This is a genomic window from Streptomyces sp. NPDC002853 (assembly GCF_053591915.1).
In genome coordinates this window covers 167414-282314 of the sequence record NZ_JBSFUS010000011.1, presented here as the reverse complement: position 1 = coordinate 282314, position 114901 = coordinate 167414, and the positions used below count along the sequence as shown (strand labels likewise).

Sequence of the window (114901 nt, the reverse complement as noted above, 5' to 3'; positions counted from 1 at the left end):
GCAGCAGCGCCACCTCCTCAAGGCGAAGGTCCCCTTCGTGAGCGACGCGGACTGCGAGGCCGCGTACGGCGCCGACCTCACGCCCGGTGAGGAGCTCTGCGCCGGGAAGCTGGCGGAGGGCGGCGTGGACACCTGCCAGGGCGACTCCGGTGGCCCCATGTTCCGCAAGGACGAGGCCGGCGAGTACATCCAGGTGGGCATCGTCAGCTGGGGCAACGGGTGCGCGCAGCCCAAGTTCCCCGGGGTCTACACCGAGGTGTCGACGTTCGCCGGTGACATAGAGAAGGCGGCGTCGGAACTCTGAGTTCCCGCTGGACGCGGGGCCGGACCAGCCACTGGTGCGGCCCCGCGTTCGTGCGTGCGCTCCCGGTCGACGAGCCCCGCGGGACCCCGTTAGTCCAAGACCTGCCTCCCCTTTGTCCATGGGCGCACCAGTCCCTTCCGGCGCAGGGTGACCGCACCGAATTCCGTCCCACGGAGGGGTGCCATGCAGCCGTCAGACACGTCCGGACCGAGCCGCAGAGCCGTAGTCGCCACGGGCGCGCTGGCCGGGGTCGGTGCCGCCGTCGGCCTCGGGGGAGGGACCGCTTCGGCGCAGCCGGCGGCGGCGCGCGAAGCCGTCCTACGCTCCGCCGACCTGGAGGTACGCGTCGCCACCGACTTCCCCCGCGTCGTCTCGTACACGGACCGCGCCTCCAAGGCGGTCCTGCACGCGCAGCCGGAAGCCGTCACCACGCTCCTGGTGGACGAGGTGCCGCACACCCCGAAGGTGACCTTCGACGCCGACGGGGGCGACCGGGCCGAGTACGTCCTCGCCCTCGACGGCGGGACCACCCTGACCGTCGAGATCGCCGTCAAGGGGCGGCACGTGCGGTGGCGCGTGACGGAGATCGACGACACCGCCGCGCTGCGCGTGGGCACGCTCCGTATCCCCGGGCTCACCCTTCTCGCCGTACGCAGCGATCAGCCGGGCGCCACGCTCCTGGCCGCCAAGATCCAGCTCGACAAGGCCAAGAGCGGGGACACCGAGGTCAGGCTGTCCTCGGACACCGCCGCCGAAGCGGCCACCGGATGCGCGTACGCCGTCGTCGCGCACGACACGCTGGGCGGCGCCGTCGAGACCAACACCGTCTACGACAAGCCCACCACCGAGGCCGGGACGACCTGGGACAACGGCCGCCTCTGGCGGGAGACCGTCAGGAAGAGCGGATACGTGGAGGCCCGGCTGACCCCCGGCCAGTGGACGCACCGCGCGGCCACCGCCGCCGTCGGCGACACCGAGCCCCTTCCGTATGCCACCGTCGTCATCACCGGCGACCGCAACGGCGACGGCAAGGTCGACTGGCAGGACGCCGCCATCGCGTTCCGCGACATCATGGTCAAGCCGCTCGGCGCGGACGAGCAGCATCTGCGCGTCGTCCCGCACATTCCGTTCAACTTCGCCTCGCAGGCGACGAATCCGTTCCTGACGACGCTCGACAACGTCAAGCGGATCCATCTGGCGACGGACGGGCTGCGCCAATACACGCTGCTCAAGGGATACCAGTCCGAGGGTCACGACTCCGCGCACCCCGATTACGCGGGCAACTACAACACGCGTGCGGGCGGTCTCGACGACCTCAACACCCTCGTCAGGGAGGGCAAGAAGTGGAACAGCGACTTCAGTGTGCATGTGAACGCCACGGAGTCCTATCCCGTCGCGAACGCCTTCTCCGAGAAGCTCGTCGACAAGGCGAATGAGCAGTGGGACTGGCTGGATCAGAGCTACCGCATCGACCAGCGCAGGGACCTGGTCTCCGGCGACATCGTCAAGCGGTTCGCCGATCTGCGCGACGAGGCCGACGGCGGGCTCAACGCCCTCTACATCGACGTGTTCCGTGAATCCGGGTGGACGTCCGACCGGCTGCAGCGCGCCCTGCGCGAGCAGGGCTGGATCGTCACCAGCGAATGGGGGCACGGCTTCGAGCGCAGTTCCGTCTGGTCGCACTGGGCGACGGAACCGGATTACGGCCCCGATACGTCCCGGGGCATCAACTCGCGGCTCATCCGCTTTATCCGTAACCACCAGAAGGACGTGTTCGCCGACAAATGGCCGACCCTTCTGGGCATTGCCCGGATGGGCAATTTCGAGGGGTGGGTCGGCAAGACCGACTGGTCGTACTTCTACGATCTGATCTGGACGGACTCGCTGCCCGCCAAGTATCTCCAGGCTTACCCCATCAAATCGTGGGGCGAGCACGAGATCAGTTTCTTCGGGGAGAGCGGGACGACGGTTTCCGACGCGGACGGCACCCGTCGGATCGTGACCGACGGCCGTGTCGTCTATGAGGGGGGCAGCTATCTGCTGCCCTGGGAACCCCGCAAGGCCACCGACCCCGGCAAGCTCTATCACTACAACCCCAAGGGCGGTGAGGGGAGTTGGCGGCTGCCCCGCGGCTGGGCCGGGCTGTCGAAGGTCGCGCTGTACCGGCTCACCGACCAGGGGCGGGTCTTCGTCGCCGACGTTCCGGTGCGCGGCGGCAAGGTCACCCTCGACGCCAAGCCCAAGCAGCCCTACGTCCTCTACCGCCGGCGCGCCGCCGCACTGCCCGACCCCGGCTGGGGGCAGGCCACCCCGCTGCACGACCCCGGCTTCAACTCCGGGTCCCTGCGGGGGTGGAAGGTCTCCGGGCCCGCCTCCGTCGCGCTCAGCGAGCTCGGTGACCACGAACTCGTCATCGGCCCGGGCGGCAAGGCGGCCGTCGGGCAGCGGCTGCGCCGCCTGAAGGCGGGCGCGTACGTCGCTTCGGTGCAGGTCGAGGTCGGGGAGAAGGCGGGCGACGAGCGCACGGCCGCCCTGGAGGTGCGCACCGCCGACGGTGTCACCGCCGCCAACTGGACGCGGACCTCCACGGCGGGCAACTACGTGGCGGCCGACCGCAAGCACGGCACCCGCTTCCACCGGATGTCCGTGCCCTTCACCGTCCCCCAGGGCGGCGGCCCCGCCGAGCTGACGCTGCGGGCCGACGCGGGCCACGCGCGCGTGCGCTTCGACAACGTACGGATCGTCCCCACCACGCGGGGTGGGGCACCCGGAGAGGGCACGCTCGTCTCCGAGGACTTCGAGCACGTGCCCCAGGGCTGGGGCCCGTTCGTGAAGGGCGACGCGGGGAAGGTCACCGACCCGCGCACGCACATCGCGCAACGGCACGCCCCCTACACGCAGCGCGGCTGGAACGGCAAGGTCATCGATGACGTCATCGACGGCTCGCAGTCCCTCAAGTCACGCGGCGAGAACACCGGGCTCGTCTACCGCACCGTCCCGCACACCGTCCGCTTCGAGGCGGGCAAGCGCTACCGCGTCTCGTTCCGGTACGAGAACGAGAAGGCGGGGCAGTACGCGTGGATCACCGCCGTCGACGAACCCGCGGCCCGTGAGCTCGACCGCAAGGAGCTGCCCGTCGCGACCGGACCCACCGCCCTGAGCTACGAGTTCACGGCCCCCGCCAAGGGCGAGACGTGGGTAGGGCTGCGCAAGAGCGGGGACGACGGGACCGCTGAGTTCGCGCTGGACGCCTTCGAGGTGCGGGAGGTCTGACGCCCCGCCGGACGGGCTGACCCCTCGGCCCGTCCGGCATCCTCGGCTGGGCGGGGCCGGGGGAGGCAGCTTGGATGGGCCGAGGGGGCAGCCGGGCGGGGTCGGGGGATCAGCCGGGCGGGACCGGGGAAAGGGAAACCGCTCCCGCGCCGGCCGCCCCTTCCAGGTCGAGCACCCACACCTCGTTCTCCCCCTCCCGGAGCACCGCCCCGGGAACGTACAGGGAGGGCTGCGGCCCCACGGCCCAGTACCGCCCCAGATTGAACCCGTTCACCCACACGAACCCCCGCGCCCAGCCCGGCAGTTCGAGCACCGCGTCACCGGCCCCACGGACGACCACCGAGCCCCGGTACAGCCCCCGGCGCCCACCCTCGGCCCCGGTGGCAGGCACCCCCCTGACGGCCTCCGCCGAGGAGAACGCGTCGAGCCGCAACCCCCTGGCCCTCACCCCATGCAGATACTGCCGCTCATGCAGCACCCCGCCGGTGATGCCCTTCGCCTCACCGGTCCGCGGCCCGTAGTTGACCCTCCCCAGGGACTCCACCCAGAGCTCCACGCGCGCGTGCCCCGCGACAGGCTCGGGCAGAGCCGGTTCCTCCTCGGTCAGGACACCGGCCCGCACCCCGTCCACGTACACCACGGCCAGGTCCCGCAGCCCCCGCACACGCAGCGGATAGGGCCGCCGTGGACCCGGCACGGCCAGCGTGTACTGGACAAGGCCGCGGTCGACATCGAGCTCTTCGAAGGTGGGCGGTACGGCGTATTCCGCGGACGGGCCGCCGAGCGCGTCCATGACGGCCGACAGCGGCGCCCATTCCGGCAGGCCGACCGAGGCACGCTCCCCGAGCGCGGGCAGCGGCGCGGGCGGCTCCGGCAGCGGCCCTTCCGCGTACGGGGCGAGCACCTCGCGGAAGAGCCAGAACTTCTCCGTGGGACGCCCGAACTCGTCGATGGGCGCGTCATAGTCGTACGAGGTGACATCCGGCTCCAGGACGCCGTCGTGCAGGGCGCCGCCACCCCGGTTCGCCCCCGCCCACCCGGCGAAGTTCGTGCCGCCGTGCGCCATGTAGAGGTTGACCGAGGCCCCGCACTCCAGGATCTCCCGCAGCGCGTCCGCGGCGTCGGCCGCGTCCCGCACGACATGCCCGGCGCCCCAGTGGTCGAACCAGCCGCACCAGAACTCCATGCACATCAACGGCCCCTTCGGACGGTGCCCGCGCAGCGTCTCGAAGCCCGCGCGGGCCTGCGAGCCGAAGTTGGCCGTCGCCAGGACACCGGGGACCGAGCCACCGGTCAGCATGTGGTCCTCGGGGCCGTCCGAGGTGAACAGGGGCATGGTCACGCCCTGGGCCCGCAGCAGGTCGGCGAGATGGCGGAGGTAGACCTGGTCCGAGCCGTAACTGCCGTACTCGTTCTCCACCTGCACCATGATCACGGGGCCGCCCCGGTCGTGCTGACGCGGGACGACCTCCGTCATGAGACGGCCGAACCAGCGGTCCACATGTCCCAGATACTCCGCGTCGCGGGTCCGCGCGCGTGGACCCACCGCGCCCGTCAGCCAGTGCGGGAGCCCGCCGTTCTCCCACTCGGCGCAGATGTACGGGCCGGGCCGGACGATCGCCCACAGGCCCGCGCCCCGGGCGGCGTCCAGGAAACGGCCGAGCGCCTCGACGTCGCTGAACTCCCCGGGACGCGGCTCGTGCAGGTTCCACGGGACGTACGTCTCCACGCAGTTGAGCCCCATGGCACGCAGCATCGCGAGGCGGTGGCCCCACTGCGCCTCGTGCACCCGGAAATAGTGCAGCGCCCCGGAGAGCAGCCGTACGGGCCGCCCGTCCAGTTCGAAGTCGTCCTCGCCCACCCTGAAGCCGTTCATCTTTTCCCTGTGTCCCTCTCGCTCACGTGCCGCTCCGCCACGATCACCCCTGGCGGGCGGCAGGGTCCATGGACAAAGATCTAGGCGGGTTGGACGCAGCGAGCGGACCACGGCCCGGACGAAACCGGATGAAGGGGGCACCAGCGGATGTACCACACGTGGATGCGGTATTTCACGCCGAGCCCGGCCCACCACCGCCTCGGCCTCGCCTGCCTCGGCGTCGGCCTGCAGCACGGCCTCCTGCCGACCGTGGGCCCGCGCACCCTCGACCACCACGTGGCCGTCGTCATCAGCGCGGGCGGCGGCTGGTTCCTGGGCCCCGACGGCAGACGCACGACAGTGACAGCACCCGCACTGATCTGGCTCACCCCCGGGGTACGCCACCACTACGGGCCCGACCCGGAGACCGGCTGGGACGAATGCTTCGTCGACTTCACCGGGCCCGCCACGACGACGTACACCGAACTCGGCTACATAGAACCCGACCGGCCCGTCGTGCCGCTCTCCGACGCCACCGGGGCGCGGGCCGCCGTCGGGCGCATCGCACGCGCGGCACGGCGCGGCAACCCCCTCCTGGAGGTCGAGACGGGCGCCGCCGTCCATGAACTGCTCGTCGCGCTGCGCAGGGCCCGCGCCGACATCGCCCCCGACGGCGACCCCGTCCTCCAGGCACTCGCCCGCGACGCCTTCCAGCCACTGTCCGTCGCGGGACACGCGGCACGGCACGGCATGACACCCGCCGAACTGCGCACGGCGGTACGCAGGGGCGCGGGCTGCAGCCCCAAGGACTACCTCCTCGGCATCCGCCTGGGACGCGCCAAGGAACTCCTCGCGGCCACGGAACTCCCCGTCGCGGCCGTCGCCCGCCGCGTCGGCTACGACGACCCCGCCTACTTCTCACGGCTCTTCACGCGCCGCGTGGGCACCGCACCCGTGCGCTTCCGCGAACAGCAGGGACGCGCCGTCCCCGGCGGCTGGTCGCAGCAGATCCCCGACCCGGACCACCCGCCGATCCTGCGCTCTTCCCCCGTCGGCGGCGAAGGACCGGCAACGTAGGCTCGTGGACCATGACCACCAGCCACACAAGTGACACGAACGGCGCCGGAGCCGCGGACGAGGCCGTGCGCGCCGAGCTGTCCCGCCTGCGCGACAGCATCGACAACATCGACGCCGCAGTCGTCCACATGCTCGCCGAGCGCTTCAAATGCACCCAGCAGGTCGGCCACCTGAAGGCCAACCACCACCTCCCGCCCGCCGACCCGGACCGCGAGGCCCGGCAGATCGCCCGGCTCCGCGAGCTCGCGGAGAGCGCGAAGCTGGACCCGGCGTTCGCCGAGAAGCTGCTCAACTTCATCATCGCCGAGGTCATCCGCCACCACGAGACGATCGCCAAGTCGTCGTGAGACGGACCAGCAGGACCGCTTGTCGGTGACATCAGGCAGCATGGAGCCATGCCCGTACTGACGCGCGACGAAGCGCAGACCCGAGCCCGCCTCATCGACGTCCAGCGGTACGAGGTCGAGCTCGACCTGACCCGGGGAGCCGACACCTTCGACTCCCGCACCGTCATCCGCTTCACGGCACTGGGCGAGCCCACGGCCACGGTGGACACCTTCGTCGAGCTGAAGCCCGCCGAGCTGCGCTCCGTGACCCTGGACGGGCAGCCCCTCGACCCGGCGGGCCTCGTCGAGAACCGGCTCCCGCTCACCGATCTCACCGCGGGCGAACACGAGCTGCGCGTCGACACGGCCATGCACTACTCGCACACGGGCGAGGGCATGCACCGCTTCACCGACCCCACCGACGGCGAGACGTACACGTACACGCAGCTGTTCATGGAGGACGTGCAGCGTGTCTTCGCCGCCTTCGACCAGCCCGACCTGAAGTCCGTCTTCGAGGTGACCGTCACCGCACCGGAAGGCTGGACGGTCCTCGCGAACGGCGTCACCGAGCACCTCGGCGACGGTACGTGGCGCGCGGCGCCCACCCCGCTCATCTCCACGTACCTCGTCGCGGTCGCCGCGGGACCCTGGCACTCGGTCCGCACCGAACACCGCGGGCTGCCCTTCGGCATCCACTGCCGCCGCTCCCTCGCCCCCTTCCTGGACGCCGACGCCGACGAAATCCTCGACGTCACGCGCGCGTGCTACGACCGCTACCACGAGAAATTCGAGGAGCCCTACCCCTTCGACTCGTACGACCAGGCGTTCGTCCCGGAGTTCAACGCCGGCGCGATGGAGAACCCCGGACTCGTCACCTTCCGCGACGAGTTCATCTACCGCTCCGCCGTCACCGAGACCGAGCGGCAGACCCGCGCCATGGTCATCGCCCACGAGATGGCCCACATGTGGTTCGGCGACCTCGTCACCCTCAGGTGGTGGGACGACATCTGGCTGAACGAATCCTTCGCCGAGTACATGGGCTTCCAGACCACCGCCGAAGCCACCCTTCCCCAAGCTCTCAACTCCGTTCGAGCAGGGGAGACCCCATCCACCGACCCCTGGACGGACTTCGGAGTCGCCCGCAAGTCCTGGGGATACGACGCCGACCAGCGCCCCTCCACGCACCCCGTCGCCCCCGACCCCGACGCCGTGCCCGACACGGCGTCCGCGATGCTCAACTTCGACGGCATCTCGTACGCCAAGGGCGCATCCGCCCTGCGCCAACTCGTCGCCTGGCTCGGCGAGAAGGACTTCCTCGCCGGCATCAACACCCACATCGCCCGGCACAAGTTCTCCAACGCCACCCTCGCCGACTTCATCGAGTCCCTCGCGCACAACACCGACCGCGACGTGCACGGCTGGGCCGACGCCTGGCTGCGCACCACCGGCGTCGACACGCTCACCTCCACGGTCACGCACGACGCCCGGGAGTGGACCCTGTCCGTCGACCGCGACGGCAGCCGCCCCCACCGCATCGCCGTCGGCGTGTACGACCGCGACCTCACCGACCCCCAGGGCCTGGTGCTGCGCGAGCGGTACGAGCGGGACGTCCCCCACACCGGGACCACCGCGCCGCGCGACGGCGGCCGCCCCGCCCTGATCGTCCCGAACGACCAGGACCTCACGTACGCGAAGATCCGCCTCGACGAGAACTCCATGGAGACGGCCCTGCGCAGCCTCTCCCGCGTCCCGGACGCGCTCACCCGCGCCGTCCTGTGGAACAGCCTGCGCGACATGGTCCGCGACGGCGAACTCGAAGGCATGGCTTACCTGGAGACGGCCCGCGCGCACCTCCCCGACGAGACCGACCTCGCCCTCGTCCAGGGCGTCCTCGCCTTCGCCACCACCCACGTCGCCGACCGCTTCCTGCCCCCGGCGCTGCGACCGGCCGCCCTCACCATCCTCACCGAGCTGTGCCGCGACCTGATCCGACGCACGGAGGACGGCTCGCACGCGGGCCTGCGGCTCACCGCCGTACGCGGCCTCATCGACGTGGCGACGCGGCCCGACCCGCTCCAGGAATGGCTTACGGAGGGCACCGTCCCCGGCGGCCCCGAACTCGACCCCGAGTTGCGCTGGCGCGTCCTGACCCGCCTCGCCGTCCTCGGCGCCGCCGACGAGACCGCGATCGCCGCCGAACTGGAGCGCGACCCCAGCGCCACCGGCCAGGAAGGCGCGGCCCGCTGCCGCGCCGCACTGCCCGACCCGGAGGCCAAACGCCGCGCATGGGAGGCGATGTTCGCCTCCGACGACCTCTCCAACTACCTCCTCACCGCCACCGCCCAGGGCTTCTGGCAGCCCGAACAGGCCGATCTCGTACGGGAGTACATCCCCCGCTACTTCACGGACGCGGTCGCCGTCGCGGCCCGCCGCGGCCCCGCCATCGCCGACGTGGCGGGCCGGTGGGCCTTCCCCGCCTCCTCGGTGGACGCCGAAACACTCCGCCTGGGCGAGGAATGCCTGCGCGACGCGGCCCCCATCCCCGCCCTACGCCGCAAACTGACCGACCAACTCGACGACTTGGCAAGGGCGTTGCGAGTACGGACCCAGGCCTGAAGCAGGCGCCCCGAAGGGGGCGCGGGGAACGGCGCGCCCAGCCGCGACGCACCCGCAGGGGCAGAGCACCGTTGCCCCCGCGCCGCCCGCAGGGGCAGTGCACCGCTGCTCCCGCGGGCACCGCGGGGCAGTACACCGCAACCCCGCGAAGCGCCTAGCACCCCCGCCCGCGCCGACACGCTCTCTCCGCACGGCAGTACCACTTTCGGGTTCGGATCGTTGAGCTCTCCGGGCGTGCCGTCCGCTCGGCGGACAGGCTGGTCGTCCCCGCCCACGCGCACCCGAAGGACGTCGCCCATGAGCACTCCGCCGCCCCTCGCCGGAGGAGCCCGAGGTCCGGACGCCCTGCGGCCGCTGCTCATCGCCGCCCTCGATGCCCTGCGCACCGGGGCGACCGCCCGCGGCGGCCCCCTCCCGGCGGGCGGCCCCACCGCGGTGGCAGCCAGGGTGCGCGAGGCAGCGGGCGAGGCCCTCCCCGCCCGGGGCGAGGGCGAGGAAACAGCCCTGCGCACACTCGTCCACGCACTCGCCGAGGGCGCCGCCGACCCCGCGGACCCCCTGTGCGCCGCCCACCTGCACTGCCCGCCACTCGCGGTGGCCGTCGCCGCCGACCTGGCCGCGTCCGCACTCAACCCCTCGATGGACTCCTGGGACCAGGCCCCCGCCGCCTCGGAGATCGAAGCCCTGGTCACCCGCGCCCTCGCCGCAGAGGCCTACGGCGCCGGCAACGGCGACGCCCTCGTCACCACCGGCGGCACCGAAGCCAACCAGCTCGCCCTGCTCCTGGCCCGCGAACGCACCACCACGCACGGCCCCGTCCAACTGGTCGTCGGCGACAACGCCCACCACTCGCTCGCCCGCGCCGCCTGGCTGCTCGGCATGCCGGAACCGGTCACCGTCCCCGCACCCGCGGGAGTCCTCGACCCGGCCGCGCTCGACGAGGCACTGTCCGGACTCACCGGGCCACCGGACTCGTTCCTCGTCACCGCCACCGCGGGCACCACCGACGCGGGCCTCATCGACCCCCTCGACCAGATCGCCGACCTCTGCGCCGACCACGGCGCCCGCCTGCACATCGACGCCGCGTACGGCGGCCCGCTCCTCTTCAGCGACGTACGAAAAACGCTCCTCCACGGCATGGAACGCGCCGACAGCATCACCTTCGACCTGCACAAACTCGGCTGGCAGCCCGTCGCAGCCGGACTGCTCCTGGTCCGCGACCCACACGATCTCGCGGCGCTCGGCCACCACGCCGACTACCTCAACGCGGACGACGACACCGAAGCCGGCCTCCCCGACCTCCTCGGCCGCTCCCTGCGCACCACACGCAGGCCCGACGTCCTCAAACTCGCCGTCACCCTCAAGGCCCTCGGACGAGAGGGGCTCGGCGCGCTCGTCGACCAAGTCTGCGCACAGGCAGCCGAATTCGCCGGACTCATCGCCGCACACCCCCGCTTCGAGCTGTACGACCGGCCCGTCATCAGCACGGTCCTGTTCCGGCCCGTCGACGCCGACGACGACCACATCGCACACGTCCGGCGCGAACTCCTCGGCCAGGGCCGAGCCGTGCTCGGCCGGGCCACGATCGACGGACGCCGCTGGCTCAAGGCCACCCTGCTCAACCCGCACACCCGGCCCGGCGACCTCGCCGAGCTCCTGAAGCTCGTGGAAGGAACCACCCCCCGATGACCGGCCAGAACGACAAGCCCGCCCCGCCGCTCACCACCCCCGAGGAACCCCGGGACCTGGTCGGCATCGGCATCGGCCCCTTCAACCTCTCCCTCGCCGCCCTCGCCCAGCCCCACACCTCACTCGACGCCGCCTTCTACGAACAGCGGCCCGCCTTCCACTGGCACCCGGGACTCCTCATCGACGGCGCCAGCCTCCAAGTCCCCTTCCTGGCCGACCTGGTGACCCTCGCCGACCCGGCCAACCCCTGGTCCTTCCTCAACTACCTCAAGACCCGTGAACGGCTCTTCCCCTTCTACTTCGCCGAGCGCTTCCACATCCAGCGCGCCGAATACGACGCCTACTGCCGCTGGGTCAGCGAGAACCTCCCCGCCCTGCACTTCGGACACCAGGTCGACGCGGTGCGCTGGAACGCCGAACGGGACCTCTTCGAAGTCGACTTCACCCAGCTCGACGCCGAGGGAGAAGCCGAGGCGCTCGGCCGGACGTACACGAAGAACATCGCCGTCGGCGTCGGCACCGCGCCCTACATCCCCGAACCCCTGAAACCGCTGGCCGACGCCCCCGCCGTGCCCGTGATCCACTCCGCGGACTATCTCCTGCACCGCGACCGGCTGCTCGCCGCCGACCACATCACCGTCATCGGCTCGGGCCAATCCGGCGCCGAGGTCTTCCTCGACCTGCTCAAGCACCGCCCGGCAGGCGCCGAGAAGATCCACTGGCTCGCCCGCACCGAGGCCTTCGCACCCATGGAGTACTCCAAGCTCGGCCTGGAACACTTCACCCCGGACTACACCCGCTACTTCCACTCCCTGCCCGAAGCCGTGCGCGACGGACTCGTCCCCCAGCAGTGGCAGCTCCACAAAGGCATCGACGCCGACACCATCGCCGCCATCCACGACGAGCTCTACCGACGCACCCTGCACGGCGGCTGGCCCGACGCCGTCCTCACCCCCGGCGTCTGCGTGCGCACCGCAGGCCGCGTCGCCAACACCCGCGTGGAACTCCACCTGGAACACCTCCAGCAGGGCACCCGCTCCCGCCTCACCACGGACGCGGTCGTGCTCGCCACCGGCTACCGCGAGCGCCCCCTGGACCAACTCCTCGCAGGCCTCGACCCCTACATGCGCCGGGACTCCACCGAGCGCCCCCGCATCGACGAGCAGTACCGCCTCATCCTCGACCCCTCCGTCACCGCCACCGGCAGCAACATCTACGTACAGAACGCCGAACGCCACACCCACGGCGTCGGCGCCCCCGACCTGGGACTCGCCGCCTGGCGCAGCGCCACCATCCTCAACACCCTGATGGCGGAGCCCCCTTACCCGCTCCCGCAGCGCACCGCGTTCACCAGCTTCGGCCTCCAGGACACCCAGGCCCGCCGCGCCACCGGCCTGATCGGCGAGCAGCGCGGCAACCTCGTACGCCTCAAGAACTGACGCGGATCAGAACACCGGAGTGCCGTCCCGGGTCAGCTTCCAGTCCACCGACGCGAACTGAGCCGGGTCGACCGTCCCCTTGGCCTGCACCCACTGGATGATCGTGTTGCGGATCTCGTCGGAGTTCGCCCACAACTGCTTGGCACCCGCCACATGCGGGAAATTGCCGCCGCCGCTCGCCCGGTAGTTGTTGACCGCGAGCACGAACTCCGCCTCCGGGTCGAGCTCCTTGCCGTCGAAGCTCAGCTTCACGATGCGCGAACCCGCCGGCTTGGCGATGTCGATCTCGTACGCCACGCCGTACAACGCGTCATAGTTGTAGTCCGGGGTGTTGCCCGCGTTCGTCAGCTTCGCCGGGTCCACCGGGGCGCCCGCCGCCGTCTGCACGTAGTAGCGCGCCGAGAACTCCAGGTACTCCTTGAGCTGCGCACCCGTGATGAGCCGCGCCTCAAGGGTGTTCTCGAACGGGTAGAGCCCCGCCGCGTCCTTGATCGTCACCTCGCCCGCCGGGATGCCCGCCGTACGCGAGAAGCACGAGGCCTGCGACAGCACGGGAAGGGCCGCGTACTGGCCGCCCTTCAGCGCCTCCTTGACCGTCTCCGCCTGCACATGGCTGATCAGGTCGATGATCGCGACATCCTTGTACGGGCCCTCGGCCGTACTCATCGCCTGCGTCGACGTACCGATGACCTGGTTGACGTACGCGACGACCTTCTTGTGCTCGTCCGCGAGGAGCCGGGTGATCTTCCTGTCCTCCGCCGCCGTGTTGGAGTTGAGGACCTGCGCGCCGACCTTCTCCACCGTCCAGCGGCCCTTGGCCCACACCAGGTCGAAGTCGAACAGGGTCAGCCGCTGGCCCCACTTCAGCGGCTCGGACAGGACCACCTTCTTGCCGGTCTTCTTGTTCTCCACGAAATACTCGGGGATCTCCGTGTGCGCGTGCCCGACCAGGATCGCGTCGATGCCGGGCACCTGCTCCGCCACCAGACCCGCCGCGTTCTCGACGTGCGGGAGCTGGTCACCGTACGAGGAAGTGCCGCTGGAACCGGAATGCGCCGAGACGATCACGACATCCGCACCCATGGAGCGCAGCTTCGGCACCCACTTCGCCGCCTGCTCCTCAAGCCCCGGAAACGTCATCTTGCCCTGCACGTTCGCCTTGTCCCAGATCGCGATGCCCGGGTTCGTCAGGCCGAGCACCGCCACCTTCACGTCACGGCCGTGCGGGGTACGCAGACGCCTCATGAAGTACGGCGGGAAAGCGGGCCGCTGCGTCTTCGCGTCGAGGGCATTGGCACCGAGCAGCGGGAAATCACACTGTTCCTCGAACTTGCGCAACACGGGAATGCCGTAATTGAACTCGTGGTTTCCGAGCGCCGCCGCGTCGTAACCGATGCTGTTCATGGCCTGCGCCATCGGGTGGACAGGGCCGTGCTTGGCCGTGATCGGATCGATCTTGGCGTAGTAGTACGAGAGCTGCGTGCCCTGAATCGTGTCGCCCGCATCGATGAGGAGCGTGTTGCGACGGCCTCTCTCCTCCCGGATCTCGTTCACGAGGGTGGAGATCTTCGCAAGGCCCACGTCGTTGTGGTCCTTGTCGTCGAACTCCTTGTCCGTGAAGTAATCCCAGTTGAAGACATTGCCGTGCAGATCCGTCGTCCCCATCACGGTGAACGAATAGCGCTTCTGCCGCTTGGCGGGCTTCCCGGACGCCTGCGCGGACGCGGAGGGGGCCGCGGCCGCCCCGCCCGCGAGTGCCACGCCCGTGACGGCGGCGGACCTGCCCAGGAACTTCCGGCGGTTCAGCGGCATTTCGTACTCCCCTTGGACCCTTGATCGATCGGTGTAACGCGCGTAGATAACGCGCGTAGATTCTGACCCCGGCCACCCCACCGGCAACAGACCCCGCAGGTTTCGATCCGATGACTGTCCGGTGCCGCCCCCCAGTGCGACAGTGGCCGCATGGACGAGACCACCCCCACCCCGGCCCCCTACGGCACCCCCGGCGCCCCGCGCCTGGCCGTCAAGGGCGAGGCGCACCTCGAAGTCGACCCCGAGATCGCCCGCATCGGCATCACCGTCAGCGCCCGCGGCACCGACCGGCGCGAAGCCCTCAACGACCTGACCCGCCGCAACGCAGGCGTCATCGACCTCGTGAAAACCTACGGCGAATCCGTCGAAACACTGGAAACCGGCGCCTTCTCCATCAGCCCCGAACTGACCAAACACGGCCGCGGCGAACGCATCCGCGCCTACCACGGCCGAGTCCACATCACCGCCGAACTCAGCGACTTCACCGCCCTCGGCGAGCTCACCACCCGCCTCGCCGACCTCGAACTGACCCGCGTCGACGGCCCCTACTGGGCACTGCGCCCCGACTCACCCACCCACCGCGAAGCCCGACAGCAAGCGGTCAGGGAAGCGGTACAGCGGGGCCGCGAATACGCGGACGCCCTGGGCGCCACACTCGCCGCCCTCGTCGAACTCGCCGACATCGGCGCCGAGAACGCCCAGCCCTTCGGCTACGGCGGCCCCACACCCGCCATGCGCACCGTCGCCTACGGAGGCGCCGCCGACATGGTCCAGGAAGCCGCCCCCCTCGACCTCGAACCCCAGCGCCAACACGTCTACGCACAGGTCAACGCGCGCTTCACGATGACACCCCCGCGGCTGTAGCGACGGAGACCCACGAAAGTGGTGGACACCGCGCGGCGCCCGGTAAATCGCTCATCAGAGCAGCGCCCCGCACAATTCAACACTTGTCAATAACCTTTCACGCAAAGGTTGTTGAGTAGTCATGCCCAGCCAATTCCCTACCGGCCGGTAAGCCCTAGGCTCGAAACATGCGCCGAGCAAAAATCGTCTGCACCCTGGGCCCCGCCACCGACTCGTACGACCAGATCAAGGCACTGGTCGAAGCCGGAATGGACGTAGCCCGCTTCAACCTCAGCCACGGCACCTACGCCGAACACGAGGAGCGCTACCAGCGCGTACGCAAGGCATCCGACGAGACCGGCCGCAGCGTCGGCATCCTCGCCGACCTTCAAGGCCCGAAGATCCGACTCGGCCGCTTCAGCGAAGGACCCGTACTCCTTGAACGGGGCGACGAATTCACCATCACCGTCGAGGAAGGCGTCGAAGGCGACCGTCAGACCTGCGGCACGACGTACGGCGGCCTCGCCGACGACGTCACACCCGGCGAACGCATCCTCGTCGACGACGGCAAAGTGACCCTCGAAGTCACCGCGGTCGACGGCCCCCGCGTCACCACCACCGTCGTCGAAGGCGGCATGGTCTCCGACCACAAGGGACTCAACCTCCCCGGCGTCGCCGTCTCCGTCCCCGCCCTCTCCGACAAGGACCAGGCCGACCTGCGCTGGGCCCTGCGTTCAGGATTCGACGTCATCGCCCTGTCCTTCGTCCGCAGCGGCCGCGACATCGAAGACGTCCACCGCATCATGGACGAGGAAGGCCGCCGCCTCCCCGTCATCGCCAAGGTCGAGAAGCCGCAGGCCGTCGAGAACATCGACGACATCGTCGCCGCCTTCGACGCCATCATGGTCGCCCGCGGCGACCTCGGCGTCGAAATGCCCCTCGAACAAGTGCCGATCGTCCAGAAGCGCGCCATCAAACTCGCCAAGCGGAACGCCAAACCGGTCATCGTCGCCACCCAGATGCTCGACTCGATGATCGACAACTCCCGCCCCACACGCGCCGAAGCCTCAGACGTCGCCAACGCCGTCATCGACGGCACGGACGCCGTGATGCTCTCCGGCGAAACCAGCGTCGGCAAATACCCCATCGAAACCGTCCGCACCATGGGCCGCATCGTCGAAGCCGCCGAAGAAGACATCCTCGCCAAAGGCCTCCCGCCCCTGACCGAACGCAACAAACCCCGCACCCAAGGCGGCGCCGTGGCCCGCGCCGCCGCCGAAATGGGCGACTTCCTCGGCGCCAAATTCCTCGTCGCGTTCACACAGTCCGGCGACACCGTCCGCCGCCTCTCCCGCTACCGCTCACCCATCCCACTGCTCGCCTTCACCCCCGACCGGGCCACACGCTCCCAACTGAACCTCACCTGGGGCGTCGAAACCTTCCTCGGCCCGCACGTCGAATCCACCGACGCCATGGTCAAGCAGGTCGACGAACTGCTCCTGAAATACGGACGCTGCGAGAAGGGCGACGTCGTCGTCATCACCGCAGGCTCCCCGCCCGGAGTCGCCGGCTCCACCAACCTCGTACGCATCCACCACATCGGCGAGGACGACAGCCCCAAGTAGGCACACCGCGTACTTGGCAGGAGGGGCCGATCCGGGGGGATCGACCCCTCCTTCACTCATGCACGCCTACGGAGTGACGATCGCGAACCTCGGATCCGGCTTCTCCACCACACCGAGCAACTCCGCGAGAAGCGACGCATCACCCTCGACCCCGATGTCACCAAGCCCCTTGCCACCCAACATCGCAAGCAACTGAGGCTTGGTCATCGTCAACGTGACCCCCGCGTCCGGGTCCCTCTTCCTGTCACTGCGATACGTCAACACCCCGTGCCGCAAAGTCAGATGCCAGACCTTCCCCAACGCCGGAAGGCTCCAGTCCATCCGCAGCTTCAGATCCCACGCCCTCGGACCGTTCACGCGGATCGCCACGGAATCGATCAACTGATCCACGGAAAGCGCCATCAGCATGTCCGTGCTCGTCACGGTCGTCGGGGGAGTCCGCACACCCTCACGCAGCTCCTGAGCACCCGACAGATAGAAGTTACGCCACACGGCGTTCTCCGAAGCCTGCCCCAACTCCGTATAGATCCGAGCCAGTTCGGACTTGGCGGCCTTGTGCCCGGGATCCGCGAACACCACATGGTTGAGCAACGTCACCGCGAACCGTAGATCACCGCCGCGCGCGAACGCCTTGGCCTTCGCGACCGTCGCCGTACGGCCACCCATGGCCTTCACGTACCGCTTCGCCTCCTCCACGGGCGGGTGCTCCCACAGATGCGCCGGATTGCCGTCGAACCAGCCCATGTACCGCTGATAAATCCCCTTCACGTTGTGGCTCAGGGACCCGTAATACCCACGATTCGCCCACACGCCTGCGAGCGCGGGTGGCAACTCGATCTCCTCGGCGATCTCCCGGCCCGTCATCCCCTTGTTGATCATCCGCAACGTTTGATCATGCATGTACGCGTACAGATCCCGCTGCTGCTCAAGCAACTCCACGATGGTGTCGCCACCCCACGTGGGCCAGTGATGAGAAGCGAAGGCGACATCGACCCGCCCGTCGAAGAGCACGACAGACTCATCCAGATAGTGCGCCCACTGCCGGGCATCCCGCACCTGAGCCCCGCGCAACGTGATGATGTTGTGCATCGTGTGCGTCGCGTTCTCCGCCATGCAGACGGCACGCAGCTCGGGGAGCACGAAATTCATCTCCGCGGGCGCCTCGGTCCCCGGCGTCATCTGGAACTCGAACCGCACCCCGTCCACGGCCTCGACCTGACCGGTCTCGGTGATGTCCTTGGTGGGCGGAATCAACCCGATCGACCCCACGGAGACGGTCTGCCCGAGCCCACAACCGATCTGCCCCACAGCGGACTTGGGCAGCAACGCGCCGTACATGTACCCGGAACGCCGCTGCATGGCAGTCCCGGCATAGACATTCTCCGAAACGGCATGCTCCATAAAACCCTCGGGCGCGAGGATCGGTACGCCGTCCTTCGCCGCATCGTCCGGCAGCACACCACGACAGCCGCCGAAATGGTCGACGTGCGGGTGGGTGTAGATGAGCCCGGTGACCTTCCTGTCGCCGCGGTGAGCGCGGTACAGCTTGAGGGCGGCGGCCGCGGTCTCCGCCGAAATCAGCGGATCGACGACGATGATCCCGGTGTCACCCTCGATGATCGTCATGTTCGACAGATCGAGCCCACGCACCTGATAGACACGCTCGGTGACCTTGAAGAGCCCCTGCTTCGACACGAGCTGCGACTGCCGCCACAGGCCCTTGTGCGCGGTCTTGGGGGCGTCGTGTTTCAGGAAGCCGTACGCGTCGTTGTCCCAGACGACCTGGCCCTTGGCATTCTTCACGACCCCCGGGGTCAGGGCGGCGATGAACCCCTTGTCGGCGTCGGCGAAGTCGTCCCCGCCCTTGCTCGTGCCCTCGCGATCGATGGCGGAGGCAGTCTGAGGATTCATGGCCACGGCTGCCGCGGCGGCACCCGCGGCGGCGGCAACGAAGCTGCGCCTGTTCAGGGGAGTCATGGGGGTGAAGATCGCAGCGGGGGCTGGCGCGGGGCAAGGGTTCGCCGGGGATTTGGGACAGGTCCCAGGGTGGGTGGGGGAGGGGAGTGACGTGTCCTATTGCGCGGGTGGGGGTGGGTCAGTATTTGGGGCCTACGTGGGTGTCCATGAGGGCTACGGATTCCTTTCGGGCGACGGAGATGTTGTACGGGCTGCCGTGGCGGGTGCAGTGCTTCCATTCGACGCCGAGCTTGTCGAGGGTGTCGGTGTATAGCTTGCGGATGTCGTCGGAGACGTTGGTGAACCAGTAGCGGGGGTATTCGTAACGCTTGCGCTCGCCGCCGACCATGCGGGTCGTCCAGTTCATGTTGCGGCAGCCGTCGGAGTGGATGAGGCCGCGGATGAAATCCCAGGGGTGGGCGTCGACGATCTCCTGTTGCCAGGGCTCCAGGGCGATCTTGCGCTCGTGCTTCTTGCCCGGCCCGTGCTGGGGGAACATGCAGGTCCAGTGCTTGCTGTACGACTTGACCTCGGTGCAGCCCGCTTTGTAGCGCGCCTTGACGCTGGGGAGCGGCATGACCTGGCGTAGGGCTTCTTCGGCGGCTGCGACCAGGCCGGTCTGCTCTGCGTTGCAGAAGATCGACAGGTGGTGCTGCCTGGGTTTCGCGATGATGTGGCCGTCGCCCAGGTAGAGGCCGAGCAGGTAGGCGTATGCGATCTCGTCGAACTCGCGGTCCGTGCACCGCGGACAGTCGGTTGGCTGCTCGTAAGTCTCATTGCGGGCTCGCCGATCCTCGCTGCGCCACCACCCGACTGTCCCGCGCGGGATACAGAGGCGCTCCGCGACCATGCGGTTGGGGACGCCTTGACGCATCAACGTGACGGCTTGGGCGCGAAGCGACTGGCTGTGCTGTTCCATGCAGTCACTCTGTGTGAAGAGCCGTGACGGCGGGCAGTAAAAAGCGGATGTTCACGAGAACGTGAACATCCGCTTCGGCGCAAAGTGCCGGGTGCGGGATTCGAACCCGCAAGCCCTTTCAGGCAGAGGTGTTTGAGACCTCCGTGTATACCGTTCCACCAACCCGGCGGGGTACGGCCGGAACTATACCGGGTCACCGTCGGACGTCGCAGCTAGGTAGGCTGCAGAGGCAGCAGTACCTGCCCGGCCCGCAACAAGGAGCCCCCGTGACTTCCCCCGAGTCGCCCCAGCCCGTAGCCGATGACGACGACAAGTCGCACGTGCCTCCGCTGACGACCCGTGTCGTCATCGCCGAGGACGAGGCTCTTATCCGGCTCGACCTCAAGGAGATGCTCGAGGAAGAGGGTTACACCGTCGTCGGCGAGGCCGGTGACGGCGAGAAGGCCGTCGAGCTGGCCCGCGAGCACAAGCCGGACCTGGTGATCCTGGACGTGAAGATGCCCGTCATGGACGGTATCTCGGCAGCCGAGAAGATCGCCGAGGAGTCCATCGCCCCGGTGCTCATGCTGACCGCGTTCTCGCAGCGTGACCTGGTCGAGCGGGCCAGGGACGCCGGCGCGATGGCGTACCTCGTGAAGCCCTTCAGCAAGACCGACGTCGTCCCGGCGATCGAGATGGCCGTCTCGCGGTACACGGAGCTGAAGACGCTGGAGAGCGAGGTCGCGGACCTCACGCTGCGGCTGGAGACGCGGAAGCTGGTGGACCGCGCGAAGTCGATCTTGCAGACGGAGTACGGCCTGACGGAGCCCGCCGCGTTCCGCTGGATCCAGAAGACGTCGATGGACCGGCGTCTGTCGATGCAGCAGGTCGCGGAGGCGGTCATCGAGGACGCCGACGAGAAGAAGGCGGCGAAGGGGCAGTAGCTCCGGCGCGCACGAAGACGTACGAGAGAGGCCCGCACCCCGAAGCCGGGGTGCGGGCCTTTTTCGTGTGCTGGGGGGCCTAGTCCTCGCCGAGGTACGCCTTGCGCACGGATTCGTCGTGCAGCAGGTCGTTGCCCGTGCCGGAGAGGACGATCTTGCCGACTTCCATGACGTGACCGTGGTCGGCGAGGGAGAGCGCCGCTTGGGCGTTCTGTTCGACGAGCAGGATGGTCGTGCCCTGGGACTTGAGTTCGGAAATCGTCGCCATGATCTTCTGCATCATGATCGGCGAAAGACCCATGGAGGGTTCGTCGAGCATGAGCAGTTTCGGCTGGGACATGAGGGCGCGTCCCATGGCGAGCATTTGCTGTTCGCCGCCGGAGAGGGTGCCTGCGGCCTGTTTTCTGCGTTCCCCGAGGATGGGGAAGAGTTCGTAGGCGCGGGCGATGTCTTTTTCGATGCCGGATTTGTCGCTGCGGAGGTAGGCGCCGAGTCGGAGGTTGTTCTCGATCGTCATGCGCGGGAAGATGTGCCGGCCTTCGGGGGAGTGGGCGAGCCCGAGGGAGACGATTTGGTCGGCGCGGTATTTCCGCAGTGTTTTTCCGTTGAATTTGATGGAGCCGCCGACCGGCTTGAGGAGTCCGGAGAGCGTGCGCAGGGTGGTGGTCTTTCCTGCGCCGTTGGTGCCGATCAGGGTGACGACTTCGCCGGCTTCGACCTTGAAGGAGATGCCTTTGACGGCTTCGATCTTGCCGTAGGCGACCTTGAGGTCCTCGACTTCGAGCAGTGCGGTCATCGGCTGTTCTCCTCGTTGCCCGTGGCGTCGGCTTCTGTGCTGCCGGGGGCACCTTCGAAGGGTTCGCCCAGGTAGGCGGCGATGACGCGGTCGTCCTGTTGGACGGTTTCACTGTCGCCTTCGACGAGTTTTTCGCCTTGGACGAGTACGGCTACGCGGTCGCACAGGTTGAAGATGAAGCGCATGTCGTGCTCGATGACGAGGACGGCGATGCCCATGTCCCGGATGGCGAGGACGAGTTCTTCGGTGGCGCGGGTCTCCTGCGGGTTCATGCCCGCCGTCGGCTCGTCCAGGAGGAGCAGGCCCGGCTCGCTCGCCAGCGCCCGGGCGATTTCCAGCTTGCGCTGTTCGCCGTAGGGGAGGTTGCGGGAGAGGTGCTCGGCTTTGTCGGCGAGGCCGACGAATTCGAGCAGCTCCATGGCGCGTTCCCGGGACTTGGCTTCGGCCTTGTGGAAGCCGGGGCCGCGCAGGAGGGCCGACCAGAGGCCTTCCTTGGTGCGGGTGTGGCGTCCGACGAGGACGTTTTCCAGGACCGTCATGTTGGCGAAGAGACGGATGTTCTGGAAGGTGCGGGCTACGCCGGCCGCGGTGACCTTGAAGGATTTGCTGGGCAGGACCGTGCCTTTGTACCGGACTTCGCCTTCGGTGGGGATGTAGAGGCCGGTGAGGCAGTTGAAGAAGGTGGTCTTGCCTGCGCCGTTGGGTCCGATGAGGCCGACGATCTCGCCGCTGTTGACGGTGAGGTCGACGGAGCGTACGGCGGTGAGGCCGCCGAATCGCATCGTGACGCCTCGGGCGTCGAGGACGGTTTCCCCGGCCGGTGTGGCGGCGGGGTTGTCCTTGCTGGTGGTGGTGTCGGTGGTCATGGCTCAGGCCCCTGTCTTGCTGAGGACTGTGGGTGGCGGCGTGTCGCCGGGGGCCAGTTCGGCTTCGTGGAATTCGAGCTGGCGGCGGCGGTTGGGGATGAGGCCTTCGGGGCGGAAGCGCATGAGCAGGACGAGCGCGAGGCCGAAGGCGAAGAGCTGGTAGTCGCCGAGGAAGGAGAGCTTGCTGGGGATGAGGTAGAGCAGTGCCGCGCCGACGAGGGGTCCGCTGATGGTGCCCATGCCGCCGAGGACGACTGCGGCGAGCAGGAACGCCGAGTTGGGCGGGACGGTGTTGGCGAATTGGTACTGCTCGGGTGTCACGGTGTACGTGACGTGTGCCTGCACTGTGCCCGCGAGTCCGGCGAGTGTGGCGCCGAGGGCGAAGGCGATGAGCTTGACGCGGAAGCCGTTGATGCCCATGGCGAGTGCGGCGGTCTCGTCTTCGCGGATGGCGACCCAGGCGCGTCCGATGCGGGAGTCGCCGCTGCGCCGGAAGACGAGCACGACGACGAGGGTGATGAGCAGCATCAGGAAGAAGTAGTTCGCGAATCGGCCGATGGTGACGCCGAAGATGGAGTGTTCGATGCCGAAGTCGAATCCGAGGATCTTGAGGTTCGGGATCGAGGAGATGCCGTTGGAGCCGTTGGTGATGTCGGGGCCCGATGTGCCGTCGGAGTTCATCGCGACGAGTCGGAAGATTTCTCCGAAGCCGAGGGTGACGATGGCGAGGTAGTCGCCGCGCAGTCTCAGTGTCGGGGCGCCGATGAGCACTCCGAAGATGAGGGATGCGCTGGCGCCGACGAGGATGGCGCCCCAGAACGGCAGGTGGACGTCGAAGGGTGAGGACGGTGATCCGGAGACCATGGATGCCGCGTAGGCGCCGACGCCGAGGAAGGCGACGTATCCGAGGTCGAGGAGTCCGGCGAGGCCGACGACGATGTTCAGGCCGAGTGCGACGGTGGCGAAGATGAGGATGTAGACGCCGATGGTGGCGTATTGGTCGTCGCTCTGTGTGAACGGGAAGGCCGCGGCGGCGGCGAAGGCGCCGCCGAGTGTGATGTTGCGGTGTCGCGCGGTGTAGGTGGAGACCTGGGCGACGAGTCCGGCTTTGGACAGCGCGGCGAAGCTGAATGCCACGGTGATGAGGAAGCCGATGAAGAGTTCGTCGTATTCGGTGCCGATGCCGTAGGTGAAGACCAGGAGGCCCACGGCGAGTGCGGCGACGATGATCAGGATCTCGATGTAGCTGGGGAGCTTGCGCGGGGTGGGCGGGGCTTCGGCTGCGAAGGCGCCCTTGAAGATGATCAGCCCGTTGCGCATGCGGTGCTTGAACTGTTCCCCGCTGGTGTCTTCGGGGTCGACCGCGTAGGTGTGCGGGCGGGTGAAGGGCAGGGCGAGGGCGCCGGCGAAGGCGGCGAGGGTGGCGATGGCGGCGACCCAGGCGCCGGGGTCCAGGTTGGCGAGTCCGCCGAGCTGGTAGCTGATCGAGATGATCGTGTACCAGGTGGTGGCGAAGGCGGCGAGTGCCGCGTACTTGAGCGCGGCGTCGGCGCCGCCGGGTGTCAGCGTGCGGACGCCCTTGACGCCGTAGGAGGCGAGGCCGAAGAGCGTCGTGAGGATGCCGGCGATCAGGACGAGGACTTGGAGGCCGCCGGGGTAGCCGTAGACGGTGAGGTCGCCGGGGAATGCCGCGGTCCAGGTCCATGCCATGAACGTGGAGATGATGGTGAGGATGCCGCCGCCGGTGGCCAGTGCGCGGGCGGGGCCTTCGGGGATGGCGATGAGGCCGGTGGGGGTGTTGTCCTGCTTGGGGTTGGGCGCGTCGGCCGCGGTGGTCTGTGTGGTCATGGTTGTCACGCCCTGTCCGCGACGCGCTCGCCAAGGAGACCTTGTGGCCTGACGAGGAGTACGACGATGAGGAGTACGAAGGCCCAGACGTCGGCCCAGGACTGCCCGCCGAGTTGGCTCATGCCGGGGATGTCGTTCATGTAGGCGGTGGCCATGGCTTCGGCGACGCCGAGGACGAGGCCTCCGAGCATTGCGCCGTAGATGTTGCCGATGCCTCCGAGGACGGCGGCGGTGAAGGCTTTGAGGCCCCAGAGGAAGCCCATGCGGAATTGGACTTCGCCGTAGCGGAAGCCGTAGGCGACGGCGGCGATGCCGGCGAAGGCGGCGCCGATGGCGAAGGCGACGACGATGACGCGGTCGGTGTTGACACCCATGAGTTTGGCGGTGTCGGGGTCTTGTGCGGTGGCTTGCATGCCGCGGCCGACGCGGGTCTTCATCACGAAGTAGCCGAGGGCGAACATGCAGATCGGGGCGGTGATCAGCAGGAAGATGTCGCCGGGCTGGATGGTGACGGAGCCCATGTGGATGGAGTCGCCGGGCATCTCGGGGAAGGTGCGGGACGACTTCGCGTTGGGGTACCAGGCCCAGACGGCCTGTTGCAGCGCGAGGGAGAGGCCGATGGCGGTGATGAGGGGTGCGAGGCGGGGTGCGCCGCGCAACGGGCGGTAGGCGAAGCGTTCGGCTCCGACCGCTATGAGGGTGGAGACGATGACGGCGCCTATGAGCATCAGTGGCAGGGCGAGCCACATGCTGGTGCCGCCCGGCAGCCAGAGCCATACGGTGAGGGCGCCGAAGCCGCCGACCATGAAGATCTCGCCATGGGCGAAGTTGATGAGCTGGACGATGCCGTAGACCATTGTGTAGCCGATGGCGATCAGGCCGTACATGGATCCCAGTAGCAGGCCGTTGACCAGCTGTTGCGGCAGTTCGTGCACCGCAGGTCCTCCGAGTCTTTCGGTGTCGTTCGGCCGGTGGCGGTGGCGGTTGGCCTCGCCGGCCGTACGGCTTAGGTGACGGATGCGACGCCGCGCGGGGCGCTGCAGAGGCAGCGCCCCGCGCGGTGGTGTCGTGCTGCGGGGTGGATCAGCCGGTGAAGGTGCCGGACTTGACCGGCTCCCAGCCCTTGGTCGGGTCCTCGGTGGACTTCACCTGGTACACGGTGAGCTGCTTGTTGGTCGCGTCGCCGTATTCGTCGAAGGAGACCTTGCCGGTCACGCCGTCGAAGGAGACGTCCTGCATGGCTTCGACGATCTTGGCGCGGGCGTCGTCGGGCAGCTTGCCGTCGTTGTCCTCGACGACCTTCTTGACCGCTTCGATGATCGCCCAGGCCGAGTCGTAGGAGTAGCCGCCGTAGGCCTCGTAGGCCTCCTTGAAGCCGGCCTTCTTGTAGTTGGCGATGAACTCCTTGGCGGAGGGCAGTTCCTCGACGGGCTGGCCGACGGAGGTGGCGTAGTCGCCCTTGCCTTCCTTGCCGGCGAGCTTGACGAAGTCGGCGCTGTAGATGCCGTCGCCGCCGACGAGCGGGATCTTGGCTCCGGCCTTCTTCATCTGCTTGCTGAGGGGGCCGGCCGCGGGGTACTCGCCGCCGTAGTAGACGACGTCCGCGTCCGAGTTCTTGATCTTGGTGGCGACGGCGCCGAAGTCCTTGGTGTCCGGGTTCACGTGTTCGGTGCCGGCGACCTTGCCGCCGAGCTTGGTGAACTCGTCCTTGAAGGTGGCGGCCAGTCCGGCGCCGTAGGTCTTCTTGTCGTCGACGACGAAGACCTTCTTCTTCTTCGCCTCGTTGTACAGGTACTGCGCGGCGAACGGGCCCTGGATGGCGTCCGTGGTGGCCGTACGGAAGTAGGCCTTGTACGGGCGGACCTTCTTGCCGCCGTTCCAGTCCTGGCCCTGGGTCATGGCCGGGTTGGTGTTGGCGGGGGAGACCTGGACGAGCTTCGCGTCGTCGAAGACTTTCTGCATCGACTCGCCGACGGAGGAGTTCAGGGGCCCGACGGCGCCGAGGATTTCCTTGTTCGCGACGAACTTGGTCGCGTTGGTCTGGCCGGACGCGGGCTGGCCCTGGTCGTCGGCGGCTTCGATCTTGAAGGTGATGCCGTCGACGTACTTCTTCTCGTTGGCCTGCTTGGCGGCGAGGTCCACGGAGTTGCGGATGCCGAGGCCCAGCGCGGACAGGTCGCCGGTCAGTGGCGCGTCGACGCCGATGACCACGGTGGTACCGCCACCCCCGGCGTCGTCCTTGTCCTTGTCGTCGCGTGAGCCACAGGCGGTGAGGGTGAGTGCCCCCGCGGTGAATGCAGCGGTGATGGCTATGAGCGAACGTTGACGCACGATCAGTCCTTTCCCCTGGCACGGCCGTCCCCTGTTGGGTGGCCGAGTCGAGCGCGGAACCGAACTGACAGGAATCCGGTGGGCGCGGTGACTGGCCGTGACTCTAAGGGCCGCTTTGTTCCAGGTGGAGTGGTCAGGCCAAAGGTGTGACGCTCTTGTTATGCCACGGAGTATTCCGGGCTGGAACTCAGGGGGTGGTTGGGGCGGAATAAGCCACCTTCGGTGCATCCCGCATGCTGAGAACTTGCAGGACTGTCAGGGTGTTTTACTCATGACATCAGTGTTCGGGGGGCATGCGGCTGTCAGGGCCTCGGAAAGATCTTTTGCGTACGCCGATCCGAGGATGAAGCTCTGCAGCTGCATTGCGCGCACATTACGCAGCGTTACGATCAGAAAAGGGAGTCCGGCATTCCGCTGCACTTTTCCGCATTCGCGAATGTGCAGAGTGATTCGTGCCGTCCGAGGGCTTCCCGTATTCACCTTGAATGGGGTATGGGGAGCGATGGTCAGCGACAGTGCTTCCGACGGCTGCGCGACCCGTCGGACGGACACCGGCGGACCCGAGTCCTGACTCAGGCGGACGGTGAAGCTGAACTCGCGGTCACCGGCCCGTGGGTGCGTCATCCCGCCCGTGTACGTGACGGCCACGGTCTGCGACGGATAGAGCGGTGGCGGCGGCGCGGGCGGCCGGGGCCGGGTCAGATGGAGGCTGAGCACCGCGGCGCCCACGACCGCGGCCGTGGCGACGGCCAGGGCGGTGCGGCGGCGGCGCGTGAGGAGCGGACGGGGGCGACGGGCGGGGCGTACGGCGTCCTGGCCCTCGGGGGCGGCGTAGGTGTCCTCGCCCGGCTCGATGGGGCCGATGGCGTTCACACCCACGGCCCGCCGCTCGGCTCCCCGTGGCGGTAGCGTTCCGCGCAGCGCTCACGTGCCTGACGGGTGATCAACTTCCGTCCGGTGGCGTCTCCTTGGCGGTCGCGCTCGGCGCGGGCCAGGTCGAGGGTGTCCCGCAGGATCTCGTACTGGCCGTTGGACAGGCCCATCGACTGGTAGTCGCCGTAGGTCTCCTTGCCCGAGTCGTAGATCTGCCGCGCCCACTTGGTGATCAGGGCTGTGCAGAGGTCCTCGGGGGAGGTGGTGGCGGGGGAGGGTGCGGGAGTCCCGGCGGAGGGTTCGTTCTCGCACCCGGCAGTGGCGATGAGGGTGGTGAGGGCGAGCGCACAGAGCTGTTTCCGGTGCCTCATGCACCGACGCTAGACCGGGGCCGCACGCCCCGACAATGCGTGGGGCGTGCCCGAGTGGACCTGACCCCGCGCGGCGCGCCCGCCCTCAACCACCTTATCCGGCCGAGCCGTTGGGCTGTACGTCGCGCAGCAGGCAGGTCAGCCGCGCGGTGCACACCCGCTTGTCCTGCTCGTCGGTGATCACGATCTCGTACGTCGCCGTGGAGCGGCCCCGGTGCACGGGCGTGGCCACGCCGGTGACCAGGCCCGAGCGGGCACCGCGGTGGTGCGTGCAGTTCAGGTCGACGCCGACGGCGAGCTTTGTGCTCCCGCCGTGCAGCATCGAGCCGACCGAGCCGAGGGTCTCGGCGAGGACGGCGGAGGCGCCGCCGTGCAGCAGGCCGTACGGCTGGGTGTTGCCCTCGACCGGCATGGTGCCCACGACGCGGTCGGCGGAGGCCTCGACGATCTCGACGCCCATCCGGGTGCCGAGATCGCCCGCGGAGAAGAGGGCGGGCAGGTCCACGCCGAGCGCCGCGTACTCGTCGATGACCTCTTGCGGGAACTTCACGCTGTGCTGCTCGCCCATGGGCCCGGCTCCGTTCGTCGTCCTCACCGTCACTGAGCGAACGCTCAGTCGGTCCCCGATTGTTCCAGGCGCACGACGACGGACTTGCTGGCGGGGGTGTTGCTGGTGTCGGCGGTTGCGTCCAGCGGGATCAGGACGTTCGTCTCCGGGTAGTACGCCGCCGCGCAGCCCCGGGCCGTCGGATAGTGCACGATCCGGAAGCCCGGCGCGCGCCGCTCGACGCCGTCCTTCCACTCGCTCACGAGGTCCGCGTACGACCCGTCGGCGAGGCTCAGCTCACGGGCGTCGTCGGGGTTGACCAGGACGACCCGGCGGCCGTTCTTGATGCCCCTGTAGCGGTCGTCGAGGCCGTAGATCGTGGTGTTGTACTGGTCGTGCGAGCGCAGCGTCTGGAGGAGCAGCCGCCCTTCGGGCAGGGCCGGGAACTCCACCGGCGCCGCGGTGAAGTTGGCCTTGCCGGTGGCCGTGGGGAAGCGGCGCTCGTCACGCGGGGCGTGCGGCAGGGCGAAGCCCGCGGGGTCGGCGACGCGGGCGTTGAAGTCCTCGAAGCCGGGGATCACGCGCGCGATGCGGTCGCGCACGGTGGCGTAGTCCTTCTCGAACTCCTCCCAGGGCGTGGCCGATTCGGGACCCAGGACGCGGCGGGCGAGGCGGCACACGATGGCGGGTTCGGAGAGCAGGTGCGGGCTCGCGGGCTCCAGGCGGCCGCGCGAGGCGTGCACCATGCCCATGGAGTCCTCGACGGTCACGAACTGCTCGCCGCTGGCCTGGAGGTCCCGCTCGGTGCGGCCCAGCGTCGGCAGGATCAGGGCGCGCGCGCCCGTGACGGCGTGCGAGCGGTTCAGCTTCGTCGACACGTGGACGGTCAGGCGGGCCTTGCGCATCGCGGCTTCCGTCACCTCTGTGTCGGGTGAGGCCGCCACGAAGTTGCCGCCCATCGCGAAGAACACCTTCGCCTTGCCGTCCCGCAGCGCCTCGATCGCGCGGACGACGTCCAGGCCGTGCTCGCGCGGCGGCGCGAAGCCGAACTCCTTCTCCAGGGCGTCGAGGAAGGCCGGCGCAGGCCGCTCGAAGATGCCCATCGTGCGGTCGCCCTGCACGTTCGAGTGCCCGCGCACGGGACACACACCGGCGCCGGGGCGGCCGATGTTGCCGCGCAGCAGGAGGAAGTTGACGACCTCGCGGATGGTCGGCACGGCGTGCTTGTGCTGGGTCAGGCCCATCGCCCAGCACACGACGGTGCGCTTCGAGGCGAGGACCATGGCGAGGGCTTCCTCGATGTTCGCGCGGGTGAGGCCGGTCGCGGCGAGGGTCTCGTCCCAGTCGGCGCCGCGCGCGGCCTCGGTGAACGCCTCGTACCCATGGGTGTGTTCGCCGATGAACTCCTTGTCGACCGCGCCCTCCGTCTCCAGGATGAGCTTGTTGAGGAGACGGAACAGGGCCTGGTCGCCGCCGAGGCGGATCTGCAGGAAGAGGTCGGTGAGGGCGGTGCCCTTGAGCATGCCCTGCGGGGTCTGCGGGTTCTTGAAGCGCTCCAGGCCGGCCTCGGGCAGCGGATTGACCGTGATGATCTTCGCGCCGTTGTTCTTGGCCTTCTCCAGGGCGGAGAGCATGCGCGGATGGTTCGTGCCCGGGTTCTGCCCCGCGACGATGATCAGGTCCGACTTGTAGAGGTCCTCCAGGAGGACGCTGCCCTTGCCGACGCCGATCGTCTCGGTGAGCGCGGAGCCCGACGACTCGTGGCACATGTTCGAGCAGTCGGGCAGGTTGTTCGTGCCCAGCTCACGGGCGAACAGTTGGTACAGGAACGCCGCTTCGTTGCTGGTGCGGCCCGAGGTGTAGTAGACGGACTCGTCCGGGCCGTCCAGCGCGGCCAGTTCCTCGCCGATGATGTCGAAGGCCCGCTCCCAGGAGACCGGTTCATAGCGCTCGGCGCCCTCCGCCAGATACATCGGGTGGGTGAGGCGGCCCTGCTGGCCCAGCCAGTACCCACTGCGGGCGGCGAGGTCGGCGACGGGGTGCGCGGCGAAGAAGTCGGGGGTGACGCGGCGCAGCGTGGCCTCCTCGGCGACCGCCTTCGCGCCGTTCTCGCAGAACTCCGCGGTGTGCCGGTGCTCGGGCTCGGGCCAGGCGCAGCCGGGGCAGTCGAAGCCGTCCTTCTGATTGACCCGCAGCAGCGTCAGCGCCGTGCGGCGCACCCCCATCTGCTGCTGGGCCATGCGCAGCGAATGCCCGATGGCGGGAATGCCCGCCGCGGAGTGCTGCGCCTGCGCGACCTGCGGCGCGTCCTGGACCGGATCACCCTTGGGCGACTTCCTTGCCATGGTCGGCTCCCCTTCGAGCACGTGCGTGAGCTATGTCTCCGATCCTCCCACGCGCCGCCGGCGGAGCCGTCGCGGGTGAGGGTTGGGCCTGAGTGTCAGTGGGGCGTGGCAGGATCGGGGACGTGGCAGAAAAAGCAGCGAAGAAGAAGTCCGAGACCGCGACGAAGCCGAGTGGCGAGCAGCGTCCGCGCCTGCTCCTCATGGACGGGCACTCCCTGGCCTACCGGGCGTTCTTCGCGCTGCCCGCGGAGAACTTCACGACCGCGACGGGCCAGCCGACGAACGCGATCTACGGCTTCGCGTCGATGCTGGCGAACACGCTGCGCGACGAGGCGCCCACGCACTTCGCGGTCGCCTTCGACGTCTCGCGCAAGACGTGGCGCTCCACGGAGTTCCCCGAGTACAAGGCGAACCGCTCCAAGACCCCGGACGAGTTCAAGGGGCAGGTCGAGCTGATCGGCGAGGTGCTCGACGCGATGAACGCCGTGCGGTTCGCGGTGGACGGCTTCGAGGCGGACGACGTCATCGCCACCCTCGCCACCCAGGCCGAGGCGGCCGGCTTCGACGTCCTGATCGTCACCGGCGACCGCGACTCCTTCCAGCTGATCACCGACCACGTGACCGTGCTGTACCCGACCAAGGGTGTGTCGGAGCTGACGCGCTTCACCCCGGAGAAGGTCGAGGAGAAGTACGGCCTCACGCCCAGCCAGTATCCGGACTTCGCGGCCCTGCGCGGCGACCCGTCCGACAACCTCCCCGGCATCCCCGGAGTGGGCGAGAAGACCGCCGCGAAGTGGATCAACCAGTTCGGTTCCTTCGCGGACCTCGTCGAGCGCGCCGAGGAGGTCAAGGGCAAGGCCGGACAGAACTTCCGCGACCACCTGGACGCGGTGAAGCTGAACCGCCTCCTCACGGAGATGGTCCGCGACGTCGAGCTCCCCAAGACGGTCGCCGAGCTGGAGCGCGCTCCGTACGACCGCACGGCCCTCGCCATGGTCCTGGACACCCTGGAGATCCGTAACCCCTCGCTGCGCGAGCGCCTCCTGGCCGTCGACCCCGGCGCCGAGGAGGCCGATCAGACCCCGGCCGAGCCCGGCGTGGAGCTCGACGGCACGGTCATCGGCGCGGGTGAGCTCGCCCCCTGGCTCACCGAGCACGGCAATGCCGTCCTCGGCATGGCCACGGTCGACACCTGGCAGCTCGGCACGGGCTCGGTGACCGAGGTCGCCCTCGCCGCGGCCGGCGGGGCGGCGGCCTGGTTCGACCCCTCCCGCCTGGACGAGGCCGACGAGAAGGCCTTCGCCGCCTGGATCGCCGACCCGAAGAAGCCCAAGGTCCTGCACAACGCCAAGGCCACGATGCGGGTCTTCCCCGAGCACGGCTGGACGGTGGAGGGCGTCAGCATGGACACGGCGCTCGCCGCGTACCTGGTCAAGCCCGGCCGCCGCTCCTTCGCCCTGGACGCCCTGTCCCTCGAATATCTGGGCCGCGAGCTGGCGCCCGCCTCGGCGGCCGAGGGCCAGCTCGCCTTCGGTACGGAGGAGGACGACCAGGCCGAGGCGGACGCGCTGATGTCGCAGGCCCGCACGATCCTCGACCTGGGCGCCGCCTTCGGCGAGAAGCTGCCGGAGGTCGGTGCGGGCAATCTCCTCACCGACATCGAGCTGCCCACGTCGATCTTGCTGGCCCGCCTGGAGCGGCACGGCATCGCGGCGGACCGCGCCCATCTGGAGGCGATGGAGCAGCAGTTCGCGGGCGCGGTGCAGCAGGCGGTGAAGGAGGCGCACGCGGCGGCCGGCCACGAGTTCAACCTCGGCTCGCCCAAGCAGCTCCAGGAAGTCCTCTTCGGCGAGCTGAACCTCCCCAAGACGAAGAAGACCAAGACCGGCTACACCACGGACGCCGACGCCCTGGCCTGGCTCGCGGCCCAGACCGAGAACGAACTGCCGGTCATCATGCTGCGCCACCGCGAGCAGGCGAAGCTCCGCGTCACGGTCGAGGGACTCATCAAGTCGATCGCCGCGGACGGCCGTATCCACACGACGTTCAACCAGACGGTCGCGGCCACGGGCCGCCTCTCCTCCACCGAGCCGAACCTCCAGAACATCCCGGTCCGCACGGACGAGGGCCGCGCGATCCGCCGCGGCTTCGTGGTCGGCGAGGGCTTCGAGTCCCTGATGACCGCGGACTACAGCCAGATCGAACTGCGCGTGATGGCCCACCTCTCCGAGGACGAGGGCCTCCTGGAGGCGTTCGAGTCGGGCGAGGACCTGCACACGACGGTGGCCTCCCAGGTCTTCGGTGTGGAGGGTTCCGCCGTCGACGCCGAGATGCGCCGCAAGATCAAGGCCATGTCGTACGGCCTGGCGTACGGCCTGTCCGCGTTCGGTCTCTCCCAGCAGCTGAACATCGAGGCGGGCGAGGCCCGTGCCCTGATGGACACCTACTTCGAGCGGTTCGGCGGGGTGCGCGACTATCTGCGCCGGGCCGTCGACGAGGCCCGCGCGACGGGGTACACGGAGACGATGCTGGGCCGCCGCCGGTATCTCCCCGACCTCAACAGCGACAACCGCCAGCGCCGCGAGATGGCCGAGCGGATGGCCCTGAACGCCCCGATCCAGGGCACGGCCGCGGACATCGTCAAGATCGCCATGCTGAACGTGCACCGCGCATTGACGGAGGCGAAACTCGACTCCCGCATGCTGCTCCAGGTCCACGACGAAATCGTCCTGGAGATCGCTCCGGGCGAGCGCACCGAGGTGGAGAAGCTCGTCCGCCGCGAGATGGCGGGCGCCGTGTCGCTGCGGGCGCCGCTGGATGTGTCGGTGGGCGTGGGGGCGGACTGGGAGTCGGCCGCGCACTGACCGCGTCGGGCCTGGGCGGCATCCTCGGCGTGCCGTCCCTTCACCGGCTCCGCCGAGCTGGTCCTCGATCGCCGGGCGGGCTGCATTCCGGCCTGCCCGGCGAAGGCCACCCCATAGGCCCTCCGTCCCGAGCCGCGTCAAGACGCCCCCGCCGCGCCCACGGAGTCCGTACCATCGAACGCGTTGCCCAGGCCGTGTACCGCGCCCTCGACAAGGGCCGCGCGGCAGGGCAGCGGCTCACCCCGGAGCACGAGGTCAGCGAAGTGCCCGACGGTTCGGTCCCGCCCGAGGTCCCGCCCGAACGGGACGCGGCCAACCGGTGAAAATCGGGCACGAACGGGTGTCTGGGCGCCGGAAGTTGTCGTAGTGTCGCCTGAGTCGGCCCGCTGGGGAGCAACACGGGGAACACAACAGAGCGGGCGGCGACACACACAGTCGTCAAGGGGAGGGGTTCACGGTCATGGCGGCGGTATTCGGCAGGCGGTTGCGCAGGGGAGCGGTCACCACCGCGGTGGCCGCGGCGGCGGTGGCCGCACTCGCGGCCTCCCAGGCCCCGGGCGTGACGGACATACCTCGCGACGAGCGGGCGGGGGCATCCGGCGCCACGCCGCCGGCCGAGGACTCCGCGACCGGCAACTCCCCTTATTACACCGACCTGCCGCCCCTGAAGACCCCGGTGCCGCCGACCGGTGCGCCCGACGGCGGCACCGGCGACGGCGAAACCGACTCGGAGATCCCGGCCACCGTCCTCGACGCGTACAAGAAGGCCGAGGCATCCCTGGCCACGTCCAAGCCGGGCTGCAACCTCCCCTGGGAACTGCTCGCCGCGATAGGCAAGGTCGAGTCCGGCCAGGCGCGTGGCGGCCGCGTCGACGCGAACGGCACGACGGTCGGAGAGATCCTCGGCCCGCCCCTCAACGGCAACGGCTTCGCGAAGATCACCGACACCGACAACGGCGCGTACGACGGCGACAAGACGCACGACCGCGCGGTCGGCCCCATGCAGTTCATCCCCTCGACGTGGGAGACCTGGGGGAAGGACGGCAACGCGGACGGCACATCGGATCCCAACAACATCTACGACGCCGCGCTCGCCGCCGGAAGCTACCTCTGCGCGAACGACCGCGATCTGTCCGTCGAGGCGGACCTGCACAAGGCGATCCTCAGTTACAACCGCTCGACGGACTACCTGAACACGGTCCTGACGTGGCTGGAGCACTACCGCGACGGCATCCGCGAGATCCCCGACGGCACGGGCGATCTGCCGGGCGACCGCAGCGACAGCAACGGCCCGAGCACGAGCCCCACGCCCACGCCCCCGGCATCCGGTTCGACCTCGCCGCAGCCGCCCAAGTCCGGCGGCGACAAGCCCGGCTCCGGCGGCAAGGAGCCCGGCAACGGCGGCGGCAGTGGCGGCTCGACCACGCCTCCGCCGTCGAACGGCGGCGGCTCCCAGAGCCCCGACCCCACCCCGTCGCCCGCCGACCGGGTCGCACGCCTGGAGGACGCCGGCACCGGCAAGCTCGCCGCGACGGCGGGCGACGCCTTCGCCGAGCGCGTCGAGGTGCGCACGGAGGCCGCTTCGGGCTCGGGCGTGGCCAAGGCCAAGGTGCGTTTCGTGATCGTCGGCGACACCGACGCACGCTTCTCGAACGGTGCCACCAGCGCGACCGTCACCACGAACGCGACGGGCAAGGCCACCGCCCCGGTGCTCAAGTCGGGCGAGAAGACCGGCGAGTTCACGGTCCGGGCCACCGTCGTCGGACGGTCGCTGCCCGGCCTCGGCTACACCGCGACGGTCACCGCCCGCCAGGCAGACACCCTGATCAGGACCAGCGACAAGGCGCTGACCTGCGAGCCGGGCAAGGAGTTCGCCGAGCAGCTCGAGGTCAAGGCGACGTACAAGGGGAAGGCCGCCGACCGCGTGGCCGCCACCGCCACCATGATCAAGTCGGCGGCGGACGCCACGGCGAACGACAAGGGCCCGTACTTCAAGGACGCGGAGGGCAAGCCGGTCCGCACCCTCAAGGCCCTGAAGACGGACACGAACGGCGTGCTCAAGCTCCCCAGGATGTACGCCGACGACGCGGCGGGCACGTACCTGCTGCGCGTCACCACCGCGGGCGGCGCGACGCTCACGGTCGAACTGAAGGTGACGGCCCCCGCGGCCTAGCCGCACGCACCACCCGCACGCACCGCACGCATGCACCACCCGCACGCACCGCACGTAAGCAACGCCCCTGCGCCCGCCCGGCGCAGGGGCGTTGCTTGTGTGTGCAACGTGTTCTCATCTGGCCGCCGCATTGCTACGGTGCCCCAGCCCTGACGCTCTGTCAGTTCATGGTCGGCGCCCTGGATGCCGTCCGCTCTCCGCCTCGGGAGGATCCGCATGCGCGCTCTCATCGCCGCCGCGACCGGTCTTGCCGTCGCCTTCGCCCTGGTCCTGACCATCACCGCGATGGGGGCCCCGCCCGGCGAGACCTCGCCGGAGCCGCTGCTCACCACCGTCCCCAAGCACCCCTGACTCCCTAGGGAGGGCCGCCGCGATGCGCCGCAAGGCCAGCCTGATCCTGCTCGCCTTCGCCGTGTTCTTCACGGCGATGTCCCCGCTCATGCGCTGGTACGCCTTCCCGCGCCTCGCCAAGATCCCGCCGAGCCAGTACCAGGAGGCGGTGCTCGAGGCGAAGAACCCGACCCTCATCGACTACGGCAGCATGCGGGCCAAGAAGATCGACAAGGTCACCATCGTGCAGACGCTCAAAGGGAACGTGGAGGCCTCGGAGAAGATCGAGAAGACCGATGGAAGCTCTTCCCGTGACGTCGTCGTCTGGGACGCCCTCTCCTACGTGCAGGACGGCGACGGAAAGATGGTCTCCAAGGTCCCCGAGCGCTACATCTTCGACGCGCACAGCCAGGAACCGGTGCACGCCACCGGCGAGATGGTCGACGGAGACCCGGTCAAGCGCGAGGGCATCGAGTTCAAGTGGCCCTTCCTGACCGAGAAGCGGGACTACGAGTACTTCGACGCGCAGGCCCGCGTGACCAAACCCATCCACTACAAGGGCACGCAGACCTTCCGTGGCGTCGACGTCTACTACTTCGAGCAGACCATCCCCTGGACCAAGGTGCCCTTCCCCAAGACCATGCCGGTCAAGGGCATCACCCCACAGTCCCTCGCCAAGACCGGCACCACGCGCTGGTACACCACCGTCCGCAAGTTCTGGGTCGAGCCCACCACCGGGGCGCCCGTCTACGGCGAGGAGATCCAGCGGAACGAGCTGCGCGGCGGCACGCTCCTCGGCGACCGCGACAAGGTCACGGTCTTCGCGGGCCACGTGAAGATGCGCGAGGACTACATCAGGGACACGGTCGACCTGGTGAAGTCCCAGCGCGTCCTCGTCCTCCTCATGACGTCCTATCTCCCCTGGGGCTTCCTGGGCCTCGGTCTGTTCCTGCTCGCCCTCTCCCTCTGGCTGGAGGCCCGCAGCCGCAGGCCCGGTGATCCGCGGGCCACGGCGGCGCCCGAGCCGGAACCGGTCAACGCCTGAGCCGGGCGTTGGTGAACCGCGTCGCCTCGGCGGCCGCCGGATCCTCCGGCCACGGATGCTTCGGATACCGCCCGCGAAGCTCGGCCCGCACGGCCCGGTAGCCGTCCCGCCAGAAGGAGGCAAGATCGGCGGTGACGGCGGCGGGGCGCCCCGCGGGGGAGAGCAGATGCACGAGGAGGGGCACGCCGCCGTCCGCGATCCGCGGGGTCTCGGCGAGCCCGAACATCTCCTGCAACTTCACCGCGAGCACCGGCTGTTCGGGGTCGGAGTAGTCGACCCGGATCCTGGACCCGCTGGGCACCGCCACCCGCTCCGGGGCCAGCGCGTCGAGGCGCGTTGCCTCGCCGGTCGCCCAGGGCAGGAGCCGGCCAAGGGCCTGCCCCGCGTCGATGCGCCGCAGGTCGGCCCGGCGCCGCGCCTTCGACAGCTCGGGCTCCAGCCACTCGTCCACGCGCGCGTTTAGGGCGCTTTCCGACACGTCGGGCCAGGGCGCCCCGAGGTGCCGGTGCAGGAACGCGAGCCGCTCCCGCAGTTCCCTTGCGCTCTGCGACCAGTTCAGCAGGGCGGTCCCTTCCTCCCCGAGCCCCGCGAGCAGCCCTTCTCGTACGAGTCCGGGGGCGGGCTTCTTGAGCGGCCGCACCGTCAGCTCCACGGCGCCGAGCCGCTCCACGTGCCGCGCGACCAGATCCCCGTCGACCCAGGCGACCTCGTCCCCCTCGCCGAAGAGCGAGGCGGCGGCGCTCCGGGCGACGTCCTCGTCGATGTGCCCGCCGAGCAGCACGCGCGCGTGCCCCGCGCCCACCGGCCGGTCGGCCACGGCCACGGCGATCCACTCCGCACCGGTAAGCGCTGACCCCGCACGCACCTCGGCCCGGGTCCCGTTCACCATGAGACAGGTCCCGTCGCCCCGCCCCCGGGCAACCCGCTCGGGGAAGGCGAGGGCGGCCACGAGCCCGGCGACGTGGTCGTCGCTCCGGAGATCCTGAGGCTCTCTGCCTGCCCGCCCGTCTGCTCCGGGGTGCCGGGCCGGTGGGTGGGAAGGGTCTGGCGTCGAAGACTCCGGTTGCGGCGTACCGGCTCCCGGCGGCGACGCCGCCGCAGCGGTCAGCCGCCGCACCTCAGCGCGCCAACGTCCCGCGTACCCGTCACCGCCCCGCCGGGCAGCGCGCCAGGCCGCCGCGAGGTCGTCCCCGTACTCACGCGGCGGCTCCTCGCTCAGGAGGGCCACCACCTCGGCCGCGCGGCGCGCGCCCACGAGGGGAGCCGCGTCCAGCAGGGCCCGCGCCAGGCGAGGGTGCAGACCGACCCGCGCCATCCGCGCGCCCCGCTCCGTGACCCGCCCCGACTCCGGGGCCACGGCCCCCACCGCCGTCAGGACGGAACGAGCCGCCGCCATCGCGCCGGCCGGCGGCGGATCGAGCAGCGCGAGACCGGAGGCGTCGGGATCGCCCCAGCAGGCCGCCTGCAGCGCGAACGCGGAAAGGTCGGCCAGCTTGATCTCCGGCGCAGGAAAGCGCGGCAGACGCGCGTCCTCGGCCTCCGCCCAGCACCGGTAGACGGCCCCCGGCGCCTCACGCCCCGCGCGGCCCGCCCGCTGCCGGCCCGACGCCTGCGAAGCCCGTACGGTCGTCAGCGCGCTCAGCCCGCGCGCGTGGTCGACGCGCGGCTCACGCGCGAGCCCCGAGTCCACGACCACCCGCACGCCGGGCACCGTAAGGGACGACTCGGCCACCGACGTCGCGAGGACCACCCGCCGGGTGCCGTCCGAGCCCGCGAGCACCGCGTCCTGCACCGCCGCGGGCGCCCTCCCGTGCACCTGAAGGACATCCGCGGCCACGTCCCCCAGCTGCCCCGCCACCCGCGCGATCTCGCCGACCCCGGGCAAGAAGCACAGCACGTCCCCGTCCCGCTCGGCGAGCGCCCGCCGGATCACCGACGCCACATGCGCGAGCAGCGCAGGATCCACCCGCATCCCGTGCGGCGGCCGCACCGGACGAGCCGGTGGCGCCCAGAGGACCTCGACCGGATGCGAGGTGCCCCGCGCCTCCACCACGGGAGCGTCCCCCAGGATCCGCGCCCACCCTTCCGCGTCCGTTGTCGCGGACGCGGCCACAAGACGCAGCTCGGGCCGCAGCGCCGCCCGTACGTCGACCAGGAACGCCGCCACGGTGTCCGCGTCCAGATGCCGCTCGTGGCACTCGTCGATGATCACGACGTCCACCCCGGCCAACTCCTGGTCCCGCTGCAGCCGCTGCAACAGGACACCCGTGGTGACGACCTCCACGCGCGCGTGGCGTCCCACGACCCGCTCACCGCGCACCGTGTACCCGACGCTCCCGCCGACCTTCTCGCCGAGCAGCCACGCCATCCGCCGCGCGGCCGCCCTGGCGGCGATGCGCCGGGGCTCGGCGACCACCACGCGACGTGCGGGCGCGTCCCCGAGAAGCCCCGCGAGGGCCAGCGGCACCAGCGTCGTCTTGCCCGTACCGGGAGGCGCGCACAGCACGGCGCCGCCCGGCCCCTCCAGAGCGGAACGCAGCGCGGGCAGCGCGCCGCTCACGGGCAGGTCAAGGGCTTCGTTACGCAGACGGGTCACGCACTCAGTCTCGTACGCACACGAAGATCGCCGACCCCGGGATCAGGTTCCCGCGCAACGGGGACCAGCCGCCCCACTCCTGGGTGTTCCACGCGGGCCACTCCGGCTCCACCACGTCGACCAGCCGGAGACCGGAGGCAACGATGTCCCGCACCCGGTCGCCGAGCGTCCGGTGGTGCTCCACGTAGACCGCGTTCCCGTTCTCGTCCTGCTCCACATAGGGAGTGCGATCGAAGTAGGAGGCCGACACGGAGAGCCCCTCGGGACCCGGCTCGTCCGGGAACGCCCAGCGGATGGGGTGCGTCGCGGAGAACACGAACCGGCCCCCGGGGCGCAGGACGCGCCGCACCTCCTTGAGGACCAGCACGGGGTCGGCGACGAAAGGCATCACCCCGTATGCGGAGCAGACGAGGTCGAAGGCGCCGTCCTTGAAGGGCAGCACCCCGGCATCGGCCTGGACCAGCGGAACGCTCCCGCCGATCCGCAGTGCGTGCTGCAGCTGGCGGTGGGAGAGGTCGAGGGCGACCGGACGCGCGCCCTGCGCGGCGAGCCAGCGCGAGCACTGCGCCGCCCCCGCGCCGATCTCCAAAATGTCCTTGCCCTTCAGCTCCTCGGGCGGGCCGAGGAGCTCGGCCTCCACCTCGTCGAGGCCCTCGGGACCCCACACGAAGCGGTCGTCACCCAGGAAGGTGCCGTGCTCGATCTGGTAGTCGTCCGCGTTCCTGTCCCACCAGCCACGATTGGCGCGGCTGCTCTCCGAGACCCCCGCGTCACGGCGGGTGGCCTCGGGTTCGGGCGTCTCGGGCGTCTCGGGCAGCTCGGACTCTTGGATGATCGGCTCCATCGTCGTACTCTTCCGTCTGGCTTCGTCGAGGCTTGCCGCGGTGAGGCGCCCGCGGGGCGCCGTGCGGGCGTCGCGACAGGGCGCTGTGCGGCCCATGTGGCCTCACGCGACAGCATTTGTGCCGGGTTTGCGGCGTTCCGCCCCGGGTGTGCGCCTTCGCGCATTGACCCTGTCCGGCTGCCCCCGTATGCTACAAGTTGCGCTGCGAGCCTGCCGTCCTCAGACATAGCAGGATGCGCTCGCGTCTGTTGTATGTCCCCTCGGTTGTCGAGGCGCCTTCCGTTTCTTCGGAAACTCAGGAATCGGCGCTTCCCAGGCTGTCCGGCTTCTTCAGTTGCGAAATCGGTTCCGGCGCTAGCAGTACCTACGACTTCTGTCCGTACCGGAGCCCTTTCCCACATGACGAGCAGCACCGAGACCACCGCCACCACTCCGCAGGTAGCGGTCAACGACATCGGTAACGAGGAAGCTTTCCTCGCCGCGATCGACGAGACGATCAAGTACTTCAACGACGGCGACATCGTCGACGGCGTCATCGTGAAGGTCGACCGGGACGAGGTCCTGCTCGACATCGGTTACAAGACCGAAGGCGTCATCCCGAGCCGCGAGCTCTCCATCAAGCACGACGTCGACCCGAACGAGGTCGTCGCGGTTGGTGACGAGATCGAGGCCCTGGTTCTCCAGAAGGAGGACAAGGAAGGCCGTCTGATCCTTTCCAAGAAGCGCGCTCAGTACGAGCGTGCCTGGGGCACGATCGAGAAGATCAAGGAAGAAGACGGCATCGTCACCGGTACCGTCATCGAGGTCGTCAAGGGTGGTCTCATCCTCGACATCGGCCTCCGTGGCTTCCTGCCGGCCTCCCTCGTCGAGATGCGCCGTGTCCGCGACCTCCAGCCTTACGTGGGCAAGGAGCTCGAGGCCAAGATCATCGAGCTGGACAAGAACCGCAACAACGTGGTCCTGTCCCGCCGTGCCTGGCTCGAGCAGACCCAGTCCGAGGTTCGCCAGACGTTCCTCACGACCCTGCAGAAGGGTCAGGTCCGCTCCGGCGTCGTTTCCTCGATCGTCAACTTCGGTGCGTTCGTGGACCTCGGCGGCGTCGACGGTCTCGTGCACGTCTCCGAGCTTTCCTGGAAGCACATCGACCACCCCTCCGAGGTTGTCGAGGTCGGCCAGGAAGTCACCGTCGAGGTTCTCGACGTGGACATGGACCGCGAGCGCGTGTCCCTGTCGCTCAAGGCGACGCAGGAAGACCCGTGGCAGCAGTTCGCCCGCACGCACCAGATCGGGCAGGTTGTTCCCGGCAAGGTCACCAAGCTCGTTCCGTTCGGTGCGTTCGTGCGCGTCGACGAGGGCATCGAGGGCCTGGTGCACATCTCCGAGCTGGCCGAGCGCCACGTGGAGATCCCGGAGCAGGTCGTCCAGGTCAACGACGAAATCTTCGTCAAGGTCATCGACATCGACCTCGAGCGTCGCCGGATCTCGCTGAGCCTCAAGCAGGCCAACGAGTCCTTCGGTGCCGACCCGTCGGCCGTCGAGTTCGACCCGACCCTGTACGGCATGGCCGCGTCCTACGACGACCAGGGCAACTACATCTACCCCGAGGGCTTCGACCCCGAGACGAACGACTGGCTCGAGGGCTTCGAGACGCAGCGTGAGGCTTGGGAGGGTCAGTACGCCGAGGCGCAGCAGCGCTTCGAGCAGCACCAGGCCCAGGTCATCAAGTCCCGCGAGGCGGACGCCCAGGCCGAGGCCGAGGGTGCTGCGGCTCCCGCGTCCTCGACCGGCGCCCCGGCTGCCGGTGGCAGCGGTGGCGGCGGCGGTTCGTACTCCTCGGAGTCGGACGACAACTCCGGCGCCCTGGCGTCGGACGAGGCGCTTGCCGCTCTGCGCGAGAAGCTCGCCGGCGGCCAGAGCTGAGGCTCTGCGCCAGGCGGTAACAGCTGAAACCGCGGGCCCGTACCTCTTCGGAGGTGCGGGCCCGCGGTGCGTTCGCTCGTCGCCGTCGTGAACTCGACCGCCCCTTGCGGGGGTTCGCCGTGACACAAGAAGCCGCCCTGAAGAGGCGGCGGAGGGAATGCGCGCGCTGCCGCGGGCGTTCTGATGTACGAGTCACGACGAAGAGGGCGAGGAGCGGTCACAGTGCTTGATCCGCAGGATTTGTACGCATGGGAGCCGAAGGGCCTTGCCGTCGTCGACATGGCGCTCGCCCAGGAATTGGCCGGCCTTGTCATGCTCTACCACTTCGACGGCTACATCGACGCGGGCGAGACCGGCGACCAGATCGTCGAGCGGCTCACGGACAGCCTGCCCGGACAGGTGGTGGCGCGCTTCGACCACGACCGCCTCGTCGACTACCGCGCGCGCCGCCCGCTGCTCACGTTCCGGCGCGACCGCTGGACGGACTACGAGGTGCCCACGCTCGAGGTGCGGCTGCTCCAGGACGCCACGGGCGCGCCTTTCCTGGTGCTCTCCGGGCCCGAGCCCGACATCGAGTGGGAGCGTTTCGCTGCGGCGATCGAGCAGATCGTGGAGCGGCTGGGCGTGCGTCTCGCGGTGAACTTCCACGGCATTCCCATGGGCGTGCCGCACACCCGCCCCGTGGGCCTCACGCCGCACGGCAACCGCACGGACCTGGTGCCGGGTCACCGCAGTCCCTTCGACGAGGCGCAGGTGCCGGGCAGCGCCGCCTCGCTCGTCGAGTACCGCCTCCTGGAGGCGGGCCACGACGTGCTCGGTGTCGCCGCGCACGTCCCGCACTACATCGCGCGCTCGGCGTACCCGGACGCCGCTCTCACGGTCCTTGAGGCGATCACCGCGGCGACGGGCCTCGTGCTGCCGAGCGTCGCGCACAGCCTGCGTACGGAGGCGCACCGCACCCAGACCGAGATCGACCGGCAGATCCAGGAGGGCGACGAGGAACTGGTCGCCCTCGTGCAGGGACTTGAGCACCAGTACGACGCGGCGGCCGGCGGCGACGCGCGCGGGAACATGCTCGCGGAGCCCCTGGACATCCCGTCGGCCGACGAGATCGGTCAGGAATTCGAGCGCTTCCTCGCCGAGCGGGAGGGCGACGCGTAGCGAAGGGGGTTAGGCCCCTAAGCTGCCGGTCATGCTGAAGGTGGGCCTGACCGGCGGTATCGGCGCCGGCAAGAGTGAAGTATCACGTCTCCTCGTCGCTTCGGGCGCCGTGCTGATCGACGCCGACAAGATCGCGCGGGAAGTCGTGGGGCCCGGAACTCCGGGCCTCGCCAAGGTCGTTGAAGCGTTCGGTCAGGAGATCCTCGCTCCGGACGGCAGCCTCGACCGGCCGAAGCTCGGCTCGATCGTCTTCGCCGACCCCGAGAAGCTGGCCGCGCTGAACGCGATCGTGCACCCCCTGGTCGGTGCCCGCTCGGCCGAGCTGGAGGGTGCCGCTCCCGAGGACGCGGTGGTCATCCATGACGTGCCGCTGCTCGCGGAGAACGGCCTGGCGCCCCTGTACGACCTGGTGGTGGTCGTCGACGCGAGCCCCGAGACCCAGCTGGACCGCCTCGTGCGGCTGCGCGGCATGAGCGAGGAGGACGCCCGCGCGCGGATGGCCGCCCAGGCCACCCGCGAGAAGCGTCTGGAGATCGCCGACCTCGTGATCGACAACGACGGCCCGCTGGAGGGCCTGGAGCAGCGGGTCGGCGTCGTGTGGGCGGACCTCGCGGGGCGGGCGCGGGCGGCCTAGAGGGGCGTACCGGCTGTGTCCTTGGAATAGGTGTGGGCGCGCGGGGCGTTGACACAGTGCAGCGAGGGAAGGAGTCACGCGTGCCCGAAATAACCCCGGAGACCCATGTCATCGACTTCCGTGCGGCGGAGCAGCTCCTTGCCGCCCGGGATCCCAGAGGCGCCGTGAAGCTGCTCGACACGGTCATCGCGGCCCATCCCGAGAACACGGCGGCGCGACTGCTGCGGGCCCGCGCCTTCTTCGCCGCCGCCCAACTGCGCGCCGCCGAGCTGGAGTTCAGCATCGTGCTGGAGCGCGAACCGGACAACGCGTTCGCCCACTTCGCACTCGCCCGCACGTACGAACGCGCGGCGCGGCCCGACCAGGCGCGGCGGCACTTCCGGCTGGCCGCGGCGCTCGACCCGCAGCCGGAGTACCTGGCGGCGGCGCGCTTCGACGACGAAGGCTGACCGAGGGCTAACCGGCCCTCGGGGGCTCGTACGGCGGGATGTCGCGCCCCGGCTGGTAGTGCGGGCCCTGGTGGATGTGGCGCAGGATCATCGCCATGTCGGCGGTGACGATCAGCCAGAGCGCGCCGCACACCGCGGCCCACCCGGGGCGGCCCGTCATGGCGAAGGCGATGGTGCCGAACGTGGCCCAGACCAGACCCCAGACGCTGAGCCACAAGCGCATGCGCAGCGGACTGCGCGCGGTAACCGGTTCACTGCCTGTGCGCATCACGAGAGGTCAGCTCCTCCCTGGTCCGCCCGCCCTGTCCCCGGGCGCCTCCACCTTCCAGGATCCACCCGGGGCCGGTGGACCGGAAGGGCCCGAGGCCTCAAGATCGTGGATGCGACGATCGGGGGTATGGCTGTGCTGGACGTACTGAGGAACCGGGCAAGGACGGACAAGTGGCTCGCCGGGTGGCTGAAGGACCTGGAGGCCGCGGAGGAGCCGCGATTCGAGGCGGTGCTGCCCCCTGCCGACGAGCTGGTGGACGTACTGCTCGACCTGGCTGTGCCGCACGAGGACATCAACGGCCTGGTGGCCCTGCGAGGGCGGCTGATGGGGGACCCGGACGCGCGGTGGCTGCTCGACCGCAGCGTCGCCGGGATGGTGCGGGACATGGGGAAGGTCGGCGATGACCCCCAGTACCCACCCTTGCCGGCGGAGCTGGGCGCGCTCGGGGCCTTGTTCCACGTGTTCGTGCTCGTGGCGACCGTGCCGCACGTACGCGCGTATCACCAAGGCCGCGGCATCCCGGACGACATCTCCCGGCGTACGCTCGCGGACCTCGGGCGGCACATGGCGGTGCACCGCCGGGCGCGGGGTGGCCCCGGGCTGCTGCACCCGGGCTGGAACGCCCTGCATTTCCGGGGCGAGCTCTACCAACTGGGGCGGCTGCAGTTCCAGCGCGCCGTGCTGGGGGAGCGCATGGGCGGGGCGGTGGCCGCGGCGGGGCACTCCGCGGGCCCGGGCGACCCCTGTCTGAACCTCCACATAGCCGACTTCCGGGGGCCGCTGTCCCCGGAGTCCTGCGACCGGTCGATCGCCCTGGCGCGGGAGTTCTTCGCGCGGCACTATCCGCAGGAGCGGTATGGGACGGCCGTGTGCCACTCCTGGCTGCTCGATCCACAGCTGCGGCAGTACCTTCCGGCCCACTCGAACATCGTCCGCTTCCAGGAGCGCTTTCGCCTGGCGGCCGGATATGAGCGGCGGGCGGACGACGCGACCCCCGTCGCCTTCGTCTTCGGCGACCGCGACCTGCCCGTGGCCGAACTGCCGAGGCGGACAAGTGTGGAGCGGGCCGTGGGCGACCATGTGCGGGCGGGCGGGCACTGGTACGTGGAGCATGGCTGGTTCCCGCTGTAGAGAGCGGGAACTTCGGGCGAGGCGGGAACGGGCCCCCGGAGCGCTTCGTTGAGGTGGCATGACGGTTGAGATGCGTGAGGGATACGAGGGGACGGGGCCCGGAGCGATCACGCCGGACGGCTGCGCGGTCGAGCTCTACACCCGCCTGTCCGTCGGGGACGAGCCCGATGTCATCGCCGCGGCGGTACCGGCCGGGACGCACATCCTGGAGCTCGGCTGCGGCGCGGGACGGGTGACGCGGCCGCTGCTTGAGCGGGGGTTCCGGGTCACGGCGGTGGACGAGTCAGCCGAGATGCTGGAGAAGGTCTCCGCGCTCGACGGGCGGGTGCGCACGATCAGGAGCCCGATCGAGACGCTCGACCTGGGGGAGCGGTTCGGGGTGGTCATGCTCGCGTCGTTCCTCGTGCACCACGGTGACACGGCGGTCCGGCGCGGGTTGCTGCGGGCCTGCCGCGGCCATGTGACGGACGACGGCTGTGTGTTGATCCAGCGTGAGGGCGCGGACTATCACACGAACCTGCCGAGGGAGCGGGTCGACCCGGCGGGCTACACGGTGCGGATCCTGTCGGCGGAGCCGCTCGGCGACGGCGTGAACGAGGTGCGCGCGGAGTACGTCTTCCCGGACGCCGTATGGACCCAGACGTTCCGCGCCCGGCCGCTCACGAAGGAGGAGTTCGAGCAGGCGCTGGAGGAGGCAGGACTGAGGGTCGACAAGTACCTCACGGAGGACGGGGTGTGGGTCCGGGCGCTGCCGATCAGGTAGTCCGGCGTGGTGCGGAGATGGTGTGCTGAGGGGCGATGAGTTCCGTGGGGCGGTCCGGTCTATCCAGGTGACAGCACAAGCACAACACCCCCTGCTCACCGAGGAGATCACCATGACCACGGCCGCCGCTGCTGCCAATGCCGCCTCCGCCGTCCCCACCGCCGCGGGCCGCCGCTCCGTGCGCATCACCCTGCGCACGGTCCAGGTGGCGCTCGGCCTGTTCTTCGTTCTCGCCAGCGGTACGCCGAAGCTGATCGCGCATTCCACGGCGGTCGGGACCTTCGAGAGACTCGGGTGGGGCGCCCCGGGGATGTACTCGATCGGCGTGCTGGAAGTTCTCGGCGGGATCGCGCTGCTGCTTCCGGTGCTCGGTTCCGTCGGCGCGACGGCCCTGGTCGGGCTGATGATCGGTGCGTTCGTCGCGAGCGTGTCCGCGCTCGGCGGGGAGAACGCCGCCACGCCGCTCATCCTGATCCTGCCGCTCGCGTGGATCGCCTGGGCGCGGCGCGGGCAGACGACGGAGCTGGTCCGTCTCCTCGTGCGGCGCGGGAAGTGAAAGCCGCGGCACCGGAAGAGGGGCGTGATCAGCCCTCGAAGCCGCGCAGCCGTTCCAGCTCGCGGCGGTCGCGCTTGGTGGGGCGGCCCGTTCCCCGGTCCCGTACGCCGGCGGGGGCCACGGCCTCGCGGGGCGGCGGGGGAGGGCTGTTGTCGACGTAGCACTCGACGGCCACCGGGGCGCCGACGCGTTTGCGGATGAGGCGCTTGACGACGACGACATGTTCGCGGCCGCCCGCGTGCCGCAGGCGCACCTCGTCACCGACGTGGACGCCGTAAGCGGGCTTCACGCGCTCGCCGTTGACGCGCACATGGCCGCCCTTGCAGGCCGCCGCGCCCATGGAGCGGGTCTTGACCAGACGTACGGCCCAGATCCAGGCGTCGACACGCACCGAGCCCCCGGCGCCCGCACCCGCGCCACCGCCCGGACCGCTGCCCGCAGCCGTGTCCGCCGATGCGCCACCGGCTGCGTCGTCGCTGCCGCCACCGCCTGAATTCTGCGAAGCCATGCCCCGACTTTAATGCCTGCCCGGCGGTTCAGGGGCGGGGTGCGGGCTGTGCGGCAGCAGTGCGGCATCCCCGCCCGTCCGGCGAGCCGCACGGAAACAGCTCCCCTCGGAGTCCGATAATTCGGTCTATTCGCCGCAAAGCGGAACGTAGACCGAGGGGTGCCGCCCATGAAGCTCGAAGCCACTGTCGATGGCCTGATGGACACGTTGCGGGCCGACCTCGTGCGCCTCGCCGCGATTCCGTCGATCGCCTTCCCCGGCTTCCCGGCCGCACCGGTGCATCAGGCGCACGACCTGGTGGCCGAGCTGTTGCGGGAAGCGGGGGTGCCCCATGTCGAACGGCTCGACCTGCCGGACACCGCGCCCGTGATCTACGGGGAGATCCCGCCGCCGACCCCTCAGGCGCCCACGGTCCTGCTCTACGGCCACTACGACGTCCAGCCGCCCGGCGACGAGAGCCTGTGGGAGTCGCCGCCCTTCGAGCCGACCCCCATCGACGAGGCCGGCGGTGGCCTGCGTGCCCGCGGCATCGCCGACGACAAGTCCAACGTCATCGCGCACCTGGGAATGCTGCGGGCCTACGGCGGCCGCCCGCCCGTCGGGATCAAGATCGTCATCGAAGGCCAGGAAGAGTACGGCAGCGCCTTCGACACCTACCCGCCCACCGACCCGGAGCGTTTCGCCTGCGATGCCATGGTCGTCGCCGACCTCGGCAACCTCCGGCCGGGCACCCCCACCCTCACCACCGCCCTGCGCGGCGCGTCCGAGGTCGTGGTGGAGGTGCGCACCCTCGACGAGCCGCGCCACAGCGGGGAGTTCGGCGGCGCGGCGCCCGACGCGCTGCTCGTCCTGCTCAAGGCCCTGGCCACCCTGCACGACGTACACGGCGACGTGGCCGTGGAGGGGCTGCGGCGCGAGGACTGGAGCGGCACGGGCTACACCGACGAGGAGTTCCGCGAGCTCGCCGGGGTGGTGGACGGGGTGCCCCTCGTCGGCAGCGGCAGCCTCGGAGAACGGCTCTGGAGCGGCCCCGCGATCACCGTCATCGGGCTGGACGCGCCGAGCGTCGAGCACGCGGCGTCGGCCGTCGTGCCGTACGCGCGCGCCAAGTTGAACCTGCGCTTCCATCCCCGTCAGGGCGCCGAGGAGGCCCAGGCGAAGCTGGTCGATCACCTGCGCTCGCTCACCCCCTTCGGCGTCCCCCTCGCCGTCACGCCCGGCGACACCGGCCCCGGCTACGAGGCCGCCACCGGCGGACCCGCCTACCGCGCCGCCCGCACCGCGCTCAAGGAGGCATGGGGCGAGGAGGCCTCGTACGTGGCGACCGGCGGCTCCATCCCGCTCGTCAACGGTCTCGCGAAGGCGGCACCCGGTGCCGAGGTCCTGCTCTTCGGCGCCCAGGACAGCATGTGCAATCTGCACGCCCCGAACGAACGCGTCCTCTTCTCCGAACTGCGCAACACCGTCGTCGCCATGGCGGCCTTCGTGCGCCAGTACGCCGCGGACTTCGGTGACGGGAAGAGCGGCGCATGAGCACCACCGCGACCGACCCCGGCACCGAAGAGCCGCGGCACAAGGGGAAGTTCACCTTCCCCAGCGCCCTTACCATCCTCGCGATCGTCACCGTCGCCGTCTGGCTGCTCGCCTTCCTCATCCCGTCCGGCGCCTATGACCGCAACGACAAGGGCGCCCCCGTCCAGGGCAGCTACCACCGCGTCGACTCGGGCCAGACCTTCGTCGACCGGCTCAACGACCTCTTCCTCGCCCCGGTCAACGGCCTGTACGGCATCCAGGACGAGAAGTCCGGCGTGGTCGGGCCCGACATGGCCGGTGAGCTGTACGGCAGCGCGGGCGTCTTCCTGTTCGTGCTCGCCATCGGCGCGTTCATCACCGTCGTCTTCGCCACCGGCGCCCTCGACCGCGGCATCGGCCGCCTCGCCCACCGGCTGCGCGAGCGCGGCGCGATGCTGATCGCGGGAGTGATGCTCGTCTTCTCCGTCCTCGGCACCGTCGAGGGCTTCGCGGAGGAGACGCTCGGCTTCTACGGCCTCATCGTGCCGCTGATGCTCGCCCTCGGCTACGACCGGATGGTCGCCGTCGGCGCGATCATCCTGGGCGCCGGGATCGGCGTGCTCTGCTCGACCGTCAACCCGTTCGCGACCGGCGTCGCCTCGTCCGCCGCCGACATCTCGCTCGGCGACGGCATCATCCTGCGGTTCGCGATGTGGATCGTCCTGACCGCGGTCACCATCGCCTACGTCATCCGCTACGCGAAGCGCGTACAGAAGAACCCGGCTCGCTCCCTCTCCGGCTTCCTGCCCGGTGACCGGGAGCAGACCGCCGCCGACGCGGGCGAGGTGCCGGAGCTGACACGCCTGCACAAGGCCGTGCTCGTCCTGGTCGCGCTCGTCTTCGCCTTCATGATCTTCTCGGTGGTGCCCTGGTCGAGCGCGCTGACGGGCAACGCGGACGCGAAGCCGTACGGCTTCGAACTCGACTGGTCCTTCCCGCAGCTCGCGGCGCTCTTCCTCGTCGCGGCCGTGCTCGTCGGGTGCGTGGCACGGATGGGCGAGCAGCGGCTCAGCTCGACGATCATCCAGGGCGCGGCCGACTTCATCTCGCCCGCGCTGGTCATCGTGCTCGCCCGCGGCGTCACGGTGATCATGAACAACTCGAAGGTCACGGACACCGTCCTGCACTCCATCGAGGGCGTGGTGAAGGGCACGTCCTCCGGCCTCTTCGCGATCATCGTCTTCGTCGTGAACCTGCCGCTCGCCTTCCTCATCCCGTCCACCTCGGGCCACGCGACCCTCGCCATGCCGATCCTCGCCCCGCTCGCCGACTTCGCCGGGGTCTCGCGCTCCGTCGTCGTCACGGCCTGGCAGGCGGCGAGCGGCTGGATGAACCTCTGGGTCCCGACCACGGCCGTGACCATCGGCGGCGTCGCACTCGCGAAGGTCGGATACGACAAGTACCTGCGCTTCGTGTGGCCGCTGCTCGCCATCCTGTTCGTCCTGATCTGCGCCTTCGTGGCGCTTGGAGCGGCTCTCACATGACAACGAACGCACCAGCCACAGCCACGCCCGCCGCGGCCCGCCCTTCGGGCGCCGCCTACCGCAATCTCGTCGTGGCCACCGTCGGGTTCACCCTCACCTTCTGGGCGTGGGACCTGATCGCACCGCTCGGCAGCGACTTCGGGGAGCGGCTCGGGCTCTCCTCGTTCTCGCAGTCCCTGCTGGTCGCCGTGCCGGTCATCGTCGGCTCGCTCGGCCGTGTCCCGGTCGGCGCGCTCACCGACCGCTACGGCGCCAAGCTGATGTTCCCGCTGGTCTCGGCGCTCACCATCGTGCCGGTGCTGCTGATCATCCCGGCCAAGGACAACTACGTCGCGATGCTCGCGGTCGGTTTCCTGCTCGGCCTCGGCGGGACGACGTTCGCGATCGGCATCCCGCTCGTCAACTCCTGGTTCCCGCCCGCGCACCGCGGCTTCGCGCTCGGCGTCTTCGGCATGGGCATGGGCGGTGTGGCGCTCTCCGGCTACTTCACGCCCCGTATCGCCAAGCACGGCGAGAACCTGCCGTTCCTGGTCGTGGCCATCGCCCTCGCGGCGTTCGCGGTGCTCGCGGCGCTGCTCATCAGCGACCGCCCCGACCGGCCGGTGCCGACGAGCCCGCTCACCACCCGGCTCGGGGAGGCGGGGCGGCTGCGGGTGACGTGGGAGCTTTCCGCGCTGTACGCGATCGGCTTCGGCGGCATCGTCGCCTTCGGGGTCTATCTGCCCACGTACCTGAAGACCTGGTACGACCTCTCGCCCACCGACGCGGGCACCAAGGCGGCCGGGTTCGCGCTGGTCACGGTCATCTTCCGGCCCATCGGCGGCTGGCTCTCGGACCGTGTCCACCCCGCCTCCGTCACCTCGGTCGCGCTGGCCGTCGTCGCCGTCTTCGCCATCGCCCAGGCCTTCGAACCGTCATTGAACCCGGGCGGCACCATCTGCTTCCTGGTCATGGCGGCCGGGCTCGGCACGGCGAGCGGCAGCGTCTTCGCCCTCGTCTCCCAGGTGACACCACAAGCGCAGGTCGGCTCGGTGACCGGGATCGTGGGAGCGATGGGCGGCCTCGGAGGCTTCGTCCCACCGCTCGTCATGGGCGCGATCTACAGCGCCAAGGACTCGTACTCGATCGGTTTCATGCTGCTCTCGGACCTGGCGCTCGCGGGCTGCGTGTACGCGTACGGGCGGATGCGGGGGCTGCGGGCCTCGTAGCCCGGTGGTCCGGTGGTCCGGTCAACCGTGGGCGTGGTGGCCTCGACCCGTGGGTGGTCGGTTGTTCGGGGCCGGGGCGGGCGGGGCGTACGTATCAGGGGATACGCCAAGCGTCCACTGGGCGCGGGGACTTGGGGCGGCCGTCGGAGTGATTCTTCCGGTGATCTGTCGCCCGAGTGGCGGTGCGGGAGGCTTGGCGGCGGCCTGGCCACCGCAGACTCCGGGGAACGCGCCGGGCCGGTCCGGTGCCGAGCAACTGGAGGTGCCCGGTGTCGCAGTCGCAGCCGCCCTTCCGATCACCTGGCCGAGCCCGTTCCCGCCTCGCCCGGCTCATCGCCGCCACGCTCCTGGTGAGCGCGGCGGCGTCCGGCGCGGCCCAGGCCGACGGCGCCGGCGCCCGGGACGGGGACGGGCCCGCGTCCGCCCCGGCGGCCACCGAATTCTGGGTCGACCCGGACAGCGCCGCCGCCCGCCAGGTCACCGCATGGCGAAGCCAGGGCCGGACCGCCGACGCCGAGCTCATCCAGCGCATCGCGGGGCGCCCCCAGGCCGTCTGGCTGTACGCCGCCGACCCCGGGCCCACCGCCCGTGCGGTCACGCTCGCGGCAGCGGCCGCGCGGCGCACCCCCGTACTCGTCGCGTACTTCATCCCGCACCGCGACTGCGGCGACTACTCCAGTGGCGGGGCGGCGACCGCGGCGGAGTACCGGACGTGGGCCGACGAACTCGCCGCGGGCATCGGCGACCGCGCCGCGTACGTCATCGTCGAACCGGACGCCGTCGCGCAGGAGATCGCGGGCTGCGCGAAGGCCGACGCCGACGAGCGGTACGGCCTGCTCGCCTACCTCGTCGACCGGCTCAAGGCCCGCCCGCACACCAAGGTCTACCTGGACGCGGGCAACTCCGGCTGGATTCCCGACGAGCAGCGCCTCCTCGCCCCGCTGCGGCAGTCTGGGATCGACAGGGCCGACGGCTTCGCCGTCAACACGTCCAACTACCACACGAACGCCGAGAGTTCGGCGTACGGGCACCGCATCGCCGCGGCACTCGGCGGTGCCAAGCACTTCGTCGTGGACAGCAGCCGCAACGGCAACGGTGCCTACACGGGCGGCGGCGACGAGCCCTGGTGCAACCCCCCGGGCCGCGCCCTCGGCACCCCGCCCACCACCGCCACCGGGGACCCCGCTCTCGACGCCTACCTGTGGATCAAGCGGCCCGGCGAGTCCGACGGGACGTGCCGGGGCGGGCCGAAGGCGGGGCAGTGGTGGCCGGAGTACGCGCTGGGGCTCGCGAGCAGGGCACGGCAGGTCGGTTAAGTCGCTTAGGTCGGTTAGGGGCGCGGGTCCGGGACCACGGCCGTGGCGGTGATCTCGACCAGCTGGCCGGGGTAGCCGAGGCACGTCGTACCGAGCAGCGTCGAGGTGTGCGGGCCCTTCGCGAGCAGGTCGGAGGCGCGGATCACGTTCCATGCCTCGCTGAGCGGGCCGGGCTCGTCGCTCACGACGTACACCGTGCTGGCCACCACCTGCGTCAGATCACTGCCGATCGCGCGCAGGGCCTCGTCGAGGTTGGCGATGACCTGCCCGGTCTGGCGCGCCACGTCTCCCGCTCCGACGAGGTTGCCCTCGGGGTCCAGCGGCACGGACCCCGCCATGAAGGCGAGCGTGGTGCCGGCTTCGACGAGGGCGGCGTGGGCGTAGCCGGGCGGCGGGAAGAGGGTGGGCACGACTGTGCGCTGTGTGGTGGTCATGGGCCTGATCCTGGGGGAGCGGGGTGCGGGGGCGCATCCGAATTCCGCCGGGGCCGACGCCGCCGCCCGCCGCGGAGCGGCTGGCCTAGGCTGAGGTGCGGGAATGGCGCGCGAGTGACGGAGGGTGAGCGAGGTGGTGCACGTGAGGGCGGGGGTCGCCGCGAACACGGACGCCGCCGACGCCGAGCCTGCCGCCGAGCGGCTGCTCGCGGGGCTCGTGCGGTCGTGCGCCGCCGTGTTCCTTCCGGCCGCGGTGCCGAGGGAGGGGCGGATCGCGTTCTGGTCCCCGGAGGGTACTTCCGGAAGCGGTCTGGCCGGGGTTCGTGGCCTTGTCGGGGGCGGGGCGGCTGGTTCTGCGGGGGGTGGGGAATCCGGTGCCGCGGGGGCCAGGCCGCCTGGAGCTGCCGGGGGTGAGGAGCCTGGAGCCGGTGTGGCGGGGCCGTCCGGCGTTGTCGGGAGTGGAGCGCCTGGTGGTGGCGACGCCCGTTCTCTCGGTTCTGCCGGGGGCGGAGTGCCTGGTGCCGGTGTGGTCCACGAGGCCGGAGTCACGGCTGAGGCAGCCGCCGCTGGTGGCGTCGCCGGGCAGGGTGTGCCTCCCGGCGGGGAGAATCCGCTGACCCGTGCCGTCGGAGAAGAGATCGCCGTCGTACGCCGCCACGGCAAAGGCGTCCGTACGCGTACCGTCCCCGCGCTCACCCTGCCCGTGGCGGAGGCCCTCCCGCTGCTCCTGCGCGCAGCGCCCCTGCACCCCGCCGTGGCCTGCTGGGCCGCCGCAGCCCGGCATGCCCTGCACCTGGCGGCGCGGGGCAGGCTGCTGCCCGGCCTGACCGGCGGTGATCTCGACGCGTGGCGGGCGGGGCCGCTGGACACCGCCGATGTCACACAGCTGCGGGCCATCGCCGCGGCGATGCCGGCCGAGGCGCACGCCGTACCGCTGCCCGGCAGCAGGCCCCTCCTGCTCCCCGAGCCCTTCGCCCTGGTCAGGGCCTTCGTCGACGCCGTGGTGGACACCCTGCCGCGTACACCCGCCGCGGCGCACGCGGTCGGCGCGCCCTTCGCCGCGCGCGAGCCGCAGCGGCTGCCGGGCGCGCGGGAGTGGGCCGCGGAGGTGGCGGCCGGCATGGACGCCGGCGTACGCGTGTCGCTGCGGCTCGATCTTCAGGCGCACGAGGTGTTCGACGGGGCGACGGACGACGTACCCGGCGGCGTATACGACGACGCTCCGGACAGCGGGCGGGCAGGCGGCACCGGCGAGAGCATGGCGAGCCCGGCCGCTGCCGTCGTGCAGGTGCACAGCCTCGCCGACCCCACCCTCGTGGCGGACGCGGCCCAACTCTGGTCCGGCGCGGATCACTTCGGCCCGCGGGCCCGCGTGGACACGCTGCTCGCGGTGCGGCGTGCGGCCCGCGTATGGCCGCCGCTGACCCGCCTCCTGGAGCGGCCCCGCCCCGACGTACTCCCTTTGAGCGAGGGGGAGTTGTACGAACTCCTCGGCGCTGCGGCGACCCGGCTCGCCGCCGCCGGAGTGGCCGTGCACTGGCCCCGCGAGCTGACGCGCGGCTTGACGGCGACCGCGGTCGTACGTCCCGCACCCGGCACGGCGGCCGACAACTTCGACTTTTTCAAGACCGAGCAACTGCTCGAATTCCGCTGGCAGTTGGCGCTCGGAACGGAAGACGGCGAAGGCGACGGCACCGGGGGCCCGCTCACCGAGGCGGAGATGGACATCCTGGCGGAGGCGCACCGCCCCGTCGTACGCCTCCGTGACCAATGGGTCCTGGTCGACCCCGAACTCGTGCGCAAGGCGCGCAAGCGGGACCTGGGTCTCCTGGACCCGGTGGACGCGCTGTCCGTCGCGCTGACGGGAACGGCGGAGGTGGAGGGCGAGCGCGTCGAGGCGGTCCCGATCGGCGCCCTGGCCCGCCTGCGGGAACGCCTGACCGACGACCTGCGTACCGTCGCCCCACCGCCCGCGCTCGCCGCCACCCTCCGCGACTACCAGCTCCGGGGCCTCGCCTGGCTGGACCGCATGACGTCACTCGGCCTCGGCGGCTGCCTCGCCGACGACATGGGCCTCGGCAAGACGGTCACGCTGATCGCCCTCCACCTGCACCGGGCCAGGCCGGAGCCGACGCTCGTGGTCTGCCCGGCCTCGCTGCTCGGCAACTGGCAGCGGGAGATCGAGCGTTTCGCGCCGGGGGTCCCGGTGCGCCGCTTCCACGGGACGGGCCGCAGCCTGGACGGCGACCTGGCGGGCGGCTTCGTCCTGACGACGTACGGAACGATGCGTACGAGCTCCGCCGAACTCGCCGGCCAGCCCTGGGGATTGGTGGTGGCGGACGAGGCTCAGCACGTCAAGAACCCGCAGGCGGCGACGGCGAAGGCGCTCCGCACGATCCCGTCCGCGGCACGTGTCGCGCTCACCGGCACGCCGGTCGAGAACAACCTCTCCGAGCTCTGGGCCCTCCTTGACTGGACGACGCCGGGCTTGCTCGGCCCCCTCAAGTCGTTCCGGGCCCGCCACGCGCGACTGGCGGAGGGCGGCGAGTTCGCCGAGAACGACGAGGCGATGGCCCGCCTCGCCCGCCTGGTGCGCCCCTTCCTCTTGCGCCGCAAGAAGTCCGACCCGGGCATCGCCCCCGAGCTGCCCCCCAAGACGGAGACGGACCACCCGGTGACGCTCACCCGCGAACAGGCGTCGCTCTACGAGGCGGTCGTACGCGAGACCCTGGCCCGCATCGAGGCGGCCGAGGGCATCGCGCGCAGGGGCCTGGTCATGAAACTCCTGATGGCGCTGAAGCAGATCTGCAACCACCCTGCCCAGTACCTGAAGGACGGCGCGATCGCCACGCGCGCGGGCCGCTCGCGCTCGGGGAAGCTCGAACTCCTCGACGAACTGCTCGACACGATCCTGGCGGAGGACGGTTCCGTGCTGATCTTCACGCAGTACGTGGAGATGGCCCGCCTCCTCGAGTCGCACCTGTCACGGCGCGGCATCGGCACCCAACTCCTGCACGGGGGCACGCCGGTCAAGCGGAGGGAGGAGATGGTGGACCGCTTCCAGTCGGGCGAGGTCCCCGTGTTCCTCCTCTCCCTCAAGGCGGCGGGCACCGGCCTCAACCTCACCCGGGCGGGCCACGTCATCCACTACGACCGCTGGTGGAACCCGGCGGTGGAGGAACAGGCCACGGACCGCGCCTACCGCATCGGCCAGACCCAGCCGGTCCAGGTCCACCGCCTCATCACCGAGGGCACGGTGGAGGACCGCATCGCCGAACTCCTGGCGGCGAAACAGGCGTTGGCGGACGCGGTCCTCGGCGAGGGCGGCGAGTCGGCCCTCACGGAGCTGTCCGACGCGGAGCTGGCGGATCTGGTGTCGTTGCGGAGGGCGTCGTGAGGGGCGGTCGTGCCGGCGGGCGGGGGCCGGGTGGCGGCGGGCGGGGGCAGGGTGACGACGCGGCCCGCGCCGGGATGCCCCTCGCCGGTCGTGCTCGCGCCACGGGCGCAGGCCGCGTCTTCCCTCCCCTTCCCCAGCACCCCGACCCCCGGGCGCCGTTCGCCACCTCCTGGTGGGGTAACGCCTGGATCGGCGCACTGGAGGGGACGTCGCTCGACGCTGGGCGCCTCACCCGGGGCCGGGCCTACGCCCGGGAGGGGCACGTCGACACGATCACGGTGGCGCCGGGCCGCATCGTGGCGTACGTACACGGAAGCCGCCCGCGTCCGTACCGCGCCGAGATCCGTATGCGCACCCTCACGCCGGAGGACTGGGACCGGTTCCTGGACGCGGTGGCCACGGAACCGGCACACATCGCGGCCCTCCTGGACAAGGACATGCCGCACGCGCTGGTGGACGCGGCAGAGCGATCCGGCGTGCAACTCCTCCCAGGGCCGGGCGACTTGGTTCCCTCCTGCACCTGCCCGGACCATGGCCGCCCCTGCAAGCACGCGGCCGCGCTCACCTACCAGACGGCCAGACTCCTTGACGCCGACCCCTTCGTGCTCCTCCTCCTGCGCGGCGGGGACGAACAGGCGCTCCTCGACGAGCTGGCCCAGCGCAACGCGCAGCAGGCGGCCCGCGAGGAGTCCGCCACCACGCGGGGCGCGACCACCGAAGCGCTCCCCGGGACCCTGGCCCGGGACGTTCTGGCCACGGAGTACCGCCCCCCGCTCCCACCGCCGGTGGCGCCCCCCGCCCACCCGGGCGAACCCCCGCTCCTCCCGTCGGTCCCCGGCGCCCCCAGCCCCGCCTCCCTGGAGTTCCTGGCCACGGACACGGCGAACCGGGCCCACGCGTACCTGACCACCGGCGCGAACCCCTTCCCCGCCACCGACCCCTGGCACGACGCGGTCCGCCTCGCGGCCTCCCACCCCGGCCTCACGGGCCGCCGCAGCTTCAGCCGCCAGTTCGCGGAGCTGGCCACGTCGGTGGACCACACCCCGGCGGACCTCGCCCGCGCGGCGGCGGCCTGGCGCCAGGGCGGCGAGGAGGGCCTGGCGGCCCTGGAATCCCCGTGGGACCCCCCGGCGGGCCCGTTCGACCGGGCGAGGGGCGCGCTGCTCACGGCGGACCTCCCGCGCATGACGATCCACCGGAACCAACTCACGGACGCACAGGGCTCCTTGCAACTCCGCTTCGGCCGGGACGGCCGCTGGTACCCCTACCGGAGCGAGCCGGGGCGCGGCGACTGGTGGCCGGAGGGGGAGGCGGACGCGGATCCGGTGGGGGCCCTGACGGCGATGGTCGGACCGTAGGGCACAGTGGGCCGCGGCTCTCGTTGACGGAGCCCGGTAGAACTGGGGGAGCTGTGGACTGGGGAACGCTGGTCGCCGCGGTGGGCGGTGGTTTCATCGCCATCACCGGCACCGTTCTGGCCGACCACCTGCGTCACCGCCACGAGGCGGGCCGCGGCCTCAACGAGCGGCGGCGGGCGGTGTACATCGAGTTCATCAGCGCCGCGGAGGGGTGCCATTCCCGGCTGCGGCAGATCGCTCAGGCGCCCGGCGCGGCGGGAGGCGACGGAGCGGGCGACCTCGACGCGCTCACGCGCGCGGCGCTGACGGAGGCCACGATCTACGAGGTGCGGGAGAGACTCTTCATCGACGCGAGCTCCGCCGTCGCCGGCGCGGGGCAGGTGATGTTCGAGCGGCTCCGCGCGCTCCGCAAGGCGGTCGCGACCGGCGCCACGCAGACGTCACCCGCGTTCCATGCCGCCTACCACCCCTACATCGGAAGCGTCTGGAGCTACCGCGTCGCCGTACGCAAGGAACTCGACGGCCAGTCCCTCTCGCCCGAGGAGTTCGGCTGGTCCAGCTGGGACGGCAGGGACCGCTGCCCGCTGTGCTCGGGGGAGCCGCAGGACGGTGCGTGACGAGGACGCCGGTTGCCCTCGTCAGACGCTGTCGTTCCTTCAGTCCGAGTCGGGAATCGACTCGATCCGCTCCATGTGCTCCTCGCCCCACTCGCCCAGCGGCGCCATCGCCGCGTTGAGCGACTGGCCGAACTCCGTCAGGGAGTACTCCACCTTCGGCGGGACCTGGTGATAGGCCTCGCGGTGCACCAGACCGCTGTTCTCCATCTCCCGCAGCTGGAGGATCAGCATCCTTTCGCTGATACCGGGCACGGCTCGCCTCAACTCGCCGAAGCGTACGGGCCCTTCGTGGATCCTAGGCGTGCTCCGCACTCCGTGCCGCGTCCCGTGCTCTCGTGAACCGTCACATCGATGAAACGCGGCCGTTCCTCTTTCTCCGGAATCGGCGTTTACGGTTGGTCACAAGCCCAGGCCGATGTCGTCCGGTGGCGCTCACCCGTCCATGCCCGCCCGATGACGACACAGAAGCACGGTGAGTCCGGTGTTCCCGCACACAGCTTCCCTTCCGCCCTGGCTCGGCCACGCCCTGCGTGCGCAGCGTGGGCCCGTGCCGTGGCACGCCGTTCTGCGGGGGGCACTGGCGGCGGGGCCGTTGCTGGGGGCGGGCGTGGTCTGCGGACGGGTTTCCGTGGGGGTGGTGGCCGCGCTCGGGGCCATGCTGGCCGGGATCAACGACCGGCCAGGGAGCCGTCGGGTCGCCGTGCGGCGGCTCGGGGCGCCCGCGGTCGCCGGCGCGGGCGGGCTCGTTCTCGGGGCGTACGTCGTCGGAGCAGGGGGAGGGCCGTATCTGCTGCCTGTGGTGTTCGCCCTGCTCGGACTGGTCGCCGGGGCGGCAAGCGCCGTGGGGCCCGTCGCCTCCGCCGGTGGCACGCAGTTGCTCGTCGCCGCCGCCATCGGAGCGGGGATGCCGTTGCCCGAACCCGGCTGGCAGCGGGCGCTGTTCTTCCTGGGCGGAGCCGCGTGGCTGATCGTGCTGCGGCTCCTCCTGCCTTCCCCCGACAGCCGCACGACATTCGCCCGGCCCTACCGCCTCGACGGCGAACGCACCGCCGTGTCCGCCGTCTACGAAGCCGTCGCCGACCTTCTCGACTCCGCGGGCACCACCGACGCGACCGCCCGCCGCGCAGCCCTCACCGCCGCACTCGACCACGCCCAGGACGCCCTCTCCGGGCCGCGCCTGCGCAGGCACGCCGCCTCGACGGCCGAGCGGCGGCTGCATGCGCAGTACCTCGCCGCGCTGCCGCTCGGCGAGGCGGCGACCGCGCTCGCCTGGGCCGGTGAGCCGCTCCCGCCGCGCACGAGCGAGGGGCCGCGCCGCCTCGCCGCCGCCGTCCGCGACGGTGTTCCCAGCGGACCGCTGCCCGCGCCCGCCCGCTCCGGCGCCGGGCTCCGCGCCCTCGACGACGCGCTGCTGCACGCCGCCGAGGCCTTCGACAGCGGCACCGCCCGGCCCCCGCACGGCCGGCGGCGCGATCCCGTCGACGTACTGCGCACCGTGGCCGGGCCCGGCGGGCGCGAGTACGGCGTGCGGGTCGCGCTCTGCTTCGGGGCGAGCGCCGCGGTCGCGCAGGCCCTGCACCACCCGCACTGGTACTGGCTGCCCGCCACCGCCGTCTTCCTGGTCAAGCCCGACCTCGGGCCGCTGGTCTCACGCGTTCTGTGCCGCGCCGCCGGCACCGTCATCGGCGCGACGGTCTTCGCGGGGCTCGCCGCCCTGCTGCCACGCCCCGCCGGACTCGTCGCCGTCGTCGCCGTGTGCGGTGCGCTGATCCCCGTGGCCACCCGGCACTTCGCCGCCCAGACCGCCGTCGTCACGGTCCTCGTCCTCGCCCTGGTCATGGTGGGCGGGGAGCCGCAGGCCGCCCGGGGGCGGATCGGGGAGACGCTGCTCGCCTGCGGCATCGTCCTGCTCGTCGGGCATCTGCCGTGGCCCGTGCGGCGCGGCGGTCGCGTACAGGACCGGCTGACCGCCGCCCACACGTCCGCGCACGACTATCTGCGGCATGTCATGAGCGGCGCCCGCGACGGCGGGCCCGCGGGCACCGAGCACCGCGCCGCCCGGTGGGCCCTGCGGCGCGACGCCTACCGGACGCTGGCCGAGGCTCGCGCCGCGATCGACGTGGCGGCCGCCGAACTGCCCGCCCTGGCCCGGCACTCACAGGGCTCGGAGCGGGTGGCGGCCACCCTCGAACGCCTCGTCGACACCACGACCGCCTGCGCGGTGCACGTCGACGACACGGGACGCGTGCCGCGGCGGCACGCGGAGCGCCTCGACGCGCTGCTCGCGGAGCTCACCGCGGTGGCGTGACGGCGGGGGCCGGCGCCACGGGCCGGACGGGTCTCAGAAGTCCACCCGCAGCCGGTCGTCGAGTCGCGCCACCGAGTCCTGCGCGTACTTCTTCACGTAGTCCTCGCGGATGTCCTCGATCCGGGCGTCACGCTTGTGCGCCTGCGACGTCGGATACAGCAGGATCAGCTCGTACGAACGCTCACGCTCGACCCTGCCGTTCGAGTCCCGCCACTGGCCGCGGCCTTCCTGCACCGTGAGGCCGTCGGGGAACGACGGCGTCACCTCGTCGTCGATGAACCTCATGAACTGCTTGTCGGTCACATCGGGGCCGCCGTCGGGGCGCTCGGTCCCGAAGAGGAGACGGGTCTCGGTGTAGGCGTCACCCCGGGAGATCTGCGACGTGGTGGTCGTGCCGGGTGTGCGCGTTTCTGTGTCGAACGAGGCGTACGCGGCCGGTGCGCCGACGGCGATGACCGCCGCGGCGGCCGCGGTCACGGCGAGGCGGGTGCGGGAGATGGGGGAGAGGGCGCGGGGCATGGCGGCTGATCCCTTTCGGCGCGATTGATCAGGGATGGGTCAGGGATGGGGCAGGGATGGGGCAGGGTCGGATCGGGGGCTGCAGGGGCTTGGAACGCCTTGGCGCGTGGCGCGTGGCGTGTGGATCTCTGCGTACGGTGATCCATATCGGGCGCAGACGGTAGTCGACACGCCACGCTCCGCGCTCCCTCCCGTGCGGCACGCGGCTGGATCTCTCTCCCCTCCCGTAAGTCGCCGTCTTCCCATACGACACTCAACCCCCATACGTTGCGGGGGACTTGACCGGAGTGGCGGAGGGGACGGCGGACATGAGGGCACGGACCGGGGCGCGTACCGGGATACGTACGGGGGCAGGTCTCACCCTGGCGCTCGCGGCGGCAGGCGTACTGACGTTCGGAACCGCGGCCTCGGCCGCCGACGACCCGGCCCCGCAGTCGCCGTACGCGTCCACCACCGGCGTCGGCGTCCACAACGCCTACGAGAAGTCGAAGTACCCGTACTTCGCGGACGCGCTCGACTCCGGTGCGGGCATGCTCGAACTCGACGTGTGGACCAATGTGTTCGGCAGCGGCTGGCGGGTCTCGCACAGCAACCCCGTCGGCAACGACAACAACTGCGAGGACGCCGCGAGTCCGGCCGAATTGCGCACCAAGGCCCGCAACCAGAGCCTCGCCGGGTGCCTCACGGACATGAAGACCTGGCACGACGCCCACCCCGGCCACCGGCCCATCCTCCTCAAGGTGGAGCTGAAGGACGGCTTCCAGGGGAGGAACGGACGCGGGCCCGCCGACCTGGACACCCTCCTGAAGAGCAAGCTCGGGGACGCCGTCTACCGCCCCGGCCAGCTCACCGGAGGGCACGCCACCCTCGACGACGCCGTGCGGAGTGACGGCTGGCCCCGGCGCAGTGCCCTCGCGGGCAAGTTCATCGTCGAGCTGATCCCCGGCACCGTCGAACAGGGCAACCCGGCGGACACCCTGTGGACCGACCGCGAGTACGCCACCCATCTGCGCGACCTCAAGACCGCCGGGCGCCTGAACGATGCCGCCGCCTTCCCCGCCGTGCTCGGCGCCGAGGCGGGTGATCCGCGCGGGCGGTACACGGACGCGGCGATCCGGCCCTGGTTCGTGCTGTTCGACGGCGACGCGTCTAAGTACGCGGGCGGCACCATCGACACCAAGTGGTACGCCGACCGGCGCTATCTGGTCGTCATGTCCGACGCCCACAACGTCGCCCCGGCCATCGACGCGGTGCACCCGACCGAGGCGCAGGCCCGCGACCGCGTCGCCCTGCTCGCGCGGGGCAACGCCAGCATCATCTCGTCGGACTGGTACCCCCTGCCGGGCGTCCTGTCGACGGTGCTCCCGCGCGGCTGACCAGCACGGGCCGCCCGAACCCCGCGGCTAGCGTTCGATCCGTACCCACACCGGCGCGTGGTCCGAGCCCCTCGCGTCCCGCCGCTCCGCCGGATCCCCGTCCTCCACCGAGGGCAGCGCGGTCGCCGTCGCGCCCGGCACGCCCGTGCCCGCGGCCTTGACCAGGTTCAGGAAGCCGCGGCTCACCAGGACGTGGTCGATCAGCTCGCGGCGTCCCGCGTGGATACGGGAGTAGCGCTGCTCGGGCGGGATGAGCGGGGCCACGTTCCACAGCCGGTGCGCGTCGCCCTTGTCCGCCTTGTCGAAGCCCGGGGTACCGATCTCGGAGCCGGGCGGGCCCAGCAGGATCTGCGTCGTCGCCGCCGACACCTCGTCGTTCAGGTCGCCGAGCACGACGACGTCGTGCCGACGGCCGTCGCCCTTCAGGAGGCGGTCGGACAGCGAGCGCACCAGCGTGGCCTCCGCCGCACGCCGGTAGAGCGCGTACGCCCCGAAGCGGGCCCGCTCGCCCTCGTCCCGCGGCTGGAACCGGCCGTTGCCGTACGACAACAGCTTCGACTTCAGATGGCAGACGGCCACGTCGAAGAAGAAGGCGCGCGTCGTCACCGTCACCGCGAGGACCCCACGGCCCGCGCGCGTCACCGGCCTGCCCGCGTCACCGGACTGGACCGGGCGCAGCGGTTCGGGGAAGCGGTCCTCGTCGGCCACGACGAACACCGGCAGAGTGCTGAGGAAGCCGACGCGGGTGCCGCGCTCGTCCGCGTGCTCCGAGAGCGTGGTGTGCCAGGTGCCCTCCAGCATCCCGGCCAGATCCGACAGGGCCTCCGGGTCGCCGACCTCCTGCACGCCGAGCACGCTCGGGTTCAGCGCCTTGATCGTCGCCGCGAGAGAGGCCAGCTTCGCCTCGTACGCGGCCTTGTCCTTGGGCCCGAACTTTCCGCCGGGCCGGTAGAGGTTCTCCAGGTTCCAGGTGCCGACGAGCATGACGGGCTCCAACTGTTCGGCGTGGTCGGCGGGTTGACGTCAGCGTGCCCGCGAAACCGGTGACGCGACAGGGCACGGGATGCGCACTCGCCGTACCTTGAAGAGATGACGCCGCCTCCCGCGCACGGCCCCGCCGATCTCGTCATCACGGGCTGCACGGCCCTCGTCCACGACACGGAAGGCCGGGTCGGTTTCCTCGACGACGCCGCCGTCGTCGTCCGCGACGGTCGCATCGACGCCGTCACCACCACCCCCGACGTCGCCGGGCTCCGGGCCGCCGAACGCATCGACGCACGCGGTCAGGTGGCCCTGCCGGGTCTGATCAACTGCCACACGCACACGCCGATGGTGGCGCTGCGCGGCCTCGCCGAGGACCTGCCGGCGCACGAGTGGTTCAACGACTGGATCTGGCCCATCGAGTCCAACCTGACCGAGCGAGTCGTCGGGCTCGGCGCACGGCTCGCCTGCGCCGAGATGATCCGGGGCGGTGTGACGACCTTCGCCGACCACTACTTCGCGATGGACACCGTCGCCGACGTCGTGGCGGAGAGCGGTCTGCGCGCGAACCTCGGTGCCGCGTTCTTCTCCTCGCAGGGGCCCGAGGGCCGCGCCGCCTCCCTGGAGTTCGCGCTACGGCAACGCGGCGCCGCCGACGGCCGCGTCACCACCTCGCTCGCCCCGCACGCCCCGTACACCGTCGACGACGCGGACCTCGCCGCGACCGCGGAACTCGCCCGCGAACACGGCCTCATGGTCCATCTGCACGCCGCCGAGAACCGCGCCCAGACCGACAACAGCCTGGAGCGCCACGGCCGCACCCCCATCGAGATCCTGCACCGCGCGGGACTGCTCGACGTCGACGTCCTCATCGCCCACGGCACCGGCATCCTCGACCGCGACCTGCCCGTCCTGCGGCAGGCCACGGGGCGTGTCGCCGTGGCGTCCGCGCCCCGCGGCTACATGAAGTTCGGCTGGGACACCACGCCGGTGCGCGCCCTGAGCGACGTCGGCATCCCCGTCGGGCTCGCCACGGACGGTGCCGCGTCGAACAACACCCTGGACGTCTGGGAGTCGATGACGCTCACCGCACTGGTCCAGAAGTCCACGCGACGCGACCCGGCCTGGCTGACCGCACGCCAGGCACTCGATCACGCCACCCTGCAGAGCGCGCGAGCCGTCGGCCTGGGCGAGGAGATCGGCAGCCTCGCGCCGGGCCGCCGCGCCGACATCGTCCTCGTCGATCTCGCGGGGCCCCACACCCAGCCCGTGCACGACCTCGCGGCCACGCTGGTGCACAGCGCCCGTTCGGCGGACGTCACCACGACGATCGTCGACGGGCGGATCCTGATGCGCGACCGGCGGCTGCTGACCCTCGACGTACCGGACATCGTCGCGGAGTTGGGCGCCGAGCTGCCCGCCCTCATCGACCGCAGCCATGGCAAGCGGATCCAGGAGTACGAGGGCTGAAAGATTCCCCGAAGTTTCTTCGCCGCGACCGATGAGTTCCGATGACCGCGCGGGTCACCCCTCGCAGACGTACGGATCCGAGGGGCGGGCCCGTGCAGGAGGGACTGAGGGACCATGCGACTTCCCGACATCGTCACGCGCGAGGAATGGCTCGCCGCGCGCCAGGAACTGCTGGCCAAGGAGAAGGCGGCGACACGGGCGCGTGACGCGCTCAACGCCGAGCGGCGGCGGCTTCCGATGGTCGAGATCGGCAAGGAGTATCTCTTCGACGGTTCCGACGGCAAGGCCACGCTGTTCGACCTCTTCGACGGTGACTCCCAACTGATCGTCTATCACTTCATGTTCGCCCCGGAGTGGGACGCGGGCTGCCGCAGCTGTTCGGCCTTCCTCGACCAGATCGGGCATCTGGCCCATCTGCGGGCCCGCAGCACGAACTTCATCGCCGTGTCCCGCGCGCCCTTCACCAAGATCCTGCCCTTCAAGGCCCGGATGGGCTGGACGGTGCCGTGGTACTCCTCGCACGGCAGCGACTTCAACCACGACTTCGACGCCACCGTCGGCGAGGGAGAGGAGTCCTTCGAGCAGCCGGGCCTCAGCTGCTTCCTGCGGGACGGCGACCGCGTCTTCCACACGTACTCGACGTACGCCCGCGGCACCGACTGGGTCGCCTCCTATTCGAGCCTCCTGGACCTCACCGCCCTCGGCCGGCAGGAGGAGTGGGAGGAGCCCAAAGGCCGGGCGACCGGACTCGGGGCGCCCGCGGGCAGCGACCGGCTCAGGTATCACGACGAGTACGAGATGTGAGGAACCGGTACAACCAGGTGTCAGGTCCGTCACGTTGCGAGTCCTTTCCGCCCCTCGGCGCGTTCTTCTCCGAAAGAGTCCATAAGGACTGCCAACGGGGGAACAGAAGGACGATGATGAACAGCCGAGTCGTACTTGAACGCTTTCCGGCCGGTGGGCCGCGAGGATCGTGGCCCGCGGAGGACTTCGCGCGGGCCCGCCGCATGGAAGGGCAGCGGGCGGAGGTCGTGATGGACCTCGCGTCGGACGCCTTCCTGGTGATCGTGCGCGAGCCCGTGGCACGCGAGTCCGCCGTCACCGACCTGTCGGAGATAGCCGCCGCGGCATAGGGGATCTACGGGTGCACGTCGCTTCCGGGGTTCCGGGGTTCAGGCCCGCACGGCCCGTGACCATCCCGGTGTGGTGCCCGTGGCCCTGCACCACGCCAGATACAGGGGAATGGGCGGCGTATACGGAACCTCGCCGCCCGAAGGGCTGTGGATCAGCGAGGGAGCGCTCCGGGCGCCCGGCACCACGGCTCCCGCGGCGTAATAAGCGGGCGAAGGCCATTCGAGTGCGACATCGGAGTCCGCGGGGACGATCCACCACCACCGTGCCGCGGCCGGGTCCCCGGCATCCCCGGCGTCCTCGTACACACACCCCACGCGCGGCAGCCGCGCCATCAGCCGGGGTCCGAACCGTGCGGGCACCGAGACCGCGTCGCACCCCAGGGGCTGCGACATCCCGGCCGGCACGGCGAGCCGTGTCGGCGCCGGTGGGGAGGCGGCGGCGGACCGCCTCCGTTCGAGGCGGACCAGCGTGTCCAGGTCCAACAGCCGCCGCACCGTCACCGCGCTCACACGCCCCCTGTCCACGTCGTCCTCACGCCCGCACCCTCCGTCACGTCATGCCCGCAGTTCCGCCCATACGGTGAGACCGGCGCCTGGGCCCTCGTCACGCACGCCCCACGCGTTGCTCACCGCCTCGACGAGAAGCAATCCCCTCCCGTGCTCCTCGTCGGTGTCGGGCCCTTCCTGGGCGGGCCGCGGGACACCCGATCCGTATCCATCGTCACGCACAGCTATGCGCAGTGACCCGGGCTTGGTGCAGAGCTCGCAGACGATGCGGTGACTCGCCGTGTGCACGATCGCGTTCGTGACCAGCTCGGAGACCACCAGGGCCGCGGCGTCGCGGCAGTCCTCGCCTATCTCCCAGCCCAGGAGCTGGGCGTTCGCCAGCCGTCTGGCCTGTGCGGCGGAGCCTGGCCGTGGCACCAGCGCGAAGCTGACGCAGAGCTCGGAGCCGCTCTCGACCCACGCGTCGGCGGACATGCCAACAGGGGCTTCGGCGGCAGCTGTGTGTAACGGCGCGGGCGGAGTCACGCCATCCACTATCGCCCCGCCGGGAACACCTTGGCAAGACCCACTCTGAAAAGTGCACAGTGGCGTGTTCCTTCGAGACCGCACGTGGCACACTGCTGGCAACGGCTCCAGGTGCGGAGTGAATTGGCATGTCATGGAGTACGTGGAGGTAGGACGTGAGCGAACCGCGGTCCGCGCCGACCGTCGGCCAGGTCGTCCTAGGCCGTCGTTTGCAGGACCTGCGTGAGCGCGCGGGCCTCAAACGAGAGGAGGCCGCGCGGATTCTCCGCGTGGCCCCCGCCACGGTCCGCCGCATGGAGATGGCAGAGGTCGCGCTCAAGATCCCGTATCTCCAGCTCCTCCTGAAGTCCTACGGCGTCGGCGACGACGAGGCGGACGCCTTCGTGACGCTCGCCGAGGAGGCGAACAAGCCGGGCTGGTGGCAGCGGTTCCACGACATCCTGCCGGGCTGGTTCAGCATGTACGTCAGCCTGGAGGGGGCCGCCAGCCTCATCAGGTCCTACGAACCGCACTTCGTGCCGGGTCTGCTGCAGACCGAGGAGTACGCACGAGGTGTGATGCGCTCCGGAGCGATCGGCCAGACCAACCCCGAGGACATCGAGCGGTATGTGGCGCTGCGCATGGAGCGCCAGTCGCTGCTCACCCGCGAGGACGCGCCACGGGTCTGGGTCGTGATGGACGAGACCGCCCTGCTCAGACCGGTGGGCGGTCCCGAGGTGATGCGCGAGCAGATCGACAAGCTCCTCGAAGCCGTCGAACTACCTCATGTGACCCTGCAGATCGCGCCGTTCGCGGCGGGTCCGCACCCGGGCACGTACGGACCGTTCGTGCTCTTCCGCTTCGCCATGGCGGAACTGCCGGACATGGTCTACAGCGAGTACCTGACCGGCGCCGTCTATCTGGACGCGCGCACCGAGGTGGCGACCCACCTCGAGGTCATGGACCGCATGGCGGCGCAAGCCGCGACGGCACATCGCACAAAGGAGATCCTCCGGGATCTCCGCAAGGAGCTGTGAATGGATCGACACCGAGCCGGTACGCGACCCGGGTCCAAACCCGGAGCCGGGACCCGTCCCGATTCCCGGGACGACTCCCGGATCTACAACGGCATGCCCGCCCGTGAACTCGGCAGCGAGGGCTGGCACAAGCCGTGGAGCGGTGGCAACGGCGGCAACTGCCTGGAGGCCATGAAGCTGGCCGACGGCCGGGTGGCGGTCCGCCAGTCGGCAGATCCGGACGGCCCGGCGCTGATCTACACGTACGGCGAGATCAACGCGTTCATCCAGGGGGCGAAGGCGGGGGAGGCCGACTTCCTGCTGTCGTGAGCCGTCGTTCCGGTCCGCCGCGGCCGCGGGCGGCAAGCTCAGGAACGGCGGGCTCGGGAGCGGCGGGCTCGGGAGCAGCGGGCTCGGGCGGCGGGTTCGAGCGGCGGGCTCAGGCGGTCATCGGCCGGTCGTAGGGGCCGATCGGTGCCGTGAGGTCGGTCGCGCCGGTCAGCCATCGGTCGACCGCGGCGGCGGTCGCGCGGCCCTCGGCGATGGCCCAGACGACCAGTGACTGGCCGCGGGCCGCGTCGCCGGTCGCGAAGACCCCCGGCACGTTGGTCGCGAAGTCCGCGCCGCGCGCGAGGGTGCCGCGGGCATCGACGTCCAGGCCGAGCTGGTCGACCAGACCGCCCGCGGTCCGCTCGGGCCCGGTGAAGCCGAGCGCGAGCAGCACCAGATCGGCGGGGAGCTCACGGGTGGTGCCGGGGCGGGGGCGGCGTTCCGCGTCGACCTCGGTCAGGTGCAGGGCGGTCACTCGGCCCGCCGCGTCGCCGGTGAAGCGCAGAGTGGACGCGGCGAACAGCCGCGCGTCGGCGTGCGCGGCGGGGGCCGTACGCAGCTCGCCCGCCTCCTCGTGGGCGGGGGAGACGCGGTAGATCTTCGGGTACGTCGGCCAGGGCTCGGCCAGCTCGTCGCGTGCGTCACCGGGCCGCCCGTAGATGTCCAACTGCGTGACGGACGCGGCCCCTTCGCGGATCGCGGTGCCCAGGCAGTCCGCTCCGGTGTCCCCGCCGCCGACGATCACGACGTGCTTTCCGGCGGCGGTCAGCGGGGATGCGTCGAGGTCTCCCTCGCAGACGCGGTTGGCCAGCGGAAGGTACTCCATGGCCTGGTGGATGCCGCTCAACTCCCGGCCGGGTACGTCGAGTTCGCGCCACGCGGTGGCGCCGGTGGCGAGCACCACCGCGTCGTGCCTGGTCCGCAGCTCGGCGGCGCCGATGTCCTGCCCGACCGCGACGGACGTACGGAAGACCGTTCCCTCGTCCCGCAGTTGCGCGAGCCGCCGCTCCACGTGGTGCTTCTCCATCTTGAACGCGGGGATGCCGTACCGCAGGAGCCCGCCCGCGCGGTCGTCGCGCTCGTACACGACGACGGTGTGTCCGGCGCGCGTCAGCTGCTGTGCGGCGGCGAGTCCGGCCGGTCCGGAGCCGACGACGGCGACCGTCCTGCCGGAGTGCCGGCCTGGGGTGCGGGGCGTGTTGAGGCCGTCCGCCCAGGAGCGGTCGGCGATGGCCGCCTCGACGTTCTTGATGGTCACCGCGGGCTGGTTGATCGCGAGGACGCAGCCCGATTCGCAGGGGGCGGGGCAGAGGCGGCCGGTGAACTCGGGGAAGTTGTTCGTGGCGTGCAGCCGGTCCGCGGCGGCCCGCCAGTCGGCGCGCGAGACGAGGTCGTTCCAGTCGGGGATGAGGTTGCCCAGCGGGCAGGCCTCGTGGCAGAAGGGGATGCCGCAGTCCATGCAGCGGTCGGCCTGCCGTTCGACGATGGGCAGCAGCGCGCCGGGGGCGTACACCTCGTCCCAGTCCTTGACCCGCTCGCCGACGGACCGGCGCGGCCATTCCTGACGGGTGGTGGTGAGGAAGCCTCTGGGGTCGGCCATGGCCGTCTCCCTCGGGTGCTTTCGCAGGCTTTCGGCCACTGTACGTCGGGAGGGCGGGGCGGGCATGTTCGCGGGGGCGGGGTAGGGCAGGTCAGGGCAGGGGCTTCGGCCTGGGCGTTCTCGCCCGGTTCAGGTCAGGGCGAGGATGAAGGACGCCGAGGCGGCCAGGGATGCGGCGACGCGAATGTGGTTCCACATGGTCCACTCACGCACGTACGTACGCCAGTGGTCCGCGCTCTCCGGTGCCTGCGGGTCGAGCTTGGCGAGGGCGTCGTTGCGGGGGACGTTCGCGGCGATGGTGACCCCGAACGAGCCGAACAGATACAGCGCGGCCCCCACCAGCAACTCGACGGTGCCGTCGTCGGGCCAGAGCACGAAGGTGACGACGGCGACGACCGCGCTGAGGCCGGCGGCGCCCATGAACACGGTCATGAACCCGGCGGTGACCGCCTTGACGTTGATCGACTGCATGGCCGCGATGCCCTGCGCCGGGGGCAGGGCGGCGAGGCCCTGCATCACGAAGGTCGAGAACGCGACGAACGCGCCCGCGACCAGGCCGCAGGCGAGCGCGCCCAGCACGACCAGCACAAAGTACGGTCCCTCGATCATGGCAACTCCCGCGTTGTGTAAGGCAGCCGACAGGTGAGCGAGCCGCAGTGATCCTCCATGGCGCGGCCCCGCACCACAAGTGAATTGCCCGGACGGGCCCCTGGGCCATACGCGGGGCCCGCGTCCGCATACGCGGACGTCCGGGGTGATCGGGTGGTCGGGCGGAAGCGTCCGCCGCTGGGCGGCGGGCCCGGAGGCGTTCAGGCGGGGGCGATGCTCCAGGGCGGGCGGAGAAGTCTGCCGTTGGGCGGGCCCGGAGGCGTTCGGACCGCTACGCCCTCGCGGTGGTGGCCAGGCTCCTGAGGCTCCTGCCGGGGCCGTAGCGTCGGATGGACCGCGGGGGTGGTCCGGCGCGGCGGCGTCCGGGCGGGGGTGACGTTCCGGGGCGGCCCCGGAGGCGTTCAGACCGCTACGCCCCCGCGGCGGTGCCCAGGTTCCTGCCAGGACCGTAGCGTCGCCTCGACCGCCGGGGTGATTCGGCGTCGGGCCTCCCCGCGAGGGACCCCGCTCATGAGGAGTCGGTCGTACGGCGTCTCCGTGTGCCGGACGGCGGCCACCACCGCGGCCGTCACCGCGGACGCCGACAAGGCCCGGCCCGCCGCACTCCGGCCCACCCGCCCACTGCCCCGCACGGACGCGTGCGCGGCGATCGCCCGGCACCGCTCATCACGGCACCCCGGAAAGAGCCGCCGTATCTCCTCCGCGAAGGCGGCGGTGAAGCGGACGTCCTCCAAGGCCCGGCGCGCAGCGTCCCGTGCCCGGCGGCGAGCCCTCGCCTCCGCGTCCGCGAGGCACCGCTCCTCGGCCCGCGCGAGCGCCGGCTCCTCGACGAGCACGCCCTGCCGCTCGTACCGGCCCTGGCGTCGGTTGAGGCGGACGACCACCGCCGACAGCCCGCTCCCCTCGCGGGCCCGACGCGTCAGCGCGGTGTCGCCGCGTGGCAGGAAGACGAGATGACCCAGGTCGGCGCAGTCCAGGCAGCGCGGCTCGGATTCCTGGACGACCAGGAGGGAGAGCGGCCCGCCGCGGCACTCCGCACAGTGCCGCCGCTTGAGGGGCTGGATGGCGAGAAGTGCTTTCCGGGCGAGGGGGGTTGGTGCCATGCAGAAATGATTCCCCCGAACGGCCGGGGCTATCGCCGCGGAGCGAGGCCCGACGCCACGGCAGGAAGCGCGCGGCATCATGGGACGGGTGCGACTCGAAGCGATCACCTGGGACCGGCTCACGGACACCCTCGCCGACCGGCTGCTCGACCTGAAGACCGCCGACGCGAGCCCATGGCCCCGCGTCGCCTTCGACGGGGCCCCGGCGGGCAGGCCGGGCGAGCTGGCCCGCAGCGTGGCCGACGCGCTGCGGGTGCGCGGGCGGTCCGCGCTCGTCGTCGGAACGGAAGGCTTCCTGCGCCCCGCCTCACTGCGCCTCGAACACGGGCACGAGGACGTGGAGGCGTACTACAGCGGCTGGTACGACACCGGCGCCCTGTGGCGCGAGGTCTTCGGGCCGCTGGACCCGGACGGCACGGGGCGCGTACTGCCTGACCTGTGGGACCCGGAGTCGGACCGCGCGACGCGCAGCCCGTACGTACAACTGCGGCCCGGAGCAATGCTGTTGCTGCACGGTCCGCTCCTGCTCGGCCACTGGTTCCCCTTCGACCTGACGGTCCACACGAGCCTCTCTTCGGGCGCCCTGCGGCGACGTACGGCGCAGAGCGAGCGGTGGACCCTGCCCGCCTTCGAGCGGTATGAGACGGAGACGGACCCAGGCGCGGTGGCCGATGTCGTCGTACGCGCGGACGACCCCCGGCATCCGGCCTGGAACGGCTGAGACGGTGAACGCCCGCAATCGCGAACACCGGCGAGGGAACGTTCAGCGAGAATCCCCGACCCCTTGAATCCCCGACCCCTTGAATCCCCGAACCCCTTTTATATGCACGTGCATGTAGTTAGAGTCTGGGCATGGCAACGACAGCGCTCCACTTCAGCGAATCGGTCCGCACTCTCCTCGACGGCAAGAACTTCGCCAGCGTCGCGACCCTCGGCCCCGGCGGCGCACCCCAGAACTCCGTGGTGTGGATCAAACGGGAAGGCGACACCGTGCTGTTCTCGTCCACCGCGCGGCGTCAGAAGGTCCGCAACCTCGAACGCGACCCACGCATCAGCATCTCGGTCTTCGACCTGGCCAACCCGTACACGTCGACCGAGATACGCGGCGTCGCCGAGATCCTGCCCGATCCGGAGAAACGGCTTCCGCACGAGCTCTCGCACAAGTACCTGGGCATCGACCCGCCCGGCGAGAAGGGCGAGGAGGCCCGGGTGATCATCAAGGTGACCCCGGAGAAGGTCGTCGGATTCTCGGCATGAGATCCCGGGCCCGGGCCCGCGTCGCCCGCCCGGACCCCTCTCCCGCCTGCGACGCCCGCCTCCGGAGTGCGGACCTCCGGGGGCCCGGCGAGAATGAGGGGCGCCGGGACTAGCGGTGCCTCCGCGCCGCGCCGGCCGCCCGGCACCGGGAGGTACCACATGACCACCGCCGGAGACATCATGCACCGGGGCGCCCAGTGGATCCCCGCCCACGAGACCCTGGACCGCGCCGCACAACTGATGCGGCAGCTCGACGTGGGCGCGCTGCCCATCAGTGACGAGAACGAGCGGCTCTGCGGCATCCTCACCGACCGTGACATCGTGGTCGGCTGCGTGGCGATGGGGCACGACCCGTCCCGGGTGACCGCGGGCGACATGGCCAAGGGCACCCCGCGCTGGATCGACTCGGGCGCGGGCGTCGACGAGGTCCTCCAGGAGATGAAGGGCAGCCAGATCCGCAGGCTCCCGGTCATCGAGAACAAGCGCCTGGTCGGCATGATCAGCGAGGCCGACCTCGCCACGCACCTCGACGACACGCAGCTCGCGAGCTGGGTCGAGAGCGTGTACGCGAAGGGCTGACCGGCCGCCTCACCGCTTGGCGGCCACCGAGAACGTCCCCTCGTCCGTGACCCCGTAGAGCACGCCCGCGTGCGCCAGCGGGGCCACCCCGCTGGGGGAGCGGTGGTCGACAGAGCCGCCCTTGGCGTCCTTCGCGTCGCCGAAAGAGGGCTTCGAACGCCAACGCTCCCTGCCCGTAAGGGTATTGATGGCGATGACACTGCTGTCGGGCATCGTGGCGTACAACGTGTCGCCCCGCACCGACGGCTCGCTGAAGATCCGCAGTTCGCGGGAGGTCGTCCAGAGCGGCTTGCCGCGCTTGAGGTCGAGTGCGAGCACGGTCTCGTTCGCGTAGTCGAAGAGGTACATGGCGTCGCCGCGCACCAGCGGCGGCGCCTCCGGCTCGACCGCCCAGGGGAAGTCGATGCCGCGCACCTTCCCCGAGGTCAGCTCCTGGATGAAGAAGCGCGACGACACACCTGAATCGTCCTCCCAGCGCGCGAAGTACCCCTTGCCGTCATGCACCGTGGCCAGCCACAGGTCACCCTTCGGAGCCGCGGTCCCGCCCAGCTTCCGACCGGACCGCGCGTCGTAGCGGGCGATCTCCGACGAGCCGGGGGTGCCCTTGCGTCCGGCTGCGCGCAGATCGGCGAAGAGTGTCCCGTCCGGTCCCGCGTAGAACGCGCCCGGCGAGTCACTGGTCACCTCGTGGTGCCACAGCTCCCGGCCGGACCGAGGGTCGTACGCCGTGTATGTCGACGTGGGCGACGCGCTCAACTCGCCCTTGTGCACGACGAGTACGCCGCTCAGATACTGGAACTCCGCGTGCGGCCCAGGCAGCCGCCACAGCCGTTTGCCGCTCTTCGCGTCGTACGCGTCGACTCCGCCGGAACCCTCCGCGCTGTACGTGAACACCGCGCCGGCGCCCAGGACCGGATCAGTGATCGAGTAGCCGCTGGTGGACTTCGGGCGGTGCATCGGCTTCGTCCATCGGACCTTGCCGGTCAGGGGATCGAGCCGGGTCAGCGCCGTGTCGGCCGAGGCGCAGTAGACGCCCAGCGCGTGCGGGGTGCAGGACTCGGACGAGGGCATCATGTCCCCCTCGTCCTTCTCGGCGGCGACCTGCCAAGCCTTCCAGCCCTCGGGGACCCCGGCCTTCGCGTCGATGCGGCCTTCGCCGGAATCCGTGCCGCCGAGGAATACCGCGGATACTCCGGTGCCGATCATGACCACCAGCGCCACGACACTCACGAGGCCGGCCTTGAACCGGCGTCCACGGCGCGGGCGTTGAGCCGCGTCCGTGGGGGTGATCGCGGTCGCGGTGGAGATCGCCGGAGCCTCCTGGCGCGTACGTTCCCGTGGCGCGGCCGGTGGGCCCTCGTCCGGCAGCGCGGCCAGCGCGTCGAGCACCTGTACCGGAGTGGGCCTGTCCTGCGGCGACTTGGCGAGGCATGACATCACCAGGGGGCGCAACTCGTCGGGGAGCGAGCCCAGTTCGGGGTCGTTGTGGACGGTCTGGTATGCGGCCAGGTACGCGTTCTCCGCCTCGAACGGGCTGCGCCCCGTGGCCGCGTACACCAGCAGGGCGCCCAGCGCGAAGACATCGACCGGCGGGCCGACGTCACGCGGGCTGCTGAACTGCTCCGGCGCCATGAACGGCGGCGACCCCATCACCAGTCCGGTCTGCGTCCGTACGTCGCTCTGCGCGGCACGGGAGATGCCGAAGTCGATGACGCGCGCCATCCCGCCGCCACCGCTGCCGTCACCGCCGTCCGGGCCGTCCGCGGAGTCGAGCAGGAGTACGTTGCTCGGCTTCAGGTCGCGGTGCACGACCTCGGCGCGGTGGATCTCCCGCAGTGCCTCGGCCAGCTCGCCGCCGAGTCGCTTGAGCTGCGGCCATTCAAGGGGGCCCTGGTCCGCGACGCGCTGGGCGAGGGTGTCCCCGGAGACGTAGGCCGTGGCCATCCAGGGCAGCGCGGCCTCCGGGTCGGCGTCCACGACCGGCGCGGTGAAGGCGCCGCTGACCCGGCGCGCGGCCTTGACCTCCTGGCGGAAGCGGGCGCGGAACTCGGGGTCGTCCGCGTACTGCGTGTGGACCACCTTGACCGCGACCGCGCGGCCGGACGCCGAGCGGCCGAGATAGACGACGCCCATGCCTCCGGCGCCGATCCGCGACTCGATCCGATAGCCGCCGATCGACTCCGGATCACCCTCGCGATCACCCTCGCGCAGAGGCATCGGCCACCGTCCCCCGGTTCTCCCCGTACTTGGCATGCGTGCTTGGCATGGCCCGTACAGCCTAGAGCCAGCCGTTGCGGCGGAAGCCGCGGTAGAGCGCGACGCAGGTGGTGACGATGACGCCGATCACCAGGCCGTATCCGTACTTCCAGTGCAGTTCGGGCATGTGGTCGAAGTTCATTCCGTACACGCCGCAGACCATCGTCGGCACGGCGATCACGGCGGCCCAGGCGGTGATCTTCCGCATGTCCTCGTTCTGCGCGACCGTCACCTGCGCGAGATGGGCCTGGAGGATGGAGTTCAGGAGCTCGTCGAAGGCGGCGATCTGCTCCGTGACCCGCTTGAGGTGGTCGTCGACGTCCCGGAAGTAGGCCTGTATCTCCGGGGCGATCGCCCGCATCGGCTGGGTGGAGAGGGTCTGCAGAGGGCGGCCGAGCGGCACCACGGCCCGCTTCAGTTCGAGGAGTTCACGCTTGAGCTGGTAGATCCGGCCGGGGTCGGTGCGCTCCCCGTCCTTGGAGAAGACGTCCATCTCGACCTGGTCTATGTCCGCCTGCACCGCGTCCGTCACGACGAGATAGTCGTCCACGACGTGGTCCGCCAGCGCGTGCAGGACCGCCGCGGGGCCCTGGGCGAGCTGCTCGGGCGCCGATTCGAGCTCCTCGCGCAGCGGGCCGAGCGAACCGTGGCGGCCGTGCCGCACGGTGATGACGAACTCCCTGCCGACGAAGACCATGATCTCGCCGGTGTCCACCACCTCGCTGGTCGCGGTGAGTTCGGCATGCTCCACGTAGCAAACGGTCTTGAACACCGCGAACAGCGTCTCGTCGTACCGCTCCACCTTCGGCCGCTGGTGGGCGTGGACCGCGTCCTCCACGGCGAGCGGGTGCAGGTCGAAGAGTTCGGCGATGCCCGCGAACTCCTCCTCGGTCGGCTCGTGCAGCCCGAGCCACACGAAGCCGTCCCCGCTCTTGCGGACCCGTTCGACCTCCTCGACGAGGTCGCGGCCGCCGTCCTGGCGCACGCCGTTGCGATACGTCACGCAGTTCACCACCGCCGAACCCAGGGGGGAGCGGGCGGGGTGGCTCAGGTCGACGCGGTTGTGCTTGCGCACGAACTGGGCGACCCGCGCGACTTTCCGCAGGCCGCCTACCTTGCGGAGGTTCCCTACCTTTCGCAGGTTGCCTGCCATCGACATGCGTGGCTCCTCGTAGTGGTGACTTGACGTGCCAGTGTGCCAGGGAGCTGCGACGCAGTGGCCGGAGCCTGTGGGAACGGACGACTCCGCTCCGGGCATTCGGAGCTGCCTCCCCGGGGCAAGCAGGACAATCGAGATAATTGCCCTATGACGCTCATCGACGGCTATCTGACCGGTAATCGGAAACGGCACGCCGAGGGGGCGGGTGCGGGGCAGCGCTCCGACGCCTTCTCCGCGCTCTTCGACCCCACGACCTTCCGGCACATCGAGCGGCTCGGCATCGGACCGGGGTGGCGCTGCTGGGAGGTCGGCGCGGGCGGCACCTCCGTCGTCTCCTGGCTCGCGAAGCGCGTCGGCCCCACCGGGCGGGTCCTCGCGACCGACACGGACATCTCCTGGCACACGTCGGCCGCCCGATCGCCGGTCGAGGTGCGCATCCACGACGTGGGGACGGAGGTGGCGCCGCCCGGCGGGGGCTTCGACCTTGTCCACGCGCGGCTCGTCCTCGCCCGGGTGCCGGACCGGGAGCGGGCCCTGCGCTCGATGATCCGGGCCCTGCGGCCGGGCGGCCGCCTGCTGGTCGAGGAGGTGGACCCCGCCCTGCAGCCCCTGTCCTGCCCGGACGAGCACGGGCCGGCCCAGCAGTTGGCGAACCGTATCCGGCACGCGTTGCTCACCCAGCGCGGCACCGACCTCGCGTACGGCCGAGGGCTGCCCCGCCTGCTCCGTGCGGCGGGGCTGTGCCAGGTGGAGGCCGACGCGTACTTCCCCCTGACCTCGCCCGCCTGCGCGGCGCTGGAGACGGCCACGATCCAGCAGTCCCGCGCGGCTCTGACGGCCGCGGGGCTCGCCACGGAGGCGGACATCGCCGACCACCTGACGAACATCACCGCGGAACCCCTGGACCTGGCCACACCCCCTCTGATCTCAGCCTGGGGCCGCAAGCCGTAGCTCCTTCCGGCCCCTTCCGTCGGCGCTTCATCTCCTCCGCGTCCGCCTCTGCCTCTCGCCCGCGCGGCATGCGGACGGGACGCCCGGACGCCCGGACGCCCGGACTCCCGGACTCCCGGACTCCCGGACTCCCGGACTCCCGGACTCCCGGACTCCCGGACTCCCGGACTCCCGGACTCCCGGACTCCCGGACTCCCGGGCGTGCCGTGCGCCTCCACCCGCCCGTCAGCCCCGTGGCGTCGAACCGTCGGGAGGGGTGGGGCGGGGGGAGTTGCCCGTGCTGGGAGCGCGCGCCGCACCCTCAGGGCCCGCGTATCTCCGTGGCGTCGCGACGCCACGCACACACCCTCGCCGCACGACGCAAGAGAACACGCGGCTCCGCCACACGACCCTTCACACCGCACTCCGGGCGTACGCACCGATGACCGCACCCCTGAGGGCACGCACCGATGACCGCACTCGGGCACAGGTACCGATGACCGCGCCCCGGGCACAGGCGCCGATCACTGCACTTCGAGGGCACGCACCGATCACTGCACTCCGGGCACACGCACCGATCACCACACCCCAAGGGCACGCACCGATGACCGCCCCTCGGGCACAGGCGCCGAACACCGCACCCCGAGCGGGCGCACTGAACACCGCACCCCGGGCACAGGCACCGATCACCGCACCCGGAGGTCACGCACCGATCACCGCACCCCGAGGTCACGCACCGATCACCGCACCCCCGGGCACACGCACCGATCACCGCACCCCCGGGCACACGCGCCGATCACCGCACCCCCGAAGCACCCCTACCGAACACCGCTCTTTCTCCTTCCCCCCATGGAGCCAACTCCGGCAGGACCAAGTTCTAAGTCGGTCTGCCGCCCACCAGTTCGACCGCCTTGGCTCCCGCCTTGCATCCCTCCGACGCGGCCTCGGCGAGCCCCGCGCCGCCCAGGCGTGCCGCGAGGAAGGCTCCGGTGAACGCGTCGCCCGCCCCCGTCGAGTCCACCGCTGTGGCAGGCAGCGCCGGGATCTCGGCTGCCACCTCGCCCTCCGTGGCGACCAGCGCCCCCGCGGCGCCCCGCTTGACCACCACCGCGGGGAACCGGCGACTCAACTTCGCGGCCGCTTCCTCCAGGCCGCCCGCTTCCTCGAGTAACCTCGCCTCTCCCTCGCTCGGCAGCAACACGTCCACCCCGTCCACCGCCGCCAGGAAACGCTCCACCCCCAGGTCGGCGAGGAAGCCCGCCGACGCCGGGTCCACGCTGACCGGCACTCCACGCGCGCGTGCCGCCGCCAAGGCGGTCTCGGCCGCCTCTCTGCTCGGCCCGGCGAAGAACAGGTACCCCGACAGGTGCAGCCATCCCACGCCGTCCAGAAGCCCCGGCGACCAGTCAGCGGCCGACAGGCGAAGCGAAGCGCCGCTGTCCGTGAAAAACGTCCGCTCCGCCCCGGCGCCCCCGTCGACCAGGCAGATCACCGTCCCCGTGGAAGCCTCGGGGTCGACGACGAGCCGTGGACGCACCCCCGCGCGCGTGAGCGCCTCCTCGTGCCAAGTCACCGAGTCCGCGCCGGCCCGCCCCAGGAACCGCACGTCGCCGCATCCCCAGGAAGCCGCCCAGCACGCCACGTTGGCGCCCGCGCCACCCGGAACCGTACGGATCGCCGCCGCCGTGTCCGTGCCGGGAAGCGGTGGCGTGCGGTGCCGGGCGACGACATCGGTGATGACGTCCCCGACCACCAACAGCGCGCCGCCCCGCCCCGGGCTCACCGCCCCGTCCAAGCCGTCGCAATCCGCCCCGCGAGACGCACGTTGCCCCGCACCGCCGCGAGATTGGCGCTCAGCGACGCCCCCTCCGTACGCCGCACCAGCTGGTCCAGAAGGAAGGGCGTGACCGCCTGCCCGGTGATGCCCCGCTCGGCGCACGCCTCCAACGCCTCGGCGAGCACGCGCGCGTGGAGCGCGGGATCGAGCTGCTCCGCCTCCGGCACGGGGTTCGCCACCAGAAGCGCGGACTCCGGGCCGCCGACCGCGTCCTGCGCCCGCATCACCGCCGCGACCTCCGCCGGAGTCCGCAGCGTCCAGTCCACCGGATGGCCGGAGTCGGTGAGATAGAAGCCGGGGAAACGATCCGTCCCGTAACCGGCCACCGCCACACCCAGCGTCTCCAGGCGCTGCAGCGTCGCCGCCACGTCCAGGATCGACTTCACCCCCGCGCAGACCACCGTGATGCGCGTCCGGGCGAGCAGCCCCAGGTCGGCGGACTCGTCCTGGGTCACGGTCCACTCCCGGTGCACCCCGCCGAGCCCACCCGTGGCAAACACCCGTACGCCCGCCCGCGCCGCGAGCAGCGCCGTCGCGGACACCGTCGTCGCCCCGCTCGCGCCCGCCGCGACCGCGAGGGCCAGGTCGCGGTGGCCCAGCTTGCGGATGCCGTCCTCGTTGGCGACGCGCTCCAACTGCTGCTTGTCCAGGCCGACATGGGGACGCCCGTCCAGGACGGCGATCGTCGCGGGAACGGCGCCCTCTTCGCGTACGACCTCTTCGAGCTCACGCGCGACCTGGAGATTGCGCGGGCGTGGCAGCCCGTGCGCGATGATCGTGGACTCCAGGGCGACCACGGGCCGCCGGTCCGCCACAGCCGCCTGCACCTCGTCGGACACCACCAACACGGGCCTGCCTCCTGCCTGTCGGGTCTCCTCTCATCCCTGGCGATCGGCGCGCCGCGCCAAACCCTTGCGGCTCCGGGGACGGGACAGCAGCCTGTCGGCATGACGGACAACACGACACGTCTCGACCACGTCGTCCTGTGGGTGCGCGACCCCGCGGCGGCAGCCGATTTCTACGAGAAGGTGCTGGGCCTCGAACCCTTGCGCGTCGCCGACTTCACCGCGGGCAAGGTCGCGTTCCCCTCCGTTCGGCTCAACGAGGAGACCATCTTCGACCTCGCCCCGCACACGCTCGCCGAACGCATGGACGTCGTGCCGGACGCGGCCAAGAGCGCGGGCCACCCCGTCAACCATGTCTGCCTCGCGCTTGCGGAGACCGACTTCGAGGCACTGCGCGCCCGCCTGGAGGAGCGCGGGGTCCCGGTGTCGGACATCGCGCACAACGCGTACGGGGCTCGCGGCCCGGCCCGCCGCAGCTTCTACTTCCGCGACCCGGACGGGAACATCTTCGAGGCGCGGCACTACGGAGAGGAGTGAAGAGGAGTGAACGGGCGTGGGGAGAAGAGGAGACCCCCGCCGGAGGGCACGGCTCCGCCCCGCTAGGGTGACCGGCCATGACCACGAATGATCAAGCCGTTGCGTCCTTTGCCGTGCACATTCCGGATGCCGACCTGGAGGCCGAGCCCCTCGACCCCGAGCAGATCGTGTCCGGCACTCCGGAGGTCACCGGCAAGGTCCTGTGGGAGTCGGCCGACGGCAAGCAGCTGCGCGGCATCTGGCAGATCACGCCCGGCGTGGTCACCGACACCGAGGCGAACGAACTCTTCGTCGTCGTCAGCGGCCGCGCCACCATCGAGGTCGAGGGCGGCGACGTGATCGAGATCGGCCCCGGCGACGCGGCCGTCCTGCGCGAGGGCGACCGTACGACGTGGACCGTGCACGAGACGCTGCGCAAGGCGTACCACATCACGCTGCCCTGAGCCCCCGGCCCGAGGGCTCCCGGTCAGGTCTTCTTGACCGCCCTGCGGAGCGTGAGGGCCGCCATCGGCAGCAGCACGCAGACCCCGACGAGGTTGAGCCAGCCATAGCTCGCCCGCGCGACGATCAGGCCGGCCGCCGCGCCGCCGATGCCCGCCGCCGTGTTCATGGTCAGGTCCGAGAGGCCCTGCACGGCGGCGCGCGCGGGCTGCGGGACCGAGTCGGTGAGCAGCGCGGAGCCCGACACCAGGCCCGCGGACCAGCCGAGACCGAGCACGAAGAGACCGGCGGCGGTCTGGCCGTGGCTGGGCCCCGCCGTACCGGCGAGGAGCGCCGCGCAGCACAGCAGCCCGACCGCGAGGCCGATCACGGAGAGCCGCCCGAAGCGGTCGGAGAGCCAGCCCATCAACGGCGACAGCGCGTACATGCCCGCGATGTGGCCGCTGATGACCAGGCCGACCAGCTGCAGGCTCGCCCCGTGATGTCCCAGGTCGACCGGGGTCATGACCATGATCGAGACCATCACCGTGTGCGAGGCGGCCACCGTCACCAGGGCGAGCCGGGCCATCGGCGACGCGGCCACCGCGGCGACGCCGGCCCGCAGGGAGCGGCTCTGCGCGGAGTGGTTCTCCTGCGGGGCGAGCGCTCGGGCGGTGAGCAGCGGGTCGGGACGCAGCAGCACCGCCACCACCAGACCGGCGACGGCGAAGATCCCGGCGGCGAAGAGGAAGGGTCCTGCCGCCTCGGGGATGGACGTGTCGGCGAAGGCGCGGCTCGTGGGCGCGGCGATGTTCGGGCCGAGGACCGAGCCGATGGTGGTGGCCCAGATGACGAGGGAGATGGCGCGGCCACGCCGGTCGGGCTCGGCGAGGTCGGCCGCCGCGAAGCGGGCCTGCAGGTTGGCCGACGAACCCGCCCCGAAGCCGGCCATGCCGAGCAGCAGCAGAGGGAAACTCTCGATGACCGCGGCAAGGACCACGAGTCCCGCTCCCAGCGCGCCGATCAGATACGCGAGGACGAGGCCGGGCCGCCGTCCGCGCGACGTCATCAGGGCGGCGAGCGGCAGCGAGAGCAGTGCCGTGCCGGCCACGGACGCGGTGGGCGCCAGACCGGACAGTGCCTCCGTCCCGCTCACCTCGGTCGCCAGCATCGGCGCGAGGGCGATGCCGATCGGTACCCCGAGCCCGCCCAGTATCTGACTGGCGACCAGCACCGCGGTGGTCCGGCGGCGCAGGGCGGGCAGCGCTTCCGCCGCGGGTATGTCAGGAGCGTCGAGGGTCGAAGTCACTGACGCAGTGTGCCAGGGCGCACGAACGCGGGAAACAGGGATTTCACGGCTCGCTCCGCACGGTGGGGGGAGCCTCAGAACAGCGGCTGTGGCAGCACCCCCTCCAGGGCGAGAAGCCGGCGCTTGGTCTCGACGCCGCCGCCGAAACCGCCGATGCCGCCGTCGCGCTCGACGACCCGATGGCACGGCACCACGACCGGCAGCGGATTGGCGCCCATCGCCATGCCCACCGCCTGGGCCGCGCCGGGCTGGCCCACGCGCCTGGCGAGATCCCCGTACCCCACGACGGCGCCGTACGGGACGGTGGTCAGCTCGCGCAGGACCTGGCGGTTGAAGCCGGAGATCAGCGACCAGTCGAGCGGCAGCTCGAAGTCGTGCCGCTCGCCCGCGAAGTACGCCGAGAGCTGGCGCACCGGCTCGGCGAGGAGCGGGGACCCCGGATCCTCGACCGGCTCGGCCCCCAGCCGGGAGCCGAGCCGCTCGACCGCCTTGTCGCGTATCTCGTCCGTGGCGTGGAAGACGACGCTGACCAGGCCTTCGTCGGTCGCGGCGAGCAGCAGCGGGCCGATGTCGCTCGCGACGACGGCCCACACCACCTGCCGCGATCCGTCCTGACCCGGCCGGCCCTGCCCGTGCTGCCCGTTGGCGTTCATGTGGACCACCGTACGACCGGGCACTGACAACGCCGTCCGAGCCGGAGCGGCGTCAGCCGGAGACGGCCTTGCGCACGACGTCGGGCGTGTTCGTGATGATGCCGTCCACCCCGAACCCGGCCACCCGCTTGGCGGCGGCCGCGTCGTTCACCGTCCACGTGAAGATCTCCAGGCGCTTGCGGTGCGGCCCCTTGAGCGCGTGGATCGCGGCGACGTACTCATCGGAGATGGAGCCGTGCGTCGAGTTGATCTGGTCGGAGAACTTGGCGTACTCGGGCAGATCGGCGACCGCGGGCGTGCCGAGGAAGCCGGTCTTGACGTCGGGCCGCAGCTTGTGGACCTTCTTGACGCTGTCCGCGCTGAAGCTCTGGATGACCAGCTTGCTCTTGACGTGGTGCTTGTCCAGCCAGCCCGTCTTGCGCAGGACGTCGAGGCCCTGCTTCTCGATGCCCGGGTACAGCTCGGGCTTCTTGAACTCGAAGACGAGCTTTTGGTGGTTGCGCGAGACGCGGTTCATGTACTGCTTCAGCGTCGGCACCCGCTGGCCCGCGTACTTCGGGCTGAACCAGCTGCCCGCGTCCAGTTTGGCGATCTCCGCCGCGGTGAAGTCCGCGACCTTCCATGGCGCGCGGTCGGGGAAGAGCTCCTCGACGTTCGTCGTCCGCTTCAGGTTGTCGTCGTGCATGATCACGAGCTCGCCGTCCTTGGTGCGCTGGACGTCGTTCTCGACCCACCGGAACCCCATGTCAGCCGCCTTGTCGATGGCTGCGAAAGTGTTCTCGGGCGCGTAGGCGGAAGCGCCTCGGTGCGCGACGACCAGCGGGGTGTCGTGCAGGACGGACGTCTGTACGGACGTCCGCTTGGACGGCTGCGCCGGCTTCTGGTCGGCGGCGTGAGCGGAGGCGGAAGGGAGAGCCAGTGCACCGGCTCCAAGAAGAGCGGCAGTGGTGGCAGCGGCAACGCGTGCGTACAACGGTGACTCCTCGCGATGTTCGGGCACGGACCGGATGAGAGTGACAGTCCACGGCCAACGCGAGACAGGTGCAGGATGGCCACAGGTTGAACGGAGACAGCCGGGATTCTTTCCCGGAAAATCGTTCGCAAGTTCCGGAGTGAGCTTTACTCTCTGCGTCAGCCCATGGCCTGTCAGTACGGGGTCGGCTGGGGCCACTTGGGGGCAATCCCGGGCATTCGGATACAACGGGCGGAAGGGCTACCGCGCATGCAGGGCACGGTCGACGGATTCAGCTATGGACTTGTCACGCCGGTGGCGGCGTACCTCATGGCCTGTCTCGGCGGAGCGCTCGGCCTTCGCTGCACCACCAGGTCGCTCCTTGTCGCGCACTCCTGGCGACCAGGCTGGCTCGCGCTCGGGTCCGCGGCGATCGGGTCCGGCATCTGGACCATGCACTTCATCGCGATGATGGGCTTCACCGTCGACGAGGCCCCGATCCACTACGACAAGGCGCTGACCTTCGCGAGTCTCGCCGTGGCCATCGTCATGGTCGGCATCGGGATCTTCATCGTGGGGTATCGCGGCGCGACCGGGACGGCCCTGTTCACCGGCGGGACGATCACCGGTCTGGGCGTCGCCTCGATGCACTATCTGGGAATGGCCGGTATGCGTCTGCGCGGGACGCTGGAGTACAACACCCTCACGGTTTCCGCGTCCGTCGTGATCGCCGTGGTGGCCGCCTCCGCGGCCCTCTGGGCGGCCGCACAGGTCAGGGGCTTCCTCTGGAGCCTGGGCGCGAGCCTCGTCATGGGGCTCGCCGTCAGCGGCATGCACTACACCGGAATGGCCGCACTCAAGGTCCATCTGCACGGCTCGTCCGCGGCGCCCACCGGGGGAGACTCGCCCGCCGAGCTGCTCGCGCCCATGATGATCGGGCCGCTCGCCTTCCTGCTCCTCGCGGGGGTGATCGTGATGTTCGACCCGCTGATGGTGATGGGGAAGGCCGAGCTCCAGAGCGCCGCGCAGAAGCAGCACGCCCCCTACCCCGTCCCTCGCTCGGGCGACCGCCACGCCCCGCGGGCGGGCCGCAGGCCCCCGCAGCGCCCCGGCTCGAGAACCCCGCAGAGCTGGTGATCCGACCCCGTTGTCAGTGGGGGGTCGTACGGTTGGTTCCATGCGGCCCGTATCCAAGATCGAACGCACGGTGGCACCTTTCGAGGTCGTCAGCAACTACCAGCCAAGCGGCGACCAGCCGGCGGCCATCGCCGACCTGGAGCGGCGCGTCAACGCAGGTGAGAAGGATGTCGTCCTGCTCGGCGCGACCGGCACCGGCAAGTCGGCCACCACCGCGTGGATGATCGAGAAGCTCCAGCGCCCCACCCTCGTGATGGCGCCGAACAAGACGCTGGCCGCCCAGCTGGCCAACGAGTTCCGAGAGCTCCTGCCGAACAACGCCGTCGAGTACTTCGTCTCGTACTACGACTACTACCAGCCCGAGGCGTACGTCCCGCAGTCGGACACGTACATCGAGAAGGACTCCTCGATCAACGAGGAAGTCGAGCGCCTGCGCCACTCCGCGACGAACTCGCTGCTCACCCGGCGTGACGTGATCGTGGTCGCCTCCGTCTCCTGCATCTACGGCCTCGGCACGCCGCAGGAGTACGTCGACCGGATGGTGTCGCTCAAGGTCGGCGACGAGATCGACCGCGACCAGCTCCTGCGCCGCTTCGTCGACATCCAGTACACCCGCAACGACATGGCCTTCGCCCGCGGCACCTTCCGGGTCCGCGGCGACACCATCGAGATCTTCCCGGTCTATGAAGAGCTCGCGGTCCGCATCGAGATGTTCGGCGACGAGATCGAGGCGCTCTCCACGCTGCACCCCCTCACCGGGGAGGTCATCAGCGACGACGACCACCTGTACGTCTTCCCCGCCTCGCACTACGTGGCGGGCCCCGAGCGCCTGGAGAAGGCCGTCACCGGCATCGAGAAGGAGCTCGCCGAGCGCCTCACCGAGCTGGAGAAGCAGGGCAAGATGCTGGAGGCCCAGCGCCTGCGGATGCGCACCACGTACGACCTGGAGATGCTCCGCCAGATCGGCTCCTGCTCCGGCGTGGAGAACTACTCCATGCACTTCGACGACCGCGAGCCCGGCTCCGCGCCGAACACCCTCATCGACTACTTCCCCGAGGACTTCCTCCTCGTCATCGACGAGTCGCACGTCACGGTCCCGCAGATCGGCGCGATGTACGAAGGGGACGCGTCCCGCAAGCGCACCCTGGTGGACCACGGCTTCCGGCTGCCGTCCGCGCTGGACAACCGTCCGCTGAAGTGGGAGGAGTTCCTCGGCCGCATCGGCCAGACCGTCTACCTCTCCGCGACCCCGGGGAAGTACGAGCTCTCGCGCGGCGACGGCTTCGTCGAGCAGATCATCCGCCCCACCGGCCTCATCGACCCGCAGGTCGTGGTCAAGCCCACCGAGGGGCAGATCGACGACCTGGTGCACGAGATCCGCACGCGCACCGAGAAGGACGAGCGCGTCCTGGTCACCACGCTCACCAAGAAGATGGCCGAGGACCTCACCGACTACTTCCTCGAGCTGGGCATCCAGGTCCGCTATCTGCACAGCGACGTCGACACCCTGCGCCGCGTAGAGCTCCTGCGCGAGCTGCGCGCCGGTGAGTACGACGTGCTGGTCGGCATCAACCTCCTTCGTGAGGGACTCGACCTGCCCGAGGTCTCCCTGGTCTCCATCCTGGACGCCGACAAGCAGGGCTTCCTGCGCTCCGGCACCTCCCTGATCCAGACGATCGGCCGCGCGGCGCGCAACGTCTCCGGGCAGGTCCATATGTACGCGGACAAGGTCACCCCCGCGATGGAGCAGGCCATCGAGGAGACCAACCGCCGCCGCGAGAAGCAGATCGCGTACAACAAGGAAAAGGGGATCGACCCCCAGCCGCTGCGCAAGAAGATCAACGACATCGTGTCGGCGATCGCGCGCGAGGAGGTCGACACCGAGCAGCTCCTCGGCACCGACTACCGCAAGGCGAAGGACGGCAAGGAGGCCAAGGCGCCGGTGCCCGCGCTCGGCGGCAAGGCCGGCAAGGCGGGCAAGGCGGCCAAGGGCAAGGCCGCCGACAAGGTGCCCACCGACCGTCCCGCGGCCGAACTGGCGGAACAGATCGAGGAGATGACGGCCCGGATGCGCGCGGCCGCCGCGGACCTCCAGTTCGAGATCGCCGCACGGCTGCGTGACGAGGTGTCAGAGATGAAGAAGGAGCTCAGGCAGATGAGGGAGGCGGGGCAGGCGTAGGCGTACTGCCTGGTGTGTTGCAAGAACGACACAAAGTGCTGCCCGCGGTGCGGCACTGTCAGTGCCTCTGCATAAGGTGCTGGGCAACCGCACAGACCGGCGGTTGCCCAGGCAGTTCGAGAGGGGACAGCGCGTGACGGTCAACATGACCAAGGGTCAGGCCATCAGCCTGCAGAAGGACGACGGGGGCGCCCTGACCGCGGTGCGCATGGGGCTCGGCTGGCAAGCGGCCCCGAGGCGGGGCCTGTTCGGCACGCGCACGCGCGAGGTCGACCTGGACGCGTCGGCGGTCCTCTTCGCCGACAAGCAGCCGGTGGACGTCGTGTTCTTCCGTCACCTCGTCAGCGACGACGGCTCCGTGCGGCACACCGGTGACAACCTGGTGGGCGGCGTCGGTCAGGGCGGGGACGACGAGGCGATCCTCGTCGACCTGCAGCGGATCCCGGTCCACATCGACCAGATCGTCTTCACGGTGAACTCCTTCACGGGCCAGACGTTCCAGGAGGTGCAGAACGCGTTCTGCCGCCTGGTCGACGAGACCAACGGCCAGGAGCTCGCCCGCTACACACTCGACGGCGGCGGTCAGTACACCGCGCAGATCATGGCGAAGGTCCACCGCGCGGGCACGGGCTGGCAGATGACGGCCATCGGCAATCCCGCCAACGGCCGGACGTTCCAGGACCTGATGCCGTCGATCCTGCCGCACCTGTAGACACGCGGCACCAACAAGTTCACAGGGCACGAGGGGGACGAAGGCGATGACGGCCGAGCTGGTCCGGGGGCAGAACCACCCGCTTCCCGAGACCCGTCTGGAGATCCGGGTCTCGATCGGCAAGCCGATCGTGGCGGGGGTCACGCTCAGCGACGCGCAGGGCAAGGTACGCGGCACGGACTGGGTGGCCCACCCCGGCTCGCCCACGCTGCCAGGGCTCGAAGTGCCCAGGCAGGCGGCCGCCGACCACCGCCTCGCGGTGGACCTCGACGCCGTCCCGGAAGGGGTGCACCGGGTCAACGTCCTCCTCGCGCTGCCCGTCGGCGTCGGGGGACCGGTCAGCTTCGGTTCCCTCGCCGCCCCCTTCGTCGCCGTCACCGCACTCGACGGCTCCGAGGTCGCCAGCTACACCATCACCGACCTGAACGCCGAGTCAGCCGTCGTCGCCCTGGAGCTCTACCGCAGGCAGGACGCCTGGAAGGTGCGCGCCGTCGGCCAGGGGTACGCGGGCGGCCTCGCCGACATGCTCACCGACCAGGGCCTGGCGCAGGCCCACGAACTGGCGGGCACGATCAACGAAGCGGTGGCGCAGGGCCTGGCCCGCTCGGTGGCCGCACCGCCGCCCCGCCCGTCGGACGAGGTCCGTGTGCGGACGACGGGACAGACCGCGGCACCCGGCCCTGCGGCGCCGGGCCCGGACAGCGCCGCGTCCCCGCAGCCGGCCCCGGCGCACCAGCCCGGCGACGCGGGCGCCACCGCGGGCGGCCCGGTCAACTACACCCACCCCAGCCGCCAGACCAGCGCACCGCCGCCGCCCTCACCGACCGCGGCACCGGCCGAGCCGGGCAGGGCCGCCCAGCCCGTGGCGGGCGACGCGACCGGCTGGTCCATGGAGGAGCGCCTCTACAACCAGGTGTGGGGCATGTTCGAGGACCTGGCCCGCTCCACGGCCGCGTACCGCAGCGCCGTCGACTTCGCCGAGTCGCGCATGGACCAGGAGCTCGACAAGGTCCTCTCCGACCCGCGCAGCCGCATCGGCAACACCGGGGACGTCGCGCGTGAGGCCGCCCGCGCCAAGCACGGCCTCCTCGTCGACCGGGCAAGGGAAGCCCTTGACCGCGACCTGGGTCAGCTCGCCGCCGAGTCCGAGGTCGTCGAGCCCGCCCTGCCCATGGCGTTCGCCGGCTGGGACAGCCCGGTCTGGCACGCCTACCGCACCCCGATGGAGATCCCCATGGCGCTGCGCCTCGGCGACCTCCATCTGCCCGAGCGCCCCGACCTGCGCATTCCGCTGCTCGTCCGGCTGCCCCTGGAGCGCGGCCTGTGGATCGACAGCGGCCGCTCGTCGGGCACGGACTCCCTGGCCGACACGGACCAGCTGCGCCGCCTCGCCATGGACAGCGCGGTCGCCCACGCCGCGCGGCTCCTTGCGGTCTATCCCGCGGGCGAGTTCACGGTGCACGTCATCGACGCGGCGGGCTCGGCGGCCGGCGCGCTCTCCCCGCTGGTGGCGGCTGGCGTGCTCGACGGGGCCCCGGCCACCGGCGCGGCGGGCGTCTCCGCCGCGCTCGCCAAGCTCACCCAGCGCGTGGACCTGGTGCAGATGGCCATCCGCGCGGGTGCCGCCGACGCGCTGCCGCCGGACCTGGACACCGCCGAGCAGCTCCTGATCGTCAACGACTTCCCGCACGGCTTCGACGACCGCGCGGTGACCCAGCTCCGCTATCTCGCGGACGAGGGCCCGGCGGTGGGCGTACACCTGATGATGGTCGCCGACCGCGAGGACGCCGCGGAGTACGGCCCGCTGCTCGACCCCCTCTGGCGGGCCCTCATGCGCCTGACCCCGGTGGCCGACGACCACCTCGCCGACCCCTGGGTCGGTCACGCGTGGACGTACGAACCGCCGTTGGCGCCGCCCGGCAGCCGGGTGATCGAGCAGGTCCTGAACCAGGTCGCGCACGCCCGGCGCACCGGTGGCCGCTGACGCCTCCGTGAGCCCGGAAGGTCACTCCGGCCACTGACGGTAAAGCGACTTTTGACCGCCCTGACCTGCTCTTTTGGCTTCAGTTTGGATTCTCCTTTACCAACCCTTGGTGTTTCGCGTACTCTTCTTGCAGCGGAGGGGAGTACTCCCGAACGCGACGTGCCCGTCAATACGGATCGCCATCGATCCCGGGGCGTCGGCCCGCGGGGCGGTGAGCCGCCTCGGGTGGAAGAGACCTCCGGCAGCGACGACGCTGATCAGTAGCCGTACGACGCCGGAGGCGCAGTGGACGTTTCAATGACCCTTTGGGTGCTGACCATTCTTGGTCTGATCGCCCTGATCGCGGTCGACTTCTTCATCGGCCGCAAGCCGCATGACGTGTCGATCAAGGAAGCCGGAATCTGGACGATCGTCTGGATCGTGCTGGCCGCGCTCTTCGGAGTGGGCCTGTTGATCTGGGGCGGCGGTCAGCCGGCCGGCGAGTTCTTCGCGGGCTTCATCACCGAGAAGTCACTGAGTGTCGACAACCTCTTCGTCTTCATCCTGATCATGGCGAAGTTCTCGGTGCCCAGCCATCTCCAGCAGCGGGTGCTGCTGTTCGGTGTGCTGATCGCGCTCGTCCTGCGAGCGATCTTCATCGCCGCCGGCGCCGCGGTGATCGCCAACTTCTCCTGGGTCTTCTACATCTTCGGCGCGTTCCTGATCTACACCGCCTGGAAGCTCATCCAGGAGGCGCGCTCCGGTGACGACGAAGAGGAGTGGGAGGAGAACCGCCTCCTGAAGGCCGCCGAGAAGAAGTTCGGTGTCGCCGACCAGTACCACGGCACCAAGCTCTTCATCAAGAAGAACGGCAAGAAGATCATGACGCCGCTCATGATCGTCATGCTCGCCATCGGCACCACCGACATCCTCTTCGCGATGGACTCGATCCCCGCGATCTTCGGCCTCACCCAGGACCCGTACATCGTCTTCACGGCGAACGCCTTCGCCCTGATGGGTCTGCGCCAGCTGTACTTCCTCATCGGCGGACTGCTCAAGAAGCTGGTCCACCTCAGCTACGGCCTCTCGGTCATCCTGGGCTTCATCGGTGTGAAGCTGGTCCTGCACGCCCTGCACGAGAACGGCGTGCACGTCCCAGAGATCTCCATCCCGGTCTCGCTCGGCGTCATCTGCGGTGTCCTGGTCATCACCACGATCACCAGCCTCATCGCCTCCAGGAAGCAGGCCGAGAAGGACGCGGCCGAAGGCAAGGACGGCAAGGACGGCAAGGACGGCAAGGACGCGGCCGACGAGTCCCCGAAGGACAGCATCGAGGCCTGACGGCTGCAAAGAGCTTCACAGAGCTTCAAAGGGAGTGGCCCGCGGCGATGCGCCGCGGGCCACTCCCTTTGCCGTCGGAGGAGCGCAGAACTGAAGTAGCGGGGCCCCGGCGCCCGGTGCAGCATCGGAGACATGATCACTCGGCTCCGGGCAATCGCCACCCAGTGGACCGCGGCCGTGCCGGTCCTCGCCGTCGTCCTGCTCGCCTTCACCTGGGGGCGCGATCTGCCGGGCGTCGTCGTGGCCGTGGTGACGCTCGTGCTCGCCGGCGCCGTACTCGCCGCCGTGCACCACGCCGAGGTGATCGCGCACCGCGTCGGCGAACCCTTCGGCTCCCTCGTCCTCGCGGTCGCCGTGACGATCATCGAGGTCGCGCTGATCGTCACCCTCATGGCCGATGGCGGCGACAAGAGCGCGACGCTGGCCCGTGACACCGTGTTCGCCGCCGTGATGATCACCTGCAACGGCATCATCGGCCTGTGCCTGCTGGTGGGGGCCCTGCGCCACCGTGTCGTCATCTTCCAGTCCGAGGGCACCGGCGCCGCCCTCGCGACCGTCGCCACGCTCGCCACACTCAGCCTGGTCCTGCCGACCTTCACCACGACCAAGCAGGGCCCGGAGTTCTCCACGGCGCAGCTCACCTTCGCCGCCCTCGCCTCGCTCGTCCTGTACGGCCTGTTCGTGGCCACGCAGACCGTGCGCCACCGCGAGTACTTCCTGCCGATCACCCGCAAGGGCGAGGTGATCGACTCCGAGGAGGACTCGGGGCCCGCCACCCGGACCGCCCTGATCAGCCTGGGCCTGCTCGCCCTCGCACTGATCGGCGTGGTCGGCCTCGCCAAAGGCGTCTCGCCGACCATCGAGTCCGGTGTGGAGAGCGCCGGCATGCCGCACTCCGTGGTCGGCGTGATCATCGCGCTGCTCGTGCTGCTCCCGGAGACCATCGCGGCCGTGCGTGCCACCCGCCGCGACCGGGTGCAGACCAGCCTCAACCTGGCCCTCGGGTCCGCGATGGCCAGCATCGGCCTGACCATCCCGGCCGTCGCGGTCGCCTCCGTCTGGCTCTCCGGGCCGCTGGTGCTCGGACTCGGTCCGACCCACATGGTGCTGCTCGCGCTCACCGTGATCGTCGGCACGCTCACGGTCGTGCCGGGGCGCGCCACCCTGCTCCAGGGCGGCGTCCATCTGGTGCTGTTCGCGGCGTACCTGGAGCTCGCGGTCACGCCGTGACGCGGCAGGAACGACGGGACACCGTCAACTACCCGACGTGACGGCCGTTACGAGGGCGTGCGGAGGCGCGGGAGTGTCGCTCAGTACGCTGACGGCATGACGCGCACTCTTGCCAACGCCCCGATCATGATCCTGAACGGCCCCAACCTGAATCTGCTCGGTCAGCGCCAGCCCGAGATCTACGGATCGGACACCCTCGCCGACGTCGAGGCGCTGTGCGCCAAGGCCGCGGCAGCGCACGGCGGCACCGTGGACCTGCGGCAGAGCAACCACGAGGGGCAGTTGGTGGACTGGATCCACGAGGCGCGCGAGCAGCACGCGGGCATCGTCATCAACCCGGCCGCCTACTCGCACACGTCGGTCGCGATCCTGGACGCGCTCAACACCTGTGACGGAATGCCGGTGTTGGAGGTCCACATCTCCAACATCCATCAGCGCGAGGCGTTCCGGCACCACTCGTACGTCTCCCAGCGCGCCGACGGCGTCATCGCCGGGTGCGGCGTACAGGGGTACGTGTTCGCGGTGGAGCGGGTGGCCGCGCTGCTCGACGCGGCCTAGCCGCGGCTGCGTACGCGCTTCACCAGCCCCGTCGGCGCCACTCGGCCAGGTGCGGGCGCTCGGCGCCCAGCGTCGTGTCGCTGCCGTGGCCGGGGTAGACCCAGGTCTCGTCGGGCAGCGTGCCGAAGATCTTCGTCTCGACGTCGTGCAGCAGGCTCGCGAAGGCCTTCGGGTCCTGGTGCGTGTTGCCGATGCCGCCGGGGAAGAGGCAGTCGCCGGTGAAGACGTGCGGGTGGCCGTGCGGGTCGTCGTACACGAGGGCGATCGAGCCCGGTGTGTGGCCCACCAGGTGTCGTGCGGTGAGCGAGACGTGCCCGACGTTCACGGTGTCGCCGTCCACGAGCGGGATGTCCGTGGGGACGGGGATGCCGGCGACGTCCTCGCGGCCCGCGTACGTCCGGGCGCCGGTGGCCTCGACGACCGCGGCGAGTGCCTGCCAGTGGTCGCCGTGCTGATGGGTGGTGACGACGGACGTGATGCCGTCGTCACCGATCAGCGTGAGCAGCGTCGACGAGTCGTTCGCCGCGTCGATCAGGAGCTGTTCGTCCGTGGCCCGGCAGCGCAGCAGATAGGCGTTGTTGTCCATCGGGCCGACCGCGACCTTCGAGATCATCAGGTCCTGAAGCTCGTGCACGTCCGCACCGCCGCCGACCTTCACTGCTCCGCTGTACGTCATGTCCCTCAGCCTATAGCGGGGGCAGGGAGGGCAGGAGGCCGCCTTCGGCCGTCAGCGAGGAGCCGTCGCGGCGGCCCGCGAGCCACCCGACCACGTCGGACGCGGAGCCGGAAACAGTGACCTCGGGCTCACCGTCCCGACCGGTGCTCCACGCGTGCGTGCCATCCGTCACCCGAGTCGGCGGCACATCAGGGTTCCCGAAGAAGCGCTTCGTCAGGAACGCGATCTCCCGCTGCACGAATTCCTCCGGCAGGTCTTCGACCTCGTACCCGATCCCCAGGTCCACGTGGTGCAGCTCCACCTCGACCCAGCGCCGGAACGGCACCCGGGACGCGGAGTCCGTCACGCCGTTGCGCAGCTCCACGGTGCGGGACCAGTCGGCCGGGATCGTGCCCGCCGCGGCGAAACGCTCCGCGGACTCGCGTACGTCCACGAGCTGCTCGGCCAGTGGCCGGGGCGCGTCACGCTCGATGTCGTTGTCGCGTGCGTCAGCACTGACGTACATGGGCCGCCCGGCCAGCACATTGACGAGCGCGTCCGCGTTCCGGGCCAGGTGGGCGAGGACGTGACCGCGGGTCCAGCCCGGGAGGCGTGACGGCTCGGCGGTCGAATCGTTGTTCAGTTTCGTGGCTGCTGTGAGCAGCCGGTCGGTCGCGTCACGTACAGACGCCAGGTCGCGCACATGATCAATCATGCGCCCGACGATAGTCGCGCCACACGTTCGGGTGAAGGCGTCGGAGCAGCACCGCAAATCGAATGCACGTGCTATATGGTCGAGTGCGGCATCGGGCATTCTTGGTGGTCCGGGTTTGTTATCAACCAGGGCAACCGCCCCGGCGTTGTCAGTGGCTCGCCCTAGTCTGTGAATGACGGGGGTCCCGCCCCTGTCACTTCTCTCAAGAAAGGTGCGAACCGGCGTGGCCGACCGTCTCATCGTCCGTGGCGCGCGCGAGCACAATCTCAAGAACGTCTCGCTCGACCTCCCGCGTGACTCCCTCATCGTCTTCACCGGGCTCTCCGGGTCGGGCAAGTCCTCGCTCGCGTTCGACACGATCTTCGCCGAGGGCCAGCGGCGGTACGTGGAATCGCTGTCCTCGTACGCCCGGCAGTTCCTCGGTCAGATGGACAAGCCGGACGTCGACTTCATCGAGGGCCTCTCGCCCGCGGTCTCCATCGACCAGAAGTCGACCTCGCGCAACCCGCGCTCCACGGTCGGCACCATCACCGAGGTCTACGACTACCTCCGCCTGCTCTTCGCGCGCATCGGCAAGCCGCACTGCCCCGAGTGCGGGCGTCCCATCGCCCGGCAGTCGCCGCAGGCCATCGTCGACAAGGTCCTCGAACTGCCGGAAGGCAGCCGTTTCCAGGTCCTCTCGCCGCTGGTGCGCGAGCGCAAGGGCGAGTTCGTCGACCTGTTCGCCGACCTCCAGACCAAGGGCTACAGCCGCGCGCGGGTCGACGGCGAGACGATCCAGCTCTCCGAGCCGCCCACGCTGAAGAAGCAGGAGAAGCACACCATCGAGGTGGTCATCGACCGCCTCACGGTGAAGGACTCCGCCAAGCGCCGCCTGACCGACTCCGTGGAGACCGCGCTCGGCCTCGCGGGCGGCATGGTCGTGCTCGACTTCGTCGACCTCCCCGAGGACGACCCCGAGCGCGAGCGCATGTACTCGGAGCACCTGTACTGCGCGTACGACGACCTGTCCTTCGAGGAGCTGGAGCCCCGCTCCTTCTCCTTCAACTCGCCCTTCGGCGCCTGCCCGGACTGCACCGGCATCGGTACGCGCATGGAGGTCGACCCCGAGCTGATCGTCCCGGACGAGGACAAGTCGCTCGACGAGGGCGCCATCCACCCCTGGTCGCACGGCCACACCAAGGAGTACTTCGGCCGACTCGTCGGAGCCCTCGCCGACGCCCTCGGGTTCTCCACCGACATGCCCTGGGCCGGGCTCCCGCAGCGCGCCAAGAAAGCCCTCCTGAACGGCCACAAGACGCAGATCGAGGTCCGCTACCGCAACCGGTACGGCCGCGAGCGGGTCTACACGACCGCGTTCGAAGGCGCCGTCCCCTTCGTCAAGCGCCGCCACAGCGAGGCCGAGAGCGACGCGAGCCGCGAGCGCTTCGAGGGCTACATGCGCGAGGTGCCCTGCCCCACCTGTGAGGGCACGCGCCTCAAGCCGATCGTCCTGGCCGTCTCGGTCATGGGGAAGTCCATCGCCGAGGTCTCGGCGATGTCCATCAGCGACTGCGCGGACTTCCTCGCCGAGCTGAGGCTGGGCGCCCGCGACAAGAAGATCGCCGAGCGCGTCCTGAAGGAGGTCAACGAACGACTGCGGTTCCTGGTCGACGTCGGCCTGGACTACTTGTCCCTGAACCGAGCCGCGGGCACCCTCTCCGGAGGCGAGGCCCAGCGCATCCGTCTGGCCACGCAGATCGGCTCGGGCCTGGTCGGTGTCCTGTACGTGCTGGACGAGCCGTCCATCGGCCTGCACCAGCGCGACAACCACCGCCTGATCGAGACCCTCGTGCGCCTGCGCGACATGGGCAACACGCTCATCGTCGTCGAGCACGACGAGGACACCATCAAGGTCGCCGACTGGGTCGTCGACATCGGCCCCGGCGCGGGCGAGCACGGCGGCAAGGTCGTGCACAGCGGCTCCATGAAGGAGCTGCTCGCCAACGACAAGTCGATCACCGGTCAGTACCTGTCGGGCAAGAAGGCCATCCCGGTGCCGGACATCCGCCGCCCGGCGGACCCCTCCCGTCAGCTGACGGTGCACGGTGCCCGGGAGAACAACCTCCAGGACATCGACGTCTCCTTCCCGCTCGGCGTCCTCACCGCCGTCACGGGTGTCTCAGGATCCGGCAAGTCGACGCTGGTCAACGACATCCTCTACACGCACCTGGCGCGCGAGCTGAACGGCGCGAGGTCCGTCCCCGGACGGCACACGCGCGTGGACGGCGACGACCTCGTCGACAAGGTCGTGCACGTCGACCAGTCGCCCATCGGCCGCACACCGCGGTCGAACCCGGCGACGTACACCGGAGTCTTCGACCACGTCCGCCGGCTGTTCGCGGAGACGATGGAGGCGAAGGTCCGGGGCTATCTGCCCGGCCGCTTCTCCTTCAACGTCAAGGGCGGTCGCTGCGAGAACTGCTCCGGCGACGGCACGATCAAGATCGAGATGAACTTCCTGCCGGATGTGTACGTCCCCTGCGAGGTATGCCACGGGGCGCGCTACAACCGCGAGACGCTGGACGTCCACTACAAGGGCAAGTCCATCGCCCAGGTCCTGGACATGCCGATCGAGGAAGCGCTCGACTTCTTCGAGGCCGTGCCGGCCATCTCCCGCCACCTGCGCACGCTCAACGACGTCGGTCTCGGGTACGTCAGGCTCGGCCAGTCCGCGCCGACACTCTCCGGAGGCGAGGCCCAGCGCGTGAAGCTGGCCTCCGAGCTCCAGAAGCGCTCGACGGGCCGGACGGTCTACGTCCTGGACGAGCCGACCACCGGTCTGCACTTCGAGGACATCAGCAAGCTGATCACGGTCCTGTCCGGCCTGGTCGACAAGGGCAACACGGTCATCGTCATCGAGCACAACCTCGACGTCGTCAAGACCGCGGACTGGGTCGTCGACATGGGCCCCGAGGGTGGCAACGGCGGCGGTCTGGTCGTCGCCGAGGGCACGCCCGAGGAGGTCGCCGGAGTCCCGACGAGCCACACGGGCAAGTTCCTGCGGGACATCCTCGCGGCGGACCGGATCAGTGACGGGGCCTCGCAGGGGCGTAAGCGGGTTGTCTCCTCGGCGGTCAAGAAGTCGACGGCGGCCAAGGCCACCGCCAAGACCGCCACCGCCAAGAAGACCGCTGCCAAGGCGGCGCCGGTCAAGAAGGCCCCCGCCAAGACGGCGACTGCCAAGACGGCGACTGCCAAGAAGGCCCCGGCCAAGAAGGCACCCGCCAAGAAGGCCACCAAGGCTCGTAGGGCCTGATGTAGCCATGTGAACGGGCCGCAGGACAAGTTCCCTTGTCCTGCGGCCCGTTCTCGTGTTCGCCTGTGCCGCATGACCGTACGTACGGAACGCCAAGGTCCCGTCACCACGATCGTGCTGTCGCGACCCGAAGTGCGCAACGCCGTCGACGGGCCCACGGCCCGGGCCCTCGCCGACGCCTTCCGGGACTTCGACGCCGACCCCGACGCCGCCGTCGCCGTGCTGTGGGGCGAAGGCGGCACCTTCTGTGCCGGAGCCGACCTCAAGGCCATCGGAACACCGGCCGGGAACGAGGTGACCGAGCAGGGCGACGGGCCCATGGGGCCGACCCGCATGCATCTCTCCAAGCCCGTCATCGCCGCGATCTCCGGACACGCGGTCGCCGGAGGCCTGGAGCTCGCCCTCTGGTGCGATCTGCGGGTCGCCGACGACGACGCCGTACTCGGGGTCTTCTGCCGCCGCTGGGGCGTCCCGCTCATCGACGGCGGTACGGTGCGGCTGCCGCGGCTCATCGGCGAGAGCCGGGCCATGGACCTGGTGCTCACCGGCCGCCCCGTTCCCGCGGCGGAGGCGCTGGCGATGGGCCTGGTCAACCGGACCGTGCCGCCGGGCACCTCCCGCGCCGCCGCCGAACGCCTCGCCGCGGAGATCGCAGCGTTCCCCCGGACCTGCCTGCGCAACGACCGGCTCTCCGTACGGGAACAGGGTGGTTTGACCGAGGAGGCCGCGATGGCGGGCGAACTGCGCCACGGCCTGCGGTCCCTCGCCGAGGCGGCGGACGGCGCCGCCAGGTTCGCCGCCGGGGCGGGCCGGCACGGCGCGTTCACGGACGACTAGCCCCCGGCTCACCCCTGCGGCGCGGTGGACCCGGCAGGCTCCAGGAACTGCATGTCCAGCTGGATCTTCACCACGTCACCGAGCATCCCGGCGCCGAAGTCCAGGCCGTAGTCGCTGCGCTTGAGCTCGCCGGTCGCCTCGAACCCCGCATGGCGCCGGGGGTCGCCCGGAAACGCCTGGAGCCCGCCGAACTCGACGGCGAGGGTGATCGGCCTCGTCACGTCACCGATGGTCAGTTCGCCCTCCATGGTCCACTCGTCCCCCTCGCCGACGACCCGCGTCGAACGGAACGTCATCGTGGGGCGGCGCTCGACGTCCAGCAGGTCGGGAGCCTTCACATGGGCGTCGCGGTCCTTGTTGCCCGTGTCGATCGAGGCGAGCCCGATGGTCGCGGTCACGGATGAGTTCTCGGCGCTCTCGCCCACGACCAGCCCGGCCGACAGCTCCGTGAACCGGCCGCGCACCTTCGAGATCCCGAGGTGGCGGATGGTGAAGTTGACGGCGGAGTGGAACGGGTCGATCTCCCAGCTCCCGGCGGGGAGGGGAAGCGCGGTCGTGACGGGGGCGGTGCTCGTGTCGGAAGTCATGCCGTCCACCATGCGAGGCCGCCCACGGGCGAGGAAGGCCGAGCCAAGGCTGGTAGTGACAGGGCCACGATCCGCTCCGGTGCCTGCTGGTACGTTCGGCCGGTGAGCGACAACGAGCTCGGCATCTTCCTGCGCACCTGCCGCGAGGCGGTCACGCCCGCCGAAGTCGGGCTCCCCACCGGACCCCGGCGCCGCACGCCGGGCCTGCGCCGCTCCGAGGTCGCCACGCTCGCCGGGGTCAGCGTCGAGTACCTGGCGCGGCTCGAACAGGGCCGCGACCGGCACCCGTCCCCGCAGGTTATGGGGGCGCTCGCGGACGCCCTGCGGCTGTCCGTGGAGGAGCGCTTCCACCTGCGCCGCCTGGAGAAGGAGACGGTCGGCGACCCCTGCTGCCCGGCGGCGAGCGTGCCGTCCCGGTCGGTGCGCCCCACCGTGCGGGCGCTCGTCGACCGCCTTGAGCCGGGCCCCGCCGTTCTGTTCAACCGGCTCGGCGACGTCCTCGCGTACACCTCGGGCTACGAGCGGATCATGGGGCCCGTCGGCCTGCTCGACGACGAGCAGCCCAATCTCATCCGGTTCCTGTTCACCGACGAGCGGGCCCGCGCCGCCTACCCCGACTGGGACGGCGTCGCCGACGAGCAGATCGCGTCGCTCCGGGCCGGGTCCATGCTCAGCGACCCGCATGCCGAGGGCTTCGCCGACGAGCTGACCGTCCTGGCCGGTGCGCCGTTCGCCGACCGCATGGCGGCCGTGCCGCGGCTGCCCCGGGCGAGCGGCATCGAACGCATGACGCACCCGGAGGCCGGGACGCTGCGCCTTTCGTACGAGACGCTGACGCTGCCCGAGGCCGACGGTCAGCGCCTGATCGTCCACCTGCCCGCCGACGAGGCCACGTCGGCGGCCCTCGACCGGCTCAACGGCTGCCGGCCCGGCGCCCTGCGCGCGGTGACCGGCTGAGAGCCGTCACCCCAGCTCCTCGGCGTACGGAGGCTCGGCACCCGCGCGGGACACGGTGACCGCCGCGGCGCGCGCCGCGAAGCGCAGGACCTCGCCCCAACTGTCGGCGCCCAGTTCGGACAGGGAGTCCACGGACAGCGCGTCCCGTGCGCGAAGCCCGTGCAGCAGCGCCGCGTTGACGGTGTCGCCCGCGCCGATGGTGTCCACCACGTCGACCGCCTCACTTGGCACCGACCACTCCCCGCCGCCTCGCGTGTACACGGTGAGACCTTCGCCGCCCCGCGTCACCACCACCGCGCCGGGCCCGGACGCGAGCCACTCGCGCGGCGTGCCGCCGAGCCAGCTCGCGTCGTCATCCGACAGCTTGAGCAGGGAGACCGACGGCAGCCAGCTCTTGAACCGGGCCCGATAGGCGTCCGCGTCCGGGATCAGGCCCGCCCGGATGTTCGGGTCGAGCGCCGTGAAGACGCCCCGTGCCGACTCCCGGCGCATCAGCTCCTCGTACGCGCTCGCGCCCGGTTCGAGGACGAGCGAGCAGGTGCCGAACGACACCGCGCGTACGGCGTCGGGAAGTCGCTCCGGGGCCGTGAAGAGCCGGTCCGCCGTGCCCTCGACGTAGAAGGAGTAACCGGCGGAGCCGTCCGCGCCGATCGAGGCGACCGCGAGGGTGGTCGGCTCGGCACCCCGCTGCACGTACGACACCTCGACACCCGCGGCCCGCAACGCGTCGATCAGTGCGTCGCCGAACGCGTCAGTCGAGATCCGCGAGCAGAAGGCGACGGGCGAGCCGAGACGGCCGAGGGCCACCGCGGTGTTGTACGGACCGCCGCCGAGCCGTGGGGCGAGCGCGGGCAGCCCGGCGTCGGTGGGGCCCTGCGGGACGAGGTCTATCAGGGCCTCTCCTGCGACGACTATCACGGGTGGTTCCTCTCGGCTCTGCGATCGCGGCTCAGCGGCGGCGCCTGTCCGGCTTTCGCCACAGGCTAGAGCTTCCCGGCGGCCCCGGCCCGGTGCGGGCGGCACTCGGGCACGGTCGCGCCCAACGCGGGCATGCGGCACCCCACCGGTATGGTCTGATCCGTCACCGAAGCGCCTGACCTGTGGAGATTCCATGCCCGGTACGCCGCCCCCCGCCCGCCGCACCGTGCTGCGCGCCGCCGCCATCGTCCCGGCCGCGGGGCTGGGGGTCGCGGCCTGCTCGTCCGGCGGCGGTGACGGCGGCGGCTCCAACCGTTCGGCGCCGACCGCGCCGACGGACCTCGGCGCCTCCGACGAGGTGAAGGTGGGGGCCTCGAAGCTCTACAAGGACGAGAACGTGGTCGTGAGCCGCATCTCCGACGACGAGTACAAGGCGTTCAGCACGATCTGCACGCACGCCAAGTGCCCCATCAACAAGCTGGAGGGGCACAAGCTCATCTGCCCCTGCCACGGAAGCCAGTTCGACGCCACGAACGGCAAGGTGCTGCACGACCCGGCCGTCACGCCGCTCGCCGAGCTGCCGGTGAAGGTGGAGGACGGCAAGATCGTCGCCGGCTGAGGCCCGTCACGACCGCTCGTCGGCGGTCCGCCCGCTCACTCCCAGTCCCAGGCGATCCCCAGGATCCCCGCCCGCACCTGCGGCTCCACGACGTGCACCGACCGGTGGCTGCCGCTCAGCGTCAGCTCCTGGCGCCCGCCGCGCGGCGCGGCGGCCGAATGCCGGGTGAAGCTGTGGCAGCGTACGGGCAGTGCCCTCTCGTCGAAGCGCACCTGGAGCGCGTACTGCCCGCCCGCGAAGGTGAAGCCCCGGAAGTACTCGGTGGCCGCCCCCGCCGTGCCGTCCTCGAAGCCGTAGCGGAACAGGTGCGTGTCACCCGCGCGCAGGCGCGTGTCGAAGAGGAGTTCGGCGACGAGCACCCCCGTCTCGTGGTGCCACCGCACCCGTCCCGTGCGGCAGTTCTCCAGGGCGTGCACGGCGACGCGTTCCGGTACGCAGCCGGGGTCGCCGTGGTAGATCGCGAGGTACCGGTCCACGGCGTCCCGGTGGGCGCGCACGACGTGCTGCGAGTCGCGGCCGAGCAGCTCACGGCGTTCGCCGATCCGTACCCGCTCGTGGTGGCCGATGGTGTGCAGACCGCCGTCGAGCGGTGAGCCGAGCTCGGTGATCAGCTCCTGGAGTACGTCGGAGGCGTCGAGGAGCGAGCGGTAGGAGCGGGCGGCGGGGCGTTCGCAGTCGGGGCGCTCGGAGGGTTTGGCGAGGAGCCGGATCAGGGACTCCTCGGGGAGACCGAGGATCTCCTCCAGGGCGCGTACGGCACGGAGGGACTCGGTGCGCTGCGGGCGTCGCGCGCCCTGCTGCCAGTAACTCAGGCTCGTCACACCGACGTTGACGCCCTGCCGCGCCAGGTGGTGGCGTACGCGTTGCAGGGGCAGGCGCCGTGCGGCGATCGCGGCCCGCAGCGCCACGTGGAAGGGGCCGGTGCGCAGGGCGGTCTCCAGGTCCGCGGGCGCGCCGTCCGCGAGCTGCGTGCCGTGCCGCATCGTGCCGTGCCCCATCGCAAGGCCCTTCTGTGAACGTTCACATCGGCCGTCCGGGCGTACGCGCCGGTCGGAGCGGGCCACCAGGTGGGCGTACGAGGGGTGTTCACATACGTACGCCGACGTTCACGGCCCAAGTAATCCCGCATTGAACCTTGTTGACCTGCACCCGACAACACTCGATGCTCAATCGCAGCGTCCGGACGCGCTCCTCCACCACCCCACCCCCCGCATGGGAGGAACGCGATGCGCCCCAGAAACAGCAGGTACGGCGGACGCAGACGGTTGTCCGCGCTCGCCCTCGCGGCGGCCGCCCTGATCGCCGCACCGGCGGCCACGGCCACGGCCGCCCCCGACGATCCGTCCGCTCTCGCCGCCAAGCGCCTGAACATCACGATGCAGGCCCAGCAGAAGACCAACTGGTGCTGGGCCGCGGCAGGCAACACGATCGCCACCTTCTACGGCAGGAAGTACAGCCAGAACCAGTTCTGCAACGCCGCTTTCGGGCGCGGCCAGAACACCGAGTGCCCCAACTCGCAGGCCACGCTGGGCGACGTGCAGAACGGTCTCGACTGGGCAGGCATCAACGCCGGCTCGTACGTCAGCGGCTGGCTGCGCTACCCGACCGTGCAGGCCGAGATCAACGCGGGCCGTCCGGTCGAGACCCGCATCCAGTGGTCGAACGGCGGCGGTCACATGCACGTCCTCTACGGGTACGACGACGCGAGCAGCTGGGTCTACTGGGGCGACCCGTGGCCCTCGAGCGACCGCTACAACTGGGCCTCGCACAGCTGGTACGTCAACAACAACACCTTCTCCTGGACCCACTCGCTCTACCGGATCGGGGCGTGAGCGCGATGACCCGTCACCTTCCCCGTCACCTGCTGCGGGCCACGCTCGCCGGCTCGGCCGCCACCCTGCTGCTCGGCCTCGCGGCGCCGTCCGCCGGCGCGGACTCCGAGCCCTCGGAGGCCTCGCGTGAGGCGGCCCACGATGCCGCGGGAGCGCCTGGGACCCTCGACACGCTCTCCCGCTTCTTCGCACGGGAAGGGGCCGTCAGCAAGGCCGCGGCCGAGCCCCGCGTCCAGGGCGACGCCGTACCCGTGCGCTACCTCTCCCCGGAGTTCGTCGCAGGCAAGAAGGGGGCGCCCCTCGCCCGTGTGGAGTTCCTCGCCAGCAAGGCCGTCTCCTCCGACGGCCAGGAAGCCTCCTTGTGGACGGTGAAACAAGGGGGCTCCTGGAAGGTCGTCAACATCGCCACCGGGGACGACGAGACGCACTACACGCGCGTGGGCGCCGACAAGCTCCCCGGAGGCACCGTCTTCCACGAGCCGCAGATCAACGCCTGGTACGTGCAGGGGCGGGGCCGGGTGCTGCCGCTTGATGCCGACGCGAGGCGTGCCGTGGGCCCGGACGGGGTCTCGGTCGCCGCCTATCAGAAGAGGGTGCACGCCGCGTACGCCGACAAGCTGCCGGGGTCTTCGTACGCGAAGTCCGGCGAGGCGGGGGGCTTCGCCCCGAAGGAGCGGGCCGCGGGGCCCCCGGCGGTCGCAGCCGAAGCCCCGGCCGCGGCTTCGGCCGAGGGCCCCGTCACGGTCGCCTCCTCCGTGGCCGGAGCGGGAGCCCTGGCCGCCCTCGGCCTCACCGGGGCGGCCGTCCTGCGCCGTCGCACCCGGCAGCACGGCTGACCTTCCCCACCCACCCGTCTCCTCAGGCGGGTGGGTGGTGGCTGGCCCCCTGACTGTCAGCCCCCGCCAGTAGGGTGTGGAGCATGGCAGACCCCTCCAGCTACCGCCCCAAGCCGGGACAGATCCCCGACTCGCCGGGGGTCTATCGGTTCCGCGACGAACACCGCCGGGTGATCTACGTCGGCAAGGCGAAAAGCCTGCGCCAGCGTCTGAACAGTTATTTCCAGGACCTCAGCAATCTGCACCCGCGTACGGCCACGATGGTGACGACGGCCGCCTCCGTGGAGTGGACGGTGGTCTCCACCGAGGTCGAGGCGCTGCAGCTCGAATACTCCTGGATCAAGGAGTTCGACCCCCGGTTCAACGTCAAGTACCGCGACGACAAGAGCTATCCGTACCTCGCGGTGACGATGAACGAGGATTTTCCGCGCGTCCAGGTGATGCGCGGACACAAGAAGAAGGGCGTCCGCTACTTCGGGCCCTACGGCCACGCGTGGGCGATCCGCGACACCGTGGACCTGCTCCTGCGGGTCTTCCCCGTCCGCACCTGCTCGGCCGGCGTCTTCAAGAACGCCGAGCGCACCGGCCGCCCCTGCCTCCTCGGCTACATCGGCAAGTGCGCGGCGCCCTGCGTGGAGCGGGTATCCCGGGAGGAGCACCGTGAACTCGCCGAGGACTTCTGCGACTTCATGACGGGCCGCACGGCCACGTACATCCGCCGTGTCGAGCGGCAGATGGCGGACGCCGCGGAGGACATGGAGTACGAGAAGGCCGCACGCCTCCGTGACGACGTCGGCGCCCTGAAGAAGGCCATGGAGAAGAGCGCCGTCGTCCTCGCCGACGCCACGGACGCCGATCTCATCGCCCTCGCCGAGGACGAGCTTGAGGCGGCCGTCCAGATCTTCCACGTGCGCGGCGGCCGGGTGCGCGGTCAGCGCGGCTGGGTCACCGACAAGGTCGAGGCGGTCACCAGCGGCGACCTCGTCGAGCACGCCCTCCAGCAGTTGTACGGAGAGGAGAGCGGCGACTCCGTACCGAAGGAAGTCCTGGTCCCCGCGCTGCCCGACCCCATAGAGCCCGTGCAGGAGTGGCTCACCGAGCGCCGCGGTTCGAACGTCTCGCTGCGCATCCCGCAGCGCGGCGACAAGAAGGCGCTCATGGAGACCGTGGCGCGCAACGCGCAGCAGTCGCTCGTGCTGCACAAGACCAAGCGCGCCTCCGACCTGACCACCCGTTCCCGCGCCCTGGAGGAGATCGCCGAGGCACTCGAACTGGACGGCGCCCCGTTGCGCATCGAGTGCTACGACATCTCGCATCTGCAGGGTGACGACGTCGTGGCCTCGATGGTCGTCTTCGAGGACGGCCTCGCCCGCAAGAGCGAGTACAGGCGCTTCCAGATCAAGGGCTTCGAGGGGCAGGACGACGTCCGCTCCATGCACGAGGTGCTCACGCGCCGCTTCAAGCGCTACCTCTCCGACAAGCAGCAGACGGGCGAGTGGGACCCCAAGGAGCCGGACGCGGGGAGCGGCGATGTGAGCGGCGATGTGAGCGGCGAGGTGAGCGCCGAGCCGAACAGCCTCACCGAGGAGGACGGCCGTCCCAAGCGCTTCGCCTATCCGCCCCAGCTCGTCGTCGTGGACGGCGGGCAGCCGCAGGTCGCGGCGGCCCAGCGGGCCCTTGACGAGCTCGGCATCGACGACATCGCGGTGTGCGGCCTGGCCAAGCGCCTCGAAGAGGTCTGGGTGCCGGGCGACGACGACCCGGTGATCCTGCCGCGCACCAGCGAGGGGCTGTACCTTCTCCAGCGGGTACGCGACGAGGCGCACCGCTTCGCGATCACGTATCAGCGCGCCAAGCGGGCCAAGCGCTTCAAGGCCGGACCGCTGGACGCCGTGCCGGGCCTCGGCGACGCACGCAAGCAGACGCTGATCAAGCACTTCGGTTCGGTGAAGAGGCTGCGATCCGCGACAATCGACCAGATCTGCGAGGTTCCGGGCATAGGCCGCAAGACGGCCGAGGCCATCATCGTGGCCCTGGCCGGAGCGACTCCCGCCGGCCCCGCCGTGAACACGGCGACCGGAGAGATCATTGAAGACGAGGAGCCCGCGCGCACGGGAACCTCGGAGAATGGCGAGGGGCCCGTTTCCGCGGGCGCCTCAGAAGAACGACGGGGGCAGGAGACATGACCGAGCACGACGAAGGCGGCGAGCAAGTGAGTACGGGCACGACCATCACGCCAGGTGAGGCCGCCGAGGTGGTCCCCGAACTGGTGATCATCTCCGGCATGTCGGGAGCCGGACGCAGCACCGCGGCGAAGTGTCTCGAGGACCTCGGCTGGTTCGTCGTCGACAACCTGCCGCCCGCGCTGATCCCCACCATGGTGGAGCTCGGCGCCCGCTCGCAGGGGAACGTCGCCCGCATCGCGGTCGTCGTCGACGTCCGTGGCCGCCGCTTCTTCGACAACCTGCGCCAGTCCCTCGCGGACCTGGAGGCCAAGCACGTCACCCGGCGGATCGTCTTCCTGGAGTCCTCGGACGACGCCCTGGTGCGCCGCTTCGAGTCGGTCCGCCGCCCGCACCCGCTGCAGGGCGACGGCCGCATCGTCGACGGCATCGCGGCCGAGCGCGAGCTCCTGCGCGAGCTGCGCGGCGACGCCGACCTGGTGATCGACACCTCCAGCCTGAACGTGCACGAGCTGCGCGCCAAGATGGACGCCCAGTTCGCGGGCGACGAGGAGCCCGAGCTGCGGGCCACGGTCATGTCGTTCGGCTACAAGTACGGCCTGCCGGTCGACGCCGACCTCGTCGTGGACTGCCGCTTCCTGCCCAATCCGCACTGGGTGCCGGAGCTGCGCCCCTTCACGGGGCTCAACGAAGAGGTGTCCGGCTACGTCTTCAACCAGCCGGGCGCCAAGGAGTTCCTCGACCGGTACGCCGAGCTGCTCCAGCTCATCGCCGCGGGCTACCGCCGCGAGGGCAAGCGTTACGTGACGATCGCGGTCGGTTGTACGGGCGGCAAGCACCGCTCCGTCGCCATGTCGGAGAAGCTCGCGGCGCGCCTCGTGTCCGAGGGCGTCGAGACCGTCCTCGTCCATCGGGACATGGGGCGAGAGTGAAGTCCTCCCTGCGGCTGAACCGTCTGGGCCGCAAGCGGGGCACTCAGCCCAAGGTCGTGGCGCTCGGCGGCGGGATGGGCCTGTCCGCCTCGCTCGCCGGCCTGCGCCGCATCACCGGTGACCTCACCGCCGTGGTCACCGTCGCCGACGACGGCGGCTCCAGCGGGCGGCTCCGCGACGAACTGGGCGTGCTTCCCCCGGGCGACCTGCGCAAGGCGCTCGCCGCGCTGTGCGGGGACGACGACTGGGGCCAGACCTGGGCCCGCGTCATCCAGCACCGCTTCCAGTCCAAGGGGGACCTGCACGAGCACGCGGTCGGCAATCTGCTGATCGTCGCCCTGTGGGAACAGCTCGGCGACCACGTGCAGGCCCTGGACCTGGTCGGCAAGCTCCTTGGCGCGCACGGCCGCGTGCTGCCCATGTCGGCGGTGCCGCTGGAGCTGCAGGCCCTGGTCAAGGGGCACGACCCGGAGCGCCCCGACGAGGTGGACACGGTGCGCGGGCAGGCCACGGTGGCGCTCACCCCGGGTGAGGTGCAGTCCGTGCACCTCGTCCCGCACGACCCGCCGGCCGTCCCCGAGGCGGTCGCCGCGGTGCTCGACGCGGACTGGGTGGTGCTCGGCCCCGGCTCCTGGTTCTCCTCGGTGATCCCGCATCTGCTGGTCCCCGAACTGCTCGACGCGCTCATCCAGACGAAGGCCCGCAGGGTCCTCTCGCTCAACCTCGCGCCGCAACCCGGTGAAACCGATGGGTTCTCTCCGCAGCGTCATTTGGAGGTTTTGGCCCGACACGCCCCTAAACTCGCCCTGGACGTGGTGCTGGCCGACGACGCCGCCGTGCCCGACCGTGAGTCACTCACCGATGCCGCCAAGCGGCTCGGCGCCACGGTCGAGCTGGCGCCGGTGGCCAGGCACGATGGCACTCCGAGGCACGATCCGGAGCTCCTGGCCACCGCGTACGACCGTATTTTTCGGATGCATGGAAGGATCGGCCCATGGCGATGACGGCAGCGGTGAAGGACGAGATCTCCCGGCTTCCCGTCACCCGGACCTGCTGCAGGAAGGCAGAGGTCTCGGCCATCCTGCGGTTCGCGGGCGGCCTTCACCTGGTGAGCGGCCGCATCGTGATCGAGGCGGAGCTGGACACGGCGATGGCCGCGCGACGGCTGAAGCGGGACATTCTCGAGATCTTCGGGCACAGCTCGGAGCTGATCGTGATGGCCCCCGGCGGACTGCGGCGGGGCTCGCGCTACGTCGTTCGGGTGGTTGCGGGCGGCGATCAGCTTGCCCGCCAGACGGGTCTCGTCGACGGCCGGGGACGCCCCATCAGAGGGCTGCCGCCACAGGTGGTCTCGGGGGCCACCTGTGACGCCGAGGCCGCGTGGCGCGGCGCGTTCCTCGCGCACGGATCGCTGACCGAGCCGGGCCGTTCCTCCTCCCTGGAGGTCACCTGCCCGGGCCCGGAGGCCGCGCTCGCCCTGGTCGGCGCCGCGCGCAGGCTGCAGATCGGGGCCAAGGCCCGCGAGGTGCGCGGTGTGGACCGCGTGGTCGTCCGGGACGGGGACGCGATCGGCGCCCTGCTCACCCGGCTCGGCGCCCACGAGTCGGTGCTCGCCTGGGAGGAGCGGCGGATGCGCCGCGAGGTGCGCGCCACCGCCAACCGCCTGGCCAACTTCGACGACGCCAACCTGCGCCGCTCGGCCCGCGCGGCCGTCGCCGCCGGCGCCCGCGTGCAGCGCGCCCTGGAGATCCTCGGCGACGAGGTCCCCGAGCACCTCGCGGCGGCCGGACGGCTGCGCATGGAGCACAAGCAGGCATCCCTGGAGGAGCTGGGCGCGCTCGCCGACCCGGCGCTGACGAAGGACGCCGTCGCGGGCCGCATCCGCAGGCTGCTCGCCATGGCGGACAAGCGGGCCCAGGACCTGGGGATTCCGGGTACGGAGTCCAACCTGAGCGAGGAGCTCGCCGACAACATGGCGGTTTGACCGCTGCCGTACGCAAGGAAGCCACGCAAGGAAGCCGCCGGGGCCGTCGAGGCCCCGGCGGCTTCTTCGCGTTCCGGCACACCTGACCCTTCACGCCATATTGACATGATCATGAAGTGTCACGAGCCTGGCGTTCGCGCACAAATGTGCCGGACAACCGCAAGGGGGGCTCATGAGACCAAGAGAGAGATCCAAAAGATCCAGAGCCGGTTTCAGATCCGTCGTCGCCGCGGGCGCGCTGCTCGTCGGCGGCCTCGTCGCAGTGCCGCACGCGCAGGCGGACAGCGGGGCGAACGCCCCGGCCGCCGACGACCCGGCGGCCGTGAAGGTCTACGAGGCCGTGGTCACCGAGAAGCAGATCCCGATCCTCGTCGAGGCGGGCCAGGACGCCCACGAGCTCGCCGGGCAGACCCGCGACGGCGGCGCCGCCCGCGTCGAGGTCTATCTGACCGAGGCGCAGGCAAAGGGCGTCGAGCACGAGGGCGTGAAGCTCACCGAGCAGAAGGTCTCGGCCGGTACGCAGCAGAAGCTCAAGGCCGCGGGGGACGGCGTCTTCCGCCCGTACAGCGGCAAGGGCGGGCTCAAGGAGGAGATCGTCAAGACCGGTCAGGCCCACCCGGGCCTCACCAAGGTCGTCTCCATCGGCAAGACGCTCAACGGGCAGGACATCCTCGCCCTGAAGCTCTCCAAGGGCGCGAGCAAGTCCAAGGACGGCTCCAAGCCGTCCACGCTCTACATGTCCAACCAGCACGCGCGCGAGTGGATCACCCCCGAGATGACCCGCCGCCTGATGCACCACTACCTCGACAACTACGGCAAGGACCAGCGCATCACCAAGCTCGTGAACACCACCGAGCTGTGGTTCGTGCTCTCCGCCAACCCCGACGGATACGACTTCACGCACGCCCCCGACGGCGACCGCCAGTGGCGCAAGAACCTCCGCGACATCGACGGCGACGGCAAGATCGCGGCGGGCGACGGCGTCGACCTCAACCGCAACTTCGCCTACAAGTGGGGCTACGACAACGAGGGTTCGTCCCCGGCGCCCTCCTCGGAGACCTACCGCGGCACGGGCCCCATGTCGGAGCCCGAGACCAAGGCGCTGGACCGCTTCCAAAAGCGCATCGGCTTCACGTACGGGATCAACTACCACTCCGCGGCCGAACTGCTCCTCTACGGAGTGGGCTGGCAGGTCGCCACGCCGACCCCGGACGACGTCCTCTACAAGGCGCTGAACGGCACCCCGGAGAAGCCCGCAGTGCCCGGCTACCACCCGCAGGTCGCCTCCGAGCTCTACACCACCAACGGCGAGGCGGACGGCCACGCGGGCAACATCAACGGCATCTCGATGTTCACGCCGGAGATGTCCACCTGCCAGACGGTCTCGAACATCGACCCGAACGACCCCTGGAAGCCCGAGGAGTGCGCCTCGATCTTCACCTTCCCGGACGACGAGAAGCTGATCCAGGACGAGTTCGCCAAGAACGTCCCGTTCGCGCTCGCGGTCGCCGAGACCGCACTCCACCCCGACCAGCCGGTCTCCGTCAGCGGCATCGAGGCCCCCGACTTCACCCCGGACTCCTTCACGGACTCGTACGCACGCGGCGGTGACCAGGAAGTCGCCGTCACCGCACGCAAGTCGGTGCGCGACAAGGAGCTCAACTACCGCGTCAACGGCGGCCGCACGCACGACGAGGATCTCAAGGCCTGGAAGGGCGGCGAGACGTACGGCGGCGAGGACAACCTCCACTTCGACCAGTACCGCGCCGAGGTCGAGGACGCGCGCGCGGGCGACAAGGTCGAGGTGTGGTTCACCGGCCGCAACAAGAAGGGCAAGACGGAGAGCCCGCACTTCACGTACACCGTCACCGAGCGGGCCAAGGCCAACACCCTCGTCGTCGCCGAGGAGGGCACCACGGCGACGCAGGCCCAGAAGTACGTCGACGCCCTGAAGGCCAACGGTCGTTCGGCCGTGGTCTGGGACGTCGCCAAGAAGGGGGCCCCGCATCCGCTCGGCGTCCTGTCGCACTTCTCCGCGGTCGTGCACCACACCGGCGACCCGGTGCCCGGCGCACCCACCCAACTCGCCCTGCGCGCCTACCTCAACGAGGGCGGCAAGCTGATCGAGTCCGGTGAGCGCGCGGGCGGCAACGTGGACCTCGGGGACGCGCTGACCGACGACTTCGCGCAGTACTACCTCGGCGCCTACGAACGCCTCTCCGCACCCGGCGCCACCAGCTTCGAGGGCAGCGGCGCCCTCAAGGACGTCAAGACACCGCTGGCGGCGGCCGAGGGCAACCCGCTGGACAAGGCGGGCCGCTACACCGTCACGTCCGACAGCCTGCCCGCCGACGAGTTCCCGCAGTTCAAGAGCGCGGCGGCAGGCAGCTACCCCGGGCTCGCCAACCCGTACGCACCCTTCGAGGGGCAGGGCATGGCATCGGCGTCCCATGCCGACCAGGACTGGAAGCGGCTGACGCGCACCATCGACCTGACCGGGGTCACGGCCGCGGACCAGCCGCAGCTGCGGTTCCAGCTCAACTGGAACCTGGAGACCGGCTACGACCACGGCGTCCTGGAGGCGCACACCGCCGGCACGGAGGACTGGACCACGCTGCCGGACTCGAACGGCAACTCGTCCCAGGCGGTGCCCGCCGAGTGCGGGGCCGGGTTCTTCATCAACGGCCACCCGTTCCTGCGCCACTACCTGACGCAGTCGGCCACCGGCTGCACGGCGTCCGGCACCAGCGGCGCCTGGAACAGCTTCACCGGGTCCTCCGGCGGCTGGAAGCCCGTCTCCTTCGACCTCAGCGCCTACGCGGGCAAGACGATCGAGGTGTCGCTCAGCTCCATCACCGACCCCTCCAGCGGGGGCCGCGGACTCTTTGCCGACAACGCTCAGCTTGTGATAGGGGGCAACGCCACGCAGACCGAGGGATTCGAGGCTTCGCTGGGCACCTGGGCGGTCGCTCCGGCGCCCCCCGGGAGCCCCAACATCACGGGTGACTGGGCCCGTACGGGGGAGCTCTACAAGCCCTATGCGGCCGTCACAGCGCGTGACAGCGTGCTGCTCGGCTTCGGGTTCGAGCATGTACCCGGAAGTGCCGAACGGGCCGCTCTTATGGGCGCATCCCTTGCACATCTGCGCCGCTGACGCTGCGTAATCAATGTCCGAATCGCGGTGGCTCGTGCTCCCTACTCGGGGGTACGGGCCACCGTGCCGTCCGGACCCCCTGTCGATGTCACCCAAAGGCCATCAGAGAGGTAGGGTCGGAGGCGGTCGGGGACATCCCATACAACTCGCCGGCGTCTGCAACCGGCGTACCAACGAGGAGATCGGTTCGTGACGATCCGCGTAGGCATCAACGGCTTCGGCCGCATCGGGCGCAACTACTTCCGGGCGCTGCTCGAGCAGGGTGCGGACATCGAGATCGTGGCTGTCAACGACCTGGGTGACACCGCGACTACCGCGCACCTTCTGAAGTACGACACCATCCTGGGCCGTCTCAAGGCCGAGGTGTCGCACACCGAGGACACCATCACGGTCGACGGCCACACCATCAAGGTGCTGTCCGAGCGCAACCCCGCGGACATCCCGTGGGGCGAGCTGAACGTCGACATCGTGATCGAGTCGACGGGCATCTTCACCAAGAAGGCCGACGCCGAGAAGCACATCGCCGGTGGCGCGAAGAAGGTCCTCATCTCGGCTCCGGCCAAGGACGAGGACATCACCATCGTGATGGGCGTCAACCAGGACAAGTACGACGCGGCCAACCACCACGTCATCTCGAACGCGTCCTGCACCACCAACTGTGTGGCGCCGATGGCGAAGGTTCTCGACGAGAACTTCGGCATCGTCAAGGGCCTGATGACGACGGTCCACGCGTACACCAACGACCAGCGCATCCTGGACTTCCCGCACTCGGACCTGCGTCGCGCCCGCGCCGCCGCCGAGAACATCATTCCGACCACG

The 114901-nt window shown here is 70.5% G+C and carries 99 protein-coding genes and 1 tRNA gene (2 of these 100 cut by a window edge); 61 read left to right on the top strand and 39 right to left on the bottom strand.

Annotation, left to right across the window (positions count from 1 at the left end):
- Together ACWD02_RS30150 and ACWD02_RS30145 are read left to right on the top strand one after the other, a co-directional pair.
- Window positions 1–304, top strand: partial view of a S1 family peptidase gene (locus tag ACWD02_RS30150; RefSeq protein ID WP_451215805.1) — the 3' end only. 494 nt of this gene lie to the left of the window's left edge; 304 of the gene's 798 nt are visible here — the last part of the coding sequence; its start codon lies off the left edge, out of view; the stop codon is at window positions 302–304.
- Window positions 305–487: 183 nt separating this feature from the next.
- Entirely contained in the window at window positions 488–3577 is a 3090-nt protein-coding gene (locus ACWD02_RS30145) for an endo-alpha-N-acetylgalactosaminidase family protein (protein ID WP_451215803.1), read from the top strand.
- A gap of 109 nt (window positions 3578–3686) precedes the next feature.
- Here the strand turns inward: ACWD02_RS30145 and ACWD02_RS30140 are convergent, their stop codons facing one another.
- A complete protein-coding gene (locus ACWD02_RS30140; protein ID WP_451215801.1) occupies window positions 3687–5453 on the bottom strand; it encodes a glycoside hydrolase family 35 protein in 1767 nt (588 codons plus the stop codon).
- Window positions 5454–5600: 147 nt separating this feature from the next.
- Between ACWD02_RS30140 and ACWD02_RS30135 the strand changes: the two genes are divergently transcribed.
- The 5 genes from ACWD02_RS30135 to ACWD02_RS30115 all read left to right on the top strand — a co-directional run bounded on the left by ACWD02_RS30135 (window position 5601) and on the right by ACWD02_RS30115 (window position 12579).
- Complete coding sequence (locus ACWD02_RS30135) at window positions 5601–6509, top strand: helix-turn-helix domain-containing protein (RefSeq protein ID WP_451215799.1); 909 nt, start codon at window positions 5601–5603, stop codon at window positions 6507–6509.
- Between the two features lie 11 nt (window positions 6510–6520).
- Window positions 6521–6856, top strand: coding sequence for a chorismate mutase (locus ACWD02_RS30130; protein ID WP_451215797.1), 336 nt, complete (start codon window positions 6521–6523; stop codon window positions 6854–6856).
- 48 nt (window positions 6857–6904) lie between these two features.
- Window positions 6905–9451 (top strand): aminopeptidase N, encoded by a 2547-nt coding sequence (gene pepN / locus ACWD02_RS30125; protein ID WP_451215795.1) that lies wholly within the window; start codon window positions 6905–6907, stop codon window positions 9449–9451.
- 297 nt (window positions 9452–9748) lie between these two features.
- A complete protein-coding gene (locus ACWD02_RS30120) occupies window positions 9749–11140 on the top strand; it encodes a pyridoxal phosphate-dependent decarboxylase family protein (RefSeq protein WP_451215793.1) in 1392 nt (463 codons plus the stop codon).
- Window positions 11137–12579: a lysine N(6)-hydroxylase/L-ornithine N(5)-oxygenase family protein gene (locus ACWD02_RS30115; RefSeq protein ID WP_451215791.1), complete on the top strand. Its 1443-nt coding sequence runs from the start codon at window positions 11137–11139 to the stop codon at window positions 12577–12579. The genes ACWD02_RS30120 and ACWD02_RS30115 overlap by 4 nt, the downstream gene beginning before the upstream one ends.
- Before the next feature lie 6 nt (window positions 12580–12585).
- Here ACWD02_RS30115 and ACWD02_RS30110 read toward each other — a convergent pair whose 3' ends face one another.
- Entirely contained in the window at window positions 12586–14391 is a 1806-nt protein-coding gene (locus ACWD02_RS30110; protein WP_451215789.1) for a bifunctional metallophosphatase/5'-nucleotidase, read from the bottom strand.
- 150 nt (window positions 14392–14541) lie between these two features.
- Here ACWD02_RS30110 and ACWD02_RS30105 point away from each other — a divergent pair, with 150 nt between their 5' ends.
- Window positions 14542–15255: an SIMPL domain-containing protein gene (locus ACWD02_RS30105; protein ID WP_451215787.1), complete on the top strand. Its 714-nt coding sequence runs from the start codon at window positions 14542–14544 to the stop codon at window positions 15253–15255.
- A 167-nt stretch (window positions 15256–15422) separates the two neighbouring features.
- Window positions 15423–16859, top strand: a complete 1437-nt coding sequence (pyk, locus tag ACWD02_RS30100; protein WP_451215785.1) for a pyruvate kinase — start codon at window positions 15423–15425, stop codon at window positions 16857–16859.
- 66 nt (window positions 16860–16925) lie between these two features.
- On the opposite strand, the gene ACWD02_RS30095 is transcribed toward pyk, so the two are convergent.
- From ACWD02_RS30095 to ACWD02_RS30085, 3 genes are all read right to left on the bottom strand, one after another.
- Complete coding sequence (locus ACWD02_RS30095; RefSeq protein WP_451215783.1) at window positions 16926–18836, bottom strand: alkyl/aryl-sulfatase; 1911 nt, start codon at window positions 18834–18836, stop codon at window positions 16926–16928.
- Window positions 18837–18954: 118 nt separating this feature from the next.
- Window positions 18955–19734 carry a helix-turn-helix domain-containing protein gene (locus ACWD02_RS30090; protein WP_451215781.1) on the bottom strand — a complete coding sequence of 260 codons (780 nt, stop codon included), beginning with the start codon at window positions 19732–19734 and terminating at the stop codon, window positions 18955–18957.
- An 85-nt stretch (window positions 19735–19819) separates the two neighbouring features.
- A tRNA-Leu gene (locus ACWD02_RS30085) sits at window positions 19820–19902 on the bottom strand.
- Between the two features lie 98 nt (window positions 19903–20000).
- On the opposite strand from ACWD02_RS30085, the gene ACWD02_RS30080 reads away from it, so the two are divergent.
- Window positions 20001–20657, top strand: coding sequence for an ANTAR domain-containing response regulator (locus ACWD02_RS30080; protein WP_249590519.1), 657 nt, complete (start codon window positions 20001–20003; stop codon window positions 20655–20657).
- A gap of 79 nt (window positions 20658–20736) precedes the next feature.
- Here the strand turns inward: ACWD02_RS30080 and ACWD02_RS30075 are convergent, their stop codons facing one another.
- The 9 genes from ACWD02_RS30075 to ACWD02_RS30035 form a co-directional block, all read right to left on the bottom strand.
- Window positions 20737–21453, bottom strand: coding sequence for an ABC transporter ATP-binding protein (locus ACWD02_RS30075; protein ID WP_451215779.1), 717 nt, complete (start codon window positions 21451–21453; stop codon window positions 20737–20739).
- Window positions 21450–22319, bottom strand: coding sequence for an ABC transporter ATP-binding protein (locus ACWD02_RS30070; RefSeq protein WP_451215777.1), 870 nt, complete (start codon window positions 22317–22319; stop codon window positions 21450–21452). Before ACWD02_RS30070 ends, ACWD02_RS30075 begins: the two co-directional genes overlap by 4 nt.
- A gap of 3 nt (window positions 22320–22322) precedes the next feature.
- Window positions 22323–24167, bottom strand: a complete 1845-nt coding sequence (locus tag ACWD02_RS30065; RefSeq protein ID WP_451215775.1) for a branched-chain amino acid ABC transporter permease — start codon at window positions 24165–24167, stop codon at window positions 22323–22325.
- Window positions 24168–24172: 5 nt separating this feature from the next.
- A complete protein-coding gene (locus ACWD02_RS30060) occupies window positions 24173–25102 on the bottom strand; it encodes a branched-chain amino acid ABC transporter permease (RefSeq protein ID WP_249590523.1) in 930 nt (309 codons plus the stop codon).
- Between the two features lie 148 nt (window positions 25103–25250).
- Window positions 25251–26498: a branched-chain amino acid ABC transporter substrate-binding protein gene (locus tag ACWD02_RS30055; protein ID WP_451215772.1), complete on the bottom strand. Its 1248-nt coding sequence runs from the start codon at window positions 26496–26498 to the stop codon at window positions 25251–25253.
- Window positions 26499–26753: 255 nt separating this feature from the next.
- On the bottom strand, window positions 26754–27377 hold the full coding sequence (locus tag ACWD02_RS30050) for a Tat pathway signal sequence domain protein (protein ID WP_451215770.1): 624 nt from the start codon (window positions 27375–27377) through the stop codon (window positions 26754–26756).
- A complete protein-coding gene (locus tag ACWD02_RS30045) occupies window positions 27368–27742 on the bottom strand; it encodes a hypothetical protein (RefSeq protein ID WP_451215768.1) in 375 nt (124 codons plus the stop codon). Before ACWD02_RS30045 ends, ACWD02_RS30050 begins: the two co-directional genes overlap by 10 nt.
- Before the next feature lie 94 nt (window positions 27743–27836).
- Window positions 27837–28310: a PaaI family thioesterase gene (locus ACWD02_RS30040; RefSeq protein WP_451215766.1), complete on the bottom strand. Its 474-nt coding sequence runs from the start codon at window positions 28308–28310 to the stop codon at window positions 27837–27839.
- 44 nt (window positions 28311–28354) lie between these two features.
- Complete coding sequence (locus ACWD02_RS30035) at window positions 28355–30634, bottom strand: FdhF/YdeP family oxidoreductase (protein WP_451215764.1); 2280 nt, start codon at window positions 30632–30634, stop codon at window positions 28355–28357.
- A 122-nt stretch (window positions 30635–30756) separates the two neighbouring features.
- Between ACWD02_RS30035 and polA the strand changes: the two genes are divergently transcribed.
- The 5 genes from polA (at window position 30757) to ACWD02_RS30010 (ending at window position 37046) form a co-directional block, all read left to right on the top strand.
- On the top strand, window positions 30757–33498 hold the full coding sequence (gene polA / locus ACWD02_RS30030; RefSeq protein WP_451215762.1) for a DNA polymerase I: 2742 nt from the start codon (window positions 30757–30759) through the stop codon (window positions 33496–33498).
- A 194-nt stretch (window positions 33499–33692) separates the two neighbouring features.
- Entirely contained in the window at window positions 33693–33821 is a 129-nt protein-coding gene (locus ACWD02_RS30025) for a hypothetical protein (RefSeq protein WP_451215760.1), read from the top strand.
- A gap of 137 nt (window positions 33822–33958) precedes the next feature.
- On the top strand, window positions 33959–35671 hold the full coding sequence (locus ACWD02_RS30020) for a lytic transglycosylase domain-containing protein (protein WP_451215758.1): 1713 nt from the start codon (window positions 33959–33961) through the stop codon (window positions 35669–35671).
- Between the two features lie 216 nt (window positions 35672–35887).
- A complete protein-coding gene (locus ACWD02_RS30015) occupies window positions 35888–36022 on the top strand; it encodes an SPW_0924 family protein (RefSeq protein ID WP_361045215.1) in 135 nt (44 codons plus the stop codon).
- Window positions 36023–36044: 22 nt separating this feature from the next.
- Window positions 36045–37046, top strand: a complete 1002-nt coding sequence (locus ACWD02_RS30010; RefSeq protein WP_451215756.1) for a DUF3068 domain-containing protein — start codon at window positions 36045–36047, stop codon at window positions 37044–37046.
- On the opposite strand, the gene hrpB is transcribed toward ACWD02_RS30010, so the two are convergent.
- Window positions 37036–39642: an ATP-dependent helicase HrpB gene (hrpB, locus tag ACWD02_RS30005; RefSeq protein WP_451215754.1), complete on the bottom strand. Its 2607-nt coding sequence runs from the start codon at window positions 39640–39642 to the stop codon at window positions 37036–37038. The genes ACWD02_RS30010 and hrpB overlap by 11 nt on opposite strands.
- Window positions 39643–39646: 4 nt before the next feature.
- On the bottom strand, window positions 39647–40486 hold the full coding sequence (locus ACWD02_RS30000; protein ID WP_451215752.1) for a class I SAM-dependent methyltransferase: 840 nt from the start codon (window positions 40484–40486) through the stop codon (window positions 39647–39649).
- Between the two features lie 399 nt (window positions 40487–40885).
- On the opposite strand from ACWD02_RS30000, the gene rpsA reads away from it, so the two are divergent.
- The 4 genes from rpsA to ACWD02_RS29980 all read left to right on the top strand — a co-directional run bounded on the left by rpsA (window position 40886) and on the right by ACWD02_RS29980 (window position 44650).
- Entirely contained in the window at window positions 40886–42406 is a 1521-nt protein-coding gene (gene rpsA / locus ACWD02_RS29995) for a 30S ribosomal protein S1 (protein WP_190083195.1), read from the top strand.
- 222 nt (window positions 42407–42628) lie between these two features.
- Window positions 42629–43567 carry a PAC2 family protein gene (locus ACWD02_RS29990; RefSeq protein WP_451215750.1) on the top strand — a complete coding sequence of 313 codons (939 nt, stop codon included), beginning with the start codon at window positions 42629–42631 and terminating at the stop codon, window positions 43565–43567.
- Window positions 43568–43598: 31 nt separating this feature from the next.
- Window positions 43599–44201 (top strand): dephospho-CoA kinase, encoded by a 603-nt coding sequence (gene coaE, locus ACWD02_RS29985; RefSeq protein WP_451215748.1) that lies wholly within the window; start codon window positions 43599–43601, stop codon window positions 44199–44201.
- A gap of 80 nt (window positions 44202–44281) precedes the next feature.
- Window positions 44282–44650, top strand: a complete 369-nt coding sequence (locus tag ACWD02_RS29980) for a tetratricopeptide repeat protein (protein WP_451215746.1) — start codon at window positions 44282–44284, stop codon at window positions 44648–44650.
- 7 nt (window positions 44651–44657) lie between these two features.
- On the opposite strand, the gene ACWD02_RS29975 is transcribed toward ACWD02_RS29980, so the two are convergent.
- Window positions 44658–44918, bottom strand: a complete 261-nt coding sequence (locus tag ACWD02_RS29975) for a DUF6343 family protein (RefSeq protein ID WP_451215744.1) — start codon at window positions 44916–44918, stop codon at window positions 44658–44660.
- Window positions 44919–45047: 129 nt separating this feature from the next.
- Between ACWD02_RS29975 and ACWD02_RS29970 the strand changes: the two genes are divergently transcribed.
- The 3 genes from ACWD02_RS29970 to ACWD02_RS29960 all read left to right on the top strand — a co-directional run bounded on the left by ACWD02_RS29970 (window position 45048) and on the right by ACWD02_RS29960 (window position 47371).
- Window positions 45048–46052, top strand: coding sequence for an acyltransferase domain-containing protein (locus ACWD02_RS29970; protein ID WP_451215742.1), 1005 nt, complete (start codon window positions 45048–45050; stop codon window positions 46050–46052).
- A 70-nt stretch (window positions 46053–46122) separates the two neighbouring features.
- Complete coding sequence (locus ACWD02_RS29965) at window positions 46123–46815, top strand: class I SAM-dependent methyltransferase (protein WP_451216016.1); 693 nt, start codon at window positions 46123–46125, stop codon at window positions 46813–46815.
- 112 nt (window positions 46816–46927) lie between these two features.
- Window positions 46928–47371, top strand: coding sequence for a DoxX family protein (locus ACWD02_RS29960; protein ID WP_451215740.1), 444 nt, complete (start codon window positions 46928–46930; stop codon window positions 47369–47371).
- Between the two features lie 28 nt (window positions 47372–47399).
- Here ACWD02_RS29960 and ACWD02_RS29955 read toward each other — a convergent pair whose 3' ends face one another.
- On the bottom strand, window positions 47400–47879 hold the full coding sequence (locus ACWD02_RS29955) for an RNA-binding S4 domain-containing protein (protein ID WP_451215738.1): 480 nt from the start codon (window positions 47877–47879) through the stop codon (window positions 47400–47402).
- A gap of 168 nt (window positions 47880–48047) precedes the next feature.
- Here ACWD02_RS29955 and ACWD02_RS29950 point away from each other — a divergent pair, with 168 nt between their 5' ends.
- The 4 genes from ACWD02_RS29950 to ACWD02_RS29935 all read left to right on the top strand — a co-directional run bounded on the left by ACWD02_RS29950 (window position 48048) and on the right by ACWD02_RS29935 (window position 53459).
- Entirely contained in the window at window positions 48048–49412 is a 1365-nt protein-coding gene (locus tag ACWD02_RS29950; protein ID WP_451215736.1) for a M20/M25/M40 family metallo-hydrolase, read from the top strand.
- Window positions 49409–50935 (top strand): YfcC family protein, encoded by a 1527-nt coding sequence (locus tag ACWD02_RS29945; RefSeq protein ID WP_451215734.1) that lies wholly within the window; start codon window positions 49409–49411, stop codon window positions 50933–50935. The genes ACWD02_RS29950 and ACWD02_RS29945 overlap by 4 nt, the downstream gene beginning before the upstream one ends.
- Window positions 50932–52143: an MFS transporter gene (locus tag ACWD02_RS29940; protein ID WP_451215732.1), complete on the top strand. Its 1212-nt coding sequence runs from the start codon at window positions 50932–50934 to the stop codon at window positions 52141–52143. The genes ACWD02_RS29945 and ACWD02_RS29940 overlap by 4 nt, the downstream gene beginning before the upstream one ends.
- Before the next feature lie 269 nt (window positions 52144–52412).
- Window positions 52413–53459 carry a glycoside hydrolase family 6 protein gene (locus ACWD02_RS29935; protein WP_451215730.1) on the top strand — a complete coding sequence of 349 codons (1047 nt, stop codon included), beginning with the start codon at window positions 52413–52415 and terminating at the stop codon, window positions 53457–53459.
- 14 nt (window positions 53460–53473) lie between these two features.
- Here ACWD02_RS29935 and ACWD02_RS29930 read toward each other — a convergent pair whose 3' ends face one another.
- On the bottom strand, window positions 53474–53893 hold the full coding sequence (locus tag ACWD02_RS29930; RefSeq protein WP_451215728.1) for a RidA family protein: 420 nt from the start codon (window positions 53891–53893) through the stop codon (window positions 53474–53476).
- A gap of 217 nt (window positions 53894–54110) precedes the next feature.
- Here ACWD02_RS29930 and ACWD02_RS29925 point away from each other — a divergent pair, with 217 nt between their 5' ends.
- From ACWD02_RS29925 to ACWD02_RS29915, 3 genes are read left to right on the top strand one after another with little or no spacing between them, the layout of a single operon-like run.
- Window positions 54111–57290: a DEAD/DEAH box helicase gene (locus ACWD02_RS29925; protein ID WP_451216013.1), complete on the top strand. Its 3180-nt coding sequence runs from the start codon at window positions 54111–54113 to the stop codon at window positions 57288–57290.
- On the top strand, window positions 57287–58648 hold the full coding sequence (locus tag ACWD02_RS29920; RefSeq protein WP_451215726.1) for an SWIM zinc finger family protein: 1362 nt from the start codon (window positions 57287–57289) through the stop codon (window positions 58646–58648). The genes ACWD02_RS29925 and ACWD02_RS29920 overlap by 4 nt, the downstream gene beginning before the upstream one ends.
- 53 nt (window positions 58649–58701) lie before the next feature.
- Window positions 58702–59265: a CchlQ gene (locus ACWD02_RS29915; RefSeq protein WP_451215724.1), complete on the top strand. Its 564-nt coding sequence runs from the start codon at window positions 58702–58704 to the stop codon at window positions 59263–59265.
- Window positions 59266–59304: 39 nt separating this feature from the next.
- On the opposite strand, the gene ACWD02_RS29910 is transcribed toward ACWD02_RS29915, so the two are convergent.
- Entirely contained in the window at window positions 59305–59577 is a 273-nt protein-coding gene (locus tag ACWD02_RS29910; RefSeq protein WP_451215722.1) for a winged helix-turn-helix transcriptional regulator, read from the bottom strand.
- Between the two features lie 169 nt (window positions 59578–59746).
- On the opposite strand from ACWD02_RS29910, the gene ACWD02_RS29905 reads away from it, so the two are divergent.
- Window positions 59747–61573 carry an FUSC family protein gene (locus ACWD02_RS29905; protein WP_451215720.1) on the top strand — a complete coding sequence of 609 codons (1827 nt, stop codon included), beginning with the start codon at window positions 59747–59749 and terminating at the stop codon, window positions 61571–61573.
- Window positions 61574–61606: 33 nt separating this feature from the next.
- On the opposite strand, the gene ACWD02_RS29900 is transcribed toward ACWD02_RS29905, so the two are convergent.
- Window positions 61607–62092, bottom strand: coding sequence for a DUF3574 domain-containing protein (locus ACWD02_RS29900; protein WP_451215718.1), 486 nt, complete (start codon window positions 62090–62092; stop codon window positions 61607–61609).
- Between the two features lie 308 nt (window positions 62093–62400).
- On the opposite strand from ACWD02_RS29900, the gene ACWD02_RS29895 reads away from it, so the two are divergent.
- The gene (locus ACWD02_RS29895) at window positions 62401–63468 is read left to right on the top strand and encodes a phosphatidylinositol-specific phospholipase C domain-containing protein (RefSeq protein WP_451215716.1); all 1068 of its coding nucleotides are present in this window, start codon (window positions 62401–62403) and stop codon (window positions 63466–63468) included.
- A gap of 27 nt (window positions 63469–63495) precedes the next feature.
- Here ACWD02_RS29895 and ACWD02_RS29890 read toward each other — a convergent pair whose 3' ends face one another.
- Window positions 63496–64452 carry an endonuclease/exonuclease/phosphatase family protein gene (locus ACWD02_RS29890; RefSeq protein ID WP_451215714.1) on the bottom strand — a complete coding sequence of 319 codons (957 nt, stop codon included), beginning with the start codon at window positions 64450–64452 and terminating at the stop codon, window positions 63496–63498.
- Between the two features lie 105 nt (window positions 64453–64557).
- Here ACWD02_RS29890 and ACWD02_RS29885 point away from each other — a divergent pair, with 105 nt between their 5' ends.
- The 3 genes from ACWD02_RS29885 to ACWD02_RS29875 all read left to right on the top strand — a co-directional run bounded on the left by ACWD02_RS29885 (window position 64558) and on the right by ACWD02_RS29875 (window position 67052).
- Window positions 64558–65919, top strand: a complete 1362-nt coding sequence (locus ACWD02_RS29885) for an amidohydrolase (protein WP_451215712.1) — start codon at window positions 64558–64560, stop codon at window positions 65917–65919.
- 114 nt (window positions 65920–66033) lie between these two features.
- Window positions 66034–66723: a DUF899 domain-containing protein gene (locus tag ACWD02_RS29880; RefSeq protein WP_451215710.1), complete on the top strand. Its 690-nt coding sequence runs from the start codon at window positions 66034–66036 to the stop codon at window positions 66721–66723.
- A 116-nt stretch (window positions 66724–66839) separates the two neighbouring features.
- Window positions 66840–67052 carry a hypothetical protein gene (locus tag ACWD02_RS29875; protein ID WP_451216010.1) on the top strand — a complete coding sequence of 71 codons (213 nt, stop codon included), beginning with the start codon at window positions 66840–66842 and terminating at the stop codon, window positions 67050–67052.
- A 39-nt stretch (window positions 67053–67091) separates the two neighbouring features.
- Here ACWD02_RS29875 and ACWD02_RS29870 read toward each other — a convergent pair whose 3' ends face one another.
- Both ACWD02_RS29870 and ACWD02_RS29865 read right to left on the bottom strand, forming a co-directional pair.
- Window positions 67092–67577 (bottom strand): hypothetical protein, encoded by a 486-nt coding sequence (locus ACWD02_RS29870; RefSeq protein ID WP_451215708.1) that lies wholly within the window; start codon window positions 67575–67577, stop codon window positions 67092–67094.
- A 30-nt stretch (window positions 67578–67607) separates the two neighbouring features.
- Window positions 67608–68033, bottom strand: coding sequence for an ATP-binding protein (locus ACWD02_RS29865; protein ID WP_451215706.1), 426 nt, complete (start codon window positions 68031–68033; stop codon window positions 67608–67610).
- A gap of 206 nt (window positions 68034–68239) precedes the next feature.
- Here ACWD02_RS29865 and ACWD02_RS29860 point away from each other — a divergent pair, with 206 nt between their 5' ends.
- Both ACWD02_RS29860 and ACWD02_RS29855 read left to right on the top strand, forming a co-directional pair.
- Window positions 68240–69100 carry a helix-turn-helix domain-containing protein gene (locus ACWD02_RS29860; protein WP_363208093.1) on the top strand — a complete coding sequence of 287 codons (861 nt, stop codon included), beginning with the start codon at window positions 68240–68242 and terminating at the stop codon, window positions 69098–69100.
- Between the two features lie 93 nt (window positions 69101–69193).
- On the top strand, window positions 69194–69409 hold the full coding sequence (locus ACWD02_RS29855) for a DUF397 domain-containing protein (protein WP_361188955.1): 216 nt from the start codon (window positions 69194–69196) through the stop codon (window positions 69407–69409).
- A 109-nt stretch (window positions 69410–69518) separates the two neighbouring features.
- Here ACWD02_RS29855 and ACWD02_RS29850 read toward each other — a convergent pair whose 3' ends face one another.
- The 3 genes from ACWD02_RS29850 to ACWD02_RS29840 all read right to left on the bottom strand — a co-directional run bounded on the left by ACWD02_RS29850 (window position 69519) and on the right by ACWD02_RS29840 (window position 72721).
- Window positions 69519–71009 carry a glutamate synthase subunit beta gene (locus ACWD02_RS29850; RefSeq protein WP_451215704.1) on the bottom strand — a complete coding sequence of 497 codons (1491 nt, stop codon included), beginning with the start codon at window positions 71007–71009 and terminating at the stop codon, window positions 69519–69521.
- Between the two features lie 129 nt (window positions 71010–71138).
- On the bottom strand, window positions 71139–71618 hold the full coding sequence (locus tag ACWD02_RS29845; protein ID WP_451215702.1) for an anthrone oxygenase family protein: 480 nt from the start codon (window positions 71616–71618) through the stop codon (window positions 71139–71141).
- Between the two features lie 401 nt (window positions 71619–72019).
- A complete protein-coding gene (locus ACWD02_RS29840) occupies window positions 72020–72721 on the bottom strand; it encodes a DUF2293 domain-containing protein (RefSeq protein WP_451215700.1) in 702 nt (233 codons plus the stop codon).
- An 88-nt stretch (window positions 72722–72809) separates the two neighbouring features.
- Here ACWD02_RS29840 and ACWD02_RS29835 point away from each other — a divergent pair, with 88 nt between their 5' ends.
- From ACWD02_RS29835 to ACWD02_RS29825, 3 genes are all read left to right on the top strand, one after another.
- Entirely contained in the window at window positions 72810–73442 is a 633-nt protein-coding gene (locus ACWD02_RS29835; protein WP_451215698.1) for a uridine kinase, read from the top strand.
- Between the two features lie 131 nt (window positions 73443–73573).
- Window positions 73574–73978, top strand: coding sequence for a PPOX class F420-dependent oxidoreductase (locus ACWD02_RS29830; RefSeq protein ID WP_451215696.1), 405 nt, complete (start codon window positions 73574–73576; stop codon window positions 73976–73978).
- Window positions 73979–74137: 159 nt separating this feature from the next.
- A complete protein-coding gene (locus ACWD02_RS29825) occupies window positions 74138–74557 on the top strand; it encodes a CBS domain-containing protein (RefSeq protein ID WP_363208087.1) in 420 nt (139 codons plus the stop codon).
- A gap of 9 nt (window positions 74558–74566) precedes the next feature.
- Here the strand turns inward: ACWD02_RS29825 and ACWD02_RS29820 are convergent, their stop codons facing one another.
- Together ACWD02_RS29820 and corA are read right to left on the bottom strand one after the other, a co-directional pair.
- Complete coding sequence (locus ACWD02_RS29820) at window positions 74567–76774, bottom strand: serine/threonine-protein kinase (protein ID WP_451215694.1); 2208 nt, start codon at window positions 76772–76774, stop codon at window positions 74567–74569.
- 61 nt (window positions 76775–76835) lie between these two features.
- On the bottom strand, window positions 76836–77972 hold the full coding sequence (corA, locus tag ACWD02_RS29815; RefSeq protein ID WP_451215692.1) for a magnesium/cobalt transporter CorA: 1137 nt from the start codon (window positions 77970–77972) through the stop codon (window positions 76836–76838).
- Window positions 77973–78119: 147 nt separating this feature from the next.
- Between corA and ACWD02_RS29810 the strand changes: the two genes are divergently transcribed.
- Window positions 78120–78923 carry a methyltransferase domain-containing protein gene (locus tag ACWD02_RS29810; RefSeq protein WP_451215690.1) on the top strand — a complete coding sequence of 268 codons (804 nt, stop codon included), beginning with the start codon at window positions 78120–78122 and terminating at the stop codon, window positions 78921–78923.
- 856 nt (window positions 78924–79779) lie between these two features.
- On the opposite strand, the gene ACWD02_RS29805 is transcribed toward ACWD02_RS29810, so the two are convergent.
- Window positions 79780–80685 carry a carbohydrate kinase family protein gene (locus ACWD02_RS29805; protein WP_451215688.1) on the bottom strand — a complete coding sequence of 302 codons (906 nt, stop codon included), beginning with the start codon at window positions 80683–80685 and terminating at the stop codon, window positions 79780–79782.
- Window positions 80682–81587 carry a pseudouridine-5'-phosphate glycosidase gene (locus ACWD02_RS29800; RefSeq protein ID WP_451215686.1) on the bottom strand — a complete coding sequence of 302 codons (906 nt, stop codon included), beginning with the start codon at window positions 81585–81587 and terminating at the stop codon, window positions 80682–80684. The genes ACWD02_RS29805 and ACWD02_RS29800 overlap by 4 nt, the downstream gene beginning before the upstream one ends.
- Before the next feature lie 99 nt (window positions 81588–81686).
- Here ACWD02_RS29800 and ACWD02_RS29795 point away from each other — a divergent pair, with 99 nt between their 5' ends.
- Together ACWD02_RS29795 and ACWD02_RS29790 are read left to right on the top strand one after the other, a co-directional pair.
- Window positions 81687–82121 carry a VOC family protein gene (locus ACWD02_RS29795; RefSeq protein WP_451215684.1) on the top strand — a complete coding sequence of 145 codons (435 nt, stop codon included), beginning with the start codon at window positions 81687–81689 and terminating at the stop codon, window positions 82119–82121.
- A gap of 77 nt (window positions 82122–82198) precedes the next feature.
- Entirely contained in the window at window positions 82199–82564 is a 366-nt protein-coding gene (locus ACWD02_RS29790) for a cupin domain-containing protein (RefSeq protein WP_451215682.1), read from the top strand.
- A 23-nt stretch (window positions 82565–82587) separates the two neighbouring features.
- Here the strand turns inward: ACWD02_RS29790 and ACWD02_RS29785 are convergent, their stop codons facing one another.
- From ACWD02_RS29785 to ACWD02_RS29775, 3 genes are all read right to left on the bottom strand, one after another.
- Window positions 82588–83850: an MFS transporter gene (locus ACWD02_RS29785; RefSeq protein WP_451215680.1), complete on the bottom strand. Its 1263-nt coding sequence runs from the start codon at window positions 83848–83850 to the stop codon at window positions 82588–82590.
- A 74-nt stretch (window positions 83851–83924) separates the two neighbouring features.
- Window positions 83925–84503 carry a methylated-DNA--[protein]-cysteine S-methyltransferase gene (locus ACWD02_RS29780; RefSeq protein ID WP_451215678.1) on the bottom strand — a complete coding sequence of 193 codons (579 nt, stop codon included), beginning with the start codon at window positions 84501–84503 and terminating at the stop codon, window positions 83925–83927.
- Window positions 84504–84555: 52 nt separating this feature from the next.
- Entirely contained in the window at window positions 84556–85476 is a 921-nt protein-coding gene (locus ACWD02_RS29775) for a glycerophosphodiester phosphodiesterase (RefSeq protein ID WP_451215676.1), read from the bottom strand.
- Window positions 85477–85725: 249 nt separating this feature from the next.
- On the opposite strand from ACWD02_RS29775, the gene ACWD02_RS29770 reads away from it, so the two are divergent.
- From ACWD02_RS29770 to aroQ, 7 genes are all read left to right on the top strand, one after another.
- Window positions 85726–86592, top strand: coding sequence for an MHYT domain-containing protein (locus ACWD02_RS29770; RefSeq protein WP_451215674.1), 867 nt, complete (start codon window positions 85726–85728; stop codon window positions 86590–86592).
- A gap of 40 nt (window positions 86593–86632) precedes the next feature.
- Complete coding sequence (gene uvrB / locus ACWD02_RS29765) at window positions 86633–88771, top strand: excinuclease ABC subunit UvrB (RefSeq protein WP_451215672.1); 2139 nt, start codon at window positions 86633–86635, stop codon at window positions 88769–88771.
- A 133-nt stretch (window positions 88772–88904) separates the two neighbouring features.
- Window positions 88905–89483 (top strand): TerD family protein, encoded by a 579-nt coding sequence (locus ACWD02_RS29760; protein WP_363208074.1) that lies wholly within the window; start codon window positions 88905–88907, stop codon window positions 89481–89483.
- A gap of 46 nt (window positions 89484–89529) precedes the next feature.
- On the top strand, window positions 89530–91467 hold the full coding sequence (locus ACWD02_RS29755) for a TerD family protein (protein ID WP_451215670.1): 1938 nt from the start codon (window positions 89530–89532) through the stop codon (window positions 91465–91467).
- Window positions 91468–91752: 285 nt separating this feature from the next.
- A complete protein-coding gene (locus tag ACWD02_RS29750) occupies window positions 91753–92787 on the top strand; it encodes a TerC family protein (protein ID WP_451215668.1) in 1035 nt (344 codons plus the stop codon).
- A gap of 132 nt (window positions 92788–92919) precedes the next feature.
- Entirely contained in the window at window positions 92920–94017 is a 1098-nt protein-coding gene (locus ACWD02_RS29745) for a calcium:proton antiporter (RefSeq protein ID WP_451215666.1), read from the top strand.
- A 96-nt stretch (window positions 94018–94113) separates the two neighbouring features.
- Window positions 94114–94575 carry a type II 3-dehydroquinate dehydratase gene (aroQ, locus tag ACWD02_RS29740; protein ID WP_363208070.1) on the top strand — a complete coding sequence of 154 codons (462 nt, stop codon included), beginning with the start codon at window positions 94114–94116 and terminating at the stop codon, window positions 94573–94575.
- 19 nt (window positions 94576–94594) lie between these two features.
- Here the strand turns inward: aroQ and ACWD02_RS29735 are convergent, their stop codons facing one another.
- On the bottom strand, window positions 94595–95251 hold the full coding sequence (locus tag ACWD02_RS29735) for an MBL fold metallo-hydrolase (RefSeq protein ID WP_451215664.1): 657 nt from the start codon (window positions 95249–95251) through the stop codon (window positions 94595–94597).
- A gap of 10 nt (window positions 95252–95261) precedes the next feature.
- Window positions 95262–95945, bottom strand: a complete 684-nt coding sequence (locus ACWD02_RS29730) for a maleylpyruvate isomerase family mycothiol-dependent enzyme (protein WP_451215662.1) — start codon at window positions 95943–95945, stop codon at window positions 95262–95264.
- 223 nt (window positions 95946–96168) lie between these two features.
- Between ACWD02_RS29730 and uvrA the strand changes: the two genes are divergently transcribed.
- The gene (uvrA, locus tag ACWD02_RS29725) at window positions 96169–99243 is read left to right on the top strand and encodes an excinuclease ABC subunit UvrA (protein WP_451215660.1); all 3075 of its coding nucleotides are present in this window, start codon (window positions 96169–96171) and stop codon (window positions 99241–99243) included.
- A 72-nt stretch (window positions 99244–99315) separates the two neighbouring features.
- Window positions 99316–100080 (top strand): crotonase/enoyl-CoA hydratase family protein, encoded by a 765-nt coding sequence (locus ACWD02_RS29720; RefSeq protein WP_451215658.1) that lies wholly within the window; start codon window positions 99316–99318, stop codon window positions 100078–100080.
- Window positions 100081–100088: 8 nt separating this feature from the next.
- Here the strand turns inward: ACWD02_RS29720 and ACWD02_RS29715 are convergent, their stop codons facing one another.
- Window positions 100089–100667, bottom strand: coding sequence for a YceI family protein (locus tag ACWD02_RS29715; protein ID WP_451215656.1), 579 nt, complete (start codon window positions 100665–100667; stop codon window positions 100089–100091).
- Window positions 100668–100769: 102 nt separating this feature from the next.
- Here ACWD02_RS29715 and ACWD02_RS29710 point away from each other — a divergent pair, with 102 nt between their 5' ends.
- The gene (locus tag ACWD02_RS29710) at window positions 100770–101624 is read left to right on the top strand and encodes a helix-turn-helix domain-containing protein (RefSeq protein WP_451215654.1); all 855 of its coding nucleotides are present in this window, start codon (window positions 100770–100772) and stop codon (window positions 101622–101624) included.
- 6 nt (window positions 101625–101630) lie between these two features.
- On the opposite strand, the gene ACWD02_RS29705 is transcribed toward ACWD02_RS29710, so the two are convergent.
- Complete coding sequence (locus ACWD02_RS29705) at window positions 101631–102542, bottom strand: carbohydrate kinase family protein (protein ID WP_451215652.1); 912 nt, start codon at window positions 102540–102542, stop codon at window positions 101631–101633.
- A gap of 193 nt (window positions 102543–102735) precedes the next feature.
- Between ACWD02_RS29705 and ACWD02_RS29700 the strand changes: the two genes are divergently transcribed.
- Entirely contained in the window at window positions 102736–103161 is a 426-nt protein-coding gene (locus ACWD02_RS29700; protein WP_451215650.1) for a Rieske (2Fe-2S) protein, read from the top strand.
- A 35-nt stretch (window positions 103162–103196) separates the two neighbouring features.
- Here ACWD02_RS29700 and ACWD02_RS29695 read toward each other — a convergent pair whose 3' ends face one another.
- Complete coding sequence (locus ACWD02_RS29695) at window positions 103197–104144, bottom strand: hypothetical protein (RefSeq protein WP_451216007.1); 948 nt, start codon at window positions 104142–104144, stop codon at window positions 103197–103199.
- Between the two features lie 243 nt (window positions 104145–104387).
- On the opposite strand from ACWD02_RS29695, the gene ACWD02_RS29690 reads away from it, so the two are divergent.
- The 8 genes from ACWD02_RS29690 to gap all read left to right on the top strand — a co-directional run.
- Window positions 104388–104993, top strand: a complete 606-nt coding sequence (locus ACWD02_RS29690) for a papain-like cysteine protease family protein (protein ID WP_451215648.1) — start codon at window positions 104388–104390, stop codon at window positions 104991–104993.
- 5 nt (window positions 104994–104998) lie between these two features.
- A complete protein-coding gene (locus ACWD02_RS29685) occupies window positions 104999–105829 on the top strand; it encodes a hypothetical protein (protein WP_451216004.1) in 831 nt (276 codons plus the stop codon).
- An 83-nt stretch (window positions 105830–105912) separates the two neighbouring features.
- Window positions 105913–108015, top strand: coding sequence for an excinuclease ABC subunit UvrC (gene uvrC / locus ACWD02_RS29680; RefSeq protein WP_451215647.1), 2103 nt, complete (start codon window positions 105913–105915; stop codon window positions 108013–108015).
- Window positions 108012–108944, top strand: a complete 933-nt coding sequence (gene rapZ / locus ACWD02_RS29675; protein ID WP_363208058.1) for an RNase adapter RapZ — start codon at window positions 108012–108014, stop codon at window positions 108942–108944. The genes uvrC and rapZ overlap by 4 nt, the downstream gene beginning before the upstream one ends.
- On the top strand, window positions 108941–109948 hold the full coding sequence (locus ACWD02_RS29670; RefSeq protein ID WP_451215644.1) for a gluconeogenesis factor YvcK family protein: 1008 nt from the start codon (window positions 108941–108943) through the stop codon (window positions 109946–109948). Before rapZ ends, ACWD02_RS29670 begins: the two co-directional genes overlap by 4 nt.
- Window positions 109939–110928 carry a DNA-binding protein WhiA gene (gene whiA / locus ACWD02_RS29665; protein ID WP_363208056.1) on the top strand — a complete coding sequence of 330 codons (990 nt, stop codon included), beginning with the start codon at window positions 109939–109941 and terminating at the stop codon, window positions 110926–110928. Before ACWD02_RS29670 ends, whiA begins: the two co-directional genes overlap by 10 nt.
- Before the next feature lie 172 nt (window positions 110929–111100).
- Window positions 111101–114082 (top strand): M14 family zinc carboxypeptidase, encoded by a 2982-nt coding sequence (locus tag ACWD02_RS29660; RefSeq protein WP_451215642.1) that lies wholly within the window; start codon window positions 111101–111103, stop codon window positions 114080–114082.
- A 189-nt stretch (window positions 114083–114271) separates the two neighbouring features.
- A protein-coding gene (gap, locus tag ACWD02_RS29655; RefSeq protein WP_365827291.1) for a type I glyceraldehyde-3-phosphate dehydrogenase crosses the window boundary here: on the top strand, window positions 114272–114901 show its 5' portion. The gene runs 381 nt beyond the window's last position; only the first 630 of its 1011 coding nucleotides appear in the window; it begins with the start codon at window positions 114272–114274; its stop codon lies off the right edge, out of view.

Coding starts and splice junctions, on each gene's coding strand:
- ACWD02_RS30115 (WP_451215791.1), top strand. CDS start 11,137: ATGACCGGCCAGAACGACAAGCCCGCCCCGCCGCTCACCACCCCCGAG.
- ACWD02_RS29895 (WP_451215716.1), top strand. CDS start 62,401: ATGAGGGCACGGACCGGGGCGCGTACCGGGATACGTACGGGGGCAGGT.
- ACWD02_RS30130 (WP_451215797.1), top strand. CDS start 6,521: ATGACCACCAGCCACACAAGTGACACGAACGGCGCCGGAGCCGCGGAC.
- ACWD02_RS29690 (WP_451215648.1), top strand. CDS start 104,388: ATGCGCCCCAGAAACAGCAGGTACGGCGGACGCAGACGGTTGTCCGCG.
- ACWD02_RS29855 (WP_361188955.1), top strand. CDS start 69,194: ATGCCCGCCCGTGAACTCGGCAGCGAGGGCTGGCACAAGCCGTGGAGC.
- pepN (WP_451215795.1), top strand. CDS start 6,905: ATGCCCGTACTGACGCGCGACGAAGCGCAGACCCGAGCCCGCCTCATC.
- ACWD02_RS30110 (WP_451215789.1), bottom strand. CDS start 14,391: ATGCCGCTGAACCGCCGGAAGTTCCTGGGCAGGTCCGCCGCCGTCACG.
- ACWD02_RS29840 (WP_451215700.1), bottom strand. CDS start 72,721: ATGGCACCAACCCCCCTCGCCCGGAAAGCACTTCTCGCCATCCAGCCC.
- ACWD02_RS30120 (WP_451215793.1), top strand. CDS start 9,749: ATGAGCACTCCGCCGCCCCTCGCCGGAGGAGCCCGAGGTCCGGACGCC.
- ACWD02_RS30145 (WP_451215803.1), top strand. CDS start 488: ATGCAGCCGTCAGACACGTCCGGACCGAGCCGCAGAGCCGTAGTCGCC.
- ACWD02_RS29695 (WP_451216007.1), bottom strand. CDS start 104,144: ATGCGGCACGGCACGCAGCTCGCGGACGGCGCGCCCGCGGACCTGGAG.
- ACWD02_RS30040 (WP_451215766.1), bottom strand. CDS start 28,310: ATGGGCGAGCAGCACAGCGTGAAGTTCCCGCAAGAGGTCATCGACGAG.
- ACWD02_RS30090 (WP_451215781.1), bottom strand. CDS start 19,734: ATGGAACAGCACAGCCAGTCGCTTCGCGCCCAAGCCGTCACGTTGATG.
- ACWD02_RS29970 (WP_451215742.1), top strand. CDS start 45,048: ATGGCTGTGCTGGACGTACTGAGGAACCGGGCAAGGACGGACAAGTGG.
- ACWD02_RS29780 (WP_451215678.1), bottom strand. CDS start 84,503: ATGAACGCCAACGGGCAGCACGGGCAGGGCCGGCCGGGTCAGGACGGA.
- ACWD02_RS30135 (WP_451215799.1), top strand. CDS start 5,601: ATGTACCACACGTGGATGCGGTATTTCACGCCGAGCCCGGCCCACCAC.
- ACWD02_RS30140 (WP_451215801.1), bottom strand. CDS start 5,453: ATGAACGGCTTCAGGGTGGGCGAGGACGACTTCGAACTGGACGGGCGG.
- ACWD02_RS29810 (WP_451215690.1), top strand. CDS start 78,120: ATGACGCTCATCGACGGCTATCTGACCGGTAATCGGAAACGGCACGCC.
- pyk (WP_451215785.1), top strand. CDS start 15,423: ATGCGCCGAGCAAAAATCGTCTGCACCCTGGGCCCCGCCACCGACTCG.
- ACWD02_RS29940 (WP_451215732.1), top strand. CDS start 50,932: ATGACAACGAACGCACCAGCCACAGCCACGCCCGCCGCGGCCCGCCCT.
- ACWD02_RS29715 (WP_451215656.1), bottom strand. CDS start 100,667: ATGACTTCCGACACGAGCACCGCCCCCGTCACGACCGCGCTTCCCCTC.
- ACWD02_RS30000 (WP_451215752.1), bottom strand. CDS start 40,486: ATGGAGCCGATCATCCAAGAGTCCGAGCTGCCCGAGACGCCCGAGACG.
- ACWD02_RS30065 (WP_451215775.1), bottom strand. CDS start 24,167: ATGACCACACAGACCACCGCGGCCGACGCGCCCAACCCCAAGCAGGAC.
- ACWD02_RS30075 (WP_451215779.1), bottom strand. CDS start 21,453: ATGACCGCACTGCTCGAAGTCGAGGACCTCAAGGTCGCCTACGGCAAG.
- uvrB (WP_451215672.1), top strand. CDS start 86,633: ATGCGGCCCGTATCCAAGATCGAACGCACGGTGGCACCTTTCGAGGTC.
- ACWD02_RS29850 (WP_451215704.1), bottom strand. CDS start 71,009: ATGGCCGACCCCAGAGGCTTCCTCACCACCACCCGTCAGGAATGGCCG.
- ACWD02_RS30105 (WP_451215787.1), top strand. CDS start 14,542: ATGGACGAGACCACCCCCACCCCGGCCCCCTACGGCACCCCCGGCGCC.
- ACWD02_RS29745 (WP_451215666.1), top strand. CDS start 92,920: ATGATCACTCGGCTCCGGGCAATCGCCACCCAGTGGACCGCGGCCGTG.
- ACWD02_RS29865 (WP_451215706.1), bottom strand. CDS start 68,033: ATGTCCGCCGACGCGTGGGTCGAGAGCGGCTCCGAGCTCTGCGTCAGC.
- ACWD02_RS29945 (WP_451215734.1), top strand. CDS start 49,409: ATGAGCACCACCGCGACCGACCCCGGCACCGAAGAGCCGCGGCACAAG.
- ACWD02_RS30070 (WP_451215777.1), bottom strand. CDS start 22,319: ATGACCACCGACACCACCACCAGCAAGGACAACCCCGCCGCCACACCG.
- ACWD02_RS30020 (WP_451215758.1), top strand. CDS start 33,959: ATGGCGGCGGTATTCGGCAGGCGGTTGCGCAGGGGAGCGGTCACCACC.
- ACWD02_RS29900 (WP_451215718.1), bottom strand. CDS start 62,092: ATGCCCCGCGCCCTCTCCCCCATCTCCCGCACCCGCCTCGCCGTGACC.
- ACWD02_RS29875 (WP_451216010.1), top strand. CDS start 66,840: ATGAACAGCCGAGTCGTACTTGAACGCTTTCCGGCCGGTGGGCCGCGA.
- ACWD02_RS29720 (WP_451215658.1), top strand. CDS start 99,316: ATGACCGTACGTACGGAACGCCAAGGTCCCGTCACCACGATCGTGCTG.
- ACWD02_RS29845 (WP_451215702.1), bottom strand. CDS start 71,618: ATGATCGAGGGACCGTACTTTGTGCTGGTCGTGCTGGGCGCGCTCGCC.
- coaE (WP_451215748.1), top strand. CDS start 43,599: ATGCTGAAGGTGGGCCTGACCGGCGGTATCGGCGCCGGCAAGAGTGAA.
- ACWD02_RS29885 (WP_451215712.1), top strand. CDS start 64,558: ATGACGCCGCCTCCCGCGCACGGCCCCGCCGATCTCGTCATCACGGGC.
- ACWD02_RS29700 (WP_451215650.1), top strand. CDS start 102,736: ATGCCCGGTACGCCGCCCCCCGCCCGCCGCACCGTGCTGCGCGCCGCC.
- corA (WP_451215692.1), bottom strand. CDS start 77,972: ATGTCGATGGCAGGCAACCTGCGAAAGGTAGGGAACCTCCGCAAGGTA.
- ACWD02_RS29735 (WP_451215664.1), bottom strand. CDS start 95,251: ATGACGTACAGCGGAGCAGTGAAGGTCGGCGGCGGTGCGGACGTGCAC.
- rpsA (WP_190083195.1), top strand. CDS start 40,886: ATGACGAGCAGCACCGAGACCACCGCCACCACTCCGCAGGTAGCGGTC.
- ACWD02_RS29685 (WP_451216004.1), top strand. CDS start 104,999: ATGACCCGTCACCTTCCCCGTCACCTGCTGCGGGCCACGCTCGCCGGC.
- ACWD02_RS30045 (WP_451215768.1), bottom strand. CDS start 27,742: ATGAGGCACCGGAAACAGCTCTGTGCGCTCGCCCTCACCACCCTCATC.
- ACWD02_RS29965 (WP_451216016.1), top strand. CDS start 46,123: ATGCGTGAGGGATACGAGGGGACGGGGCCCGGAGCGATCACGCCGGAC.
- ACWD02_RS29820 (WP_451215694.1), bottom strand. CDS start 76,774: ATGCCTCTGCGCGAGGGTGATCGCGAGGGTGATCCGGAGTCGATCGGC.
- ACWD02_RS29960 (WP_451215740.1), top strand. CDS start 46,928: ATGACCACGGCCGCCGCTGCTGCCAATGCCGCCTCCGCCGTCCCCACC.
- uvrC (WP_451215647.1), top strand. CDS start 105,913: ATGGCAGACCCCTCCAGCTACCGCCCCAAGCCGGGACAGATCCCCGAC.
- rapZ (WP_363208058.1), top strand. CDS start 108,012: ATGACCGAGCACGACGAAGGCGGCGAGCAAGTGAGTACGGGCACGACC.
- ACWD02_RS29950 (WP_451215736.1), top strand. CDS start 48,048: ATGAAGCTCGAAGCCACTGTCGATGGCCTGATGGACACGTTGCGGGCC.
- ACWD02_RS30010 (WP_451215756.1), top strand. CDS start 36,045: ATGCGCCGCAAGGCCAGCCTGATCCTGCTCGCCTTCGCCGTGTTCTTC.
- ACWD02_RS29830 (WP_451215696.1), top strand. CDS start 73,574: ATGGCAACGACAGCGCTCCACTTCAGCGAATCGGTCCGCACTCTCCTC.
- ACWD02_RS29795 (WP_451215684.1), top strand. CDS start 81,687: ATGACGGACAACACGACACGTCTCGACCACGTCGTCCTGTGGGTGCGC.
- ACWD02_RS30095 (WP_451215783.1), bottom strand. CDS start 18,836: ATGACTCCCCTGAACAGGCGCAGCTTCGTTGCCGCCGCCGCGGGTGCC.
- ACWD02_RS29955 (WP_451215738.1), bottom strand. CDS start 47,879: ATGGCTTCGCAGAATTCAGGCGGTGGCGGCAGCGACGACGCAGCCGGT.
- ACWD02_RS29880 (WP_451215710.1), top strand. CDS start 66,034: ATGCGACTTCCCGACATCGTCACGCGCGAGGAATGGCTCGCCGCGCGC.
- ACWD02_RS29755 (WP_451215670.1), top strand. CDS start 89,530: ATGACGGCCGAGCTGGTCCGGGGGCAGAACCACCCGCTTCCCGAGACC.
- ACWD02_RS29660 (WP_451215642.1), top strand. CDS start 111,101: ATGAGACCAAGAGAGAGATCCAAAAGATCCAGAGCCGGTTTCAGATCC.
- ACWD02_RS29730 (WP_451215662.1), bottom strand. CDS start 95,945: ATGATTGATCATGTGCGCGACCTGGCGTCTGTACGTGACGCGACCGAC.
- ACWD02_RS29975 (WP_451215744.1), bottom strand. CDS start 44,918: ATGCGCACAGGCAGTGAACCGGTTACCGCGCGCAGTCCGCTGCGCATG.
- ACWD02_RS29825 (WP_363208087.1), top strand. CDS start 74,138: ATGACCACCGCCGGAGACATCATGCACCGGGGCGCCCAGTGGATCCCC.
- ACWD02_RS30035 (WP_451215764.1), bottom strand. CDS start 30,634: ATGGCAAGGAAGTCGCCCAAGGGTGATCCGGTCCAGGACGCGCCGCAG.
- ACWD02_RS29790 (WP_451215682.1), top strand. CDS start 82,199: ATGACCACGAATGATCAAGCCGTTGCGTCCTTTGCCGTGCACATTCCG.
- whiA (WP_363208056.1), top strand. CDS start 109,939: ATGGCGATGACGGCAGCGGTGAAGGACGAGATCTCCCGGCTTCCCGTC.
- aroQ (WP_363208070.1), top strand. CDS start 94,114: ATGACGCGCACTCTTGCCAACGCCCCGATCATGATCCTGAACGGCCCC.
- ACWD02_RS29930 (WP_451215728.1), bottom strand. CDS start 53,893: ATGACCACCACACAGCGCACAGTCGTGCCCACCCTCTTCCCGCCGCCC.
- ACWD02_RS29770 (WP_451215674.1), top strand. CDS start 85,726: ATGCAGGGCACGGTCGACGGATTCAGCTATGGACTTGTCACGCCGGTG.
- ACWD02_RS29890 (WP_451215714.1), bottom strand. CDS start 64,452: ATGCTCGTCGGCACCTGGAACCTGGAGAACCTCTACCGGCCCGGCGGA.
- ACWD02_RS30015 (WP_361045215.1), top strand. CDS start 35,888: ATGCGCGCTCTCATCGCCGCCGCGACCGGTCTTGCCGTCGCCTTCGCC.